Raw genomic sequence first — 114,706 nt, 5'->3', positions numbered from 1 at the left:
GCAAAGGCCGTGCCTTACATTCGCGACGCATTGCGCAAGCGCGGTGTCACGGTGCCGTTGGTCGGAGACTTCCACTACATCGGCCACAAGCTGCTCGCCGATCATCCCGATTGCGCCGAAGCGCTCGACAAGTATCGCATCAATCCCGGCAACGTCGGTTTCAAGGAAAAGCGCGACCGTCAGTTCGGCGCCATCATCGAAACCGCGATGCGCCACGACAAGCCCGTTCGCATCGGCGTCAACTGGGGTTCGCTCGATTCCGAACTGCTGACACATCTGATGGATGAAAACGCCAAGGCGGCCGCTCCGAAACCCGCACGCGCCGTCATGCACGAAGCGATGGTGCAATCCGCTTTGCTCTCGGCCGAGCGCGCGGAAGAAATGGGTCTGGACGCCAGCCGCATCATCGTTTCCGGCAAAGTCTCGGCCGTTCAGGATTTGATCGCGGTTTATCACATGCTGTCGCAGCGCAGCCGTTATGCGCTCCACCTGGGATTGACCGAAGCGGGTATGGGATCGAAGGGCATCGTCGCGTCGTCCGCTGCGATCGGCATTCTGCTTCAGCACGGCATCGGCGACACGATTCGCTTCTCGTTGACACCAGAGCCGGGCGGCGATCGTGCGCAGGAAGTTCGCGCCGCGCAGGAATTGTTGCAAACGATGGGCATGCGCTCGTTCGTTCCGGTCGTCGCAGCTTGCCCGGGCTGCGGACGCACAACGTCGACAGTCTTTCAGGAACTCGCACGCGACATCCAGAATATGATCCGGGACCGTATGCCGGACTGGAAGACGCAGTATCCGGGCGTCGAAACGCTGAACTTCGCGGTCATGGGCTGCATCGTAAACGGGCCGGGCGAAAGCAAACATGCTGACGTCGGCATCTCGCTTCCCGGGACCGGCGAGTCACCGGCCGCTCCGGTGTTCATCGACGGCAAGAAGGCCATGACGCTCCGCGGGCCGAACATCGCCGCCGACTTCAAGGCCATCGTCGAAGACTATATCGCCCGCCGCTTCGCCCCTTCGGAAATGGCCAGCACAACGGCGGCCGAATAACAGGCGGAAGCAGGACGCTCTGCTTTCCAATAGGTTAATTCATCTGCACGCCAGCAGTCCGTCAACTTTGCGGCCATCCTTTTCTCGCGCGACTGAAAGCCTTGCGTTAATCGGTTCGCCGGTAATTGCGCGATAATGGACCCGAATGGGTCCACCCGCGTTTGCCATGCCTGCACGGCCAGCGCCGGGAAGTCCGTCCGAGGTTCAAAGTCTGGGGATGATGTCTGCGATGAGCGACACCACTACGAACACGATCGACCGTCACCTCGTCATCGGCGCCGGGCCGGTCGGCCTCGCGATGGCGGCGGCGCTGAAAAAGCGCGATATCCCTTTCGACATCGTTGATGCAGGAAGTGGCGTTGGCGGCAACTGGCTGCACGGCGTCTATCGTTTCGCGCACATCGTCTCTTCCAAGAAGGCGACGGAATATACTGACTATCCGATGCCGGATGATTATCCGGATTTCCCTTCAGCCGACCAGATGCTGGCTTATCTGCAATCCTTCGCCAAGGATCGCGGACTGATGGAGCACGCGGAATTCAACAAGACGGTGTCGTCCGTCGTACCGGATACGAACGAACGCTGGCGCGTGACATTCGCGGACGGTGAATCGCGCGTCTACAAGGGCGTCCTCGTCTGCAACGGACATCACTGGGACAAGCGCTATCCCGACTTCCCCGGCACGTTCACCGGAGAGATGCTGCATTCGAAGGACTACCGCGATCCATCGCAGTTGAAAGGCAAGCGCGTGCTTGTCGTCGGCGGTGGAAACTCCGGCGTCGATATGGCGACCGACGCGGGCCGCTTTGGCGAAAGCTGCGATATCAGCTTAAAATCCGGCTATTGGTATTTGCCGAAAACATTTCTTGGCCGCCCCCTGACGGATATTCCGATTTGGGGTCTCCCGATATTCCTACAGCGCGCAATTCTGAAGACGATGGTGCGCTTCAGCATCGGAGATTATCGCCGTTACGGATTGCAGCGCCCGAACCACAAGATGTTCGAACGCCACCCGGCATTCGGAACCGATCTCTTGAATGCCATTCGCCTTGGCCGGGTTACGCCGCGCCCAGGAATTGAAAAGGCAGACGGCAATACGATCACCTTTGTCGACGGCACGACAGGAACGTACGATCTCGTGATAGCTGCAACGGGATTTTATGCGTCGTTCCCATTCCTGCCGGAAGGTCTCGTCAAAGTTGAGAACAACGTCGTGCAGGTTTACGGCGGCGCGTTTCCAGCTGGTTTGCGCGGGCTTTATATCGTTGGCTGGGCGCAGGCGCGTAACGGCTTCGGTCGCGTCGTCACGCCGTTGGCGGAACTCTACGCGCACATCATCAAGATGCAGGACGACTTTAATTTCCCGATCGGCAGCGTGATGGAGCAGTCATTCACGCAACGCTTGCCGACCACCCATCTCGTCGATCCGGAGAAGACGCGCCGCGAAATTCGCATGTCGTACTGGGTGCTTCCGCTGCTGAAATTGCGCGACAAACGAATGGCTCGAAACGAGCATTTAGCTGCGAAAAAGGGTCGCGAAATCGCAGGCGCCTAATTCAGTTTTCTGCATAAGCCGAGAATGCGGGCGATTCAAAATGCACCGCTATTGAGCACAAAATTAACTGCATATCTGCTTCCCGGCAGACGCGGCAGGATTGCCTTAATGGAACCGCAGATAGGGTTAAGCGTTAGGATGGGCAACAGGCTTTTTGCCAAGCTGAACGGGGAACTACGAATATGATTGCTAATGTGAAAGTGGCGCTGTTGGGCGGCGCGATGATGGCTATCGCAAGTGGCGCGGCTTCCGCTGCCGATCTCGGGCCGTATCAGCCTTACAACCCGCCGGCGCCGGAACCTGTAGTCAACTATCAGCCTTCGATCTGGGAAGGCGCCTACATTGGTGTGAACGGCGGCTACGGTTGGTCGAATTCAGGTTACGGCGAACCGTCGGGCGGATTTGGCGGCGCCCAGATCGGCTACAATTGGCAGCGTGATCGCTTCGTCTTCGGCGTTGAAGCCGACTTCCAAGGCGCTGACATCAGCGGCCATGAATTCGGTGCCTTCCACGAAGCGCGCAGCGACGTTGACTGGTTCTCGACCGTTCGTGGTCGCGCCGGTATCGCAAGCGGACCGTGGTTGCTCTACGCAACGGGCGGTGTCGCGTTCGCTGACATCGACAACCGCATCGCGTTCGACGACGGCACCAGCTTCCGCAAGGATGGTACGCGTACCGGTTACGTCGTCGGTGGTGGTCTCGAATACGCCCTCTCGCGCAACTGGACCATGAAGGCCGAATATCTCTACCTCGGCATGGGCAACGATAACCTCGTCAACGACGAAGGTTTTGAAACCCGCGTGAACAACGACATTCAGACGGTTCGCGTCGGTCTGAACTACAAGTTCTAACTTCCGATCCAAGACCAGTTGAAAAGCCGGTCCTCTTGTTAGCTGTCGCGATAGCCCATGTGGCGCGCGGCATCGGCAAGGGGACCGGCTTTTTCGCCAAACTGGGCAAGCGCGTCGACCGCCGAAGCAATCGAACGATCGAGATATGCGCGGGCGTCTTTCACGCCGAGCAATCCGACGAGCGTCGCTTTTCCAGCAGCCGCATCTTTGCCGGTCGCTTTGCCCACATCCGCGCTAGAACCTTCCGCATCCAGAAGATCGTCGCTTATCTGGAAGGCCACGCCGAGGTGCTCTCCATACGATTTGAGCGCAGCACGCGCTTCCGGTGAGGCCCCGCCGACGATCGCGCCCATCTCACAGCCCGCGGTGATGAGCCGTCCCGTTTTCATCGCCTGCAATCTCGTGATGTCCTCGACCGTTGACTTCGAAGCCGAGCCGAGATTGCCCGCCTCAAGGTCCAGCATCTGCCCGCCGACCATGCCGAGCGAGCCTGACGCAATCGCGAGCACAGACGTCAATTCGCATCGGACCGAGGGGTCCTGATGAAATTCAGAACTGCTTGTCAGTTCAAACGCCAACGCCTGCAACGCGTCGCCAACCAGGATGGCGGTCCATTCGTCGTAAGCCTTCCACACCGTTGGGCGTCCGCGGCGAAGTTCGTCGTTGTCCATCGCCGGGAGATCGTCGTGCACCAGCGAATAGCAGTGGATGCATTCAAGCGCCGCCCCTGCCGCCAGAGCGTGGTTGAGGGGAACATCAAACAACCGCGCACTTTCCGCGACGAGGAATGGACGAAACCGCTTTCCGCCTCCGAGAACAGCATGCCGAAGCGCTGCGGCCAGCCTGGGCGGCGCGCCAGCCGCCTCTTGCGCCGAAAGCGCATCCGCGAGAAAGGTTTCAATAGCCGTGGCAACATTGCCAAGCTGGGCAACAAATTGTGACACAAACCCCTCCTAAACGACCCGACGTCGGCTCGGCACTCACCATAGCCATTCTTCGATGATACCCGCCCGACGCGGTATCGCACCGCGATGGGCATAAGCAAAGCATGGAACGGCCGGACGAAATGCCAGGGCCCGTTGACACACCAAGTCCTCGAACGTCGCCGGAGCTGACCGAGCGGCCGAACACGGACGAAAATCCCCGATCCGCGTCGAAGTCGGCGCTTCTAGACGCCATAGCCGATCTCGCGGTCGCACCGGCCCTGCCCGAAATTACCGCGGCCGACGTTGATGCCCTTCGCATCGTTCTGAATGGCGTCGTCCCGCCCCGTCCTTTGCGCCCTGAAGCGTTCCGCATCGCGCCCGTGGCTGCGCCGACACCGCCGCCGGAGGCCGCCACGGAGCTGCAAAGCGCCACCGCGTCACCACCAAGGATCGGCACTCCGCCGCGACCCTTACTGCCGCGGATGTTTCTGCAACCCAAAACTCAAGCGGAAACCGTTTTACCTCCGCCCCCGCCGCCTCCGGTATTCGCGATCTTCCCGCCTTTGCCCGACCGGACGTTCGAGCGCCCATCTGTCGCCGCCACGCGCCAGCCCGTTCCTCCGTCTCTGGAACCGGCCCCTAAGCAGGCGCCGCCTCTAGCGCCCGCACCGCCAGTCTCGCTCGACCCGCTCTTCTCGGAAATCGATCGTGAAGCATCGGCGCGGGCGCAAACGGCCAGTGAAATGGCGGCGTCGTTCGAGGCGACCGAGCCCCAGTCAGAGCCAAAGCCCGACCCCGACCCCGCGCCGTCGCTAGCTTTCACTCCGCCGCCAGCGCCGCGCCCGCAGGTGACCCTCATTCCCGACCTCGGGCGTGAAATTCCGGGCATGCCGCGGTTCGAGCAGCCCTCATCGACGCCCGCGCCGCGGCTGGAAGCTCTGGTCGTGGACCCTGCCGCGCGTCCGGCGCGCATCGATCCGCCCATCACCGACCGGACGCAGGAAAACGAGAACGCCCCGCGCAGAAGCGTTTTCCGCCGCGTCCTGCGCGTGCTCGCACTGCTCATCTTTGGATGGCTAGCGTTGGTCCTTACGTTGATTGTTGTCTTCCGTTTCGTCGATCCGCCGGGCTCCTCGTTGATGCTCCAGCAATGGCTCGGCGGGCAGAAAATCACGCAGCGCTGGGTGCCAATCGAGGTCATGTCGCCCAACATTGTCCGCGCCGTGGTCGCGAGCGAGGACAACCACTTCTGCCAGCACTTCGGCATAGATTTCGGCGCACTGCGGGAGGCGTTCGAGGATGTGGGAACAGGACGCTCGCGCGGCGCCAGCACGATCTCGATGCAGGTGACGAAAAACCTGTTTCTCTGGCCGTCAAAAAGCTATGTGCGCAAATTCATCGAGTTTCCGCTGACCGTCGCCTTGGAAGCGGTCTGGCCCAAGCGTCGCATCCTGGAAGTCTATCTCAACATCGCCGAGTGGGGGCCTGGCATTTTCGGCATTCAGGCCGCTGCCCAGCACCACTTCGGGAAGTCGGCCGGAACATTGACGGCAGGCGAAGCTTCGCGCCTTGCTGCGGCTCTGCCCAACCCGCTCGCACGCAATCCGGCCCAGCCGGGTCGCGGAATGCAGCGCCTCGTCCGCGCGCTCCAGGTTCGGGCGAGAATGGCGCCAGCGAGCCAAATTGCCTGTGTCCAGCCCCTCCGGCGCATGTAATAGTAGGGCGACCGGCGGCCAATTGACGGGGCCGAACGAAGGGGACTGGCGTTTCCTCTCCGATATGCGTATAAGCCGCGCCCAAGGGCTCTGAGCGCGCTTTTCAGGTGGCGCCGGTCCGTTCAGCAATTCAACGTTCGGCGTTCCGCCGCATGTTTGCGGCCTCCCAAGCAATTGGTGCGGGGCCATATTTTGGAGCAAGACGATGGCAGTTCCGCGCAAGAAAACGTCCCCGATGAAGCGGGGCCAGCGCCGGTCTCATGACGCCCTGACGGCACCGGCCTATGTTGAGGACAAGGAAAGCGGTGAGCGCCGCCGTCCGCATCATATCGACCTGAAGTCGGGCAAGTATCGCGGCCGCCAGATTCTGCCGCCGGCCAGCGACGAGTAAGCAGGTTCTCCGAGAGATTTTGACACTGCCGAGGCTGGCGCCCTGTGCCGGCCTTGTTGCTGTGTGACAGCCTCCTCGCTTGGCAAATCACACCACCCATGGCAAAGAATCCTCACGGCCGTATCGGCCACCCTCTGGAGAGCTAAATGTCGATTAGAGCTATCCCGCTCCTGGTCTTCGCCTTCGTCCTCTACAACATCATCGTTCTCACCATGGGTGAGGACGCGCTTACCCGGCAGATTTTTGAAATCCGGTTGTTGAGCGGTGGAACGTGGCACTTCAACTGGGGTGATTTTATACTTCTGGTGACGCTCGTTCTTCTCTTCATTGAGATCGTGAAGTCGACATTCACCAGCACGTCGACATTGATCGACCATGCTCTTTCGATGATCGTATTCATTGCCGTCGGCGTCGAATTCCTGACAGTCGAACAGGCATCCACTTCGGTTTTCTTTTTGATCCTGGTCGCCACGATGATTGACGTCATCGGCGGTTATACAATCGGCATCCGCGTTGCACGTCGCGATTTAAGCATCGGCGCAGACCAGTAAAATCAGATATCCTTAGGCGGCGTCTATTGCCGCCTAAGGTAAATACTTGAATATATTGTAAGGTGTTCAATTTCTATTAAGTTGTTCTGCTTTAAGGTCCACGCTGCGGAAAAGATATTTCCGCCTGGTTTTACGCCACTTCGACGCTTCCGATCTGCACGCGGCTTCTTGTTGGTAGCCTCGTGAGCACGAACAAGCACGGCAACGAGGACAGTCATCTGCCTCCGATATCTGACGGTCATGATCCGGCAACGGAAACTGAAGGTCTCGATCTGGTCGGCGTCTCGTCCGACCGGGAGGAGACGGCCTACGCTTGGGATCTCGCGACTGGGACCATCATCTGGGAAGAGAACGCCGCGTCGATTATCGGCGTGAATGACATTCGCCAGATCGAAACCGGCGCCGCTTTCCATGCGCTGATCGCGCCGGAACATTTGTCCTCAAGGCTGGAAGTCTTTTCGCGAAGTGCGTCTGAGGGCGACCGCACGCGGGGCGTTCCCTATCGCATTCAGTACCGCCTTAATCCCGGCGGCCTTCGCAGCCGCAAGACGGTACGCGTCGAAGACCACGGATATTGGTGGCCAGGGCCCGATGGGCATCCGGTCCGCGCACGCGGCGTTATTCGCCTCATCCATGAGCGAGAGCTCGAACAGCAACGCCTCCTCATTCACAGCGATCTCGATGAGCTGACGGGCCAGTTGAATCGCATCCGCCTGACGGAAGCGCTGGGAACGGTGCTCAGCCGCGCAGAACGCGATCGCACGTCACACGGATTTCTCGTCGTCGCGGTCAACAACATGGCCGTCATCAACGACACGTTCGGTATCGAAACGGGCGATCAGGTGATTGCCGAGGTCGGCAAGCGGATCCGCGCCAAGATGCGTGGCGGCGATATTGTCGGGCGCTATTCGTCCAACAAGTTCGGCATCATCATGATGAATTGCGGAACCGCCGCTCTGCGCAGAGCGACCGACCGCTTCGTCAAGGTCATCCGGGAAACGACGATCAAGACGACAGCCGGCCAGCTTGCGGTGACGATATCCATCGGCGGCGTCGTTATTCCGGACCAGGCGAACGGCATCCAGGACGCACTCAATTTTGCGCTGCGCGCCCTCGATGCAGCCCGCGCAAAGCGCATCGATTGCGCCGTGCTCTATGAGCCGGAGTCGAGCGGCGATATTGCGCGCGTTCGCAGCAAGACGGTTGCGGACAGCGTCATCAGTGCGCTCGACAACAATCGCATGCGTCTCGCGCTGCAGCCGATCGTATCGGCCGCAACCGGAAAGCCGTCGATGTACGAATGCCTTCTGCGTATGCAGCGGCCGGATGGCCAGCTCATCGCTGCGGGAGATTTTGTGCCGATCGCGGAACAGCTCGGGCTTGCCCGCCTGATCGATCGCCGAACGCTGGAGCTTACGGTCGAGCTTTTGAAAAAGCACGAAGACCTCGTGCTGTCGCTCAACGTCTCCGGTCTGACGTGCGCGGATCAGGAGTGGTTGACGGCGCTTCGCCGTGTGACGGAAGGGCGAAAAAACCTTCTCAGCCGGATGATTGTCGAAATCACCGAGACGTCAGCAATCCAAGACCTGGATCAGTCTATCGCCTTCGTCGATACGCTGAAGGAATTAGGGTGCCGCGTCGCAATCGACGACTTCGGCGCGGGCTATACGTCCTTCAAGAATCTGAAGCTGCTGAACGTCGACATCGTCAAGATCGACGGCATCTTCGTGAAGAATCTCGCCGACGATACGAGCGATCAGATCTTCATCAAGACGATGGTCGACCTCGCGCGAACATTCGGAATGGAGACGGTCGCCGAGTGGGTCAGCGACGAGCACTCGGTCAAGTACCTGATGGACGTCGGCATCACATACCTGCAGGGCTTCTACTACGGGATGCCCATCGATGCCGACGACTACAAGAAACCCCAGCCCCCATCGGGCAGCGGTTCATTCGTAGGTTTAGGTTCGTGACTGAGAGAGCTTCTCGATTTTCTGCTGCATGGCAGAGAGCTGCGATTTCAGCTCGTTGAGTTCGTTGTGCTCGCCGCCGCTGGCGGGCGCGCTCTGAGCGGTTCCTGCCGCTTCGCCTTCGCCGGGCTTGGCACCTGAACGCGGCGGGCTGGCAGCCGCACCAAACGACGCCCACATCGACATCGCCTGCTCGAACATCGCCATGTTCTGGCGTGCTTGCTGCTGGTAAAATTCGAACGCTGCTGCTGGATTTGAAAACGCCGAAGCGAACTGTTCGCGGAAACGCGTTTGCTCTTTCGCCAGATGTTCGAGGCTGAACTGAAGGTAGCTCGGCACCATGCGAGCAATGCTGTCGTCGTAAAAACGAATGAGCTGGCGCAGGAACGGAATTGGCAACAACGCCTGACCGCCTTCGCGGCTTTCCTGCTCCACGATGATCTGGGTTAACACGGCATGTGTTAGATCATCGCCGTTCTTGGCGTCGTAAACCACAAAGTCACGATCGCCACGCACCATCTTTGCAAGATCTTCGAGCGTGACGTATGTGCTCGTCTCCGTGTTATAAAGCCGTCGGTTCGCATACTTCTTTACGACGACGGCTTCGCGCTTCGGAGCCTGGGCTTGCGGGTCGGGATTGGTCAACATTGCGGTCGCGTTCTCTTTCGATGGCGCTGAAGGTTATCTTGCTGCACTGCGGCAGCGTACCACACCGACGCCCCCGCTTGCCAGTCGATTCTGACACTCTTTTGGGCGGGGTTTGTCCTGCGCCTTTGGGCAGTCTAGGCAAGAGGTCGCAATTGCTGATTTTGCCCGCGCGCGAGTAGAGTGAATTGGTCTTCCGGCGGCTTCTGCACAGTCCGCATTTTGGAACGGCATCAGACAAATCAATAACGTGCAGTTGCCCAGGGAGGGGCCGAAATGAGCCAGGATGCTTCGACAATCGTAATCGCAAGTGCCGCGCGCACACCCGTTGGCTCATTCAACGGCGCTCTGTCAACGCTGCCTGCTTCGAAGCTGGGTGAAATCGCCATTAAGGCCGCCTTGCAGCGTGCGAATGTACAGCCCGGTGACGTCTCGGAAGTTATTCTCGGCCAGGTTCTGACCGCGGCACAGGGCCAGGGCCCTGCGCGTCAGGCGTCCGTTGGCGCTGGCGTTCCCGTCGATGCTCCGGCCTGGGGCATCAATCAGATTTGCGGATCGGGTCTGCGCGCTGTCGCTCTCGGCATGCAGCAGATTTTGACCGGTGACGCGAAGATCGTCGTCGCTGGTGGCCAGGAAAGCATGAGCCAGTCGAACCATGCGTCGCACATGCGCAATGGTACCAAGATGGGCGACGTGAAGTTCACCGACACAATGGTCAAAGACGGCCTGTGGGACGCTTTCAACAACTACCACATGGGCACGACCGCAGAGAACGTTGCGCGCCAGTGGCAGATCACGCGCGAAGATCAGGACAAGTTCGCCGTCGCTTCGCAGAACAAGGCCGAAGCCGCACGCAAGGCTGGCAAGTTCAAGGATGAGATCGCGCCCGTCACCATCAAGGGCAAGAAGGGCGACACCGTCGTCGACCAGGACGAGTACATCAAGGAAGGCGTCACGATCGACTCGATCGCGAAGCTTCGTCCCGCATTCGATCCGAAGGAAGGCACCGTCACGGCCGCGAACGCTTCGGGCATCAATGACGGCGCCGCCGTGGTTGTTCTGATGACGGCCGAAGAAGCCAAGAAGCGCAACATCAAGCCGCTCGCACGCATCGTGTCCTGGGCATCGACCGGCGTCGATCCGTCGATCATGGGAACCGGCCCGATCTCCGCTTCGAAAAAGGCGCTCGAGAAGGCTGGCTGGACGATCAACGATCTCGATCTCATCGAAGCCAACGAGGCATTCGCTGCACAGGCACTCGCCGTGAACAAAGGCCTCGGCTGGGATACTGAGAAGGTCAACGTCAACGGCGGTGCGATTGCTATCGGCCACCCGATCGGCGCTTCGGGCGCGCGCATCCTGAACACGCTGTTGTTCGAAATGCAGCGCCGCGATGCCAAGAAGGGCCTCGCAACGCTGTGCATCGGCGGCGGCATGGGCGTCGCTATGTGCGTCGCTCGCGACTAACGAAATTCGCATTCCTCACGCAGCCGGATTGAAGCGAGCGGCTGCGTGAGTCCTCGCACTCGCAAATCTCATAAAAAATTTTAGGGAGAGAAGTTATGGCACGAGTTGCCCTCGTAACCGGAGGCACGCGCGGCATCGGCCACGCAGTCTCGATCGCACTCAAGAGCGCCGGTTTTCGCGTCGCGGCGAGCTACGCCGGAAACGATGCCGCCGCACAGGCCTTCCAGGCTGAAACGGGAATCCCCGTCTACAAGTTCGACGTCTCCAATTTCGAGGCAACAGAGAAGGCTGTGCAGCAGATCGTCAAGGACCTCGGCCCGATCGAAGTGCTCGTGAACAATGCCGGTATCACGCGCGATACCATGTTCCACAAGATGACGAAGCAGCATTGGGATGAGGTGATCGGCACCAACCTCAATGGTCTCTTCAACGTGACCCGTCAGGTCTGGGAAAGTATGCGCGCCAAGAAGTTCGGCCGCGTCATCAACATCTCGTCGATCAACGGCCAGAAGGGTCAGATGGGCCAGGTGAACTATTCCGCGTCTAAGGCCGGAGACCTCGGCTTCACGAAGGCGCTGGCACAGGAAGGCGCGCGCGCTGGCATCACCGTCAACGCGATCTGCCCCGGCTACATCGCAACTGAGATGGTCAAGGCGATCCCGCAAGACGTTCTCGACAAGGCTATCCTTCCGCAGATCCCCGTCGGCCGCCTCGGCGAGCCGCACGAGATCGCACGCTGCGTGGTGTTCCTTGCGTCCGACGATGCAGGCTTCATCACCGGTTCGACGATCACGGCCAACGGCGGTCAGTACTTCGCCTGATCTCGTCGCTGCGGTTCGCAGCGTCACCGTGAAAAGATTAGGGGCAGGTTCCTGGTGGAACCTGCCCCTTTTGTTTTCTGAAGTCGCAAGAGCGAACGAACACCGCCGTTCGCCTTTCAATCAACTGGCGCGGAAGCGAGATCGGACGATGCGCGGAAACTCTTCTTCAGCCTGATTTTGCGGATAAGCGTTCGCACGTTCAGCTTCGCGCTGCTCGGCAACATGCTGGCGGCTTTCTTCGAGGTTCCACCACTTGTCACCGCTCTGCGGCGCTGCTGCTGAGGTCGGTGCAGCGCGCTGCTGCGGAGCCTGAGGAGCAGCGTTGCCCCGACCGTACGACGGCGCAGCTCGCGCGGCGCTCTGATGCGGCGCAGAGAACCATGCTTCCACCAGATCGAGTTCGTCGACCGACAGATTCAAGCCCTGACTCCGGCAACGCGCCACGACGAAATTGCGGAAGCGGCTCGCGAACAGGCCAGCCGACGAACCTTGCTCGAACCACGGATCGCTTTCGCTCACGACGTCATAGATGAAGCGCAGGTCGTCACGCTTGATGTCGAGACCGAATTCGCGCGCGCGCTGGGTGATGTTGACCAGCGTCTGTGCGCCCTGCAGGCCGTTCGCAGTCAACTCTTGGGCCATCACATCAAACAGCACGCGATATTCTGCGGGAGCCAAAGCAGGCGCCTGGCAAGCCTCGTGAATACGAGCGATCGACTGCTGGATCTGTGTTGCCTGATCCGGGCTGCGCGTCGGCGCCGACGGTTGCAATGATGTTTGCTGAGGGGCCGCGCGCGACGGATCACGCACCGGTTCCGAACCGTAGGGCGAAGGCGACGCCTGTTGCGGCTGCTGCCGCGGCGCAACGTTCTGGTTCGGCGCCGACGGAACGCGATCCGGAGCGTGGCCCTGTGGGCGTGTCGAGCTCATCGGCGGCGCTGGAGGCGCACTCTGCGCCGGTTGAGAATAGCGCTGCTGCGGTTGCGGTTGCGGTTGCTGCTGCGGCGTCGAATGGAAAGCGCTCTGTGGCGCTGGCTGCGGACGCGCCTGCTGAGGCGGCGACTGCGGCGGTGCCATCGTCTTCTGCACGCTCGGCAGCGTTTCGCGAGCAACGGGCCTCTCGATTGGACGCGCAGGCTCGCGCGGCACCTCGCGCTGGTTCTGCTCTGAAGCAGGCAGCGCCAATTGCGGCGCGATCAGACCCGAAGCCGAAATGTGCCGGTTGCCGTCGAACACAGTGTACGGTGCCGTATCGCTCAAGTGAATATCGTCTGGAAGATCGGCCAGCAGAAGATCGCGGAACGATCCATGCCCACCCCAGTTGGTGCCGATCGTCTTGTCACGGCCAACAACACGCACGGAACGATCCGCGAGTGTCTCGAGCGGCACGGCCTGCGGAGCGTTGCGGACAAAGTCGATCACTTCGCCGAGGATGGCTTTGCGCGCCGCCTCAACGTCGATGGCAGGCTGCGGTGCTTGCGCGATCTCGCGCGGGCTCTCGCCGGAGATGGCAGCACGGCTGGTCAACAGCGCCAGCAGATCCGACTCGCGGACTTCGCCATCGCTGATCGCCGTATAAGGCTGCGCTGTGTGGTCGTTTGCAAACACGACGGTGCGACGGGCGTGAGCGCGCAACCTGTGCAGCAGCGGCGTGAAATCCGCATCGCCCGAAAGAATGATGAACTCGTCGAAGAACGTCTCGTGATTGAGAATGTCGCGAACGTCCATCACGATGCGGATATCAGCCGAGTTCTTCAACTGCGCCGTCAGCGGCGGGCAGTCGATGACTTCGAACCCTGAACGCAGGAAGTGATGCCGGATGAACGGAAACGAATTCATGTCCGTGGAATTGTCATGCGTATTCCGCCGCGGAACCGGATTTCCGTAGCAACGGTTCATGGCGATGCGCCGCTGCGTGGGAGCGGTGAACGGCGAGGTGGAGGTAATCAGCTCGCCCGAAGCAATACCTTGCAGCCAGACTCCGCAGTCCTTGGCGAACCGCTTCGCAGCGTCTTCGTTTTTGCGCTTCAGCGAAAGATAGATGTTGTCATAGTCGACGAACACCGTGGTGAGGACGGGTCCTGAGGACTCGCGTTTCATGGACTTATTACCCCCGAGAAGCGGAACTTGATTCGCTATCACTGTCGACGAGTCGTCAGCCTCCAGCAAGAACTGGCCGCCTTACCTGTGGTCAAAGAGACAATTAACCCGTGGATTGAAGGCCATTGAGCCACGGCGGTTTTCATCGCTGTTGGGGATGAAATGTGGACGACGTTCGAAAGGTTTTGCGCTGTTGCATCGTGCCCTCAGTCAGCGGGCGAAAAATCCGGTGGCGCGAGATGAAAACCATCGAACGAGAACGCTGGCGCAACCGTACATCCGACCAAAGTCCACGCTCCAAGACTGAGCGCGCTTTGCCAATGTCCCTTCGGCACGACGGCTTGCGGCTTTTCTCCGGCGATGAGATCGGGGCCGAGACGAACGGCCTGCATCGGCCCGCCCTGCGCTGAGCATTGAAGCAACAGCGGCGCGCCCGCGTAGTAGTGCCAGACCTCTACGGCGTCGACGGAATGCCAATGTGAGCGTTCGCCTGCGCGAAGCAGAAAATAGATCGCGGTCGACGCGCCGCGTTCGCCGTTTTCCGAAACATCGCGGAACGTCTCGCGAAAGTGACCGCCTTCGGGATGCGGCTCAAGTTGCAGGATGTCGATGATCTCTTCCGCAGAAAGGTCGCGGGCCATGGCCGCCTCCCTAGTGGATGCGCGGGCGCGTGCGTCACGCTTTGTCTTTGAGCTGTCGTAGTCGCGCGAAGACTTCCCAGTCTTCTGCGTGCAAAAGTCCGAGACGGGAACGGATCGCCGGTGATCCAACCCGAAGAAACGGATTGGTCGCTTTCTCCTGGCCGACCGTCGTCGGCAGGGTCGCCGATTTCGCGGCTCTCAGGCGCTGCACCTCGTCCGCCCGCGCAACGAGCGCTTCGTTCTCGGGCTCCGCCGAAAGCGCGAAGCGCGCATTGTTCGCTGTGTATTCGTGCCCGCAGTAAAGGCGTGTGTCGTCAGGCAGCGCGGTGATTTTCGAAAGCGAGTTCCACATCATCTGTGCGTCGCCCTCGAACATACGGCCGCAACCGAGCGAGAACAGCGTATCCCCCGTGAACGCGATGCGATCATCCGGAAAGACATACGTGACATGACCGAGCGTATGACCGGGCGTCTCGATTACCTCGACTGGGTGGCCCGCAAATGTGAGACGTGACGCTTCCGAGACACCCTCGGTAGACTCGGAAATGCGATCGATTTCAGCATGCGGTACGATGACCGCAGCACCATATTCCGCCTTGAGTTCGGCGATTCCGGCCGTGTGATCGGTGTGGTGATGCGTGATGAAAATATGGCTGAGATGCCAGCCCCGCTCCGCCAACGCAGCTTTGATCGGTGCCGCATCCGGCGCGTCGATGACGGCTGTCTCATTGGACGCAGGATCATGCAACAACACGGCATAGTTGTCGGATAAACAGGGGAGGAGAAGGATTTCAAAGGCTTCCATGCCTCCAAGTCTGGTAGAGGTCACGCCGACTGTCAAACGCCTAAAGCGGCTCTGCGACGCAAGTTGAAGACGATCGATTGAGTAAGACCACGGACTGGACCGATGGGACCGCTGCGGGCAAGATCGGATCGCCGTAACTTTTGAAGTGTTCTTCATGCCGATGGATGTCGGAAATCTTCGAGATTTTTATCGCACGCCGCTCGGCCGGCTGGTCCGCCGTGAGCTGACGCCTGCCATTCGCGCGCGATGGAAAAACCTCGACGGCCTGTCCGTTGCGGGCGCGGGTTTTTCCGCACCCTATCTCGGCACGTTCCGTCTCGAAGCTGCGCGGCTCGCTTGTCTTATGCCCGCGCGCCAAGGCGCCATCGTATGGCCGCGCATGGGCGGTTGCCATTCCGTCCTTGTCGGTGAAGCGCAATGGCCGTTGCCTGACAATTCAATCGACCGCCTACTCGCCGTACACTGTCTGGAGCAGGCGGAACGCCCGGAGCCGCTATTGCGTGAGATGTGGCGCGTGTTGAAGCCTGACGGCCGCATATTGGTCGTCGTTCCAAATCGGCGCGGGTTGTGGTCGCGGCTCGATCGCACGCCATTCGGTTACGGACTGCCTTACAGCCGCGCACAGCTTGAAACGCAGTTGACTGACGCGATGTTCACGCCGAGCGATTGGGGCGAGGGGCTGTTCTTTCCGCCGTTCCGCAATCGCTTTCTGCTGCGCACCGTTCCGGCGCTTGAGCGGTTCGGGGCGGCGATGTCGATCGGCGTAGCGGGAGTCATCGTCGTCGAGGCGACGAAAGAAGTCATGGCGCCGATTGGTGGAAACTTGAAACTCAGCAAGGCCACGGCAACGCGGCAAACTGCGGACACGGCTGGCGCTACGGGTGTGCGCCGCCGTTAGCTCGATGAGCTTCGCAGCAGAAACACGGCCTTTTCCCCAAACAGGTTCTGCATCGAAAGCGACCATTTGATCGGCAGCGGCCGGCCATAGTCGCTGAACGCCACCGCGCGCTCCACCTTTGCATCGATGCGCTCGCAAAGATCCGCAAAGTCGCGAATTGTGCAGAGATGCGCGTTCGGCGTCAGATACCAAAGATCGGGCAAGTTATCGTTGACCGGCATGCGTCCGCCGAACGCCAGAGAAGAGCGCACGCGCCAATGCCCGAAGTTCGGAAACGAAACGATGGCGCGCTTGCCGATGCGAAGAAGATTTTCCAGCACGGTCTGCGGTTTTCGCGTCGCCTGAATCGTCAGCGACAGGATCGCATAATCGAAGGCTTGATCGGGATAGTTGTCCAGATCGCGGTCCGCGTCGCCCTGAATGACCGATAGTCCGCGCGCCACGCAGGCATTGACCTTGTCGCGTTGAAGTTCGACCCCGCGTCCGTCGACGCCGCGTTTTTCCGACAGCAGCCGCAACAACTCTCCGTCGCCGCAGCCAACATCGAGCACACGCGATCCCGCTTCCACCATCTCGGCAATCAGCATGTGATCGACGCGGGCTTTCGCACCGTCGGTTGTGAAGAGATCTGCTTGGCTCATGCCGTGGTCTCCGTCGCCGGGGGCAATCCGCGCTTCAGCGCGGCGGCATTCAGGAAGCCCTTAACGGTGGCGTGGAAGGTCGGCTCTTCGAGCAGGAACGCGTCATGCCCCTTGTCGCTCTCGATCTCGACGAACGACACGTTGGCGGCAACCGCATTGAGAGCTTGCACGATGCGGCGGCTCTCGCGCGTCGGATACAGCCAGTCGGATGTGAACGACACAATGCAGAACCGGGTCTGCGTTCCACGAAACGCATTCGCCAGCACGCCGTCGCGGCCTTCGCGTAAATCGAAATAGTCCAGCGCACGCGTGATGTAGAGATAGCTATTTGCATCGAAGCGATCGACGAACGTCGAACCTTGATGGCGCAGATAGCTCTCCACCTGAAAGTCAGCGTTGAACGAGAATGTCAGCGACGAACGATCCTGAAGCGCGCGGCCGAACTTTCGATGCAACGCATCCTCGGAAAGATATGTGATGTGCGCCGCCATGCGCGCCACGGCGAGACCGTTGCGCGGAACCTTACCTTCGGCGTGATAGTTTCCGCCGGCCCAATCCGGGTCAGCCATAACGGCCTGCCTGCCAACTTCATGAAACGCAATGTTCTGCGACGAATGCCACGCCGCCGTTGCAATGGGCACGGCAGCGAACACGCGATCCTTGAAGCGCGATGCCCATTCCAGAACCTGCATGCCGCCCATGGAACCGCCGACCACCGCGAAAAGCTGATCGATGCCGAGGTGATCCATCAGGCGCGCCTGCCCTTCCACCATGTCGCCGATGGTGATGATGGGAAACTGCAGCCCGTAGGGTTCTCCCGTTTTCGGATTAATGGACGCAGGACCGGTAGACCCCATGCATCCGCCGAGCACATTCGTGCAGATGATGAAGAAGCGGTCCGTATCGATGGGTTTTCCCGGCCCGATAATGTTCGCCCACCAGCCGGGTTTGCCCGTGATCGGGTGACGACTGGCAACGTACTGATCGGCCGTCAAAGCATGGCAGATGAGAATGGCGTTGGATTTGTCCGCATTCAGTTCGCCGTAAGTCTCATAAGCGATCGAAAACGGCGCCAGATCCTGCTGGCACGCCAGACGCAGCGGCGCGCTCGCGTCGAAATGCACCACCTGGCTCGACGGCGTGTGCACTTCCGAGTGTTGCCGGGCAACCGAGGCAATAACGTCAGGCGGTGCGGCGCTCATGTATTGGCCGGTTTCTCATGGGTTAAGGGCCGGGCGGTGCGCCGGACCGAGCGTCGATTAAGTCACATTAGACTTTGATTTCAAGTACCGATGCCCCTATCAATGCGCGGCCAATCGCAACTCTTCATAATGGTTCAAAATATGGTGACGACGGCTCCGATCGCCCGTCCGGGAATCCTTGATATTGAGGCCTATGTGCCCGGCGAAAGTAAAACGTTGGGTTCAGTCGAGCCAGCGAAGCTGTCGTCGAACGAAACGCCGCTTGGCCCGAGCCCAGCCGCAATCGCCGCATTCCAGTCGTCGGCAGCGTCTCTCGAGCGTTATCCTGACGGTCAGGCAACCGCTTTGCGTCGTGCAATCGCCGCCCGCTACGGCCTTGATGCCGGGCGCATTGTCTGCGGCTCCGGGTCCGACGAACTCCTGGGGCTTTTGGCCCGCGCTTACCTTGGACCGGGCGATGAGGCGATCTACACCGAGCACGGATTTCTGGTGTACCGCATTGCCATTCTCACCAACGGCGCAACGCCGGTCATCGCGCCCGAACGCGGCCTGAAGACTGACGTGGATGAGATCCTCGCGCGCGTAACCGATCGCACGCGCGTTGTGTTCATGGCCAATCCGAACAATCCAACGGGAACATACATCCCGATCGACGAAGTGCGCCGCCTGCGCGCCGGTCTGCGGCCCGACATTCTCCTGGTGCTCGACGCAGCGTACGCAGAATACGTCAGCCGCAATGACTACGAAGCGGGCGTCGAACTCGTCGCCACGACGACGAACACGGTCATGACGCGCACGTTTTCCAAAATCCATGGGCTCGCGGCTCTGCGTGTCGGCTGGGCCTACTGCCCGGAGAACGTGGCAGACGTGCTCAATCGCATTCGCGGGCCGTTCAATATGTCGGCCCCGGCGATCGCCGCTGGAGCCGCCGCGATCGCCGACATCGCGCACATGGAACATGCGAAGAGCCACAACGACGAATGGCTGCCGCGCGTCGTGAACGATCTTGAGCGCCTCGGTTTGAAGGTCACGCCGAGCGTGACCAATTTCGTGCTCTTCCACTTCCCGGAAGGCAGCAAGAAAACCGCCGCCGGTGCCGACGAACATCTGAAATCGAAAGGCGTCATTCTACGCCGTGTCGGCGCATACGGATTTCCGAACGCGCTTCGCATGACCATTGGTTCGGAAGCCGACAACACCCGCGCAATCGCGGCGCTGGCTGAATACCTCAAAGGCGCCGCCTGATGAGTGAAGCAAAAAACAAACCGGCCACGCCGATGTTCAAGCGCCTGGCGCTCATCGGGATAGGCCTCATCGGCTCTTCGATCAGCCACGCCGCGCGGCGGGCGGGCGTTGTGGGAGATATCGTCGGCTGTTCGCCAAGCGCCGCAACGCGCGAAGCCGCAGTTCGGCTGGGCCTCGTCTCGCAGGCATTTGCGGACCCGGTTGACGCCGTGAAAGATGCAGACCTCGTTATCCTGTGTTCGCCGGTCGGAACGTACGAGAAGATCGCCGCAGCAATCGGTCCGCATCTCGAACCGGGCGCAATCGTGTCCGACGTCGGCTCAGTCAAGGCCGCGCCCGTGCGCGAAATCGGGCAGCACATTCCCGAAGGCGTTCATTTCATCGCCGGGCATCCCGTTGCGGGCACCGAGCAATCGGGACCTGAAGCAGGCTTCGCCGAGCTCTTCGATGGACGCTGGTGCATTCTGACACCTGACGACACAGCCGATAAAACGGCACTCGCGAAGCTCGTCACGTTCTGGGAAGCGCTCGGTTCACGCGTCGAGATGATGTCGCCACAGCACCACGACCTCGTGCTCGCGATAACGAGCCACGTTCCGCATCTCATCGCCTACAACATCGTCAATACGGCCGCGCACCTCGAACGCGTGACCGACAGCGAGGTGATCAAATTCTCGGCTGGCGGCTTCCGCGATTTCACGCGCATTGCTGCATCCGATCCGGTGATGTGGCGCGACGTGTTTCTGAATAACAAGGAAGCGGTGCTCGAAATGCTCGGCCGCTTCTCGGAAGACTTGGTCGCCCTTCAGCGCGCCATTCGCTTCGGCGATGGAGACATGCTGGAAAAGACATTTACGGATGCACGCTCGGTTCGGCGCGGCATCATTCAGGCGAGCCAGGACACGCCGCAGCCTGACTTCGGCCGCCACGGCACGAAAGAGCGATCGAGCTGATCGCATCTTTCGAAGCACGAGTGAAAGCGCTGGCGGAGTCGCCAGCGCCAAGCAAAGAGATCAGGCCGAGCGCGGCCCAATCGAAAATTGCGCCGTGATGAGATCAGTTTCGACGGCACGCGCTTCTTGCGGCGTCGAAGCCAGCAGGTGAATGTGCACCTCGTCAGCGTTCAGTGAAGACGCATGCTGACGGATTTCAGCGAGGTTCGTCGTCGCGCAGTGATTGGAAAGACGACCAATCGCGAGCACGCTGCGTGTCGCTTTATTCGAGCGGCGAACGAGAATGTAGTTCGCGTCTTCCAGCGTCGGACAATCGAACACGCTGTACACCGTATGCACATACCGCTTGCCCGAAGCGCCGGTCCAGAAATGGAATCGCGGCGAAGATTCAGAAACCGGCACTGACGCGGGCTCGCTGGCCTGCTCGGACACGAGACCCTCACGCCGCATACGAACATCGGCCAGCCAAATGATATCGGCACTCATAACGCACACCCCTGATCGGCGAATTCCGCCGTAGACTGCTTTTGAGTCTTTGATACCGTCCCCAGTGTGAGGAATCGTGAACTTTGGATCGAAAATTTGACGGGCCGGGGGGACGGCGCTCGGCGTGGTCAATGAGGTGTTGAGAACGACTCAAATTGTGCACAGCTTTGTCTCGTCCGGCTGCGTTCCGCGGCCGAAATTCTCAACGCGCGCTAACACATGAGGCGTTCAACGGGAAAATGTTCGGCGTTGATGCGGCGAGAGCGGACAAAGGACACGAAAGAGTGCCCGGTCTGAGGTTAATGCCAGCGCGTCAACCGCATCGCGAGTAAGAGCAGCTCGCGCACGTCCAGCAACCCTCAATCATTCGTAAAGACCGCTCTCCGCACTGGGGGCAAGCACGCGCGCCCGTGAGCGATGGACCGTGTACACCGGCGGCACCCACCGTAGCGTTCTGCGGATGTCCACCGGCTTCGGAGATGAGTGGCGAAGCCGAAGCTGAACGCCGCTGTGCATCGGGCAGATTTTCGCTGTCCGCTTCGCCCCCTGCGAGAAACCCGATATGGTGCAAGTGCTGTTCGATAACGTCGCCGATGGCCGCGAGCAGGCTCGGAACATATCGCCCGTCCATGAAGCGCCCGCCCTCGGGATCGAACACCGCCTTTAACTCCTCGGCAACGAATGCCACGTCGCCGCCCCGCCGGAAGACAGCGCTGATCATCCGCGTCAGCGCCACCGTCCACGCGTAGTGCTCGAGGTTTTTGGTATTGATGAAAATTTCAAACGGACGCCGGCGCCCGTCGCGGACGATGTCGTTGATGGTGACGTAAAGCGCGTGCGCGCTCGCGGGCCATTTGATTTTGTAGGTGACGCCTTCGAGTGCCGCGTCCCGCTCAAGCGGCTTCGTCATGTAGACAACATCGCCTGATCGCGCAGACGCATCAGCGGGCGAAGAGTGGGCGAGGGGAGTGACGCCAGACTGTGCCGGTGCAGAACTCTCGGTGGCTGAAGGCGCGGGCGCGCGCGAGAGCACGGCGCCCGTTACAGGGTTGGGTCGGTAGGTCGTGCAACCCTTAAGGCCTAAATCATAGGCTTCGACGTAGATGTCGCGAAAGCGCTCGAAGCTGATGTCTTCCGGACAGTTGACCGTCTTTGAAATAGCGCTGTCGACATAGGGCTGCAGCGCCGCCTGCATGGCGACATGCTCGGCGGGTTGCAATGTCTCCGCCGTCACGAACGCTGGCGTCAGCGGCGTTTCCTCTCCAAGACGTTCGCGGAACAAGCGGTGCGCGAAGTCTTCAACCGTTTCCTCTTGCGCCGTGCGGTCGGTGCCAAGAACGCGGCGCTGGAAAACGAAATCGAAGACCGGCTCGATACCGCTCGACACGTTTCCGGCCAGAAGCGAAATCGTACCCGTCGGTGCAATCGACGTCAGACAGCCGTTGCGTATGCCGTGCGCGGCAATAGCTGCGCGCACATCAGGATCGAGTTTCGCGATATTCGGCCGGTCAAGAAAAGCTTGCGCGTCGTAGAGCGGGAATGGTCCCTTCTCCGCGGCGAGGGCCGCACTCGTGCGATAAGCGCCGTTTTGAATGATGGCCATCCATTCCGCCGCGCGCTCACGCGCCTCAGGACTTCCGTAGGGGAGGCCAAGAAAGATCAAGGCATCGGCCAGCCCCGTAACACCGAGCCCGATGCGCCGCTTCGCGCGCGCTTCTTCCGCCTGCGCCGTCAGCGGGTAGCGGGAAATATCGATGACGTTGTCGAGAAACCGAACAGCGGTCGCGACGCGCGCTTCAAGCTTTGCAACGTCAATACGCGCGTTCGGCGTAAAGGGATCGATCACCAGCCGCGCAAGATTGATCGAGCCGAGGAGGCATGCGCCGTAGGGCGGCAACGGCTGCTCCCCGCACGGATTGGTCGCCGCGATCGTCTCGCAATAGGAGAGATTGTTGAGCGCGTTGATCCGGTCGATGAAGATCACGCCGGGCTCGGCATAATCATACGTCGCGCGCATGATCTTGTCCCATAGCGCCCGCGCGTCGACGGTCTTGTAGACCTTCCCTTCGAAAACCAGATCCCAGGATGAACCCGTCCGCACCGCATCCATGAACAGGTCGGTGACGAGAACGGAGAGGTTGAAATTCCGCAAGCGATCCGACTGCGCCTTGGCCGCGATAAAATCCTCAATGTCGGGATGATCGCACCTGAGCGTCGCCATCATCGCGCCGCGCCGCTGACCCGCCGACATAATCGTCCGACACATCGCGTCCCAAACGTCCATGAAGCTGACAGGACCAGACGCATCCGCGCCGATGCTCTTCACAGCCGCGCCGCGCGGCCGAAGCGTCGAGAAATCGTGCCCGATGCCGCCACCGGCCTGCATCGTCAACGCCGCTTCCTTGACGCTATCGAAGATGCCGGAGAGATCGTCGGGGATCGTCCCCAGAACGAAGCAGTTAAAGAGCGTGACGTTGCGATCCGTCCCAGCTCCCGCGAGGATGCGCCCCGCAGGCTGAAAGCCGAAATCCGCCATCGCCTCGTAGAAAGCCTCAGCCCATTTCTGTTGCTCGCGTTCGCCGCCCTTTTCAGCGAATGCCGCAGCTTCCGCTACGCGCCGGAACGTGTCTTCCACGGTTTCGTCCGCAGGCCGCTCCGCCGATCCGGCAAAGCGATACTTGCGCCGCCAAATGGCGTCGGAAATGGCAGGCAGCTGGAGCGAAGAAACGGGCATGACACGTCCAAATATGGGGATCGCGAAGGCCATTCACAAATGATTGTTCACTATATGTTCTATGTCAGAAATGCGCAAGCCCCTTCGCGACCTACAACCCAAAAAATTCTGCCGATATTCGAGAATTCGCAGCTAATTCGCCTGCGTGGCGGAGATCGCCAGCGGCGGCGGATTGGGCTCGCGGCTCGCTTCCTCGATAAGTCGCCGGCTCGCCGCCTCGATATCGCGCTCAACGCGTCCGCGGAATTCTGCGCGCGGCAGGCCAGGGGGGACCGCTGGCAAAAACTCGACAACGATCGTCCCCGGGTAGCGCCACAGGCTGCGGCGCGGCCAGAAGAGGCCCGAGTTGAGCGCCATCGGCACCGCGGGGACACCAAGCGCCTCATACAGCGCGACGTAGCCCGGCTTGTAGTCCGGCGCAGCGCCCGGAATGGTGCGCGTTCCTTCAGGGAAAATAACAACCTCGCGCCCCGCACTCAGACGCTGCCTGGCATCCTGGATGAGCCGCTTCAGTGCCGCCGACGCCTTCTCTCGTTTAACGAGAATGTGCTCGAACTTGATGCAGAACCAGCCATAGAACGGGATCCACTTCAGTTCGTCCTTGAGCACGATTGCGGGATCGCGAAACAGCGGCACAAGCCCGAACGTATCCCACGCAGATTGATGCTTCGCGATGACCAGGCATCCGCCACTCGGCAGATTGTCTTGACCCCGCACCTCGAACTTCGTTCCGCAGATCAACCGGAGTAGCCAGACCGCAGTCCGCCCATGAAGCTCGAGTCCCTTCATTGCCCAGGCACGCGGCCCGAGAAGCAACCAGGAGCCGAGCACGAGATACAAAGCGGTGACGATGTAGAAGACGCCGCCGTAAACCAGCGAACGAATGATGACGGCCGCGCCGGGACCTTGAGACGTCTGATCAGCCATCGGCATGCTTCGGTCCGGCCGCTGCCACTGATTCCCCGTCGCGCCAATCGAGCACCCGTTGTGCGGTCAGACGCGCCATGGCTGGCAGATATTTGAGATATTCTGAAAGCAGCACGCGCGTCGTCGAAGCGTGTAGCCACCACGTTGTCTCCGGCACGCGCCGCGGCGTCACCGCGTAGGGAATGAGCGTCACACCCGGCATCGCCAGCGCCAGCTCCGCAAGGCTACGCGGCATATGATAGCGCGAAGTCACGATGATGAGCTTCGTATAGCCATTGGATTTTGCCCACGTCCGCGTCTCATCCGCGTTGCCAACGGTATCGAGCGCCTCATAGCCGAGGTCGACGCAGCAGTTGAAAGTATCGGTCTGAAGGTTGAGCAGCCGCCGCATTTCTTCGCGCGTAACCTTTCGGTTTACGCCGGAAATCAGCATGCGCTTGGCGCGGCCTTCGCCGAGCAGCTTGGCGCCTGCTTCCATTCTGAGTTCGCCACCAGTCAGCACCACGATGCCGTCAGCTTTATCCAAGCCGCTAGCATCGTCGCGCGTAACAGTCACCGCGAAGATCACGAACCCGAACGCCAGCGCCGCCGTCGAAACCGCGAGCAACAGAACGAGCCATTTCCAAATCGTTCTCATCGCGAAATGGGTGCGGGATGGCGTCGGGAAAAGCAAGTGCGCCAGCTATCCGCACGGGTGATTCTATCACCGATCCGTGCGATCTGGGCCATTCGGGCCGCCTCGAAAATCCCCCGCATCAGTCCCGCGCCTCCGTTAGTGGCGGCCGTTCAGGATGCGGTAAACCCCGACGCGTGAGGTAATCATGCACAGCCCCGCGATCGTCACCACGACGAGGCCCAGAATAATATAGCCGAGAGCATCGAGCGACCCGGCACCGATCAGCCGCTGCACCTCGACGGCACTGACGGCCCCGCCCCCGAGCAATTCGGTGATGGTAGGCATGCCCATGAAAACGAGCATGGCAAGCGTCGCCCCGACAATGCCAGCCTTGATCCCGAGACGCAGAAAATGCTTTTCGAACTCGCGCGCGATGAACTTGTCCGTCGCGCCAACGAAATGCAGAACCTCTACGATCTCGCGGTTGGACGCCATGGCGCTGCGGGTGGCAGAAACGATGATGGCGGTCGTTGCCGCACCGACGAGCGCCAGAATGGCAAGGCCACCAAGCGCCAGCGATCGGGTGACGGCGCGAATTTGGTGTTGCCAGCGCCGATGGTCGTCAAGCGATGCACCTTTGAAATCGCGTTTAAGAGCGGAGCCGACTTCGGTGAGGTCCGGCGGTGAATTGCGATCGACTTCAACAGCGATCAGCCGAGGAACGGGCAGCGATTTGAGAGCGTCTCCACTGCCGAGCCAGGGCTGCAGCAAATCGGCGGATTCTTCGAGCCCCAGCGGCCGCGCGTGAACGATGCCATGTTGCTTTTCGAGATAGTTGACGACGTCCGCCACAGCTTTTTCGATATCGGCATTTTCCTGCGGCGTGACCTGAACGGTCACTTCGCTGGAAATGTCCTTAAGCCAGGCGTCGGACGATTCCTTGATCATCCAGACGGCGCCCGCTGTCAGGCAGGCGAGGAAGCACATGATGGCGATAACGAGAGTCAGCGAACGCCCCGTCACGGAGCCCGGCGGCACCACCGGCGCCGTCACCTTCATCTTGCGCCCGTTGTCGCTCTTGCGCGCGGGCACATAAAGATCGCTCGTCGTTTCGTTGCCGGAGGGATATCCGCCACCGTCGTGGCGCGCGTATGCCATCGAGGACGGAACGTCCACGGGGTCATCATAGGACTCATAGCCCTGCGCCGAGATCGCAGGCTCGTCATGCCCGGGAAAGCGGCTAGATGATGCGGACATGACCCTTATGCACCTCGATACGCGGCGCTTTGAACTGCCGCATAAGTTGATGGTCGTGCGTCGCGATGACGACCGAAGTTCCGAGACGGTTCAACTCGACGAACAGGCGCAGCAGACGCCGCGCCATTTGCGGATCGACGTTACCGGTCGGCTCGTCGGCCAGCAGAACTTCTGGCTTGCCGATGACCGCCCGCGCGATCGCAGCCCTCTGTTTTTCTCCGCCCGATAGCACAGACGGATTAGCATACATTCGATCGCCAAGACCAACCCATTGCAAAAGGTCCGTCACGTCTTCGCGGTAGTCTGCGGGCTTCTTTCCAACGACCTGAAGCGGCAACGCCACGTTTTCCCAGACGGTGAGATGATCGAGCAGCCGGAAATCCTGGAATACGATGCCGATGCGACGGCGCATCTGCGCGCGCTTCTGCGGCCGGACCCTCGTAACGTCCTCACTGAACATTTGAATTTTGCCATGGCTCGGGTGCAGCGACATGAACATCATGCGCAGGAGCGATGTCTTACCGGCACCAGATTCGCCATGCAGAAAGTGAAATGAACCGGGACGGAGGTGGAACGTCACGTCGGTGAGGACATCCGGCCCGCTGTCGTATTTCAGGCCGACATTGGTCAATCGGATCACGGGGAATCAGCCTTGGCAGGTTATCTTCGGGTCTCTTCGAGGGCTCCGAGCGTGTATAGACACGGGCTAGCCGGCTTGATCAATCGATTACGATTGTGGCGCCGTCGTGTACACAGGAACCTTACACCCAGCCCCGGCCGGGGCTTTAGTCAGGACCAGCAGGATTTTGCATGCCGGATAGGAACGCTGAATTGCGCATCGAGACGATTTACTCCGCCGACCAGATTCGTGCCCGCCTTGAGACACTTGCCGGTGAGATCGCCGCGGCCAAACCCCAGAATCTCCTCGTCGTGCCGGTTTTGAAGGGCAGCTTTGTTTTTGCTGCAGATTTACTGCGCGCACTCCATGCTGCAAACCTGACCCCTGAGGTCGATTTTCTGACGCTGTCGAGCTATCGCAAAAGCCGGACTTCGCTCGGCCAGGTCTCGATCCTGCGCGACCTCGACCTCGATGTTCAAAATCGTCACGTCATCCTGATCGACGATGTGCTCGATTCAGGGCGTACACTGGCTTTTGCCAAGGATTTGCTCTCCGCCCGCGGCGCCGCCCGGATCGAAACGTGCGTGCTGCTCGACAAGAATGCGCCCCGCGCCGTCTCGATCGAGGCCGATTATTGCGCGTTTACCTGTCCAAATGTTTTCGTGGTCGGCTACGGTATGGACGTGGCCCACAGATACAGGGAACTTCCATTTGTAGGGCGGCTTGTCGATTAAGCCGGAAAGGCGTCGAGAGAGGTGGCTGAGACATGGCGACTATTCTGCTCGCGGATGACGACGCCGCCGTGCGAGATCTCGTGCGGCGGGCCCTCAGTTCGGAAGGGCACACCGTTCACGTCACCCAGGACGGTCAAGAAGCTCTCGAACACATGGAAAGTAACGCCACCAGCATCGACCTGCTCGTGACGGACGTGGATATGCCTCAGCTCGACGGCATATCGCTCGCGGAAAAAGCTCTGAAGCTAAGCCCGCAGCTTGCCGTGATTCTGATGTCGGGTTTTACGGATCAGCTAGAGCGCGCGGCGCGCCTACGTGCGCGTCGGCTTCTGTCGATACCGAAGCCGTTCACGCTCGATCAAATCAAGCAGGTCGTGAGAGCCGTTCTGGTCTGATGCGAAGCATCAGAAGAGACGAAGCAGACGACAAGGTAATCAACCGCCCGTCAGGCTCATGTGCCGAGATACCGATGGCACCTTTGTCCGCCTGTCGATGATGAAGTCATGCCCCTGCGGCTTGCGCCCGATGGCTTCAACAATCGCTGCATCGAGCAGATCGTCGTTTTCAGACGCACGCAATGGCGTTCTGAGGTCAGCCGCATCATTCTGGCCAAGGCACATGTAAAGCGTGCCGGTGCAAGTCACGCGCACGCGGTTGCAGCTTTCGCAGAAATTGTGCGTCAACGGCGTAATGAATCCGAGCCGGCCGCCCGTCTCTTTCACGGTGACGTAACGCGCTGGGCCGCCGCTGCGATAGGGCGAGTCTTCCAGCGTATAGCGGTCCATCAGCCGTGCGCGAACGATTGAGAGCGGCAGATATTGCGAAGTCCGATCTTCGCCGATGTCGCCGAGCGGCATCGTCTCGATCAGGGTGAGGTCTGCACCGCGCCCGTGCGCGAACTGCACAAGATCTGCGATCTCGTCTTCGTTGACGCCTTTGAGCGCTACGGCGTTGATCTTGATTTTGATGCCGGCCTTCTCGGCTGCATCGAGGCCCCTCATGACCGTAGAGAGGTCGCCCCAGCGAGTAACCGCTTTGAACTTCTGCGGATCGATCGTGTCGATCGAAACATTGATGCGCTTAACGCCCGCCGAACTGAGATCGCCCGCAAGCTTTTCCAGCTGGCTGCCGTTCGTCGTAATCGCCACTTCCTGCAGGGCACCACTATCGAGATGCCGCGAAAGCGAGCGGAACAGCCACATGATATTCTTGCGCACGAGCGGCTCACCGCCGGTGATGCGAAGCTTCCTCACGCCGCGGCGTATAAAGGCCGTGCACAGCCGGTCCAGCTCCTCAAGCGACAGAAGATCGCGCTTTGGCAGGAACGTCATGTGTTCGGACATGCAGTATACGCAGCGGAAGTCGCAGCGGTCCGTAACGGACACGCGCAAGTACTCGATCCCCCGGCCAAAGGGATCGACAAGTGGTGCCGCTATCGGGGCACTTTCGCCTGACATTTCTGCAGTCTCCGCAACGTCGCGTCTCATCGTTTCATATAGAAAGCGGAAACGTCAAGGGTAGTACTTCGGGGGTTGTTAGGCGCGTACTTTCACACTTTTAAAGGGTCCCAGCGTCCCTTCGATCACTTTTGCAATGGCGCCGACATCGTTCAGGTTAAGAACGGGTTTTCCGTTCCCATCGATCTCGTAGTCGGCGGCAATAGCCAGAACGTTGGGGTCCCCGGCCGCCAGCAGCTTTTCGGACGCAACTGCAGCCCGCCGAACCTCGATCTTCGGGATCGCAGCGGATTTATAGCCTTCGACCAGAATAATATCGGCCGGGCCAAGTCGAGACGCGACCGTCGCGAGCGCTGGCTCTCCGGCCGAATCGATTTCCTCGATCAGCGCAACACGTGAACCCGACACGATAGCCGTTTCGGCCGCCCCCGCAGCGCGGTGACGTGCCGTGTCGCTTCCCGGCGCGTCGATATCGAACTTGTGATGCGTGTGCTTGATCGTGGCGACGCGCAAACCCTGTTCGGCGAAATGTCGCGTGAGCTTTTCAATCAGCGTTGTCTTCCCGGAATTCGACCAGCCAGCAATTCCGAACATCGGCATGGACGAAGAAGGAGCGTTGGACGATTGGGACATTGAGGCTCGCTTTTCAGGGTTTTGTCAGCACCGCTTGTGCGGCCGCAAGGTCGTCAGGCGTGTTGACGTTGAAGAACGGATCGATGGCCACGCCATTAATCTCGCGCATTGGAAAGGTCACTGCAACTGCGTTCAGCGTTTCCGTTAGAGCGTTGACGCCGAGAGCATGCCGCTGCAGCGCATCAGCGATTTGCTCCCGGATCGAAACCGGCCAAAGCGCGATCGTCGGATGCCGCCGTCCGCGCGACGTGGCGATCGCGATGCGGTCCCCGCGGTGCGCGTTGAGCCTTTGAATGAGATCGTCGGGCAGGAAGGGAGAGTCGGTCGATGCTGTCGCGACAACCGAAAAACCGGCCTTTTCAGCCCTGTCGATGGCGGCGAGGACGCCACTGAGCGGTCCGAGGCCGGGATATTCGCCATCGCTAAACGTTTCGAGCCCGAACGCAGCGAATCGCTCTTCGTCTCCGTTGGCGTTTAACGCCAACTCCCTCACCTGCGGACGAAGCTGCGCGATGACATGCGCCAGAACCGGCAGCCCAGCCAAATCCGCCAACCCCTTGTCGCCGCCCCCAAATCGGCGCGACTGGCCCCCTGCCAGGATGACACCAGGAATTCGCTGCTTCTCCACCATGGCGACACGCTAAGCGGGGGCAGAGGCCGCCGCAAGTACGTGTTAAGCGTAAAGTCGCACGCGAATTCCTTCGAAACCATGCTCTGGTCGCCGAAGCGTTTCGCGGCTACCATGCCGCCAAGTTCCGCTTTCGGGCGGCATGAACTGCGGCGGCACCGCTAGGGCCGCCGTTTTGTTTATGGGGCAACGCATCTTGCGTGACCGGCGACGAACGCGATTGAAACGATCTGAGAGAGGAGTCCATGCCTACCGGCGATGGCAGTAGTTTGACCGACATATTTGGTATTATGTCGGTCCTCATCCTTGTGGCTGCGAATGGCTTTTTCGTTGCTGCAGAATTTTCCCTCGTAGCGATACGGCGTAGCCGTGTTGCCGAACTTGTAGCAACGGGACGGGCAAACGCCGCCGTTCTGCAAAGAGCCGTCGATAGTCTCGACGCTCATCTCGCCGCTACTCAGCTCGGCATTACGATTTCCTCTCTCGCTCTCGGCTGGATTGGCGAACCGGCACTGGCGCATCTCATACAACCTTGGCTGTCAGCGCTTCCAGGTTCCTGGGCGACGGCTGGATCGCACGCGATTGCCGTCGCGATTGCGTTCGTCATCATCACGGCGTTGCACATCGTGTTGGGTGAACTCGCGCCGAAGAGCCTCGCGCTACAACGGAGCGAAGCGACCGCGCTCGCGATTGTCCGCCCTTTGCGGTGGTTCCTGTTCTTGCTGCGCCCGGTCATTCTGGCTCTCAACAATCTCGGTAACCTCGTCTTGCATCTTTGCGGCTTACAGCCTGGAGCGGGCGAGGGCGCGCTGCACTCGTCCGAAGAACTGAAGATGCTGGTCGAAGCAAGCCAGAAGGCGGGCTTGCTGGAGCATCAGCAGCAGGAAGTCGTTGCGCGTGTTCTCAACATTGGCGATCGGCGCATCGCCGACATCATGACGCCACGCCGCGACGTCGAGTGGATCGACGTCGACGATCCTCACGACGTCATTCTCAAAACGATCCGCGAGTGCCGCCACGATCAGTTGCTTGTCGGCAAAGGTACGATCGACGAACCGCTCGGCATGATCCTGAAACACGATCTGCTCGACATGGTTCTAGAAGGACGCCCGATCGACCCGTTGTCCGTCGTGCGTGAGCCGATGAACGTGCACGAGGCGACGACGATCTTCCGCGCGCTCGACCGCTTTAAGGATGCGCCGTCGCGTCTCGTTTGCGTCATCGACGAGTATGGCACGTTGAACGGCATCGTCACTCAGACCGATCTGCTGGAAGCCCTTGCAGGCGAACTGCCGGACGAAGAAGAGGAAGCGCCCTACGTCGTAGAGCGGCAGGACGGGTCGCTTCTCATCGATGGAACCATGTCCGCACACGACGCATTCGATCGCCTCGGCATCCGAACGCGTCCGGAAAGCGGCATTTTCCATACCTTCGCCGGCTTCGCCCTGTTCCGTCTCGGCCATCTCCCGGAAACCGGAGAGCGGTTTGTCTATGAAGATTGGCAGTTCGAGATCATCGACATGGACGGACGCCGGATCGACAAGATCCTGGCAACGCGCGAGCAACCCGCCGACTCTTCAGGAGTGTCCTGACGTATCATAACCCGGAAATGGCGTGGAGCGGGGCAATGGCTTCCCTCCCGCCGAGTCACGACCTATATCGATTACATGGAAGCGCCTGGCGCAGCGCGATCCAATCCAGGAGAAGTCGTACATGCCCGTCGAAAAAGACGAAGTGCTCTCTGCGCTTCGTAGAGTTAAAGGCCCCGATCTTTCAGGCAATATCGTTGAACTCGGTCTCGTCTCTGAAATCTTCATTAAGGACGACCGGGTCTATTTCTCGATCACAATTCCCGCCGATCGCGCCAATGAGCTTGAGCAGCTTCGGCTTGCTGCAGAGAAGGTCGTTTCCGGCATTCCGGGGGTCGTGGGCGTTACCGCTGTTCTGACTGCAGAAGCAACGGAATCCACGCCGCGCAAAACGGTTCTGCCAATCAATCGTCCCGAACATGCGCGCGTTCGCGCAGCGCGTGAAAAAGGCGCCACGGGCGACGGCGCCGGTCCTCGACAAGCAGCGGCCGCTGCAAATGCAGGCCAAGCGTCTAAGGCACAGCCCGTCCCCGGTGTGAAGCACATCATCGCCGTCGCGTCCGGCAAGGGCGGCGTGGGCAAATCGACGGTTGCCGTAAACCTCGCGCTCGGCTTGCAGGCGATTGGCCTGAAAGTCGGCATTGTCGACGCGGATATTTATGGCCCATCGCAACCGCGTCTATTGGGCGTAACTGGCAGGCCGCAAGTCGCGCACGGAAAGGTCATCCAGCCGCTGACGGGTTGGGGCCTCAAAGTTATGTCGATGGGTTTCCTCGTTGATGAAGGCACGCCGATCGTCTGGCGCGGCCCGATGGTGACATCCGCTCTCAGCCAGATGTTGCGCGAAACGGATTGGGCGGGCGACGCAGGCGATCTGGACGTCCTCATCATCGATATGCCGCCCGGCACCGGTGATATTCAGCTCACCATTTCGCAAAGCGTCCCGCTTGCTGGCGCCGTCATCGTTTCAACGCCGCAGGATCTCGCGTTGATCGATGCGCGCAAGGGCATCGCGATGTTCAAACGCGTCGAGGTTCCGATCCTCGGCATCGTCGAAAACATGAGCTATTTCCTCTGCCCGAAGTGCGGCGAACGCTCAGACGTGTTCGGCCACGGCGGCGCACGTGAAGAAGCGCGCTCGCTTGGCGTACCGTTCCTGGGCGAGGTGCCGCTGCATATGGACATCCGCGAGACGTCCGATAGCGGCAAGCCGGTTACTGTCGCCGAGCCGGAAAGTGTTTACGCGAAAATTTTCCGCGACATCGCCGCCAATGCCTGGAGCGAGGTGGAACGCGCCAAGGGAACGTTGACGCCGCCGCCCCATCTCGAAATCGCGAACGAGGGAACGGTTCTGAAGGCTGCGTTCCCTGACGGCCGCAGCTTCGAGCTTCCGGCAGAGTTTCTGCGCGTCGTCAGTCCGTCGGCTGAAGTTCAGGGCCATTCGCCCTCGCAACGCGTCACCGTTCCGCGCAAGAAGCACGTGAAGATCGTGAACATGACGCCGGTCGGCAATTACGCGACGCGCCTCATCTTCGATGACGGCCACAACTCCGGGCTCTATACGTGGGGTTATCTGCACCTCATCGGCCGCGAGAAAGAAGAGCGCTGGGGCAAATACCTCGAGGAGCTTTCCGCGAAGGGCCTGACGCGCGAATAGCGCGTCGGTCATCTTCTCGTATCGAACATTGTAAAAAGCAAAAGGGCGCGAGATCTGAATCTCGCGCCCTTTGAGTTTATGCGTTGCAATAAGGCTTACTCAGCCGGTTCGCGCTCAAGCGAGGCCATGGCGTCTTCGGCACGATCGTAAACGCGCGTCTGCAGCCCGCGCCGCCGCAGCGCATCCTGCAGCTTGTCACGCGTGATCACGCTCGTCGCGTAACGGGCGACGTTCGCGTAGTGGGTCTTCTTCAGATACGCGACCATGTTCGCATAGTCGTCATACAGGTCTTCGGCGATCCGGCTGCGGTCCTGATTGACGACAGCGTTGACGCGGCGGCCCGCTGCCGTGCAGGCATCCGAGATTGCCTTCTGCAGATCGACGACATCTGACTTCTTGCGCACGCTCCAGGATTTCAGATTGACCGAAAGCAGATTGCTTGCCGGATCGTAGCTGATCCGCTCGCTGAGCTTCAGGTTCATCAGATCGGAAAGTAGGTCCATCGGCGCGTCGCTAAAGAGACGCGGGTCCATCGTGTCTGGATTGTGAATATGCGGCTTGAACGCCATGTGCGCGAGAATATCGCGATCAATGTCGATGCCCGGTGCAACTTCAATCAGTTCGAGACCGTGCTCGGTGAGCTGGAACACGCAACGCTCCGTCACGTAGATCACCGGCTGCGAACGCTGAGCAGCATACTGCCCCGCGAACGTAACCTGCTCGACCTGCTTCACGAACTTCCGCGCCTTGCCTTCCTTGATGATCTTGAGCTTGCCATCCTCGATAGCGACCTCAAGCCCACCGGCGGTGAACGTGCCAGCGAACACGACCGCACGCGCGTTCTGCGAAATGTCGATGAAGCCGCCGCAACCGTTCAGGCGGCCGCCGAACTTGCTCGTGTTGACGTTGCCAAGGCTGTCGCATTCCGCCATGCCAAGGCACGTCAGATCGAGACCACCGCCATGATAGAAGTCGAACATCTGGTTTTGATCGAGAACCGAATGCGCGTTGAGCGATGAGCCGAAGCTCGATCCGCCCGCAAGCACGCCGCCGACCGCGCCGGCTTCCGTCGTCATAACGAGATAGGGCGTCACGCCTTCTTCGTTCGCAACGTTTGCCACGCCATCCGGCGCGCCAACGCCGAGGTTGATTACCCCGTTCGGCGGCAGTTCGAACGCCGCGCGCCGCGCGATGATCTTGCGCTCGTCGAGCTTCATTTTCGGCAGGCTATCGACCGTCACGCGAACTTCGCCCGCAAGACCCGGATCGTACATGACGCCGTAGTTCATGCGATGCAGTTCAGCCGTTTCAGCAACGACGACGCAATCCACGAGAATGCCCGGAACTTTTACGTCCTTCGGCTTGATCGAACCGTCAGCAACGATGCGCTCGACCTGCGCGATAACGATACCGCCGTTTGCGTGCGCAGCCATTGCTTGCGCAAGCACATCAAGCGTCAGCGCTTCCTTCTCCATGCTGAGGTTGCCCAGCGGATCGGCGCTCGTCGCGCGAATAAGTGCGACGTTGATCGGTGTCGCCTTGTAGAAAAGCCACTCCTTGCCTTCAACTTCGACCAGTCGGACTAGGTCGTCCTTCGTGACCGAGTTGACCTTTCCGCCGCCGAGACGCGGATCGACGTAAGTGTGCAATCCGACTTTTGTGAAAAGGCCGGGACTGCCAGAAGCACAGCTCCGGTAGAGTTTGGAAATGACGCCCTGAGGCAGGTTATAGCCTTGGATTTTGTTGTCCTGCGCGGCCGAGGCAACTTTCGGCATGCGCCCGAAGTTGGCGGCGATAACGCGCTTCAGCAATCCGTCGTGATGAAGCCGGCCGGTGCCGAGCCCTTTGCTGTCGCCCGCACCCGCGCACATGATGAGCGTCAGATCGCGCGGCGCGCCAGTTTCTACAAACCGCTTCTCAAGCGCAGCATGCAGGCTTTCCGGGATACAGCTTTGAACGAATCCCGTCGTCGTAACGACATCGCCATCGCGAATCCGCGCAATCGCCTCATCCGATGAGACGACCTTATTCTTATTGATGCTCATCCTTAGGTCCTTCCCCGTGTCGCCCTTCTTTTTAGTTACGGCTGGGCTATGTCGGCCCGCGTTACCGAAGGGTGTTCGTTATTGTCGTGAACTTCCGGTTGCTGACTTTAGCGAATTACATGAGCTCAGGTATGCTTGCCCCACTCAACAGGGTAACCACGCGCTATCCGAGTGCTCCTGGTGATTTTTGCCGCACCCAGCGATGCTTTTCCGGGTGGGCTGATATCCGCAACTGCCACGTTGGATACGTGATAGAGAGCGCTCGATGAACGAACTATTTCGCCGCAATCTCATCCCGCTGATCGTCGCGACGGCCCTGTTCATGGAGAACCTCGACGCGACGGTTCTATCCACGTCGCTTCCCGCGATCGCCACGGACCTCGGCGTCAATCCCATTAACCTGAAACTTGCGCTAACCACGTACCTGCTGGCGCTGGCCGTGTTCATTCCGGCCTCCGGCTGGATGGCGGACCGCTACGGCGCCAAGAATGTATTTCGAGCGGCCATGGTCGTATTTGCGCTCGGCTCGATTGCCTGCGCTCTCTCGACCGGTCTGGCCTCGCTCGTGGCGGCGCGCATCCTTCAGGGAATCGGCGGGGCGATGATGACGCCGGTCGGCCGCCTGATCGTTCTCCGAACCGTGCCGCGGATGGAGATTATCGGCGCCATGGCGTGGCTCTCTATCCCGGCTTTGGTCGGCCCGGTGCTCGGGCCCCCGCTCGGTGGTTTCATCACCACGTATTTCAACTGGCGCTGGATCTTCTGGATCAACATTCCAGTCGCGGTCGCGGGGCTCATTCTCATCACGCGCTACATTCCGGATGTGCGGGAGGATGCGCCGTCGAGTTTCGATTTGACCGGCTTTCTTCTCGTTGGTCCCGGCCTGTCGCTATTCCTGACCGGCGTCACGCTAATGGGCGTGGAACTCGTTTCGGCCGAGACGAGCTTCGCTGTCACGATAGCTGGAGCCGCGCTCCTCGTAGCATACGTCTGGTACGCGCTCCGCACGCCAAATCCGTTGCTCGATCTGCGGCTCCTCACAATCCCGACGTTCCGGGCCGGTGTCGTTGGCGGCTTCCTGTTCCGCACAGGGCTTGGTGCAAGTCCGTTTCTTCTGCCGCTGCTGTTCCAGGCGGGATTCGGCCTCACCGCGTTTCAAAGTGGTATGTTGACGTTCACGACGGGCCTCGGCTCGCTGGTCATGAAAACGCAGGTCGCGAAAATTCTGCGGCAGTTCGGGTTCCGCCGCGTTCTGCTGTTGAACGGCGCGGTTGCCACGCTGTTCGTCGCGGTGCCGTCGCTCTTTACCGTCGAGACATCCGTGTTCGTAATCATCGCGCTGTTCGCCGCCGGAGGGCTGTCGCGTTCGCTGCAATTCACGAGCCTCAATACGTTGGCTTATGCAGACGTCCCGCCCGAAAATCTCAGCCGCGCGACGAGCTTCGCAGCGGTTGGTCAAAACCTGGCAGGTTCGGTCGGCGTGACGATCGCGGCGTTGGGATTGGAATTCGCCCAGCTCACACTTGGTGGCGGCCCGTTGGCATTGGCGCATTTCCCGCCGGTATTCGTCTTGATGGCGGTGGTCTCGTCGCTGTCGCTCTTGCTGTTCATGCGGTTGCCGAGTTCAGCAGGCGCATCGCTTTTGCCGACCGACGCGCTGAAAGCCGCCGAGCCCGCGAAGGGCGTCGCGCGCCTCACCGAAGGCCCGCTTCCCTAGAAGCTCAATCTAGCGCTGGCGGCCGGCTCGACGAAGGAGCGTTGCCAGCGCCAAAGAGAAAACCTCCGGCCGGCTCGACAAAGGAGAGTCGCTAGCGCCAAGGAGAAACCTCCCTCAGGAAGGCCATCGATGCCTGCCCCGCGACTGCGCTGGCGGCCGGCTCGACGAAGGAGAGTCGCCAGCGCCAAAGGAGACTCTCTCCACGCAGAAATGCCGCGACCGGAAATCCGATCGCGGCACTTGCTGATAAGGTGGATCGAGGCGGTTTAGGCCGCCTTCGCCTGTGCCTTCTGGCGCTGTGCGCGGCGCGGTGCTTTCGGCACAACGCGCAGTGCAGGCAATTCAACGTCGGACAGTGCCCGTTTACGCTGAATGACCGCTTCACGTGCTCCGAACGCATCCGCAAGAACGAGCAGCGCCACTTCGGGCTTCAGCCCGGAGCAACCACGCGCGTCCACCGCGGCGAATCCAGATCGCGAGCATGCCTGAAGCGAAATCTGACCCGAATCCAGAACAGCCACGCCCGAAACGCCGCCACCGGCGACGCGATCGAGATGAAGGCTCTTAAGTTTCCTGCCCAGGCTTTCGACAGCACGCTTTGTCGCACGCTCGGCCGACTTAACGTCGTCGAGGCGCTTTGCGCCGTGAAGGTCGATATAAATCGTAGTCCCTGCAGTACAAATACTTCGCTCGGTGCTCGGACTCGGATTCCGGTCCTGAACTTCTACGTTGAACGCAGCGCGCGAATAATCTTCCTTTTGGGCGGTGCTTGAACGAGTCAAGTCCATCCCCAATTGGAAGAGGGTGTCATTAAAGGCCATATGACCCTCCCCAACCAGCAGATAGGTTTGACTCGCCCGCTCCTTACCTCATTGGCTCTGGAAAACCTCGACCATGTTGGCAGGTGGACAGACGAGAACGGTGCATATGAGGCCAAGTGCCCCTGGGTGCAAGATATATTTTGCCCCACAGGCACATTTTTTTGCGCGCAGATTCACGCAGGTTTAACGGAACGATTTTTATCTCGGAAATTGCGCTTTTGCGACCGCCTCTCGGCAGCTCTTTCGAGCGCTCAAGCCGTTATTCGTCGCCCTTGCCGAGGAACTTGTTGAGCAGCTGCTTGGCGCTCTTCTTGTTCTGCTCCGCTTCCGGCGAGCCGTTCTTTTTCCCGAAGATCTTGTCTACGATCTCGTCGCTGTTCTTGCCTTTGAGCGACTTGCCGATCTGCTTAATGGTGTCGACCGTTTTTCCGGGGTCGGAAAGCACGCCTTTGAGATCGGGCTGATAGCTGGGTCGATCCCAAGAGCCGGTAATCCGGACCGGAATTTCAATTCCCGAACCCTGGTCTCCGCTTTCCTGCCCCTCGAGCGAGGCAACGAGCTTCGGCCTGACCGTGTAGTCGAGAGTGCGCGCTGGCATATTGGCGACGCCAGAGCCCGTCACACGCAGCAGGGGGCTCACGAGCTGTAAGTCTTCGTTGTGGGTAACCCCGTTGGTGATCGCGAACGAGGCGCTGAGAGCGCTGAAGTCCGTCTTCTCGGACGGCGTGCGCCGCAGTCCTGAGAAGTCGCCTCTGGAAACCCCGCGGAGCGCGCCGGGTAAATTGAAACCGACAATTGCGCCGTCCGCGAATTTGAACTGCGCCTTGCCGTTAAGGCTTTCGATAAGCTGAAGCTGACTTTGCCCATTGGCCGCGAGTTGCAGGCCGACATTTGCGTTCCCTGCAACCCATTCAAAGCTCGCGGCATCTCTCAGAAACGGCAACGCCGAGACTTTCGCGAGGCTAAGATTTGCGCCGATATTTGCGGTGCCGCTCGAGCCGTCGACGGTGACGACGCCTTTGCCGCGCCCCTGATAGAGCTGAACGTCTTCAAATGTCGCGCGCATCGCGTGGTCTCTCACAGCCACATTCACGAGCGACTGCCCGACCGACACTTTTTTGAAATAGAGCTTGCCGATATTCAGTTGTGCCGTTCCATCAGCAACTCCGAGCAGCGTCAGGTTGAGTTTTTCGCTCGACCAGCCCGCGCGCTGAGCGGCTCCGTAGACCTTGGTGCCGGGCTGCTTCAGCAAGTTCTCAATCGCGTCCGGCTTCTCGGCGTCACCACGCGGCTGCGGCTGAGCGGCAGGTGCGGGCCGAGGTGGAACCGCGCTTCCACCACGCTCCGTGGCAATCTCGCCCGAAACAGCACTCGTCAGGTATTTGTTGAGATCGAGTTCCGTGACCGAGAGATTGGCGTCGACCACCGGCCGCGCTCCACCCGTCGTCACCTTCACGGTGCCCTTCGCGGCGGTGCCGTCCAGGCTGAAAATCGCATCTTGAAAGTCGGTGACATTGCCGCCGGTCGTAAGCGTACCTTCCAGCGAAAGCGGGCCAAAGCCGCTCACGGGAGGCAGCGGCGTTCCGAACCACGCCGCGAGTGACCGTGCCGAGTCCGTGCGCGCCGTCACGCGGCCGTTGAGCACGATTCCGTCGTCGAGCTGAACGCCGCCGTCGTAGGCCGCCGAAATCACGTCATTGCGCGCGTTGAACTGCAGACGCACCTTCTTGGTCGCCGCGATGCTACCGACGTCACGAACATTCCCGTCAAAGTCGACGCGCTTGCCGTGCCACGCAAGATTACCGCGCGCTGACAGCGGACTGTCCATCGACGGCATGGCGAGGCGCGCATTGACTTCGTTGAATTGCTCGATGCGGCCCTTGCGTTCGTCGGTGAACCGGAAAGTTGCGCCCTCGAGCCGAACGTCATTGAGCTGGAAATCGTTGAAGCCGAGCGGCCCAGAAGCGGCGCGCGGCAATTGCTCTGCTGCGGCCAACACAATCGCGCCAGCGTCCCACTGCACACCAGGTGTCGTGGCTTCGGCCAGCCGTATGGGCGCGCCCGCCGCAGCGAACGTCCAATTCTTGCGTCCGTCTTTGTCGATACGCAGATCGAATACAGGTTTGCGCAGAACGACGGATTGAACGTTGATGTTTTGTTTCAGAAGGCTGAGCGCATCGACGCTGACGTCGAGCGACTGCATCTTAACAAGGCCGCCATCCATTCCAGCAGGCGCCGACAGCGAAACGTCCTTCAGGGAAACGCCGAGCAGCGGATAGATCGTGAATCCAGCCGGTCCCGCAATAACGAGTTCGCGCCCCGTTTTCGCGCGAACTTGATCGGCAATCTTCTGCCGAATGAGATCGCTCGGAGGATTGAGGAACAGGTAGCCGACGCCAAGGCCGCCGATCAGCAGCACCGCGAGAAAGAAATAAGTAACGCCGAGCAAAAGCCCGCCACCGCGCTTCGGTGCTGGCCCTCGGCGGCGCCCGCCATTGTTCCCGCCATTGTTGGAGGGGTCGCGACGTGGGCCTGAACCCAGCGGAGCACGTTCGAAACTCGGGCGGTAGCCCGGCAGTGGAGGCAATGGCGGCGGCGGTGGTGTGTTCGGGTTCATTCGAATCCTCGAATCGCGAATGCTCGCTGGTATGCGCGATACTCGGCTATTATATGATGCGTTGCATTATGTCGCTTCCGCGTCACCAATTCCATACGCCGAAGCACTGGATAATACGGCTCACGCGCGCCGCAAGGCGCTCAAGCGCTTAGGATTAGAAGATTTGCCGCGCGCGATAGGAATGCTGGCCATAGCTATGGGCTGCTTAGCGGCCGCCAATGTCTCGGCCGCCGAAATGACGGCGCGAGACGTAACACGCCTCCTGTTCGCAGCGACGAGCGACAAGCAGCCGGATCTGACGAATCGCAATCTTGCCGGTCTCGATCTCGCAGGCCTCGATTTCAAACGCGCGAAGCTCGACGGGGCAAACCTGTATGGCGCCGATCTATCGGGATCGAATTTGTCCGGCGCCAGCCTGCGCTCGGCGCGGCTTGATCGCGCGACGCTGATCGGCACGGACTTCTCAGCGGCTGATCTTTCTGGCGCCAGTTTGCTCCGTCCCAACGTATTCGAAAGCATGGACGGTCCTGCAGGACATCGAACCCTCACGTTTGCAGGAGCCCGGTTGGTTGGCGCTAATCTCAATGGCCGGTTCGACGGCGTGAATTTCAGCGGCGCGGATCTGACGTCAGCGGTCTTTGGTCCGCGTGATCCGCGCGAAGAAGTTTTGATCTCGCCAATGATGAGTCTCGCTGCCGCGAATTTCAGTGGCGCAGTTTTGGCCGACGCGAACTTGAGCGGAAACAGCCTGGAAAACGCGAAGTTCAACGGCGCCAACCTGACTCACGCGGACTTGACGCGCACCCGCTTGGGCGGAGCCGATTTCACAGGCGCCAATATTGACGACGCAGATTTGACGGGTGCTGAAATCCACCCGCGCACGCTCCACGGCGCACACGGCGTTGCCTCAGCAAAGGGCATCTCAGCCGCTCGATAGAGTGCGAACCGCGTATGACGTGAGGCCGAATAGACTCACTTTCACTTCTTTTATTGCTGACTCGATCTCGCCCCTTTTGCGACACCCGATTCAGTCAGCGTTTCCTTCATGCGTTTTGCCGCAATCGTCCCGGCCGTTCGCCTTGGTCGCATTGGTCCAACAGCCGGTGCGATCCTTCTTGCGTTTTTAGGCCGCTCGGCCGTTTCATCGCCGCTGCCCGCAGAAAACCCGACACTTATGATCGCCGGGCAGGCGCGCGCGATCGACGGCGACACAATCGAAATCGGGCAGGAGCGCATTCGTCTCGAAGGGATCGATGCTCCCGAAACGTCCCAGACGTGTCACACATCGACAGGCAACGAGTGGGCGTGTGGAGAGCACGCGACCGCGTACCTGCGCGAGCTGATCGATGAGCAAGACGTCGTTTGCGATAAAACCGGAGTCGACAAATACCGGCGCGTCCTGGCGACATGCTACGTCGCGGGCGTCAATATCAATGAAGCGATGGTGCGTGCCGGATTCGCGTGGGCGTTCGTCAAGTATTCTGCGGAATACGTGGCAGTCGAAGCCGAAGCCCGCGTCATGAAGGTTGGCGTTTGGGAAGGCACGGCGATTGCGCCCTGGGATTTTCGCCATGGCACGTGGAGCATCGCCGGCAACGCGGCCGAGCGAGACTGCACGATCAAAGGCAACATCTCTTCACACGGGCACATCTATCATATGCCGTGGAGCCCTTGGTACGATCGCGTGAACATCAATAGCGCGCGCGGCGAACGCTGGTTCTGTAGCGAGTCTGAAGCGTTGGCGGCCGGCTGGCGACGCGTATCGTCGAACTGATTTCAAGATCGATCGCGCTTTGAGCTTCGGGCTTCGCGGCATCTGCCGGGCGCTCCGAACCTCCGAATAGAAAAAGGGCACGCCATTAAAGCGTGCCCTTGATTTTTGTCTGCCGAATTCTCAGTACCGGCGGCCGCGATCGTAACGACCGTCGCCGTATTGAGCCGGACCGTCCTGATCATCCGGCCCACCGACATCGGGGCCTGACTCGTAATGTTCATAACGCTCGTCATCACCCGGCGGCGGTGGTGGCGGCGGTTGCACCGCTTCGGCACGCCGACGCGGAGGAACATCAACGCTCGACATCAGCGGTGTGATACGGCGCACGGCGACGCGACGGTTGAGTCGTTCCGCACTCTGCGTTGGTACCTTGAGATACTGCTCGCCATATCCTTGCGTCGTCAGATTCTCGAACGGAATGCGATATTCTTCCGTCAGAACTTCAGCGACGGATTCAGCGCGCCGATCCGAAAGCGAGAGGTTGTCCTCTTCCGAACCGACAGCATCCGTGTAGCCCTCGATGAGGAACACCTCGTTCGGATTGCGATCGATGACGCGCTTCATGGCTCTGGCGACACGATCCAGCTTACGATACTGGCTCGGATCGACTTCCCATGAACCGAACTCGAACGTGATGTCGTCGAGGTCGACGCGGCGCATACGGTCGCGAAGCGCGGACGTAGCGCGGATCTCGTTCAGTGTGTACCGGTCTCTGAAGTCCTCGACCGGCGGTGCACTCAGTGCGTCGTAGACGTCTTCTTCGCTCGCGCTTTCATAGTCGACGATGTAGCGATCGCGAGGAATTCTGACGCGCGGTTCCGGCACATCAACCATTGAGTTCAGAATTGCAGCACCGGCAACAACGCCAAGCCCGATACCTGCGCCGATGGCGAGATTCCGGCCAAATTTGTCGCGCTTGCGAGGACGATTGTCGATGATGATGACATCGCGCCCATCCGGTCCACGGCGATAACGGCGGATAAGCTGGCCGCGCTCGTCGGTTTCCGAATAGATTCTTACATTGCCGGGACGATCGATCATAGACACCGTGCCGCCGTTCTTGCCGCGTTGGAAGCGGGCATTGGGGGCGACGCGACGCAGACGTTCCGTCTCGTCATGCTGGATGACCATGCGGTTGTTCTGCCGAACGATAACGCGCTTATCCGGTTCCTGGATGATGGTCCGTCCGTTTTCGACCTTCTCCTTGCGCGCCCTGCGTAGATCGTCAAAGCGCTGGCGTGATTGGTCTGCGTTAAGAGGCTTCGCGCCAGGACGCTGCCAAAGTGTGGGCTGGCCGCCGGGACCCGGTCGAGCGTATCCGCCACCCGGACGATTATCGATCGCACGATTGTCGATCGACCTGTTGAAACGTGACGCTGGCGTGTCGCCACGCGCAGGTGCGTTTGCAGCCGGACGGTTGAAGTCCCGTGGTGGCTGAGCGTTGCGCTCCGGCCTGCCGGGCTGATTACCTGCGGGCGGATTTCCCTGAGCATTGACCGGCGGCGGCATTGGAGGACGCGGCGTCGGCTGCTGTTGAGTCTGCGTCGGAGGAACTTGCGTGGGCTTGGGCTGCATCGAAGGTGCATTACCAGCCGGGCGCTTCTCGAACGTCCTTCGCGGAGGTGCGTTATCTTGGCCGCCCGGATTGCCAGGATTGTTACCCGGTCCGGGGCCGCCGAATCTCTTTTCCTGCTGCGGAGCGTTGCGAGGTTCACGAGGTTCAGCCGAACGATCGGGAGACCTTTGGAATGGCGATCGGCCGCCCTGCGGTTTCATTGCGGGTCTGCCTTCTGGCCGGCCTTCACCACCGCCACCACCGTGACGTTCGCCACCGCCGCGCTGCTCTCCGCCTCCGCGCTGCTCGCCGCCACCGCGTTGTTCACCACCGCCGCCACGGCGAGGCTTTTTGTCCTGATCCTGATCGGCGTCGCCAGCTGCGTTGCCTCTGGGCGCTTGCGCTTGTGCCTCCGAGGCCGGCAACGTCAATGCGACCGCCGACAAGAGCGAGGCAGCGGAAACTGCTGCCCATCGGAGTGAAGTCATGGAGATCCTTTCGGTGTTAACACCATCGTCTGCCGTAACGGCAAATCGAAACACGTCGCTATACTCTCGCCAGCAAAATGGTTCGCTTGGGGCATTAGTGCGGCGAAAAGGGGAACACTTCTCCCAATACCGAATGAATAGTCGCACGCCGATGAAGCTCGGATGAATGTGCGCAAAATGAAAAGCCGGCAGCACGCGAGCGGCTACCGGCTTTCACATATCTTTTAAGATCGGTTGGAGCTTATTCGACTTTAGGCGCGTCCGCGTTTCGCATCCACGCTCCAGGCGCCACCGCCCGCAAACACCAGATAGAGGAAGATGAAGCAAAACAGGATTGCTGCGTCACCGCCATTGAGGACTGGGAACTCGCTCTTGGGTGCGTGTGCCATCCAATAAGCAAACGCCATCTGGCCGGAGAGAATGAAAGCCACCGGACGCGTAAAGAGCCCGATCAGCAATAGGAACCCGCCAACCACTTCCAGAAACGCCGCAAACCAGATGAGCGAGAAAAGCTCTGGCGCTCCGGTTGCGCCTCCGGCCTTCGGTGGAAGATCGAACAGCTTCTGCGACCCGTGCTCGAAGAAGAGTACGGCGGCGACGATGCGGAGGATGCTGAGCACGCGCGGCGCCCAGAGTTCCAACGTGCTGGTATTCATGGATGGTCTCCCAATAGTGGAAATGAAGCTTTCCCCATCGCGCAACCATAGTCGATTCGGGATTCATCGAATCGCGCGAAAAGGGTGTTTGAATTAGAGGCCGTCCGATGCGTCCTTCCTTATACGTCCGAGGCCGTATCTGCTGAGTTCGAGCGCCACTTCACGCGCAGCCGCGATTGCCGCTTCTTGAACCAGATGACGATGCCGGTGAACGAAAGCAACGCCACGACGACTCCCATGACAGACAGGAGAATGCGTCCCGGAATTCCCGCAATTCTTCCCGAATGGAGCGGGAATTGAAGCTGCATGAACACGTCGGCCGCTGTGCCTTCCCAAGGTACGCGACTGCCGAGCAGGTCCCCGTTCTTCGCGTCAACCATCAGCGTTTTCACGCCCATTCCGCCGCTGCCGTGATCGTCGCCCGGATGAAAGAATTGGATCGCGTAGACTCCGAAGTAGCGGCCATAGAAGGCACTGCCCACTGGCTCGTCCCAATTCTGCTTCGTCGCTTCCTTCTGCGCGATTTCGATGGCGTCCTTGAACGGCACCACAGCCGGGATCGGCTTGTTCATAGCGGTCGGCGTCCGGTCGTCGAACGCATCCGTGGTCAGTGAGGAGAAGGTGTTGAGGATCGGACGCACCACCTCGTTACCGAGGTTCATCGACACCGATGTGAATGCGAGGATAAGCAACATAAGCCAGAGCCACAGCCCGAAAGCCCGGTGCAGGTCGAGATTGAGACGATAGGTGCTTGCGTTGCGCTTGATCTGCCAAGCAGGCTTCCAGCGCTGCCACCACTCTTGCCAATAGCCGCCTCTGTCACCGCGCCCTGCTGTAGCATCCATCGCGCTGAGTGCGCGTACTTTTGCCGGACCACGCACGAACGACGGCAGCGTCAGATAGAACCCGACAAAGCAATCGAACAGCCACACGATCCCGACGATGCCCATGAACCAAAGGCCCCAGCGATCGAAATTGAAAAAGTCCGGGATGTGCATCGAATAATGCAGCTTGTAGAGAAACGGCAGCAGGTTTTCTTTGTCGAGCGCGATGCGTCCCCAATAGCGCTTGCCGACAATCTCCCCCGTCGCGGGATCGACGAACGCCTGATTGTAATCGAGCGTATAAAGCTCGCCCGTTTCCAGATTGATCCGCGGCTCGACGAAGTACGCTGCGGTTTCGCCCTTCTCGAAGCTCAACGGTACGCTTGTCACCTGTCCGCGGGGATCGGTGGCCTCAACCTTCTGCAGAAGATCGAGCGGCGCCAGCGGCGGACCTTGGTGCGTGGCCTCATGCAAATTCGGATTGAGCCACTCGTCGAGCTCGTGGTCCCAGGAAATAACGGCGCCGGTCAGGCCCGCGATGAATAGAAAGACTGCAATGAACAGTCCTGCCCATCGATGGACGATAACAAAAGCACTCCGCACGACGTCTCCATCAGAATATGTAGGTGAGGGCCGATTATCACGGTTCGCTGTCGCATTGATAGACCGATGTCTACCGGATAAGTCAACTAATACGAGGCGAACCTAGCCTCCGCGCCTGTGACCACAGCTCCGAAAGTCTATAATTATTCTGAAGAGCGTAGGCAGATCGAGCATAAGTGCGGGCCCGGCAAGTCTCCCAGAGTCCTTCTAATATGCCTGAGAGCCAATTCGAGAAATTGCGGCATATCGAATGTCGAACCTGAATGACTTATTTTATCGATCAGCCTGCAAACGTATTTGTGATGTTTCTTGCGAGCACATCACGAAATCAACTCCGTCATTACCGACGAAAGACCTATTGCCGTCATTTCGGGTGATGCGCTGATCCCAACGTCATCTAATGACAATCTACGACTTAGAGGTTCTGACCGGCCGCCCAGCCGCTGGCCCAGGCCCATTGAAAATTGTAGCCGCCAAGCCAACCCGTCACATCCACCGCTTCACCGATTGCGTAAAGTCCCCGCACTGCGTTGGCCTGCATGGTCTGCGAGGAGAGTTCATCGGTGCTAATGCCGCCAGCCGTAACCTCGGCTTTGGCAAATCCTTCTGTGCCGGAGGGACGAAAGCGCCAGTTGGAAAGCTGCTGCTGAGTCGTTTCGAGTACTCGGTCTGGAACATTTGCAAGCTCGCCGCTGATGCCTATGCGCTCAGCCAGAGCCTCGGCAAGACGAGCAGGCAATGCTTGCCCCAGTACAGATCGAAGCCCGGAACGGGGATGGCTGCGCTTTGCGTCGATGAGCCAAGTCGATCCGAGTTGCGTCAAAAAATTGATCCCGATCTCTTCGCCCGGCGTCCAGTACGACGATATTTGCAGCACGGCTGGGCCGGATAGTCCCTTGTGAGTGAACAGCGCAGCTTCGCGAAACGCGACGTCGCCACATCGCGCGATGACATCGGTAGAGACACCGGACAGCGACTGGAAGAGATTTTCGGCATGTCCAAGCGTCAGTGGCACAAGCGCGGGTCTGGGCGCTATGACCGCCAGGCCGAACTTCCGAGCAATATCGTAGGCAAAGCCGGTCGCCCCCATTTTCGGAATCGAGAGCCCGCCAGTTGCGATCACCAGCGAGGGGGCGGCGGCAGCTTCATCACCGTAGCTGACGTGGTACATTCCATCGGTGATCTCCAGCTCGCGGATACCGCGCCCGAGCTTCAGCTCGACGTCTCCTTTTGCGCATTCATTGAGCAGCATGCTGACGATCTGCCGGGCCGAGCCATCACAGAAAAGCTGCCCCAGACATTTCTCGTGCCAGGAAATGTGATGGCGATCGACCAGGGCGATGAAGTCTTCAGGGCGGAAGCGGCGCAGCGCCGACTTCGCGAAGTGGCGATTGGCCGACAGATAACGCTCGGGCGGCGTATGGAGATTGGTGAAATTGCAGCGCCCGCCACCTGAGATGAGGATCTTTTTTCCCGGCTCGTCGGCATGGTCGAGCAGAAGAACTTTGCGTCCACGCTGGCCCGCTGTGAGTGCACACATCATCCCAGCTCCACCGGCGCCGAGAATGATCGCGTCATAACGGTTAGATGCTTTCGTGCTCACGCGTCCCCCATATCAGCGCGCCTTCCAACGCGCCGCATTCATCAACGATCTTATCAGATTCAGGTTATCACTCCGGCCTGCGATCTTTCGATCGCAGAAGAGGAAAAATGATTCAACCGAAACCGATTGGAGAACGTGTGGAGCCCGATTGCTAAACCGCGGACGGGCTTTGCCCGTCATCGCAAACCTGGTGTTCTGAGAAGAGAGCGGTGTTGGACTATAGGTGACGACGCATGTCCTCCATCGAGTCCGATCCGCGCGGATCGATGGAGGACTTTTAAATTTAGGTGGGAGTTCTCATAAATCGCGCCCGATCAACGAAGCGGGTGTTCGAATGGATGCTCTGTAGCTTCCTCGACCTGCTCATCTTGGGCGTCAAGGATCTTCTGCTCCAGGTCGAAGTGCTCCTGTGCGAGCTTGTTGAAAGCTACTGACCCAGTGACGGCACGACCGTCTTCTGTCTTTTCCTTTTCCCACTGCTCCAGAAGTTGATCGACGTGGGCTTTGAGACGCTCCATAGCAGCGGGGTTTATCGCTTCAAGCGGACCCAGGTTCTGCTCCATCGCTATCAGCGCTTCGATCTCGGTTTTCTTGGCGACGACCTCCTGGTGGACGCCCCTCAGCTTACGCACATCAACGGCGTAATCTTCGAGTCTCTCGCCGTCATCAGATTGGGCATTCATGGTAAAATCCTCTTCCTACTGCCCGCTGCCAGAAGCAAACCCGTGAGGCGAACTTTCGTTCCTAAATCTCGAAGTCGAACATCGCAGGCGCAGGGGGATATTACGCCTGCCGATCACGCGCTAATTGACAGGCCCCATAAGCCAAACGCTGAAAGTTTGACGGCGTCTCATTTCGACAGTCGCTTCGCTTTCATAAGTAGATTTACGGGATCGCGCGTAACGGGAAGGCTTGTGAAGCCGCCGCATACTCCAACCTTGCAGAACGCTGTATATCGCCCGAATAGGGGAAGCTCTCCGAAGAGAGCAGCGACGTTCCAAAAAGTCAGAACAAAGACGAGATACAACTACTCATGTCCGATGGTTCCTCCACAGCGCATCTCTACCGTCCCAAGCTCTTCTCGATCTACCAGGAGGGTTACGGCGCGGCGAAGTTCCGAAAGGACATCATCGCGGGGCTCACTGTCGCCATTGTCGCCTTGCCGCTTTCCATGGCGATCGGCGTTGCCTCGGCTGTGCCGCCTGAGCATGCACTCTATGCGGCGATCATCGGCGGCTTTCTGGTCTCGGCTCTTGGCGGAAGTCGCTTCCAGGTCGGGGGACCGGCCGGGGCTTTCATCGTTCTCGTCGCTGCCACCGTCCGTCAATTCGGGATCGACGGACTGCTTCTCGCGGTGCTGATGTCGGGCGTGTTTCTCATGCTGCTCGGCATCTCTCGGCTAGGCAATCTCATTCGTTATATCCCGCACGCTGTCACGGTCGGATTTACCTGCGGGATCGCACTGATCATTCTCGCCAGTCAATTGCGCGATCTGGCGGGCCTGTCGCTCGCGGGCGTCGAACCCGACCATTTCTTTCCTAAGCTGGTTGCTTTAGGCGCCGCGATACCATCGGCCAATCCGTCTGCGCTGTTACTCGGCATCGGATCGGCGACTGCTATTCTTGCTTTGAAGCGCTGGTTCCCCCAATGGCCGGGCATGTTGATCGCCGTCGTCGCAGCGTCACTCATCTCGACTCTCTTTCATTTGCCGGTCGAGACCATCGGTACCCGCTTCGGAGGTCTGCCCAGCGGATTGCCCTGGCCGCATCTTCCGGCAGTGTCGTGGGAACGCATCATCGAACTCCTGCCGACAGCGCTGTCGTTCACGCTGCTCGGCGGCGTGGAGAGCCTGCTCTCCGCCAAGATCGCCGACGGCATGACCCGACGTAAGCACCGCTCAAACATGGAACTCGTTGCGCAGGGTATTGCGAACTTCGCATCTGCGCTCTTCGGCGGAATTAGCGTTACGGGCACGATCGCCCGGACGGCAACGAACATCCGCGCTGGTGCAGTCAGCCCGATCTCTGGAATGTTGCACGCCTTTTTCCTGCTGGTGTTCCTCGTCGTAGCTGCTCCGTTGGCGAGCGCCATTCCGCTTTCAGCGCTCGCGGGGCTCCTCGTCGTTGTATGCTGGAACATGGCGGAGAAAGAGGAGTTCGCCAGACTGTTGCACGACTGGCCAGCCGCAACGGTGCTGTTTGTAACTTTCGGCCTGACACTCGTTTTCGACCTGACGGTCGGCATCATCGCGGGATGTGTGGCCGCGGCCTTGCTCGCAGCCTTTGGAGTGGCTCCCGCTAAGCACGATTAAATCACAACCACGCGGACGAGCTTCGGTAAGGCCGCGTTTAGCTCCGCCCTGCTGCTATATCTGGTGACATCATCACCACGATTGCGGGCAGGGCGCTTGCTGTCCGGAAGCTGCCCCTAGAACGGCACGCTACCTTTGAGGCTGACGCTGTTTCGGCTCAGACTGCTTCCGAAGCTCCCGTCATACTGCGCGCGCAGAACGGCGCCTTCGCTCGCGATCACGTCAACGCCTGCACTGACGTCGAACAACACGTCGTCCACGTCCGTCACGATCTCGAAGCCCGGCACGCCACCTGCCGCCCCGGCGAACGCCGCCTGCGTCACGAACCGGTCGTTGTCGTTCCACGTAACGCCGGCGCGCACGAACGGTCGCCACACGGAGATAGAGTCGAAGCGAAACTCCCGGCCGATCTCCAGCGCAGGCGACACGCTCAATACCGTGTCGCGCGCTCCGGAAAGATCGAGCCCCGCCACGCCGGTTTCGCGCGTGCCGTCGAAATCGATCTCCGTGATCCGCGCGTCGACGAGCGGCTTGAGATACCATCCGCCTGCATCGAACAGATACGCCGCGCGTAACCAGCCGGTCACATAATCCGTATCGCTCTTGGACGTTGCGGTTTCTGCGAAGCCTCCGAACTGCAATCGACGGTCAGTCTCGAACGAGCCCCAACCGGCCGACACACCTGCCGCCAAGAGAAGCGGGCCAGGATTGTATTTCACCACCGCACCAACGTTCGCTCGACGCCCGTCTGCTGAGGCTGCGTCCGATGTCGACAGAGAAACGAGATCGTAACCGACAGCAACGCCGAACCTCCAATCCGTCGCCATCGCAACCTGAAGCCCCGCCGCGAACGAACCGATCCGGCTCGTGAAGCCGAGGTTCTCCTGCGTTCGGTCGACGTCGAGTTCTGTTGCGCGCGACCGCGCCCAAAGGCATTCACCCTCTCGGATAGCGGCGTTCGGGCCGCCTGCTTCGCGGCAGCTCATCAGCGTATTAGAGAACTCCGTCGCGGCTGTGAGCGTTTCCAAACGCTGATACGCGAACACCTCGGGCGAAATCTGATCGTAGGCCCGCGCAAGATCCGCGCCCGTCGGCAAATTCAACAATGCGGCCATCATTGGCGACATCGACGCATCGTGGCCGCCCGCCTGCAGGGCGTTGAGACCGCTCGCAATCGACATCTGGTTGCGGTTGAGGCTCGCAGTCGAAAAGTCGATCAACGCACCGAGATAAACGTCCTGACCATTGGCATCGAAGATCACACTGTAGTCGACGGCGGCGGTATCCACCGCGTCCACGCCGTTGTCGGTCACGCCACCGGCAGCAGAGAGAATGAGGAACTGTTGAGACAGGCCCGCGGTGCCGCTCCCAATGGCGTTGCCGATCACCGTACCGGCAAGCGTCGCGCCTTCGCTGATACTGATCCGGTCTGAACGCGCACTGCTAAAATCAACGTCCACCTCATACACGCCGCTCGCGCGCTGAACCAAGCTACCAGTCAGCGCCGTCGCGGCAGTCGTCCCGGTCTCGCCCAGAGCAAACCGCCCCTCGTTCGTCAGCGTATTCCCCGCCCCGAGATCCACCGCTGCACCGGCAGCAAAACGGCCGTTCGCATAGTTGTTGAAGGCATTGACTCCAGCACCGAGAAGAACGTCGCCGATGATCGTTCCTCGGTTCTCAACGACCTCATTGCCGCCGCCGCTACGGATCGCCAAGCGCGATAGTGCTGAGATCGCCCCGGAATTCGAAATCGTATTGTTCAGGCCATTCTCGAGCGAAATACCAGCTCCGGTGCCCGATCCACCCGTCACGGACCCACCGAGGATGTTGATCGAAATATCGCCGTTCGTCGCGTTGACCGTGGTCGCAAGGGTGTCGACGACTATGCCAATGGAATTGGCGCCCGTCGCTGAAAGCGTGCCGGTGCTATTCACGATTACGTCTGCGGAACGAACTGGTGATGTCGTTTCTGCCGTCAAGGAATGCGTGACGCGAATACCCGCCGCATTGTCGCCGGCTACAAACACATCGTTCGCATTGACGGTCCTCGCTCCAACACTAGCGTCGAAGGTGCGATAGCTGGCGGTGCTTTTGGCCAGCACGTCGTTTATCCAAATGCCATCCGACGACTGGCCCTCGGTACGGATCTCTTCGCTGTTGACCGTTACCGTGCCGAACGTCGCGGTTCCGTCCCTCGAGCTCACTTCCATTTCCGTATTCAGAAATATCGCCGCCGCACCATCGCCGCGCGTTACGATTGAACCGCGATTTTCGACCAGCGTATCCCCAAGCGTTGCGGTGGCTCTGTACCCGTCCAGGTCTCTCACACTCAAGGAAGTAAAAACGCGAAGCCCGGTAGCGCTCGTTCCGTAAGTTGAAATAACGCCGTTATTGACAACCGTTACGCCTTCGGTAGCAGAGTGATTTTCGCCGCCTAAATTTCTCGAATATAAATAGTAATCCGCGAAAACGCCAAATGCGCCATCACCAAATGTTTCAATGTTTTCGCTTGTGACAGTGAGCTTCCCAACCTTGCTGGACGCTCCCGCGTCCGAAGTCGTGTTGTCAAACACACTCGCAACTAGACCATGCGATTGACTGCCCCACGTAAAGATGTTGCCATCGTTGCGGATAGACAAGTCGCCGGAAATGGCCGTGATATCTCGCTCGTCATCCGAGATGCCGCCCGTTCTGCTAAATACGTTGACGCCTCGCGCGTCATCTCCGTACGTCCGTATCGTCCCCGTCGTGGTAACGGAAACATCCCCTCCTTCTGTGTGGGTTGCTTGTGCCGTCGCAGGTTCATGTAAGAACACCCCCGCCAAGACATCAATGCCGTGAGCGCGGCTCCCGGATGTTGAAATTGAGGAAGCGCTTGAAAGCGTAATATTTCCGGCTTTAAGGCTTGAGGGCTGGCTCGGCATCGAGAGCGTGGACTGCTGATCCACTCGGATGCCAAAGGCGGAATTTCCGGTTGTCGTAATGCTTCCCGAGCTTGAGACATTTACGTCACCAGCCGCGAAAACGCTCGGAGTGCTTGACTTAAGGAATATCGACGAAACATAGAGGCCGTAGGCAGAGTTGCCATTGGTTGCAATGGAATAAGGACCGGTGTCCGCGGACAACGTCAGCGGTCCCCCCGTGTTCGTCGAAAAGCGAATGCCAGGAACGCCTGAAACCGCGATGTCCGCCATCAACGCGCGCACCTGAAGCGTTTCGTACGCGGTGTTCGTCAAGTCGATGCCGCCGGATTGATCGCCCGTACAAGTCACAGTTGTCCCGGAAGAGGTGCAGCCTGCTTGCGCGCTCGCGCGATCAGCATCAGAGCTCGCCGCAAACAGACCCGCGACCATTGCCAAGATTGAGCCACGAACTGGCTTCATTCGGGATCCCCCTGAATTCTCCCGTGGCACACCCTCTCCAGTCGAATTATCCGACGACTGATGATTGCCTGTGCTGGTGCCGACACAAAGGTCTGCAGCAAGGCGGAGACGCTTGGGTTGTGCCGTTCCCCGTCAGGATTTGCTTATCTTCAAAGCAAATCATCCACTCCGCCGAAGTTTCGGCGATTCCGTCAACGCGCAACCTTTCAGGATCTGAAATAGACCTGAAGTCGTCAGCGTTCCCCCCACTTAGATTCGGGTAGCACATCACGCAGCGCGTGGCACACGATTGTTTTAAGATAATTGGCACACTGATGGCATGAACTTCCTGAACTGCCGGACGAAGCTGATCAAAAACGCCAATGTTTGCTAGCTTTCTGCTGCGCAAAATCAGTATCTACACTGACGTAATTAGTCGCCAGAAAAATACAATTTAGAAACGTATGCTGACGATTTGCCAACGTCTTAAAAGCCGATTGGCCACCCGCGCGCTTCCCGACTCGCCAACAGCCTCGCTCGCAATCGCGTTAGCCGCGTCTGCGTGGTCAGCTCGCAATGGCTGGCGCAGAAAACTTCCCGGAAGCGTCGGCCACAACTCAGGCTCGGACCCAACCCATCTCCGGGTCGATGTCTGCTCGTGGGGCAAACCCGGGAATTTTGCGCCTCAGTATCGCGGCAAATATCAGCAGCGGGGAAACTGAGGGCACGCCTCAAAAATAACGATTGGCCGGATGTCGGCCTCGCGCTAACCGAGGAACGGGGGAACGCGAAGCTTCTGGCGAAGCGGCCCTCTATTTGTGTTTGCGAGGGCAGAATGGCGACGATCGTTACAGTCCACGGCACGTTTGCCAGCGGACCGCTAGAGGGGCAAAAGTGGTGGCAGCGGGGAAGTGGATTTGCTTCGGACCTGCCCAAGCTGATCGAAGGCGCCGATGGTGAACTCGTCATCGAGCCGTTCGTCTGGACGGGCTTGAATAGCGAGGCAGGGCGCAGGCGTGCCGGGGAGCAACTGGCGGCGAAGCTGGTGGAAGTGGAGGCAGCCGGAAAGCCGTACGCCGTGATCGCGCACAGCCATGGAGGATCGGTTCTCGGAGCCGCGCTGTTGAACGCCGCACGGGATCGGCAGTCGCTACCGCTCATGCAGCGCTGGATTACCGTCGGCACGCCATTCATCAAAACGGAGCGTCAGCGGTTTCTGTTTTCTCGGCTTGGCATTCTCGGTAAGGCCATCTACCTCACCTTGCTGACGTTCTTGTTTCTCGGCATCCTGATTGCGATGGGAGGTTCGGTGTCGGATGAGCCTGCAGCGTGGATCATGCTGCTGGCGACATTCATCGCTCCAATTGCACTGTTCTATGCGGTGCTACGTTACAAGGAATCTCGTCGCTCATTGGCCTTCAATTCGCGCTATCGCAGTTTCGCGGGCACGCACTTCGCCGACCGATGGCTGTCGCTATGGCATGCGAAGGATGAAGCCGTGCAGTGCCTCAGGGCGGTGAAGCGGGTAGATGTGTCGATCTTTCCGCGCCATTTCGCAGCGTCGGCGCTCAGCCTTTTTTCGATTGGCATAATTCCACTTGCGTGCTTGTGGGCGCTCAATTCGCAATCGATCATGAATGTGATTGCCGGCCAGGTGTTTTCGGTCATCGATCGGGACAACTTTATCGACCTGTACCCGTCCGCGGGCGCCAACATTTTCGAGAATGCCGCAGTCCTGTTCCTTGGTTTGCTCGTCATCCCGGCCAACCTGCTGTATCCCGGCGGCGAATTAGTGACAGCGCCTCTTCCCGTACAGTTCGCCCTGGTGGGGCTCGGTATCGCGCTGCTCGTCGGGGCGGCCTACGTGCTGACGCTAACTTTTGACGGCATCGCCAAGCTTGTCAGTCACGGCCTAAGCACGATCCTCAATCCGTTGACTCTTGCGCAGATCAAAGCGGCTACCTACGGCAGCGATACGTTGGAGGATTCAGCGATCGACACAAGCGAGTGGCCGTTATGGCTGACGCACGGGTTTCCTCCGCTGCCGGCAGGGATCGCAGACGGCATAGAGACCGCAAGCGACCGCGCGATAGGTACGGCCATCCCGAAGTTCCGCAACGTCGTTGATAGTTTGATAGCAGCAGACACGTCGGAGGCGACACGCGATGTGATCGCCGACTATCTGACGTGGCGCGAGCTAATTCATACGTCCTATTTCGAGGACGAAAACTTCGTGAAGTTGATTGCTTTCGCCCTATGCCAGACAGATGCGTTCCGGCCGACCGAAAACTTCGCATCCGACCCGGCCTTGACCGATGTCGGACATGCCTATGCAGCGATTACTCACAGTGCAGCGAAGGTAGCTGTCTAGGGACTATCAAATGCCGATGAGCGGAGCTGACTGGATGGCAGCTCTCGCGATCGTCAAAACAAATAGACGATCAGCTATTGCAGTACCGCAATCGAGGTCCGCTTTTAGACGTATCCAAATCGACCGCGATACCGGTAACTCACAATTGCCCGTCTAGTGGCTCAGAAACATAGCCACGCGCCCAAGCATGCAGCGGCTGTCCCGCCCTTGCAGGCCGTCTGCGAGGAACGACATTCAATCATCGCCGAGCTTGGTTTGCAGGTGGTTTTCACTGGTCCCTTCCCTATGAGCCCCCGCCCGGCGAGCGTATTCTTTAGAGCGTTTGTGGAGAACAGCACGGCGGCATCGTGGGTGAAGTTCGTACCGATGGCCGCGACCTTGGTGCAATCGGCCGCCTGAGCTTGCGCCGAAAGTGCGCACGCCATAACCGCTGCCACGACGCCTAATTTGAGAATCTGCATTACACCCCCCGTAAAAACAAATTTACGCGGACGCTAGTCGAGTGCTTGGTGGCTGCCAAGTGAAGACCGTTGCCGGTCCAGATTTTTCCCGCAATGCGACTATGACTTGCCACACGTACGGAAGAGCGATCTATGCAAGTCTGCTGAGGATCAGATGCGCGCAACGCCAGCGAAGAGCCGATGATTACGCTCGACAAGATCTCAGCATTTGCAGGCCTCTAGCGCGATAAAATCCGAAAATGACGCCGTTCACGGGCAGCTACGTCCGCTCATCCCCTTGAAGCGTCGAACGGACGTTGCCGACCAGCGGGGGTAATACTCACCAGGCAACCTTGATGCCGAGCTTCCCGTCATAGGCGTTGCCGTCAGCGTGTTCGCCCATGCCGACGAGGTAAGATGCGTTGGCATAGATGGAAGCGCCACCACCAATGTCTGCGGTGAAGCCGCCGTTGATCTCGAACGTCGGGCCGCCCATGTTGGCCGCCAACGGAACAAAGCCGGTGTCCGTCGAGAACTTCGTCTTCGGATCGCCCTGGAACTCGTACCAGAAGTTCGGGCGTATCCAGGCGGTGAGGGCCGACGGTGCACCCGGCAGCCAAGTCTGCGCGCCGAAATCCTGCGCGAAGCGCACACCCACCCGGCCCGCAAGAGAACTCACGTTGTCGAAATCCACTTGCGCCCAAGCGTCCGCACCGTTGTTGAGATCGATGACCTGATAGGCGAGCTGCGCCTGTGGCTCGATACTGAAGCCACTCCGGTCGGTGTACACCGGATAGCCGGCTTCAATCGATGCGCCGAACGCAGCGCCATCTGTACTCATCTTCGGTCCGCGGTTCGACTTGGCATCGATATCGTACCAAGTGCCCATCAGCAGCGTGTCGATGTATGCATTGCTGGGAGTGTGGTGCGTCCAGTACGCACCCCACGAGTAGGCCATGAAGCTGTTTTCGCCGGCCCTGCCGACGCCGAAGTGATCGACATCGCCCGAACCGTGACCAATGGCGAGAAATGCGCCAGCGCGGTTGCGCGAGGTGCCGACCTCGCCATCACGATAAAGGTCCATGCCGCCTTGGAAGGCCCAGAAGTCATAATCGTATTTCGGTCCTGAGCCGTAGACGCCGCTCCTGTCGCCGTCGCGATCGCCATGCTGGCCGATAACGCGCGCCCAAGCAGCGTTGGATGCATCACCCGTATTGGAGTTGATGGTCTCACCACGTCGCTCATGCAGAGTGTCAAGCATCAGGCGACCGTAGAGCAGTGTCATCGCTGGCACGGCCGCATACAGCGAGGCTTCCTGGCGATATTCTGGCCCCGGAGTGGGAGATGAGCAGACCGGTGCGGTTGGATCTAGCGAGCAGTCAAGCACGGAACGCAGATACCAGGCATCGGGATTCGAAGCATCCACACTGCCGCGATAGAGCGAATATTCATACGGGCCGGCAACAACGGGCGCGGCGAGCGTGAACAAGCCGGGCACTGTACTGCCACCATTGATCGTATCGACCACGAGGATGCCATTGACCTGCGTGAGGGCGCCAGCACCGCCAACATTGGTGACGGCAAGCCGTGACGAGCCCAACCCGTTGCCGCCATCGATGACCAAACGATCGGACTGCGAGTCATCGCCACCCAGATGCGTGTTGATGCCAAGCGTGCCGCCTAGCGTCGTAGTCTGCCGCATCGACGTCAGACAGTTTGCGACTGCGGTTGAGCCGACGAAATGCCTTGCTCTCGAAGAACGCCTTCTGCGCTGGGTCTTTCTCATCGTATGCGTCGTAAGGCGTCCACCCGCCGGTGGGGGATGAGAACTCGATTGCGATGCCCGCGTCGTCGAGCGCGTCGAACGGATGGGCGACCTCGGCAAAGAAGAAGCCGGTCTTGCGGCTGTGTGGGCCGATCACAGGTGCATTGGTGACGATGAACAGTACATGTTGAGTCATGGCTCTCTCCTTGCCGATAATCCAACTGTTGGTGCGCGTCGGTCTTCAGCTTTCTAGTCGCGACAGTAGGGGGCCAAGCCCTTCGGTCATTGTGGGGTGCGCAAAGATCGCTTCGCGCAGGACCTGGTAGGGGATGTTCGCCAGCATCGCTGTTTGCACGGTGGCCATGACGTCTCCAGCGTCCGCGCCGATCATGGCGAAGCCGACTATTCTGTCGTCCGCGCCGACGAGAACCTTCATGAAGCCCTTCGTCTCGGACGTTGTCCTCGTTCTCGGAACCGCAGCGATCGGAAGCTTTGCCACGCGAACTGCGATGCCGAGGGACTTAGCTTCCGTCTCGCTAAGGCCCACCCGGCCGAGCTGCGGATCGGTGAACATGCAGTAGGGGATCAGGCGGCCCTTTTTGCTGCGGGAGCCACCAGCAAGGTTGTCGCGGATGATACGAAAATCATCGAATGAGACATGGGTGAACTGCTCGCTACCGGCGCACTCGCCGATGGCCCAGGTGTCAGGCGCGGTCGTCTCCAACCGATCGTTGACTGTAATGTAGCCGCGTCCGTCGAGTTCGACGCCAGCCAGATTCAACCCGATGCCATTGGTGTTCGGTGTTCGCCCCGCCGCGACCAGGATGTCACTGCCTTTGATGACGCCAAGGTCGGACTGAACGGCCACGTTGTCGCCTGACCGCCCATCGACTCCGGTCACCTTGCAATTGGAATGGATCGTAATGGCTTCGTCGCGAAGACTGCGTGTGATCTCGTCAGCGACATCAGCATCTTCTCTGCCGGCGATGTGCGGCCCGGATTCGAGGATGGTCACTTCGGAGCCGAAGCGGCGGTAGGCCTGAGCCATCTCGAGCCCGACATAGCCGCCGCCGAGAACGAAGAGATGCTGCGGTAACCGGTCGAGCTCCAGAAGCTCGATGTTTGTCATCGGCGCAGCGGCAGCCAGTCCCGGAATGGCGGGAATGATCGCGTGTGTCCCGACGTTGATGAACACACGGTCGCCAGTGAACGTTGCGACGCCTCCGTCGTTGAGCGCGACCTCGACCGTCTTCGGCGACACGAAGCGCGCGTCCCCCATGATGAGTCTGGCGCCGCTTTGCCTGAACAGATCGAGGTGCATCGCGACGAGTCCGCTGACCATCTCCCGCTTCCGCGCGAGGACTCTTGCCATATCGACGCTCACGGTGCCCGTCGTCGTACCGTATTGGCCCGCGTGCCGGGCGAGATGTGCTACTTCAGCACTCCAGATTTCACTTTTGCTGGGAAGGCAATTGGTATTCGGGCAGGAGCCACCGATGAGCTTGCGTTCGATCACCGCCGTCCGGCTGCCTCCGCGCGCCAGATGCCACGCGAGATACTTTCCACCTTCGCCACTTCCTATGATCAGATCGTCGAAATGCTCTGTCTGCACGCACCCTCCTGCGGTCATCAGGTCTCTTTGCGCTTCACCTGTTTGATCTTCGCGTCCAGCGCATCGATGCGCGTGTCTCGTTCGGCGAGCACTACGGCGACTTCATCAGCATCGAAGCACAGGAGAAGGTGTTGCGGGTCATGGGATTTACTTCGCCTCCCGGACTTAGCTAGTTCCTCCCGCTCATTTCGCTGCGAGACTTCGATCGAGGAAGTCGCGCATCAGCGGGATCATCTCGTCCGCTTTGTCTTCGAGCGCGAAGTGACCGGTATCGAAGAGATGAAACTCGACGTTGGGGAGGTCGCGTTTGTAAGGGTACGCTCCATCAGCTGGAAAGATGGTGTCGTTCTTCCCCCAGATGATTAGCGCGGGCGGCTGACGTTCACGGAAGAACGCCTGGAATTTCGGGTAGAGCGGTACGTTGGTGCCGTAGTCGAGGAACAAGTCGAGCTGGATGTCCTTGTTACCAGGGCGATCGAGTAACGCCTGATCATGCACCCAGTTGTCAGGATCGATCCGGCTCACATCGCTGACGCCGTCGACGTACTGGAACTTGGTCGTCTCGGGCTTCACTAGGAACGAGAGGGCCTGCCGCTTGGCGTCGGAGTTATCGGCCCAATAAGCTTTGATGGGATCCCAGAACGTCTTGAGCCCCTCTTCGTACGCATTGCCGTTCTGGATTATGAGCGCGCTGACGCGCTCGGGATGCTTCAGCGCCAGCCGATACCCGACAGGTGCACCGTAATCCATCAAATACAGGGCATAGCGAGTAACGCCGAGCTGGCTCATGAGGGCGTCCATCAGGTCGGCATAGTGTGCGAAGGTGTAGGAAAATTCCTCGTGGTCGGGTGCTGCACTCTGCCCGAACCCTGGATAATCCGGCGCGATCACGTGATAGCGATCTGCAAGCGCCGGAATGAGATTGCGAAACATGTGTGATGACGTTGGAAAGCCGTGCAGCAGAAGGACGACCGGCGCATCCGCAGGCCCGGCTTCCCGATAGAAGATATTGACCCCGTCGACATCGACGTTTCGGTAATGCGTCGCGGCCGCAACGCCACTCGTGAGCATCGCGCAAGCAAGCCCGATGCTAGCGATTATCCTGAGCGCGAATGCAGTCATCCCAATCTCCCGAGCTTCATCGACGAGCCATCACACGCCTTCGAACACCAAGCGCGTGAAGAACGCCGGGTCGATGACAAAATTGCCGTACTTGCCGTCAAAAAGTGCCGTGGGCTTCGCAGCTACGATCTCTGCACGCGTGCGGCCTTGTTTCTTCAAAGCGGCGACGTTCTCGCGTACAGCAACGAGCATGTTGGTAAAGTCTTGCAGCTCTGCCCGATTGCTTACCGGATGGCCGTGACCAGGAATGATGATGGTTGCATCGGTGGCCCGCGCCAGATTGGTCTTACAGGCGGCGATCATTCCATCGATGCTGCCGCCCGTGGAATAGTCGATGAACGGGTAGATGCCGTTCCAGAACGTGTCACCGGCATGGAGGATGTCTGCCTCGGCGAAATGGACGGAGATATCGCTATCCGTATGAGCGGGGCCGTAATAGCGAAGCTCAAGCGTCGAACCATTTAGCTTGAGGGTATGCTCGCTGGCGAAAGTGTCGTTGGGAATTCCGCCAGCGCCCAGCGGGAGGAAGTTGTAATCCCAGTCTTCGACGCGCTGTACCTGCTGCAGATATTTGCGAGTGTTGTCTTGAGCGATGATCTTTGCGCCTGCCTCGTGCAGCCATTCGTTGCCGTCGGCGTGGTCGAAGTGCCAGTGCGTATTGATGAGATGCGAGATTGGGTCCGGGCCAAGGTCGGCCAATGCTTTCGTGATCTGCGGGCGCGACACCCTGATACCGGCGTCGACCAGAACCTTCCCATCCGGCCCAGCAAGAACAGCCATGTTCCCACCGGATCCTTCAAGCGCGCTGATGCCGTTGCGCAACCGATGAGTGACGATCGGTGCGACGGCTGCGCTGTCCTTGATCAGGCTTACCAGTCCGCGTGCTTCGGCATACGCCTCTCGCGGCGTCAACCAACCCGCTAACCCGGCTTGCGCTGCGCCGAAGCAGCACATGCAAAACCCGCGTCGAGAGATGGTCGCGCCCTGCATGCAACGCTCCGTAATCTGATGGAGTGGACAGCGTTAAAGTCGAGACGATCTCCCGCTAGAGAGCGTCGAAGCTCCCAGCAGCCACGATAATCGCTGCGGGGAGCCAAACTTCATCTTGCCAACCCGACTGACTTCATAAATCACTTTGAGCAGAACTTGTCTGGCGGGTTGCCCGGCGGCAACTCGCGAAAAACGGAAAGCAGTTTTCGACTTTTGGAAAGCGCCCATGGACCGGTTGGACGCCATGTCCGTATTCATGACGGTTGTTGAAGCGGGCAGCTTCTCAGAGGCATCCCGACAACTGGGTATGCCAATCGCAACGGTGAGCCGCCGCGTTACTGAACTCGAGACACATCTCAAAACGCAACTTCTGAAACGCCCGGCTCGCAAGATGACGTTGACGGAGTCCGGCCGTTCCTACCTCGCCGCCTGCAAGCGCATAGTTGAACAGGTCGTTGAGGCTGAGAGAGATGCCTCGGGCGAATACCGTGCTCCCGTGGGTGAATTGGCCGTAACATCACCCAGCCCGTTGGGGCACACCCATTTGATGCCAATCGCGCTGGAATTCATGGCTGCTTATCCCGCGATCCATTTGCGCCTGCTGTTTACCGACCGTGTCGTCAACCTCCACGAGGAGAATATCGATGTTGCCATACGCATTGGTGAACTGCGTGACAGCAGCATGATTGCCACGCGTGTTGGCCTGATCCGCCATGTCGTGTGTGCCAGTCCCACTTACCTCGACGCGCGGGGACGGCCACGTGTCCCGGCAGATCTGACCTCGCACGACTGCATCTCCATCGATCATCCGGCGTCGCCGCGCGGATGGGTTTTCAGAGACAATGCCGGACAGATCCTCGTCCCAATAAATTCCAGGTTGGATGTCAGCTCCTCGGAAGCTGCGATTATGGCGGCGATTGTGGGTATGGGGGTGGCGCGTGTGATGTCGTACAAAATGGAAGAAGCGCGGCGCGCTGGACAGCTCGATATCGTGCTCGAGGAATTCGAAACCGATCCCTGGCCCGTAAATATTCTCTATCCCTCAAACCGTCTGGTGCCCCTCAAACTCCGAACCTTCATCGACTGGACTGTGCCGCGTCTCAGGGCCCGTCTAGATCAATGAGACCGGTGCAGCGGCGTTCTGAATGAACACTACATCACTTCGATGAAGGATCAGCTGATGCGTCAATGCTCGCCTTCACCTCAGCACGCCGCGATTATCAAACAACGTCCTCGATCGGCGGATGGGCCGTCGGACGAGCCGACGGCCTGAGTTTCTCGCGTATGGCTTGGAAAGTGACGTAGAGAGAGGGAATTGCGAATATTCCGACAAACGACGCGAGGATCATTCCACCGAATACCGGTGTTCCGACATTCCGTCGTGCAAGTTCGGATGCGCCGACCGCAACGACGAGCGGCAGAAGTCCGAGGATGAAAGCGAAAGACGTCATCATCACCGGGCGGAAGCGCAAGCGGCTTCCCTCGGTTGCGGCTTCGTGAAGTGCAACGCCCCGCTCGCGTTGTTCTTTTGCGAATTCGACGATGAGGATGCCGTTCTTAGCAGCAAGACCTATCAGAACGATCATTCCGATCTGGCCATAGAGGTCTAGCGTCAAGCCGCCGAGCGCGATGGCGATGAAAGCGCCGAACACGCCGACGCTGACTGACAGGAGCACGGGAACAGGGATGGTCCAGCTCTCGTAAAGAGCGACAAGAAACAAGTAGGCGAAGAGCAAAGCAAACCCGAGGATGAGAGCTGTTTTTCCCTCGGCCCGCTTTTCTTGAAATGCGGTGTCCGTCCATTCGCCCGCGTAGCCGTCCGGCAATATACGAGCAGCAACCGCCTCCATCGCGTTCAATGCCTGTCCCGAAGATACACCTGCAGCGGGCGATCCCTGAATCGTCACCGCGCGGAGATTATTATAGCGAATGATGGAAGGCGGACCGACGACGGTGCGGACCTCCACCAGGCTTCGCATTGGAATCATCTGCCCTTTGTCGTTGCGCACGTTGATCCGGTAGAGATCATCGATCGTCGTACGATCCGTTGCGTCCGCTTGAACCTGGACCTGCCAGGTGCGGCCATACAAGTTCATGTTGTTGACGAAGTATCCGCCGAGCGAAGCTTGCAACGCCTGGAACACGTCGTTGAGCCGAACGCCAAGAATTTGTGCTTTGTCGCGATCGATATCGAGATAGAGGGAAGGGTTCGTCGCCGTGAAGGTGCTGAACACTCGGTCCAGTTTCGGATCGTCGTTTGCGGCAACGAGCAACCCGCGCAAGACCTGAGCCAAAGCTTTGGGATCTCCGCCACGGAGGTCTTGAAGGACATATGCGAACCCGCCGCCGGAACCGAGCCCGATGATCGGAGGCGGCGCCAACGGCACCACCGTGCCGCCCTGGATTGCACGGAACTTGGGACCAAGACGCTCGATCAATGCGCGCACGCCAAGCGAGCGGTCCTTACGTTCGGCGAACGGCTTCAACGTCACAACCATGAATGCGGCGTTCGATTGCGAATAGTTATCGATGAAATTGAGGCCGATGACTGAAGTGACGTCTTGAACGGCGGCTTCGTCCTTGAGGATGGCTTCCGTCTTGCCGACAACGTCGATCGTGCGGCCGACCGATGCGCCGCCTGGAAGCTGCGCAAGCACGAACAATGCGCCTTGATCGTCCTCAGGCAGGAATCCGGTGGGCGTTACCTTGGCCAGTCCGTAGACGCCGGCGAGGGAGATGGCGACAAGACCTAGGCCGATCAGCGAAATACGCAACAGGCGCGCGACGGCAGCACCATAAGCGTCCCGAACATGATCGATGGCGCGCATAACCGCGCCGATTGGCCCCCGACGGGGTCCATGATGTGGCTTCAGGAGGATGCCGCACAAAGCTGGTGAAAGGGTGAGGGCGTTGATCGCCGAGAGAAACATGGACACGGCAATCGTCACGGCGAACTGACGAAAAAGTTCGCCCGAAATGCCGGGAATGAAAGCAACTGGCACGAAGACAGAGAGCAGAACCAACGTTATCGCGATGATCGGCGCCGTAATCTCCTCCATGGCGCGTTTCGTGGCATCGCCCGGCGATAGCTCCGGATGTTCCTCCATGACGCGCTCGACGTTCTCGACCACGACAATGGCGTCGTCCACGACGATACCGATCGCTAGCACGATTGCCAGGAGCGAAACGGTGTTCGCCGAATATCCAATGGCGAGCAGCACGATAAATGTCCCGATCAAGCTGACCGGCACCGCAAGCGTTGGAATCAGCGTCGCGCGAACGCTGCCGAGAAAGAGGTAGACGACGAGCACCACCAGAATGAAAGCCTCGATGAGCGTCTTTTGGACCTCATGGATGGTATCCTTCACGAACTGTGTCGGGTCGTAAGTAACTTTCCACGCCATGTCCTCGGGAAATCGCTTCTCGGCGACTTCGATTTTATCGCGCACCGCTTTCAGCGTCGTGATGGCGTTGGCTCCGGGCGACTGATAAATCGCGACAACCGCGGCAGGGCCGCCGTTGAAGAGGGTATCGCGATCGAGATTTGCCGGACCGAGTTCGAGGCGTGCCACGTCGCCCAACCGCAAAACCGAGCCATCGGAATTGGTCCGTAGAACGATCTTCTCAAAATCGGCTACGGTATTGAGGCGGCCCTTCGTCTGAATGTTGAGCTGTAATTGCTGGTCGTTCGATATAGGCCGCGCGCCGATGCGGCCCACCGCAGCCTGGACGTTCTGAGCCTGGATCGCATTGATGACGTCGCCCGTCGTCAAGCCCAAGCCTGTCAAGCGATCGGTTTTGACCCAAGCCCGCATGGCGTAGTCTTGCGGTCCCCAGAGCACCGCATCACCAACGCCCGGCGTACTCTTGATTTGATCAAGAAGATTGATCGTCACGTAGTTGGAAAGAAAGAGCGGGTCGTATGTATGCTTCGGCGAGTAAAGCGCGACCACGCCGAGAAGGGCGGAGGACTTCTTTTTGACGGACACGCCCTGTCGCTGAACCTCTGGCGGCAGGCTCGAGAGCGCCACTTGCACTCGATTGTTGACGTTGACGGTATTGATGTCGGGGTTGGTGCCGAGTTCGAATGAGCAAATGAGCGTATAGCTGCCATCGTCCCCGCTGACGCTCTTCATGTAGATCATTTTGTCGATGCCGACGACTTGCGCCTCGATCGGTTGTGCAATCGAGGTGTCGACGACTGACGAACTCGCGCCTGGATACGTTGTCGTCACTTGCACTTGCGGCGGCACGATATCGGGATACTGCGCGAACGGGATCGCATAAAGCGCCAGCATGCCGGCTATCGTCGTGACGATTGCGATGACGATGGCTAGTCTCGGGCGATCGACGAATATAGCCGACAGCATCCCTCAACTCCGATTTTGAAGCTGAGGAACTGGGTTCGCGATGACGGCGCTTCCCGGACGGACGCTCTGCAGGCCGTCGACGATGACCTGTTCGCCCCCACTCAAGCCGCTGTCGACTACGACGTCGGTGCCGCCGCTCTCACCACCGGTTTTTATCCGTCGGATTGCAGCTTTTCCGTCATCGACGACGAAGACGTAAGTTCCTTGCTGGTCGGCGATGAGCGCCGACTGGGGGATGATGACATTCTCTACCGGTTTGCCGGCCTCAATCGATACATGCACGAATTGCCCGTCGACGAGCGCGCCATCGGGATTTGGAAAGGAGGCGCGAGCAAGCACGGTATCGGTCCCGCGATTGACGGTCACGTCCACGAAATTGACGGTGCCAGGCAGGTCATACTTGCTGAGATCGGCGAAACTCAAACTCGCTTTCAGCTGCGTGACGTCGAGGTGCTGCTTTGCCTGCTGCAGCCGCAGAAATTCGCGTTGGCTCACGGGAAAAGTAACGTACATGGGATCTTGGCTGACGATGACCGTCAACGGCCCGGTCTCCGGCCCAACGACGTTGCCTTTGGTGACGTTGGTCCGGCCGATCTTGCCGGTCACTGGAGCAACGATATCGGTGTATCCCAGATTGATCTTCGCCGTGTCGAGGTTGGCCTGATCGATAAGGATCGTTCCCTTGGCTTGGTCATCGGCGGCACGAGCTTGATCGCGCGCTGCGGCCGATCCGACATTCTTCGTATATAAATCTTCGGCGCGTTGAAGCTGGACTTCACTTAGGACTTTAGCGGCCTTGCTGCGATCCAACGCGCCTCCTGCTTCTCCCACGGCTGCCTGAAATAATCCGCGTTCGATTTTGTAAAGCGATGCGCCGGCCTGGACCACGTCTCCTTCTTTGAAATCGACAGACTCCAAATACCCTGTAACGCGAGCCCGGATCTCCACCCGGTTGACGGCTTCGACGCGTCCTACGAAATCCATCGATTTCGCGATCGGCTTGCGGGCGGCGGTTACGACGCCGACTGAAACTCGGTCCGTGGTGCCATTCTGTTGGGCGTAGGACGACGATGTAGCCATCAGCAAAAACGCGAGGGCTATGCCTATCTGAGGGCGCATCTCGTATTCCTCACTCGCATACCGGATGCATCTGAGCGATCGACGAAACGAAAAGTGTCTGCAAGGAAGTCTTAGAAGATCAGCGCTGCGATTTTCACTGCAGAGTGCGTTTTGCTTGTGCGCTGCTAACGACCAAGAACGTCCAACCGCCGTGGAAATGCATTTGTAGTGTAGCCTGCGCTCCAACACCACGAGCGCCTGACTATAGCCGTAGCCGAGCCGCACGCGACGTCGAGAACCAAAGGCAAGGCGCCAAAAGGAAGGCCCGCCGCCCGCGTGATATATCTCACCTTATAATCCCGTGCGAGAAAATATCGTAAGGGACACGTTTCTAGAACCAAGCAGCATATGGGAGCCGTGCCGGGCGGCATGAGAATTTACTAAATGGATGACGGCGATGCGTGGTAACGCATTCATTTGACTGGTGCAGGCCGACGGGCCGGACGACGGCTCGGATCTCTATTGTCGTTACGCCATGCGCATCGCAATGCAGCGCAGAAACTGCAGCCGCCCGCAGCAATGACAGGTTGATTTGAGCTTGTCGTGCCTAGTGCGGTTCCGGAATAAATTTTGATGCGCATGTTTCATGCTTCGGCGCTGTCGAGACATTCCTCTTCGGAAGTTTGATCTTCTCGCGCTTGATTTCGGTGTAAGGAATCCGACTAAGAAAGTGTTCGATGATGTTTAGGCGCGCTTTTCGTTTGTCATCGGATCGCGCCACATACCACGGGGCCCAAGGCGTATCCGTCGCCGAGAACATTTTATCTCGAGCGTCGGTATACTCATCCCAGCGAGTGTAAGACTTCAAATCCATTTTTGAGAGCTTCCAAATCTTTCGTCCGTCGTCGATCCGCGCCTCAAGACGTCGCGTTTGTTCGTCGGGGCTTACTTCCAACCAGTACTTGAGCAGAATGATTCCTGAATCGATGATCGCCTTCTCTACGTCCGGGACGATTCGCAAAAAGCGTTCCGCCTGCTTTTCGCTGCAAAATTCCATCACGCGCTCGACGCCCGCCCGATTATACCAACTGCGATCGAAGATGACGATTTCACCGCCCGCCGGCAGGTGCGGAAGATACCTCTGAATATACATTTGGGATTTTTCGCGTTCAGTCGGAACAGGAAGTGCGACGACGCGAAAATTTCGAGGGCTTACTCTCGCGGTGATAGCTTTGATAGCTCCACCTTTGCCCGCTCCGTCGCGCCCTTCAAACAAAATGCAGATTTTCTTCCCTTCGCTCTGAACCCATTCCTGCAGCTTCACGAGTTCGACGTGAAGGCGCTTGAGTTCGCGCTCGTATTCTTTGCGTTTCAGTTTGCCTTTGGGTCGAGAGACATCTTCGGGATGCGTTTCATCGCTCGCATTCTTTTCCATCATCTGCCTCCGCCAAACCGTATTGTTCGAACGCGCTGTTTCTCACAATGCTCCTGCGTTTCATCGGCGGCAACAGGATCCAGACCTCGTAAATCAACTCGGATAGCAGCAAAATAATTGAGCATTCGCCAATAGAGTCTCGAATAAAATTAACTCAGTCGGCAGCCGTGAACCTATTCAACCGAAATGAAATTTGCGCTCTCGACGTTCAATCAATCTACGACGTAGACGAACTGATTTAAGCACCAATGCGCATACCTAAACACGCAAAAAGCGATGTCACGATAGAGTTCTTGATTTCGGACGCGACGGGCATATGCTAACTCGTGTTGATATGAAGGCGTGTATTCTTTCGGGTAGCCGCCATGTCAGACTCCCCAGATCCGGCAATACACAATACAGGTTTTTCGTGGCCTTTTGGGCTGATGCAGGATGCGTGGAGTTATTCAATTGACGCTTGGCAGCGGGGCATTCTTTTTCTCGACGTCCTGGAACAAAGGAGTTCCGGGTATTACGAACACGCAGCAAAACGCGCACCGCATGTTCTCAAGTTTGGCTGCGAACTCGTGCTCGACGGACGCGAGTTCAAGAGGCCGGTAAATTACGCTCTAGTTCGCATTGTTCCGCCTGAGGGGCAAAGTCCCGACAAGTTCAAACGACCTTTTGTAATTGTCGACCCGAGGGCAGGTCATGGGCCTGGTATCGGCGGTTTTAAGCGACAAAGTGAGATCGGCGTGGCGATGAAGGCGGGCCATCCGTGTTACTTCATCGGGTTCCTCCCCGATCCCGTCCCAAGCCAGACCGTCGAGGACATATGCGAAGCAGAAGCCCTATTTCTTGAGCACGTGATCAGTTTGCATAGGGAGGCCGACGGCAAACCTGCGGTGATCGGAAACTGTCAAGCGGGCTGGGCTGTTATGATGCTTGCAGCGGCGCGGCCGGAACTCTTCGGTCCGATTATCGTCGCGGGATCGCCGCTGTCCTATTGGGCCGGAACGCCGAAACAAAACCCGATGCGATACACTGCGGGCATCCTTGGCGGCACTTGGATGACCGCACTTCTCGGCGATGTTGGAAACGGCAAGTTCGACGGAGCCTGGCTGGTTTCGAACTTCGAAAATCTCAATCCTGCGAATACCTTTTGGTCTAAACACTACAATCTCTATTCCAAAATCGACACGGAAGCTCCGAGGTATTTGGAGTTTGAGCAATGGTGGGGCGGCCACGTGCTGCTCAATGCCTGCGAAATGCAGTTCATCGCCGACGAATTATTCGTTGGAAATAAGCTTTCGTCCGCGTACGTCCGGTCGTCGAGCGGTAGCCGCATAGATCTTCGCAATATCCGTTCGCCTATCGTGGTCTTCTGTTCGAAAGCGGACAACATTACGCCGCCGCCACAGGCGTTGGACTGGATTCTCGATCTCTATGGCAGCGTTGATGATATTCGTGCCCATGGGCAAACGATCGTTTACGCGCTGCATGAGTCGATCGGCCATCTCGGGATTTTCGTTTCGGGGTCGGTTGCGAAAAAGGAGCACGATCAGTTCGCGAGCAACATAGATTTGATCGATGCTTTGCCGCCCGGTCTATACGAAGCGGTCATGACGCCCAAGGACCCCGATGATCCAACGGCCAATCTCATATTGGGCGACTATCTTGTCCGTTTCGAAACGCGCAGCCTAGACGACATTCGCGCTCTCGGCTGCAACAGCGCTGAAGATGACCGCAAGTTTGCGACCGTCGCGCGTCTTTCCGAAATCAATCTTGGTCTCTATCGCACATTCGTGCAGCCTTGGGTCCGAAGCTGGGCGAATGAAAGTTCCGCGGAACTGATGCGCCGGCTTCATCCTTTGCGCATGCAGTTTGAATTCTTCTCAGACGCCAACCCTTTTCTCCGGCCGTTTGCGTCGGACGTTAGCCGCCTTTGTGAAAACCGCCGGCCCGTTTCAAAAGATAATGTTTTTTGGCAGATGCAGGAATGGTTCAGCGACTGGATGGTCATGACGCTCGACGCCGGTCGGACGGCTCGCGACGATGCAGCAGAAGCGTGGTTTCACGCAATCTATGGGTCACCATTTCTTCAGGCGCTCGTAGGTCTCAGGGCGTCCGACGAAATTCCTCGTCGCAGAGTGGGAGATGATCCGGCGCATCAAGCACTCGTTGAGCACAAAATTGCCGAATTGAAGCAACGGATCGGCGCAGGCGGTCCGCGAGAAGCCGTCATTCGGGCATTGCTCTATATCAGAATGCCGGATGGCGAGGTGGATGCGCGAGGCTTCAACCTTCTTCGCAGAATGCGAGATGAAACAGGCAAAGGCTTGAATCTCTCTGAGTTCAAGCAAGTTTTGCGCGAGCAGTTTCTAATGCTGATTCTCGATGAGCGTCGGGCGATTGCCGCCATTCCAGAAATGCTTGCGACCAATCCAGACCTTGCGGCGCGAATGAAAGGCAAGCTCGACCGAATGATCGAGCTGGTCGGAGTTCACAGCAAACTTGCGCGTGCACGTTTGGCGGAAATCGAAGCCCTGTTTGAAAACGAAGACATGGCGTCGTTGCCCGCCAAGCAAGCAGCCATATCGCAAGCACGCAATGGAAGAATTGCAAAGCCGCATTGAGGTACGGAACGCTTCGTCGCCTTCAGACAAACGGAGATAGCGATGCCCAACCTTCTTCGCCCCCAAGATCTTAGGATGATTAGCTCCGACGCAGAAATGGCCGAGGTCGATCGCGAGCGTAAACTCGCCGCTACGAAGAAGCAGCAGGACCGGGCCCTTCACGAGGCTTTCATGTCCCGCAAGGTGGCGCCCGAAGCAGTCGAACGGATAAATAACGCGGTCCGCATCGCCGCGCAAAACGGTCATCACCATCTCGAAGTGATCACTTTTCCTTCGAGTTACTGCAGCGACGGAGGACGGCGGATCAACATCGCCGACACCGAATGGCCGACGACGCTGACGGGTTTCGCGAAAGATGCGTACGATTTCTACGACAAGGAATTGCGTCCGCTCGGCTACAAGCTCCGCGCCGAAATCGTCAATTTCCCAGGCGGCATGCCCGGAGAGGTTTCCCTATCGTTGGCATGGTGACTGTAAAAAGGTTCTGACGGAGAGGCGCAATGGCTGATGCAACCGTCTCGAAAATTCACCGGCACGAGAAATACGAAAAACTAATCGCTATAGCGCAGCAATTAGAGCCGCTTGAAACAGCGGTCGCCCAGCCGTGTGATGAGGCTTCGCTGCGTGGGGCCATTGAAGCGAGCGACGCGGGTTTGATCATCCCAATACTCGTTGGGCCAGCAACAAAGATCGTTGAAATTTCCAAGGCCATCAATATCGCCATCGATGGTCTCGAAATCGTTGACGTGCCGCACAGCCATGCCGCGGCAGCAAAAGCGGTCGAAATAATCCGCTCGGGCAAAGCCGAAATGCTGATGAAAGGCAGTCTCCATTCCGATGAGCTGCTCGGCGCCGTAACGAGTCGGGAGACTGGCCTTCGCACCGGCCGGCGCATCAGCCACGTGTTCGTGATGGACGTTCCCACGCATTCGCAAACGTTATTCGTGACGGATGCGGCGGTTAACATCGCGCCGGATCTGATGGCGAAGCGCGATATCGTCCAGAACGCAATCGACCTCTACACGGCCCTCGGTCTTGGCAAACCCAAGGTCGCTATTCTGTCGGCTGTCGAAACCGTCACTCCCTCTATCCCTTCAACACTTGATGCTGCCGCACTTTGTAAGATGGCGGATCGCGGTCAGATCACAGGCGGAGAACTTGATGGTCCGCTCGCATTCGATAACGCCATCAGCCTGCCGGCTGCCCGCATCAAGGGGATCAAGTCTTCGGTCGCGGGGCACGCGCAAATCCTCGTCGTACCGGATCTGGAGGCGGGTAACATGCTCGCAAAAAATCTTACATTTATTTCCAATGCCGACGCCGCGGGCATCGTACTCGGCGCTCGAGTGCCGATCATTCTGACTTCGCGAGCTGATAACGTCAGGACGCGTCTTGCTTCGTGCGCCGTCGCCAAATTGCTTGCCTACAGCAGGCGGGCGAACGCTCCGATCAGAGCTTGATCAATGTCCGATACCATCCTGGTGATCAACGCAGGCAGCTCGAGCATCAAGTTCCAGCTTTTCGCAATCAAGCCTGGAGACCAACTTGAGCGGCGGCTGAGAGGACAAATCGACGGAATCGGAACCCGGCCGCGCTTGCGGGCAACCGACACAAAGGGCGAATGCGTCGTCAATCAATCCTGGCCGATTAATGAAGTCGGCGAATTGCATCAGGCACTCGATAAGCTGGTGGTGTTTCTCCGTGAGTATGTCGGACGGCTGCCGGTCGCGATCGGACACAGGGTGGTCCACGGAGGACCTGAATTCGTAGATCCCACACCGATCAACTCATGGGTAATCGACCAGCTTCAACGTTTCATACCGCTTGCACCCCTCCATCAGCCGAACAATCTCGCGCCGATAAGGATCGTGCTTGAACGGCAACCGCACCTCTTGCAGGTCGCCTGCTTCGACACCGCTTTTCATCGACATCATTCGGAGATCGTCGACCGCTACGCGATTCCAGATCATTTCTACCGAGAGGGCGTGCGCCGCTACGGGTTCCACGGACTGTCGTATGAATATATTGCATCGCGGCTTCGCGACGTGGCGCCAGCAATCGCAAACAGTCGAATAGTGGTTGCGCATCTCGGAAGCGGGGCGTCGATGTGCGCCTTACATGCGGGAAAAAGCATTGAAAGCAGCATGGGCTTTACGGCTTTGGACGGTCTGCCGATGGGCACGCGTCCTGGTCAGATCGACGCCGGCGTCGTGCTCTACCTGCTGAAAGAACAAGCGATGAGCGTGACGGATATCGAACATTTCCTGTATCACGATTGCGGCCTCAAGGGCCTGTCCGGCGTTAGCAACGACGTTCGGGACTTACTTTCGAGCAGCGATCCGCGAGCGAAAATGGCGCTCGATTACTTCGCGTATCGCATTGCACTTTTTGGAGGGATGCTTGCAACCGCGCTCGGCGGCCTCGATGCCTTTGTCTTCACGGCCGGCATTGGAGAAAACGCGCCGCCGGTGCGCCAAGCCGTGGCCGACCGCATGTCGTGCTTTGGCATCGAATTGTCGAAAACCGCTAACGCAAAAAATGATCTTTGCATTTCCAGCGAGGGCTCGCCCGTCAAGTGTTACGTCGTGCCGACCGACGAAGAATTGATGATAGCGCGGCACACGCTGCAGGTCTTGCAGAAACATGAAATGCCCGAGGAGCGACGGGCATGATCGATGTTTCTTCGCTGAACCTACTCAAAGGCAAAAAGGCTCTCGTCACCGGAATTGCGAACGATCAATCCATCGCGTGGGGTTGCGCAAAGGCATTTCACGCGTTCGGTGCAGACCTCGCGATTACCTATCTCAACGACAAAGCCAAACGGCACATCGAACCTTTGGCGCAGAACGTCAGCGCGCCAATCTTCCTGCCCCTCGATCTTCAGCACGAAGGGCAGCTTGAAAACGTATTCGAAAAAATCGAGAAGACTTGGGGAAAGCTTGATATCTGCCTGCACTCCATTGCGTTCGCGCCGAAAGACGACCTGCAGGGACGCGTCGTCGATTGCTCGAAAGACGGGTTTCTTCGCGCAATGGAGATTTCTTGCTGGTCGTTTATTCGCATGGCCAAGCTCGCCGAACCGCTCATGACATCCGGCGGGGCATTATTCACGATGACGTACTATGGCTCCCAGATGGTCGTGGAACATTACAACATGATGGGTCCGGTGAAGGCCGCCCTCGAGTCGGCAACGAGGTACCTCGCCGCGGAACTCGGGCCGAAAGGCATCCGCGTTCACGCCATATCTCCCGGACCGCTAAAAACCCGCGCGGCCTCGGGAATTACGGAGTTCGATAAACTCCTTCAAAAGGCGCAATCAAAAGCGCCAAGCAGAAGTCTGGTCTCGATCGATGACGTCGGCATTGCCGTTGCGTTCCTGGGCATGGACGGAGCAAAGCTGATCACCGGGGAGACCCTTTATATCGACGGCGGCTACCACATCATCGATTAGTATTTTCATATCATCTGCCGCTTGTTACGGCGTATACGCACTATCGTTGACGAACGCGGGCCGTGCACGCCATTCGAGCCGTCTCGCGGGGTAGCAGTCACGCTTTGCGCCGAGTTTTACTCGATTGTCTCCGCCAACGAAGGCTCAATTAATTGCCGACGGAATTACGGTTCGGGCAAATTAACTTATCGGTGGCGCGCCAATAGCATTCATTATGGACGGGGAATTACGCCGGGATTATACTCGGTCCTAATAAACCTACGGGGCATACGACGCGAAAATTCAGATTTCAGTCTGAGGTTGCGTGCCATGAGAAAATTATTTGTTTGTTCCGTCATTGCAATATTTTCGGCTTTTATTGGATTGACCACACTCGCTTCTGATGCGGACGCGAGACGCGGTGGAGGGTTTGGCGGCGGCGGTTTCCGTGGCGGCGGCTTTCACGGTGTCAACCGCGGATCGTTCCACCGGATGAACAGCCCGCGTAACTTCAATCGCGCGGGCAGAGGTTATCGCCATCCCGTCGCCCGACGTAACGTCAATAGAAACATTGCGCGCAGAAATGTGCGTAGAAACGTCGTGCGCAGGAATGTCCGGAATAACTGGGTCGTTGGGCGCCGTTACTATGGCGGCATCTATTACGGCCACGTTCGGCGGTTCTGGCGCGGCCGATGGTGGGCTTACGGCGTCGGCTCCTGCTGGCGACTTACGCCCGACGGTACTTACGTTTGGGTCTGCTACTAGCTGCGACGGATTTTGTAAGCACGGGGTTCGCGCAGGCAGAATAGGATTGTCAACAATTTCAATGAAGGAATGGCGCACCCGGCGGAGAATACTTCGAACAATCTGCTAGCCGCTCTGGAAGAGCTTGAAGCCGATTTAGCCCAGCATTCTCAACTGTTTGAGCCAGTACCGATTCTCTGAGTATAGCACAGTGCGGGAAATTTTTGGGCGGAAGATTTAAGCTGATTATCCGGCGAATGTTCGCCCGTAAATATCCTCGATGGAATCTGCTTCCTCATTCGTGAGTTGCTCGAATTCACGCTGCCGCGCTCTTTGTGAAAGCCTTCCGTTGTTTTGCTTCAGCATGCGGAACAACAGATCAATCGTCTGTTCCGGCATATCAATGATCCTCTCAACTCCGGCGCGGAATTCATCGTATTTGCGCAGATACTCAGCCTCAGCGGGCAGGTCTTCCTCAATCGTCTTTCTTACGCACTCAAACAAAAACTCAGCCTGCGGGGTTGCATCAAAGAAGCGGTAAAAATCGCCCGTATCATTCAAAACGCTGACATTGCCGCCCGGCGTCGGCTGCCACTGGATGACCGGCAATACGCGCGTGGAATAAGCCTCCAGCACCCGGCGATACTCATCAATGCTATTGAGAATTGCTGAGGAAACAGGAAAGACCAGTCCCGCAGGATTAAACCCCCTGCGCCCCAGAACGTGGTGGATGAGATAGCGGTGTATTCTGCCGTTGCCATCTTCAAACGGGTGAACAAACACGAACCCAAACGCAAGCGCCGCCGCCCCGATCACCGGGTCAAGATGCTCTGAAGCGCTGCGGTCAAACTCCGCCATCCCGCGCACAAGACTTTGCAGGTCTTCAGGCCGCGCGCTGATATGATCGGGCAGCGGCATGCGCGTGTCGCGATCATGCTCGCCAACAAACCCACCTTCATGACGAAGGCCCAGCCGCACAAACCGCGCATCGCCAATAACGATGGCCTGAAGCCTCAAAAGTTCGTCAAGATCGAGCGGCCTGCGGCCTGCCTCCCCAATCGCCCGCCCCCACCGCTGTATCCGGTCTTGAGGCGGATGCTCGCCTTCAATGACGTAACTTGATTTTGAATCCTTGAGCAACAAAAAGGCCGCCGTACGCGCCAGCAAATCGCGCGGAACATCGGCCACCACCGCCCGCGCCCGCTCGGCAAGGTTTAATGCAACGAACGCTTCCAGCTTTTCCGTTCTGAACACCAGAGGGCAAAACTCAGCCGTGCCGGGCAGGTTGTTTTTAACCCTGTGCCGCCGTGAATTCACAGCGGGAACATCCCACTGCAACTTGGGATCAAGCGCGGCCACATATGTGCCTGCGGCAGCATCCGGCAGGTCAAGCCGCGCCCCCGTCAGCCACTCATACAAAAACCAGATGCGGCGCGCATAACGCCCCGTCGGCTCGGCTCGCACCAGCCTTTCTATTTCCGCCGAACCCACGGCAAGGAACAGGCGCTTGAGCACCCCAAGATCAAGTCCCTCATGCTTGAGAGCGAATGTGAGGTGGCCTTCGAGGCTGGCATCCGGCGCATATCGCGGCCCGAATATCCGCCAGCCCTGCTGCTCCGTGCGGCGATGACGTGTGCCGATTGCAGAGAGGGTGGCCGGAACCGGAACGGCCAAGCCATACGCATCAATCAGCGCCGCATAGCCAACGGGTGTCGCAACCTCCGGCAGCCGCCGTTCATGAAAAACGGTTACGGGGCCTGAAAATCGGTTCTGCGGCGCTCTGGCCATGAAAAACGGTGCCCTCCTGTGAAAAACGATACAGGATGCATCCTATCATGAAAAATGATACAAAGTCATGAAAATTGGTACAAAAAATCGCTATGGCGTGATAATTGATACAACATGAGCCTTGCCCCACTTCCGGGCCGCACACCCAAGCATGCCGTCCCCCACAAATACTTGCCAGGTTCCCGGCTATTCTTCACCCTGAAGCTTATGGACGACAAACAACTGGAGCAATTTCTGCCTTATCTGGAGCACGCTACCGTATCTGAAGAGATGAAGATGCAAATACTGCGCGATCTCTGGAAAATTATGGAGAGCTTCGCAGATGAAGCCTGGGATATATGCCCACCCCCGGACAGGAAAAAGCCCGACAGGAGTTCGAACTAAAAATCAAGGCAACTCAGAGACTTGGTTTGGGCCTCAAACCAGGCCCTGATAATTATTATGAAAATAATGCAATAAAATCAATGATTTAACGTAAAAACTGAAAATGGCGCGCCATTATGGAAATAGTTCGAACGAATTGCTTGAACTATTCGAGTCTCTGAAAGACGACTTAGCTGAGTGTTCTCAACTGTTTGAGCCTTATCCGGAGCCTTGACGCACCGCGCGCCGGGAAAAAGAGCGGGAAGAAGATTCCCTCTCATCTTCGCGGCACGAGAGAAAAAGTATCAGATTAATTTGCATACTGTCAATTTCAGCTTTGCTCGCCTCATGATGTGTGTTGCCGGTCCATCAGCACGTGTTGCACAGACCGGCGGTAGCACTTAGTTCCGTATCTCCGGCAGCGGTTCAGGCCCGCATATGTGCCACTCTCACGGCACCACAAATCTTGCTTGCAGAGCATGCCCGTCGGCGAGAGTGCCCGATACGACCACTTTGGCGCCTGATGACGCAGATGCTTCAGCAGTCAGCTTGTTAGGCTCGCTTGGCGTCAAATCCACCTGTTGGGTTTTGCCGCCGTCTAGGATGATGGCTTTTAGCTTCGACCCTGCGGAGTCGATCGGAGCATCTTTCTCTCCAGTGAGATAAAATGTGAACTGCCCCTCGCCCGGAACAAACTCGATGTGATGCCCTTCGACATCGACGAGGGCACCCCCGTTTGGCCCTTTGGTCGCCTCGTGCGCCATAGCGTAGGGCGAAAGCGCAAGCATTAGCGCCGCCATCAAAGCTATCAGCGTGGATTTATGGAAGTCTTTGAACATAACTTTTCTCCTCTTGTCGTTAGTAGGCTTCAATCGTCTGGGTGTCCCCCGCCAGCGGACGGCTATCTCTGAGCCGCTGCAAAGGTCCCGCGCCGAATTTTCGGAACAGAATTGGTGTCAAAAGCGTGTCGAGCAGCGTCGCGCTGATAAGACCGCCGAAAATCGTCACCGCAACCGGATGCAGGATTTCCTTACCCGGCGCGTCAGCCCCGTAGAGCAGTGGGATCAGCGCCATTCCGGCCGAGAGTGCCGTCATGAGCACCGGGGTTAGGCGCTCCAGACTCCCGCGCACAATAAGCCGATCGCCGAAGCTCTCCCCTTCATAGAGAGCCAGATTGATATAGTGACTGATCTTCAAAATGCCGTTGCGCGCGCTGATCCCTGTCAAGGTGATAAAGCCGATCATCGAGGCGACGGAGAGCGGTTGATCAGCGATCCAAAGCGCGATCACGCTACCGATAAAGGCAAGCGGGATATTGCCCATGATGATCAGCGCGAGAGCCGCGGAGCGGTAACGGCTGTATAGAACAACGAAGATCGATGCGAGCGAGATCAGCGAAAGGCCGAGGATGAGCCGTGAGGCCTCCTCCTGCGCCAAGAAAGTTCCCTCCAAGCTCGTCGAATAGCCGCTGGGGAGCGGTGTCTGAGATACGACTTCGCGGATGCGGTTGATGATCTCCGCCATATCGGAGCCGTCCGTGTTGGCGAGCACGACTATTCGGCGGCGGCCGTTCTCTCTTGCGATCTGATTGGGACCTTCCGTCTCTTCAACGCTTGCAATGCGGTTGAGCGGAACGCGGCCTTTCGGCGTTTCGATCAGAAGCTCGCTCAGGCCCGTCGTGGTCCGGTCAGCCTCGGATAGGCGCATGACGACATCGAAACGCTTCGCGCCGTCGATGACAGTTGACACGGTCCGGCCGTTGGACAGGCTTTCCAGTGCCTCCGTGACGGAGGCCGGTGTCACACCAAACAACGCGGCCCGGTCGGGGTCGACGCGAATCTCAAGCTGCGGGATCAGCACCTGCTTTTCGGTTTGCAGATCGACCAAGCCGTCAATGCCGGAGAGCTTCGCGCGCAGCGTTTCGGCGAGGCTTCGCAGGGTGTCGAGATCGTCCCCGTAGATTTTGAGAGCGATCTCCGCTCGCACCCCGGAGAGCAAATGGTCCAGACGGTGCGAAATCGGCTGACCGACATTGATCGTCGCGGGAAGCACGGCGAGCTTGGCGCGGACATCGGCAAGGATGTTCTCACGCGTGCGATCAGACTTCTCCAGATCCACATCAATTTCGCTCGAATGTACCCCTTCCGCATGCTCATCAAGCTCGGCGCGCCCGGTCCGCCGTCCGGCGGTTTTGACTTCCGGCACCTCGGTCAAGAGTTTCTCGGCAATCAGGCCGATGCGGTGGCTCTCTTCGAGCGAGATGCCGGGATTGAAGGTCATGCTGATGGTGAGCGTGCCTTCGTTGAACGAGGGCAGAAACGCGCGGGGCAAAGCCGCCGCCATAACGCCGGCAACAAGCACGGCTGCGAGTGTTAGTGCGATGATGGCATTCGAACGCCGGAAGGCCCAATCGAGCAAGCGTTCATTGCCGCGCTTGAGCACCCGCACGAAGGCACCATCGTGATGATCGAGCTGCTTGGCGCGGCCCAGTAAATACGAGGCTAATACCGGCGTCACTGTTATCGAGACGAGAAGACTTGCGAGGATGGAAACGATGTAGGCGATGCCGAGCGGAGCAAAGAGGCGACCTTCTATGCCTGAGAGGGCAAAGAGCGGAATAAAGACAAGCACGATGATGAAGGTCGCGTAGACGATCCCGGATCGCACCTCGATGCTGGCATCCGCGACCACTTGAAGAAGCGGTCTAGGGTTTGCCTTTGCCCGGTTTTCTCTGAGCCGCCGAAAGATGTTCTCGACATCGACCACGGCGTCATCGACCAATTCACCGATGGCAATGGCCAAGCCGCCAAGCGTCATCGTGTTGATCGAAAGGCCGAAGGCCTTGAACACCAGAACCGTCACGAACAACGAGAGCGGGATCGCCGTCAAGGATATGAGCGTCGTCCGTACATTCAACAGAAACAGGAACAGAATGACCGCGACGACGATCGCTGCTTCGAAGAGCACGGTCTTGACGTTGGCGATCGAGGTCGAAATGAAATCCGCCTGCCGGAACAGAATTTGTTCAGCTTTGACACCATTGGTGAGGTTTCTACTAAGCTCGGCCAGAGCCTTTTCCACCTCGTTCGTCACCGTGATCGTGTCGGAGCCCGGCTGCTTCTGGATCGATATGATGACGGCCGGCGCGCCGTTGAATCCGGCATCGCCGCGCTTGACCTGTGCCGCATAGCCGACATCAGCCACCTGATGCAGAAAGACAGGCTGATCCTCTCGTGTCGTGATTACGACACTGCGTAGATCTTCGAGGTCTGTCGTACGACCTATGTTGCGGATCAGATATTCGCGTTCATGTTGATCGACGAACCCGCCGCCGGTATTGCCGCCAAAGGCGCGGATAGCGCGCTCGATGTCCTCTACACCAATGTTGAGCGATGCCAGCGCCGCAATGTTCGGCGTGACCCGGAATTGCCGGACCTCTCCCCCGATGGGAATCACTTGGCTGATCCCTGCAATCGAGAGCAGGCGCGGCCGGATGATGAAGTCTGCTGTTTCGCGTACGGTCATGGCATCGGCCTTGCCGTCACCCGTGACGGCGATCAGCATGATTTCGCCCATGATCGACGACACAGGTCCCATTTGCGGCGTAATGCCGGGCGGCAGCTGGGCGGCGATGCTTGCCAGTCTTTCCGCAACCTGCTGACGGTTGCGATAGATATCCGTGCCCCAGTCAAACTCAGCGTAGACGATCGACAGGCCGATGCCAGCCACGGAGCGGACGCGCGTCACGCCAGCAATTCCGTTGAGCGCCGTCTCGATAGGGTAACCGACGAGTTGCTCGACCTCGGGCGGAGCCAAGCCCTCCGCTTCCGTCATGATGGTCACAGTCGGTTTGTTGAGGTCGGGAAAAACATCGACCGGAAGCGTCCGAAGCGCGAAGCTGCCCCACACCACAAGCAATGCCCCTGCGGCCAGAACAATCAAACGGTTGTTTAGACTGGTCTTGATGAGGAAATTGAACATGGATGCCTCCTCACCGTACCTGATTGATGAGTTCGGCACCGCGAGTCACCACCCGCGTTCCAGCTTCGAGACCGCCCGTCACGCCAAGCCGCTCGGCATCGACCGGCGCGGTTTTAATCACGCGCTGCTCGAACCTCTCGGCTTCAACATGCGCCCACACAACCGACTGGCCATTGCCTGATCGCACCACGCTTGCACGCGGAAGCGTGATCGCTGAAACCGACTCGTTGATTGGCGCATGAACTGTGACCGGCTCCCCGACATTCAGCGCAGGGCCCTCTCCTTCAATCCGGAATCGCAGCGGAACCGCCTGCTGACGAAGCGCCGGCGAACGCCCGGCGAAACTCACGGCAACCTTTCGTCCATCGGCTGTCTGTGCGAGCGCCTGCGCACCGGATTGCTCAATACCTGCCGCCGTCGCAGCATCGAAGGCGAGGGCTTCGACCCACAGATTTTTCGGATCGACGATCTGGAACAGCAGTGTCTGCGCTTCGACCACTTGGCCTGCTGCCACGTTCGATTGCGCTAGAATGCCGTCAGCAGGCGAGCGCAGTTCCTCGCGCTCTTTCAGAACGGGTTTGATCGCCGCGCGCCGCTTGAGAAGAATATCGAGTTCGATCTTCGTATCGGCGATTTGGCTGGCGGGTACGGCCGCACCACTCAAGGGTTCAATACGTTTGAGCTTGGCTTCGAGAAGGGCGATTTGCTTATCGAGATCGCCTTGCGTCTGCGTGATGTCGCTCTGGTCAACGAGTTCGACACGCGGCACCAGATAACCGAGCAGATCGCCTTTCTTGATCGTGCTGCCGATTAGCGGAAACCCGTTCTCGGGCGGCTCGATGCGTCCAGCCAGCAAAGATTGAACAACACCGCTGCGGTTGGGATCGGGTATCACCTGACCGATGAGCCGCACCGTCTTCTGCACAGTTTCTGCCTTTGCGGCTTTCACTGTGGCAACACCAAGCAGCCGCTGCGTCGGCTTGGGCACGAACACCGCCCCATCTTCAAGCCGTCGCGATGTATCGGGCAAATCCAGCAACGCGACCGACGATTCTGGAAAGACGCGTGCACCGTTGGCCAGCACAACCGCCGCAAGCGCCACACTGCTAATTCCGCTCATGAAAGCTGCCGTCAGGAAGACGGCACGAAACGCAGACGGCCCTTTAAGGGCTAGCGACGCAAGCAGCAAAGCAAGTGCGACTGTTACCGCTGGTACCCAGATGGGGAGGTTCGCGAGCCCGGAATCGTGCGGCACGATATGATCCCAGATGGACTCGTGAGCTGCCGCCGCCGGAGGCGCGGCAGGAATATCGAGGCGACCGATCAGCAGGTCAGCCTTCTCACCAGCCGCAATCGAAAAAGTCAGATCATAGTGGCCCGGCGTTGTGACCCACGGGGCCTTGAACCGATAAATGCCGTTGGCTTCTACGGCGGAGATCGTCTCCCCGCCGCGAATCAACTCGATGGTCGCGCCTGCGATACTCTTGTTGGTCGCGTAGTCGTTGAGATAGACGTTGAGCACACCGCCGTCGCGACCGCTCGGGATGCCGACCAGCTCAAAATCCGTCGAGTGTGCATCGACACGCGGCCCGGAGGCCGAAGTCACGGCGGCTTCCTCGCCGCCGTGATCTTCACCGCCGTGGGCATATGCGCCTGAGGCAGAAAAGGCTATGACCGCAACGAACAGCACAGCCGCCAACGCCGTGATGGCACGCAGCCGGTGTTTAAGTAAGTCAATGCGCTTCATCATGGCCATAGCCTCGCTTTCGTCGTGACAGTTATTTCTGACGCTTGGCGAGCCAAGCCTTCATCATGGCAATCTCGCTTTCCTGCGCCTTTATGATTTCTTCGGCGAGCTTGCGGGTCTCTGCGTCCTTGCCGTACTTCAGAAGCACGTTTGCCATATCGATCGCGCCCTGATGGTGCGGGATCATGCCTGTCATGAAGTCGACATCGGCATCGCCCGAGAACTCGATGGCCATGGCCTTGTGCATTTTGGCGTTGATCGCCGCGAAGGCTGCCGCAGCCTCGCCTTTCGTGAGATCAGGCCCTTTCATGTCGTGCATGTCATGACCGGCGCCGGATTCTGCCATTTTCATGCAGCCCATACCGCCGGATTGCTCCATCCCCTTGCAGCAGCCGCCTTCGGCATTGGCGATGGTGGGCGCAAAGAGCAACGCAGCAGCGAGAAGAAAAATAGTCGGTTTCATCGTAAGTCCTTTCGTTAATAGGTGTTCATATCGAGAGTGCCGCATCCACGACGCTCCGCAGTTTTGCCTTGCGGGAGCGTGGTCGAACGACTGTTCTCAGCGACGGAGGTCGCCAAGCGTTCTCAAATGTGAGGGAGAGACCACGCGGGAACCGCTGAGTGCGGCCAGCGCGTCACCAAGGCTCTGTCGAGAGCGGTTATCAGGCCTTCGGAGGGCGATCGAGACCGAAGACAACGTCAGGATAGACCCACCCCAGACGTGCCAAGTGATAGCGCATATGATCGCGATAATCCGGGGCCCAGTGCATGGACTCCGGCATCATCGATGCACAGCAGTGTCCACCGGTGCCGCACATGGATGCGCCTTGGCAGCCGCAGGTGCCGGGCGTGCAAGGCGCGTTCTCAGGACGTTGTGTCCCTATCGCTAATGGATCTCCCGGATGAGCCATATCGGCGCGAGCGCCGCCCAAGGTCGCGAAGAGCGGTATAACATCGCTTGATTTCTGAACAACCGTCGTGGGCGTGGTTGTCGAAATCACGGAAGCAGGCATTGCTACGGAGGCGGGCTGCGCGTGTGAGTGTCCGGCGTGCGCAAAGGCGCTCGCAGTGGTCCCGACAAACAGGGCAACCACAACGATCAATCCTTCAAGTACACGCCTTACATTCACATTGCGACCTTTCTATTGGTAACAATTATAACTCTGACTTCCACCGCGTAAAAGCGCCCCGGCCCTTTATCGATCCGACCGCGCCAATACTTCCATCAACTCAGCAACTTTCTTGCGTTGTTCAGCGGCGTTTCCGCTGGCTATCGCATGCTCCACGCAGTGACCGACATGGTCCTTCAGGACGGCTTCCTCCACCTTTCGCAAGGCGGCGCGAACGGCGGAAATCTGCGTGATAATGTCGATGCAATAGCGCTTTTCATCAACCATGCGCGCAATGCCGCGCACCTGACCCTCGATCTTGGTCAAACGTTTCAGACAGAAATCGCTCGTCGTTTTCTCCATACTTGACTTATACCCCTACCGGGTGTAGGTGTCAAGTAGACATACCCCCGGGGGGTGTAGATTTGTGAGGCCGTGATGACATCAAAAACACAAGAACCCGCAGGGCATAAAGCATCCTGCTGCGCCCATAAGCATAGTGGCCACCACGACCACGATCACGGCCAGTCCCCAGCCTCGGCAAACGAAGTCCGCGACCCGGTCTGCGGCATGACTGTTGACCCCCATACGGCAAAGCACCGCTCACTCCATGAGGGGCACCCGTTTTACTTTTGCTCCGTTGGCTGCAAGACAAAGTTCGACGACAACCCGGCGAAGTATCTCAAAGACCGCGCACCGCCGCCGGTCATCGAAGGCGCGATCTATACCTGCCCGATGCATCCTGAAATTCGCCAGCCGGGTCCGGGCTTCTGCCCGATCTGCGGCATGGCGCTCGAACCGGAAACGGTGAGTGCGGATACGGGACCAAATCCCGAACTGGCCGACATGATGCGGCGGTTCTGGATCGGACTGGCGCTGACGCTCCCGGTCTTCGCCCTCGAAATGGGCGGACATCTGACCGGGCTCAATCATTGGATCGGCCAGACGGTCTCCAATTGGGTGCAATTCGCGCTCGCAACGCCCGTCGTCTTATGGGCCGGCTGGCCGTTCTTCGAGCGCGGCTGGGCATCCGTGAAATCACGCAACCTCAACATGTTCACGCTCATCGCCATGGGCACAGGCGTGGCATGGCTCTACAGCGTTGTTGCAACGGCTCTCCCGCATGTGTTTCCGGCATCGATGCGCGTGAGCGACGGTGCGGTGCCCGTCTATTTCGAGGCCGCTGCCGTCATCACCGTTCTCGTGCTTTTGGGGCAGGTTCTTGAATTGAGAGCGCGCGAAAACACGAGTGGTGCCATCCGCGCACTGCTCGATCTCTCGCCCAAGTCCGCACGTCGACTGAGTGCCGACGGCACCGAAGCGGATGTTGGGCTCGATGATGTGCAAGCAGGCGATCGCCTGCGTGTGCGACCCGGTGAGCGCGTGCCCGTCGATGGCGAGATCATAGAAGGGCGAAGCTCAATCGACGAATCGATGGTCACCGGAGAATCGATGCCGTTGACCAAATCGACCGGCGATCAGGTGATCGGCGGTACGATCAATCAATCGGGCGCGTTCATCATGCGTGCCGACAAGGTCGGCCGCGACACCATGCTTGCCCAGATCGTACAAATGGTGGCGCAGGCGCAGCGAAGCCGCGCGCCGATCCAAAAGCTAGCCGATCAGGTCTCAGGATGGTTCGTACCTGCTGTGATCGCGGTCGCGTTACTGGCATTCGCAATCTGGGGATTGCTCGGCCCGGAACCGCGCTTCACTTACGGCCTCATCGCCGCCGTCTCCGTTCTCATCATTGCGTGTCCCTGTGCGCTTGGCTTGGCCACACCGATGTCGATCATGGTCGGCGTGGGGCGCGGCGCTCAGTCCGGCGTGCTGATCAAGAACGCCGAAGCGCTGGAACGCATGGAAAAGGTCGATACTCTCGTCATTGATAAGACCGGGACGCTGACCGAAGGACGGCCGAGCGTCGTTGCGATCCATACCGCATCGGGCATCGAAGAAGCCGAGCTTCTGCGCTTAGCCGCGAGTCTCGAAGTGGCGAGCGAGCATCCTCTGGCCGCAGCAATCGTCCGCTCGGCTAATGAACGCGGCCTAAAGCTCTCCGCCGTCTCGGAATTCGACTCGCCGATCGGCAAGGGCGTGACGGGGATTGTCGATGGACAGCGTCTCGTGATCGGCAACGCCCGGATCATGGAGCAAGCGCAGATCGATACGCAGGCTTTTGACGAGCCTGCCGATCAGCTCCGCAAGGACGGCTCAACAGCGATCTTTGTCGGGTCTGATGACAAGGTTATCGGTATTCTCGCGATCGCCGATCCGGTAAAGCCCACGACCCCGGAAGCGGTTGCAGCGCTGAAAGGGGCTGGTATCAAGGTCATCATGCTGACGGGTGATAACGCGACTACGGCCAAGGCCGTTGCCGCGAAGCTCGGCATTGAGGAGGTCGAAGCCGAAGTTCTGCCCGAGGATAAGGGCAAAATCGTCGAGCGTCTGCGGCACGCGGGACGCATCGTTGCCATGGCCGGCGATGGCATCAATGATGCCCCTGCGCTCGCTGCGGCCGATGTCGGCATCGCGATGGGAACAGGCACCGATGTCGCGATGGAAAGTGCGGGCGTGACGTTGCTCAAAGGCGATCTCAACGGCATCGTCAAAGCCCGGCATCTTTCGGCGGCGGCCATGACCAATATCCGGCAGAACTTGTTTTTCGCGTTTATCTATAACGCGGCGGGTGTGCCGGTCGCCGCAGGCATTTTGTATCCCGCTTTCGGATTGCTGCTCTCGCCAGTGATCGCCGCAGCCGCCATGGCATTGTCTTCGGTGAGCGTCATTGCCAATGCCCTGCGGCTTCGCAGCGCGCAAATCTAGGCAATCTAAATGCATGAGCCTATCGGCGCGCCGATAGGCTCTTTTTGGAACCTTTTCGATCGACAGCTCGTTTATTTTTCTAGCTTGTCTTTGGGTCCGTGCGATCCGGCGGCACCAAACCCAGTTGGAAAATCGTGATGTCCTACGCCCGCTTCGCCGCGATGATCGCGGCTTCCACCGTGATCATGTTCGGTCTCATGTATCTCAACACTTATGCGCTCGATCACGCCACGTTCAGCCAGACCAGATCATGGATGGCACTGCTGATGGGGGCCACCATGGCGGTCGTAATGATGGGGTTCATGTGGTCGATGTATAAGAACAAGACCGTGAACGCCGCGATTATCGGTGCGAGCGTCGTGGTGTTCGCGGCCTCGCTCTGGCTGGTCCGCAGCCAAGAGACCGTTGATGATGTCAGTTACATGAGCGCGATGATCCCGCACCACTCGATCGCGATCATGACCAGTGAGCGCGCGCATATTCGCGATCCGCGCGTCCGGAAACTCGCCGATGAGATTATCAAAGCCCAGGTGCGCGAAATAAACGAGATGAAGGCTTTGATTGCCGATCTCGAAGCAAAGCCGGTGCGCGAGGGCGCGAAGGATTTGCCACCCGTATCGCAAACGCGCTTGGAGCCCGGTCGGTAGTCCGAAAATATAAACGGTGTGGCCGTTCGAACTAATTTCATTATTAAAATCAATGTATTGGCTGAGGCATCCAGACGGGTCTAATTAGATTTCCCATAAAACCACAATAAAATCAATATGTTAAATGACTTGGAAATCGTGGCGCGCCCGGACGGGTCCAGTTCGCACCAATTGCTTGAGTTGCTCGAAGCTCTGAACGACGACTTAGCTGAGTATTCTCAACTGTTTGAGCCTCATCCCGAACCTTGATGCTTCCTGAGCCGGGAAAAAAGAGTGGGAGGAAGATTCCTTCTCGATCCACGGCACGAGAAAACGGTATCAGATCGGTTTGTACACTGTCAATTTCGGCAACGTCCGAATTTTGGTCACGCTTTGTCAGCACCTTCGATTCCAACGAGGGGGAGTAGCTCGCAATGCGCAAACCTTTAATCGGCCTTTTGTTGATGTCGGCTCACTTGCTCGCAGCCTGTGCGGACGAGCGGCATAATGAATTCAAGACGTGTATGCAGTCCGATGGGTCAACCACAGGCGACCAGCATAAGGGCTATAAGGCGGGTTGCGGGCCCTAGCCACCTTCCGCCCAGCTCGCTTGAGCGGTCATGGCACAGTTTGGGCATGATGCCCGAGGACCGCCCGAAACAAACAAGCCGCGTGATTCTGTCGATACCCCTGACAACGGAGCTCAAGGCTGACCTTGAGCGGCGTGCGGGGCGGCAGCCAGTCAGTGCCTACGCTCGCAAGGTCTTGTTCCCCGCTAACGACAACGCGCCGCCCAAAAAGCGCATCGCACGTCATGACCGAAAGGACCGGCAAGCGTTTGCCACGGTTCTGGCCAGGCTCGGGGCAATGGAGGTATCGGGCAGCGTGCAGGAGTTAGCCCGCCTTGCCCGACTCGGCGCTTTGCCAATGACGCCAGAGGTGGAAGCAGCTCTGCAGCAGGCTTGCGCGGATATCGCCGCGATCAAGGCCCTGCTGATGAAGGCCCTTGGCCTGCGCAAGCGGTGATCAGCCAATGATCCTCAAGGCTTCACAGCGCGGCGGCGGAAAGCAGCTCGCCCAGCACCTCCTTCGTACCGACGAAAATGAGCACGTCGAGACTCACGAGATTCGGAGCTTCATCTCGCACGACCTGACCGGAGCGCTGACGGAGGCGCATGCCGTCAGCCTGGGCACGCGCTGTAAGCAGTTTCTGTTCTCGGTCTCGCTCAGCCCGCCGCCGCAGGAGCGGGTTTCTGTCGAGACGTTTGAGAGCGCCATCGAGCGAATTGAGCAGCGTACCGGCCTTGCGGGGCAGCCGCGCGTGGTGGTTTTTCACGAAAAGGAGGGCCGCCGCCACGCCCATGCGGTTTGGAGCCGAATTGATGCCGAGACGATGACGGCCATCAACCTTCCCTTCTTCAAAACCCGGCTGCGCGATCTCTCGCGCGAGCTTTATCTGGAAAACGGCTGGAAGATGCCGCGCGGCCTGATGAACAGCCGCGAGGCCGATCCACGCAACTTTTCTCTCCAGGAATGGCAGCAGGCCAAGCGCATCGGACGCGATGCCCGCGATCTCAAAGAGCTGATGCAGGAATGTTGGGCCGTTTCGGATTCCAAGGCCGCTTTCGTGCAGGCGCTGAAGGCTCGCGGCATTACGCTCGCCAAAGGCGACCGGCGCGGCCATGTGGCGATCACGCCCGAGGGCGAAGTGCTCTCTGTGGCCCGCTACACCGGCAAGAAGACCAAAGAGATCGAGAAGCGACTCGGCCCGTCGGACGCACTCCCAAGCGTGCAGGCGGCCAGGGCGGAACTTGCCAAAGAGCTTTCAGCCAATTTCCTGCGACTGCGGCGAGAGGCTGATCAAGAAAAGCGGCGTGCGCTTGTCCCGCTCGATCAACAGCGCGCGGCAATGGTTCATGCGCAAAGGACTGAGCGCACGCGACTCAAGACCGGGCAAGAACGGCGATGGGCCGAGGAAACCCGCACGCGGGCGGATCGCTTCGACAAAGGGCTAAAAGGGCTGTGGGGCCGACTATCGGGCAAACATGCTGAGGTGCAGCGTCAGAACGAACGCGACGCATACGCGGCTCTTGCCCGTGATCGCGCGCAGCGACAAGCGGTTATTGATGCCCAAATGCAGGAGCGGCGGGCGCTGCAGACGCAGATCAAGGCCGCGCGCGAACGTCATGCCTCGTTGCTGAAGGATTTGCGCGCCGATCAGCAGGCTGCAAAAAAGATCGAAAGGCCTGAACAAGCAGCGAAGGTCACCAAAACCTTCACTCAAGAAGCCCGGCCCACGCCTTCGATGGACGATCGCATCGAGCGCCTGCGTAAGGGTGACCGCGCACCGCGCCGAGGTCGCGATAGGGATATGGATCGGGAGCGGTAATGCTAGAGTGTCAGCATGACCACGATTCGGTACTTCGCGTATGGATCGAACATGCTGGCAGAGCGCCTTCAAAGGCGCTGCAAATCTGCGCATGCGGTTGGCTCCGCATGGGTCGATGGCTATGAACTTGTGTTTCACAAGATAAGCAAGGATGGCTCCGGAAAAGCCACCCTGATCAAAGCCAACGACGCATCCGCGCGTGTTTACGGCGTCATTTTTTCGATTGATGCCAGTGAAAAGACCGATCTCGATCGGCACGAGGGTCCGGGCTACGCCTGCCAGGACTTCCAAGTTTTTACTGCTCCGGCCTCACCCGTTGATGCCGTCACGTATCTGGCTCTGGCACAGTCTAGCAACACCGCACTCGTACCCTATGACTGGTACCGTGATCTCGTGATAGCGGGTGCAGAGCGGAACTCCTTACCCAACGCATATGTCGAAGGTCTAAGAGCTGTGGCGGCTAATCCTGACCCCGTTGCTGACAGACCTGAACGCCTCAACGCCATCGACTTGCTGAGCAAGATCGCGGCTTCATGATAAAGCCCCCGATCCCGACAGCGCGAGCCCCCGATATGCCTTGCCGTCATAGGGCAAGGGAATTGCCAAGGCGATAGCTGCAAAGACTTCGCTGACGGTGTCCACATCGGACGCTGTCAGGCCTTTGCTGGCACACCAGGCTTCGTAGGCTCGAAGAATCTCCTCCATAGACAGCGCGGAATGCGGGGCAGCGGTCAGCGCCTCCAGGCAAAACTCCTCAATGCAGCCTGCTGGCTTGGCCTGCTGCAAGATTGGCGAAGATGGACCCAATGGCGAATTGTGGCCGCTAGCGAGAAATAGCCCGAGTGAGGCCCCGATCTCGACCAGCAGTGCAACGGCGATGGTGAGCGCAAGCCGCACAGGCTCCGGCTTCTGACCAGTGATCCGACTGAGCAGCGAGGATTGTGGATCGCTATCTTGCCCCGCACCGCTCTCCCGCAGCCTTACGCTCTCTAGCTGCAGGCTGCCAATCTGCACGGATAGGCGATCCGCTTCCTGCGCAGCCGCCAGTTCGGCGCGCAGACGAAAATACTCTGCGCAGAATGACCTGCTTTCGCCCTCAGTTGCGTTCGTGCAATCTCTCGACACATGCCAACGCCTGTTCTGGCGCTTAGCCTCAATTTCTTCTTCCAGCACAGCTGCAGGACGGTGAGTAGGTAAGCCGCCGCGCCGCGCTTCGAGCGCTCTTAGTGAGCCAAGCACGCGCTCATGCGATTGCGTGAGGCCTTCACGACTCTCGACCAGCGTGCCTCGCGTAGCTGCGGCAAAGCCGATGGCGCTCAAAAGCGAGAAGCCTGCGAAGAAAGCGAAGGCGAGCGCACCGCTAAACGCGGCCACCATGCGCTTCGCCGCCCAGCTCCAAGCGATGAAAAACGGAAGCAGCGCTTTGAGTACGTCCGCCGCGGCGGAGGCCGCGCCTAGCACCTGGCCCTCCAGCGGCGTCTTCCCGAGCGAGGCCATGAACAGATAGTTCATCACGCCGGATACGGCGCACATAACGAGCGCGGCAGTGAAACCAGCTATCGATATTAGCTTCTGCATCGGCTGTGCCCTTGCTGGAGCTGCCGATGTAACAGCAGTCATCACCCAAGGGTGGGGGCTTCCTTTTCCACCTAGTGGCCGGAAGTCCGCATCGATAACATTCTTAGCATTGTCGTGGCCCAGATACTCGGAGAGCTTAAGTGTCTAGCTTTGCATCACTGGCATCAGCCAACGTAATGTATTGGGCGTTCCACATTTATTGGACGCTGATGTCCATCGGCGCGCTTTATGCCACCTACGTTCGTTTGAAATATCAAGGCCACGGGCATGCCCAAGCGTTCATCGTTCTGCTCGTCGCAGCAGCCTATCTGCTGATTGAGTATGGCCCTGTGTGGCCTTATTTTATGTATGTCGCGGCGATAGCGGCATACCTAGCGTCCTATTTATTCGTGCTGCTAGGCAAATACACTGAATATTCTGTATGGCTCATAGGCTTCTTCTGGCCGCACTTAATTATCTTAGCGCTAGTATCTGCCGACCTGGGACATTTCACACCTTATCTCTGCTTTCTCATGGGCGCGCTGGTATTGTGGCTTACCCTATCGGATATCTTTAACATCCTGACCGAAAAAATTCCCCACAATAGAACTACGATTATTCTCCATTACACATATTTCTTGATAAATTTGCTATTTTTAATTATTGTTTTCGCTAAGCTGCACAGCTACTTCGGAGTGCTAATAGGCGGCAGCTTTACATCGCATAATTTTTTCGATGCGTTGTATTTCTCGGTCGTTGTGTGGACTACGCTTGGCTTCGGCGACATTGTCCCAGCATCGAGTGCAGGCCGGATTACGGTCATGATAGAAGCGTCGCTCGGTCTGATGTCTATGGCGCTCGCCGTTGCCGTGACTCTCTCGGTTATCGGCAAGCTTTCAATTAACGAGCCGCCTAATGATCAGGGCGACAGTTGATAGGCGCCAAAGACGTAAAACAGGCGGAACGCTGAAGGTAACAAGCTGTAGGATAGCAACGGATTGGCTGATAATTATGATGAATATGCTAGCAAAAATATTTTCGAAAATAAAAATGCCGCCGGATTTGATGCGGGAATTGGCGCTAAGGCATCAAGAACGCCATGGCGACGCCGAAACGACCAAACAAAATCCGCTGAGGGGTAAGCCTGATCGGCCGTGGCTCGGTCATCTCGATCCGATTCCATTTGATCGCTTCCTCTAACGCTCCCTATCAATAGCGCTGGTGCCGATTCCAGTTTCGCTAATTTGATTTTTAGCCGTTATTTATTCATAATACATAATGGCTTTTGTTTCGGGGGTTCTATCAAACGGCATTTCAGTTGGTATCGATCCCAATCCCCACTCCCACGGCGTCTCGGTGCGCCTCGTTATTCGCAACGGCTCGCGCCACGACGGCGTATCGGGGTCTACCCATTTCCTTGAACACTGCATGTCCCAAGCGCGGACTGCATCCGGCAATGTCGCCGATGACCTGGAACGGCTCTGCGTCAGCAGCGGATTCTACACCTCGAAAGAACGAGTACTAATCGAGGCCGACTGCGTTGCCGAAGACTTCCAAGATGTGCTGCAGCTCATTTCAACTGCGGTTCTCGATCCCGCCTTCGACGATGAGAGCTTTGAGCGCGAGCAATCCCGCATCTTGCACGAAGAATTAGAATCGCGGACGAATTTTCCGCTGCTGGCACCACTCCAGAAGCGCCTGTATGGGAGCCACCTATTTGCCAATACGATCCTTGGCCTCAGAAGCGATATCGAGGCCATGACACCCGGGGCCTTGCGAGACCATCACCGCGCGAATGTGGTGGGCGAGCGTATCGGGATCGTTGTCTCCGGGCCGGTTGATCCGGCTCAGGTCATGGTTCAGCTTGAGGCACTCTTACGAAATTTACCGCGCGGCACGGCCGCGCCAGCGACTACTCAACCAATTTGCAACTCGGTTCACCTGTCTCATCACAAAGTGCAGGATACGCAAGAACTGTCATTTTACGTACAAGACACTGAAGCCGCGCCGGACGACCGCATGGCGTGCATTGCGTTCACAGAACTGTTAAAGAAGGAATTGGACCGTCAGCTTTGCGCTCGCGCCCTGAACTACTCGGGCTCATACGCCGCTTACGTCCCGTATTCGGATTTCGGATTTTATGAAATTTGCATCACGGCACCACCTGCGAATGCCCCAGACATCTCAAGGCTGATTTCATCCACGCTCGATGATCCGGAGCGCTGGCTAACAAGCGCCAATCTTGATGGGCTTAAGCGCCGCTGGAAGCTACAGGACGCCTTCCAAGTCTCCGATCCCCGTCAGCGGGTTCGCCTTATGGCCACTGAATACGAGCTTACCGGCAAGATCATCGACTGGCACACCATTGACGCCGGTTATGCTGACCTATCTTTGGAGCAAGTTCGCGAAGCTGCTCACCGCTTCGACATTGACAATGCTGCGCGCTTATCGATTGGGCCAGTTGCTCAAGCCAATTCGGCTGCTCCTGAAACGCAGCTCTCGCAGCAGTTTGATCTCGTCTGATTGACCAAGAGCGCTCACAGCGCTCATCCCGTGGCAAACCCTTCAGTAATCAAAATATCCACGACTGCCGTCATATTCCGTGCGCTGCCTTTTATCCGCCACGAGAAAGCGCAGACTCTCCTCCGTTTCAACTAGTGATGTTCTCTGGAGTTACAGCCGATGAGCAACAACAACCTCACTGATCAGCAGATCAAGGATGCGGGTACGAAGGGCAATCCTGTTTCAACGAACGGGATGAGCACCGAAGAGCGCAACCGCGTGAACAAAATCTGGAACGATGCCAAGAACGACGCTGGTAAGAAGTAAGTTCTGACTTTTCGCACTGCTGAGATCAGCCGAGAGCAATCCGGCTGGTCTTTTTTGTAGCCTGCCCCTCATACGCATCCAACGCTTCCGACAGCAGCCGGGCTTGGCTGAGACCATCGCGCTTAGCGAGGTCTGCGAGACGATCAGCATCGCTTTCCAGGATCGAAAGATTTTTCTGCACGCGTTTGCCGCCCTCTAACGTGGCGACGCGCGCAGTTGGCGTAAGCTCAGGGCGGAGATGCGTGCGGATTTGGTCGAGCTTGCTGAAGGTTTTCATGGCTTGAACCCGGAGGAGCTGGGAGCGCTCTCACCGCTCCCTATCGAAGTCCTGCTTGGCGCGTCCGCGCAGCAGCGCTTTGGGGCGATCTTCGCGCAGTGTGTCCTGCGCTTTATTAAGCCGCGCACGCAGGTGATGAATGCGATCGCGGTAGGCTTTGAATTGCTCGGTGTTTACCGTCTGCACTTCGTAGCCGTTGGGCGTGAGGTGCAGCTCAGCCCTCGGCTTGGGCTGAGCTGCGATGCGTTGGTCGAGTTCCGCTTTGGTTACGACACCAGAAGCGGCCCGGCCAAACTCAGGTTTGCTCACCGTTCATAACGGGGACCGTTATCGCGCGGGCGACGGTCCTCCCTTTCGGCGGTGCGCTTGTCGTCACGGCGATCTCCATCGCGCGCGTTGTCCTTCGTCTCCTGGATGCGTTCCTGGACGGAACGGACGACCACCTTGCCGTCCTTCGGGAAGGAATCCAGCTCGAGGTTGAACCCCTCGCCGTCTTTGTGTTTCCACACAGCACCTATGCGGTTGAAGTAGGACTTGTTCTCATCGCCCTCCCGCACTTGGTAGGCTATGTGAGAGGGGCGCTTAGTGTCATTGTCGTTGCTCATGTCTGATCTCCTTACGTGTCAGGGTTGGTAGCCTTCCACGTATGCCCAATTTCCATTCCGATATTGGGCGAAAGACGAATATTTCTTCGGCACAGGTCCTGTGATGACGCGGGCCTCCCGCGTTCCCCAACGTCCAGCGATGCGCACACGATCGTATGGAGGGTGATACGGATTGGGCAGATAGAGCCCTGCCAGCTCCGCGCACTCGAAATAGGGTTTGCGATCCGCCAGCACGGCCAGAGGTTCCTTGCCGGAGAGGAATAGGACCTGCTTATCCAAACCCAATGAGAGGACTTCGTCCTCAGTCAGCAGCTTCCTTGCTTGCTTGGTCCGCATCTGCGCCGCCTTTGAGAAGTGCGCGGCTTCCATCATGGCGGTGAGCATGTCTTCTCCAGCCATTACGCGCTGCACGGCAAGTCGCTTCTGGCGCGATGCCTCCTCCTGCAAGCGGGTGTCGTTGTATTCCAACGTCTCGGTGCCCAGCATGTTAGAAATCAGCCGCGCCGTGCTGAAATCCCGTGTGCCCAAAAACTGGCGCATCTGTGCCGAGGCCATGAACGTATCCGTTCCGCTCGGGCCGAAGTTGTGGGTGATCTGCCCGATATCCTGCCAGAACGTCCACGGCTGGATGCCGATGCCCCGCCCATAGGTGTAAAGCTGTTGCAACGCCTGAAACGCTCCGAGCTGAGCAGCTTCATCGATCAGCATCAGCAGCCGGCGAGAGCCCGGCGCGCGTGATTTGTAGAGCATGCAGGCCGTGAAGAACTGGCGGAGGCAACCGGCGCTCTGGTGAAGGTATTCCGCCGGGATCATGAGGAAGACAATTTTCGGGCTGGATGAATTGCACACATCCTCCAACGAGAAATCCGGGTTCTCCAACGATGCGCGGAGGATTGGGTCGTCAAGGAACGACAGGCTCGCGTAAATCTCACCCATAACCGACCCGAACTCGCGCGGGCTGTCCTGCTGCTTCGTGATCATCTCGCCCGCTGTGCGGCGCACGTCTTCGAATTTAGAGGTGCGCATGGCTTCCAGAAACGTCGCCCAATTCCCAAGGTCGCCCTCGACGACATTGATGACGCGCATCAAGTTGGCGAGGTTCGTCTGGCCGAATATTTCCGCATCAAACTTGATGATCGCTTCGACCCAGCCGCTGCCGCGCTGCTCGAAATACTTGCCCTCCGACCGGCTGGTGACGGTGACGAGCGCCCGTGCGGCCAGTTTGCAATCTGCATGAAAGGTCGATTTACGCGGATCAATGGGATCAAGCGGGTTGCAGTGATGTGATGGCAGCCCGTGCAGGCGATAGGGGTTCCAGAGGAACGCTTCGATTCCGTGCCGCGCCAGCGCAGGCATGAACGTGGCTGCGATCTCACCTCTCGGATCGAGCACGATCATCGAGCGGTCTTGGACCGTACATAGGATATGACCGATCACAGTCGTGAGCTTGCCCGTGCCTGCGCCGCCAAAGGTGATGAGTGGCGCATCGCCCTCCAGATGCAGCGATTTGCGTCCCATAAAACCGACAGGAAGGCCCCTCCCTGCGAGAAGCCCTGCACTGCGGATCAGACGCTCATCTGCCCAGCCTGCGCTGCCGAAGCGATATTGCTCGTTGAATTCGGTGGGGTGCATCGCAGCCTCCTGTCCTTAAACAGCAAGGGGCCGCATCGCGGCGGCCCCCTTTTGGCTATCATTCGAAAACAGCGGTTCCGCCGCGCAGCACCCACTTGAACTTGATTTTCGAGGCAATGTTGCCAACCAACGCAGTCACGATGCCGTACACGATTGCTGTGCCGATGTTGCCTGCGAGCAGGTTGAGCGCTGCGACGATAAAGGCGATCACCGCGAGGATAGTGAATGCGTCGTGCGCGAACTTGCGGGGCTTGCTGATGATGACGTCAGGGATATGAGCCATTGTAGAGTTCCTTTCGACGGTGCTTGGTTTTTCAGATGAACCTGGTCGCGGCAGCGAGACCGGCTGCGACGATGGCGGTAGCGAGCGTGGCGCGCGATACGAAGAAGGTCAGCAGCGCCATGGTGACGAACCAGACGAAGCTGACGAGGTCGAGCGCGTCACCGGTCACGCCGTAACGGCTCGCGGTGTAGCTCACGACCCAATGAACCGTGCGAGCATAGATTTCAGGGGTCAGCAGGAAGGCGGCGACGAAGGCCAGAATGTTTGCCGTCCACTCGATGGACTGCATGAAAACATCCTGGCGCTTCTGGCGATGATCATTGGCGTTGCGCATTTGGGATTGCTCCTTTCACCGCTTCGGTCCGCCACCAAGATGGCGGCAGACCTGCAGCAGATGGTCGATGCTAGGAGCGACCAGCGGGCGTGTGGGGAAGATGCTGGGAGGAAGTTTGCGCTACTTGGCAATGAACCCGGCGCGCACAGGGTTAGAGATGCGGAAGGCGAGATCGATCAGGCGTAAACGGGCGATGATGCGGCGCTGAGGGGCCTGGCGCGGGTCGTATTCCGCGAAATACATGAAGGTTGAGAGCCAGCGGAAACTGCCATCATCGTTGAAAGCGGCGTCGATATCTTCATCGTCGATTTCAAACGGCTTGCCATCCGGCCATGTGATGCGGCCCCGAAATCCGTAAATCGTGTCCGCAATCCAGTTCGGTATCTCGCGGCGGGAGATGCCAAGCGCGCGGGTCGCGGTTGCCAGACGTTGGAAATGTGAGCGGCGGGATAGCTCCTCATCGCTCGCCACAACAACAACACGCTTGTTGTCGTTCACCGGCTTGAAGGCACAGGGTTGGCAGACATCGCGTCCGCAGCGTTGGCAGTAGGTCATAACTCAAGTCTCCTTTTGTTGTTGTTTTTGGCGATGCTCGTTTTCAAGCACCGCGCCTTAGCTCTCGAACACACACGTATGAGTTGAAGTGTTTGTTTAAGTTCTGCTGGCAAACTACTGCAAACGCGGCGTTTTCTGCAAAATCGAAGGGAAGAATAGCCGCACATAAACAACCATGAAGTGAAGCGTAGGTGCGGGTGTTGGGTATCGTCGAAAAACAAAAAAGAGGGCGCAGATACGCGCCTCGAAATCGCTATGTGGCGGGTGCCAAATTATCGGAGCACAAGTTCCTGCGGGTGCTGCACGGCTTCGCGGAAAGCACGCCGATCAAGGTACTGGAGCCAACTACCCATGTGAGCGGTAAGACGATCCGCACGACTTACGGGACATTGCGCGCGCACCTTCCCGTTGCAACGCAGCGCGAGCGCACCCGGTTTTCTCATGCCGGTGTCTATCTGTTTGAAGACGAGAGCGTCGCGCCAGAAGGCCGCCGCATCATCGCGAGCATCGAGCGGACGCGCCGCTTCAGCCGCTACATCAAACGGCAAGCACCACGCGTGTCCGCAGACGATGAGCACCTTTTCCTACTGGAGAAGGCCGTGCGGATATTCTGCGCGCTCGACTTGCGAGGCATGGAGGTCGATGATCGCCTATTGGCGCAAATCGCCGAGGCCTTCACGGCCCTCCGTCCGAGCGAACCGCTGCAAAAGCTGGCCGAGTTCATTCCTGGCGCAAAGCCGCATGCACATCCCGAACTGCGGCTGTATGAGGATTACCGGAGATACTTGCTCAAGAACCCGCTCGGCAAAGGAATTTAAGTTTGTGCCGGTGCGCAGCAGGTTGGCGCGCATCCGCACTCTTTGCTTTTCACATCCACTGCTTCGATCAGGTTCACGCGCTTGGAAAGCTCTTCAGCGGTCTCGACGCGCTCGCTGTAACGATCCGTGAGGTATGGGCTTACACCCCGCGTGAGCAGCGTGAACTTCACCAACTCTTCCATCACATCCACCACTCGGTCGTAATAGGAAGAAGGCTTCATCCGGCCTGCGTCGTCAAACTCCTGAAAGGCTTTGGCCACGGATGATTGATTGGGGATGGTGAGCATCCGCATCCAGCGGCCCAGCACGCGAAGCTGGTTTACGGCGTTGAACGATTGCGAACCGCCGCTCACCTGCATGACTGCCAGCGTTTTACCTTGGGTCGGGCGCACAGCGCCCGAGTTGAGGGGAATCCAATCAATCTGAGCCTTCAGAATTCCACTCATGGCACCGTGGCGTTCGGGCGAGCACCAAACCTGCCCTTCGGACCAGGCTACAAGATCGCGCAGCTCCTTCACCTTGGGGTGATCTTCGGTGGCGTCATCGGGCAGCGGGAGGCCGCTTGGGTCGAAAATCTTCGGCTCCGCCCCCATGGCCACTAAAAGACGCGCGGCTTCGAATGTTAGGAAACGGCTGTAGGAGCGCGGACGCACGGAGCCATAGAGCAGGAGGATGCGTGGCTTATGGGCTGCTTGGGGCTCGCGGAGCGCAGCCGGGTCGGGCGTGGCAAAAGTGTCAGTCTTGATATTGGGAAGGGATAGATCGAGTTCAGACAACGCGTTCACCTTTTTCGTTTATCACCACTTCGCCGTCTTCCTTGATGAAGGGACCGATGGCGGGGTTTGGGAGAATATCCAGCACAGCCTCCGAAGGACGGCAAAGCCTCGTGCCGAGCTTCGTGACCACGATCGGCCGGTTGATCAGGATAGGATGGGCCATCATAGCGTCTATCAATTCATCGTTAGTCTTGGCTGGATCGCTGAGATTGAGCTCATCATAGGGCGTCCCCTTCTGACGCAGCAGCTCGCGCGGCGTGATGCCCATGGCGCTTATCAGGCTCACAAGCTCGTCACGAGTAGGCGGCGTTTTCAGGTATTCGATCACGCGCGGCTCTTCTCCGCTCTGGCGGATCATTTCCAAAGTGTTGCGTGACGTGCCGCAGGCGGGGTTGTGATAGATCGTGATCATGGTGTCTTCTATTCTGCCGCCTTGAGGTGTGCGGTCTGTTGGGCAGCGGCGGGCGCGAGGATGCGGGTTACGCCCAAGGCGATCACTGCACCGATGAGCTGGGCTGCGATAAACATCGGCACATGCGCAGGTGCGATGCCCGCAAAGCTATCTGTGAAGCCCCGCGCAATCGTCACGGCGGGATTGGCAAACGACGTCGAGGCGGTGAACCAATAGGCCGCCGTGATGTAAAGCCCGACCGAGAGCGGCACGGCGTCCGGTCTGGCGCGGAGTGTCAGCAGGATCGTCAGGATAAGGCCGAAGGTAGCAACCGCTTCGGAGATGCCCTGCCCCCATCCGGCGCGCAGCTTCTCAGAAACCTGCATTAGGGGCAGATCAAACATGGCGTGAGCAAGCAGGACGCCGGCTAGCGCGCCGAATAACTGCGCGATGACATAGAGGCCTGCGGTATGCGCGGAGATTTCCCGGCGCATGAGAAAGATGGCGCTCACTGCCGGGTTGAAATGTGCCCCTGAGATCGGGCCCAGCATTGTGATGAGCACCACCAGGATTGCACCCGTTGGCAGCGTATTGCCTAATAAAGCGATCGCGACATTCCCGCCAGCAAGGCGCTCGGCCATGATGCCCGAGCCCACGACGGTGGCGAGCAGCAGCGCCGTGCCGAGCGCTTCCGCGACTAGTTTTTGTTTGAGAGTAACGGCGGCGCTCATGCGCGCTCCGGCGTTGGGGTGCTTTGCCCGATTTCATCAAGGCGGCGCTGGAGCGAGAGACTGTCGAGCGAGGCCAGAGGCAGGTTCACGAAGATGCCGATGCGCTGATAGAGCATGCGGTGCGTGTCGGCGAAAGCGAGGTGCTTTTCGGTATCCGAGCCTTGTGCGCTAGAGGGATCGGGTAAACCCCAATGCGCGCTGATCGGTTGGCCGGGCCATACGGGGCACGTCTCGTTGGCGGCGTTGTCGCAAACCGTGAACACGAAATCGAGCTGAGGCGCATCAGGCGCGGTAAACTCTTCCCATGATTTCGAGCGCATGTTGGAAATGTCGTAGCCGATCTTGCCCAGCATATCGAGCGCGTAGGGGTGCACGCGCCCGCTTGGCTGGCTCCCGGCGCTGTAGGCCTTGAACCGTCCAGCCCCCAGCTTGTTCATCACTGCTTCGGCAATGATCGAGCGCGCAGAGTTATGCGTGCAGAGGAACAGCACATTGAGCGGGGCCTTGGTCATCACTTTCCTCCCTTACTGGTACAAACCATTTTTGCTTTCTTGAACACCGTGCCGCACAGCTCCGGCTGCCCCTGACAGCAATCCTCCGTCAGATATTCGAGCAGCTGCCGCATCCCATCGATATGCACGGCATAGCGCACATAGCGGCCATGCCTGCTGGCGTGGAGCAGGCCTGCCCGGTCCAGTTCTTTGAGATGAAATGACGTGGCCGTGGGACTGGCCTTGATGGCGTCGGCGATCTCATACGCGGCAAGCCCGTTGGGGCCTTGCCGCACTAAGAGACGAAAAATGCCAAGGCGCTGCTCATGGGCGAGCGCTGCCAAAGATGTAACGGCTTGCTTCTTATTCATACACTAACAATACAACAATCCTTGAATGATTCAATATAAATTTGCAGTGAGATTGGTTTCGATCGAAACGGGGGGTTAGCTGGACGCTGGGCTAGAGAGCGCATCAAGGATGTGGCATTGGGCAATCCGCCCCTTTGCGCAGGCCTTGATCATGTGTTCGAGCTCAGTCCTAAGAGCGCTTAGACGCTCTATGCGATGGGAGATCGCCTTGAGGTGATCGCGCGCCAAGGCATCAACTTTTGCGCAGGATTGCTGTGGTTGTTCGGCTAGCGCTAGCAATTCGCGGATGGAATCGACCTCAAATCCGAGCTCGCGCGCGTGCCGGATGAAGCGAAGCCGGATGAGCGCCTTTTCACCGTAAAGCCGCCTGTTGCCCTCGCTGCGGACGGGTTCCGGCAAGAGACCAATGCTCTCGTAGTAGCGGATGGTAGGGATTTTGACACCGCTCTCGCGCGCCAACACACCAATGGGAATGCGACCTTTCATAATTTACTTGCTCCTCTAGTCACTAGAGATCTTATGATGTGAATCATGAGCGTGAAAGAGAAGATTACAGATGCGTCTTGCCAGCCCGATTCCTGCGGCTGTCACGGCAATCCAAAATTCGACGGCATGGATCGTCGCTACGTCCGCATCCTATGGGCGGTCATTTCCATAAACGCGACTATGTTCGTCATCGAGATGGTCGCGGGGCAACTCGCCGGATCGCAAGCGCTGCAGGCTGACGCCCTAGACTTCCTGGGTGACACACTGACCTACGGGATCAGCCTGGCCGTGATCGGCCAATCTATCGCTTTGCGCTCAATGGCAGCATTGGCTAAGGGCACAAGCCTGCTTGTGATGGGCCTCTTCGTATTTGGAAGCACTCTCTACAATGTGCTGTTCCTTGATCTCCCGCGCGCAGAGATCATGGGCACCATCGGCTTTCTGGCGCTTGCTGCGAACGTGACCAGCGTTCTTCTCCTGCTCCGGTACAAGGACGGTGATGCCAATGTGCGCTCGGTTTGGCTGTGCTCGCGGAATGATGCCATTGGAAACGTGGCCGTGGTGATCGCGGCGCTCGGCGTATGGGGAACTACCACCGCTTGGCCCGATCTTATTGTCGCTGGTGTGATGGCCGCTCTTTTCCTGACCTCTGCCACCCAAATACTGCTGCAAGCATGGCAGGAATGGCGGACCAGAACGGTTAGCGGGCCCCGCACGGGTCAGGTTTCAAAAGAATGAGCTCGACCAATAGATGGCCGGGGCCGTTCCTCTATCTCCTCTTAGTCGCACTGACGATCACTTTGGACCTCGCAAGCAAGAGTGCCATGGTCTGGCTTCTTGAAGGTGGCGCGAGGACCATCACGCTGCTTCCGTGGTTGGACCTGCGGCTAGCATACAATCGCGGTATCAGCTTCAGTCTGTTTGAAGCCGAGCATGCCGGCCATGTCACAACATTGGTTGTGATCGCCAGCCTTGCTGCGATTGGTTTTGCGATTGTCGGACTCTTGGCGGCGGCCTCATCTGAGAGAGTTTCATATCTCCTGATATCAGGCGGAGCGGCCGGGAATGTTATCGACCGCGCCGCCAATCATGCAGTGACTGACTTCATAAGCTTTCATGTGGGCCAATGGCACTGGCCAAGCTTCAACATCGCTGATGTCGCCATCACGCTGGGCGTTGCAACGCTCTTAGGATCGTCATTTGGCTTGTTTCAACGAAAGAGCCCCCTGAACTAGGGGGCTCGCCCGTCACGCGGCGCTTCATTCACTCCGCGATGAGCCGCGCACGTTCAGGGTGCTTGATGCGGAAGTAGAGGTCGATCAGCCTCAACCGAGCAATCACGCGACGCTGCGGGCGCTGTCGCGGCTCAGTTTCAGCGAAGGAGAGGAAGTCCGATATCCAACGGAAGTCTGGATCGGCGAACGTGTCGTCGATCTCCGTATCTGTCGGCTCGAACTTGCGACCGTCAGCGAAATAGATCGTGCCTTCGAAGCCGTAGATCGCGTCGGCCAGAATGTTCGGAATCTCTCGACGAGATACGCCAAGCGCAACGGTGGCGATGGCAAGACGCTGGAAGTGCGAGGTCCGCTGGAGCTGATAGTCAGCAGCCATCACCACGGTCTTTTCGCTTGCCTCATGCGAGAATGAGCAATGGGTCGAGGCGGAGTTCTTGGGGTCCATGATCGTCTCCTCACGGCAAAGCGGGCACAAATCCGCGACGCGTGATGAGCTACATGGAAATGTCGGGTACCCGTTTCAAGAGTCGGGTACCCAATTTATTTTGAGTTGGGTTCGAGGAGCGCTTCGATCGTCTGCAAGAGGTCGGGACGCTCCCGTTTGATGCGCTCAATCGCTGCATCCACCAGCCAGTCGCTGCGTGTTTCGCCGCTTCCTGCCACGACTTCGTCGATGGCTGCCGCAATACGAGGATCGATCCGCAGCTTCACTTGTACCGTGGGTCTGTTCACTTCGGCATCGGCGGACTTCGTCGGATCAGGCAGCTCCGCGCGCTTTCTGTATGTTCGTTTTAGGGTGTCGCGTTCGTTCGAAATTTCTCTAAGCTCATAGTGTAGATACCTAAGTATAACTCCAACCGCCTTAGGATTGCCAATAAATTGCTTAAGTACATCCTCAACGTCTTGTCCAACTGGTTGCGAGTTTTCAGCGAAACCGCCTCTAAGCATTGACGCCATTGCTTGAGCACACTTCGTTGCTATGGCGTCTAGTCTTGTGTTTTTGAACCTAAGATTTTCAACAATTAGTCCGTCTGGTAATTTCAACACCCCAAAATTTTCTGTTTCTTGCGCCAGCCGCGCCAGAAAGGCCGATAACGACCCGGCATCTCTGGGCCGAGTCAGCCCCTTCTTCATCAGTGCCGTTTGAACCTGCGTTAAGACGGCTGGCTCTAGCAACTTGCCAAGGGCTGGTGGAAGATCGCTGTCTCCAGGCCGGACTGAAATCGGCCCCTCAATACTCGGTGCACCGGCACTTTCGGCATGAGAGGTCTTTGCCGCTTCCGCGCGCCTTCTGCTCATGCACGTCCCTTCGGGTGACCTAATCAAATCTCGCTAAGCGCAGCGCCCAATCAATTTGGGTACCCGTAATATAGGCCAGCGCTGGAGCCAGTCAATCCGCACGCTACGGGAGCTGTCGCCGTTCCGTTTTGTGTGAAATCACTTTTTTGGAGACGGCTCCGGCTCGGCGGGCTGTGACGGCTGATTGAGCAAATCTGGATGGTCACGTAGCAGCTTCTCTTCCAAAGCGGCAGTGACCCAATCATTGCGCGTGAGATCACCCCCATCACGTCGAAGGGCAGTGTCGATGGCGTCAGTTAGCTCAGGAAGGAAGCGGAGGGCCACTTGCTTGCGTCGCAGATTGGCAGGCGCATTGGCAGGCTTCGTCGGATCAGGCAGCTCCGCGCGCTTGCGATAGACTCGTTTAAGTGACTTCTCGTGATCGTCCAAAATATCCGCAATAACAATATTTACGCATTACATAAACAATGGTTCGAGTTTAGCAGTTGCAACAAAATTATGCAAAATAATTACGTATCGCAAGAGTGCCATAAATTAAATCGCGGTGCTCGCAGACCAGCCTGTTTGACATATTTATACCGTGTACTGTATAATTTTACCATGCAGTATGGGGTAATGGGGATTTGGGATACGACACGGGCGAACTAAAGGCCATATGGGAGATCGAAGCCGCGCGCACGCGCGAGGAAGATCGCCGCGACTATGAGCGCGAGCTGGCCGGGATCGATATTGGCCGCGAGGCACGCTTCCACGGTACAGAATTTGTCGAAGAACGCCGTCAGGGCCGAGGCGGCGCATCCAGTGCCCAACGATCGGCGCAACAGCAATACGCCTCCCGACTACAGATGCTGCTGGCAACCAATCCGGGCTATGCCAAGGCATACAACAACACCATGGATGCCTTGGGCGATTCCGAGAAAGCAGCCGATGATGCGATTGAGAAGCTAGAGGTCGCTCTCACCAAGGCCCGCCGGGAAACTCAGGACATGCTTGAGCGCGCGGCAAAGCTGCCGGATGGCCGCCGAGTGTTCAAAGACAAAAACGGGCAAGTCTGGGACGAACACGGCGCGCATATCAGCGACGACCAAGCCGCTTCAATCCAATGGCGCGGCGATGAGCCGACACAGGAGGCTTTCAGCGATCAAAACCGCTATGCCGAAGACCTTTCCCGCAGCGTTGACGAGATGCGCGGCGTCCAAGTCGACCTCGGCGGCATCCGGGAGGAAATGACCGATAAGGACAACCCGCCGACGCAAGAGCGCGTGGAAGACCTTCGCGGTCAGATTCAAGAACTGGATCTGGAGACGCAGAAACATTTGAACGTGGTCAGAGTAGATCAAGTCAAACCGGCGGAAGTCCAGTTCTCAGGCACGGAAATGATGATGCTCCCGCCGAGTTAGTGCTATCTCGCGTATTTGAACGCTCCGCATTCCTTCTGAAGAACACTCATGATCACGGCTGTCGGATGGTAGTCGCCGTGCGCCTTCATCGCTTCAGCGATCCTGGGATACCCCCTAGTCGCCTCATCAGCTACCCATCGATCAATACACTTGGCCTGATCAGGCACGTTCTGAGTGGCAATCAGTCCGGCCATCATCGCCGAGGCGGAGATATATCCTTTCTGGTTCTCCTGCGGAAACTTCAGAAATTCTGATGCCTTAAACCCATCTGCAGCGTGACCAGCGCCACTGCATACGATGGTACTCAGACTTGCTATCGCTAGTGCTTTCCTGCTCAACATAAACGATCGTTATTGAGCAGGAGGGAAAACTAGCACGAGAATGAGACGACACTACTTAAGAACAGGCGGTTTTCCGCCAATGTGCGGCGCTAGCACTAGGACTCGTAGCGCCTCGTCAGAAAGGATCGATTTTGACGAGGTTGAGTCATGACCAACTTCTTTTTCCCAAGCGTCGAGGTGACAGGGCGGCGAATAGGATATGCGCGAGTTTCTACCGCTGACCAGAAGCTCCGCATGCAGCTTGACGGTCTCAAGGCCGCGCAGTGCGATGAGATTTTTAAAGACCACGGCATCAGCGGTGGCAAGGCCAGCAGGCCTGGCCTAGATCAAGCCCTCAAGACTTTGCGGCGCGGCGATGCACTCGTGGTGTTCAAGCTCGACCGGCTCAGCCGCTCGGTCCAGCACCTCTCCGATCTTCTGGTTAGATTAGGGAATGAGGGTATTCATTTCTGCTCGCTGGCGGAGGGCATTAACACCACTACGCCCGGCGGCAAACTCGTCTACCACCTGTTCGCTGCCTTCGCTGAGTTCCAACGTGATGTAATCAGCGAGAACACCGCACTAGGCCTAGCAGCTGCGCGGCAGCGAGGCACTGCGCTAGGACGCCCACCGCTGCTCTCGATCGATGTCATTCTCGAAGGTCATCGCGCTGTCATGCAGAAGGGCGACTCCATAAGAGAGGTCGCCCGGCGTTACAAAGTTTCTCCCACCACTTTGACGCGCGGGTTTAAACGTGCAGGCGTGGAGTGCGTTCACTAAAGTGATTGCCAGGGATGGATGGCTCAGATGAAGTTTGCAAGGAGTGCGTTCTGCGGAACGCTGTACTTTTTTTCGGTAAGCGCCGGTGCGGAACCACTCGTCACCCTAAGCGCGGACGAGCAAGGAAAGTCAGTGTCGCGCACGATTGATTGTGGGCTTCTTCGCAAAAATCCTAACGCTCCCCGCGATCTCCTCGTGAACTGCGCCTTCGTCGAACAGGTCCACGGGGACACCATCTGCTTCGACACTACACTTCGGCGCGATCCAAGAGATGCGGATGACGCAAAACGACTTTCAAGCTCCATTCTTGCCACAGCACTCCGCCATCTGGCGCATCAGCACAAACAATGCATGGCGCAGTACGCAGAGGTAGAGCTTAGAGCTGGCTCTTCGTCTCAGCGATTGGACGCCTTGCTAGGTACCGAGTGGCGACGCGATGATCGCGCGAACTGCATTCTCCGCCGCGCGAGAGACCTATGTAAGCAGGCGCTTGGCGCGCCCTAGAACTACAGATCGTCAAGCGTTACGTGAGGTTGCTCCGTCGGCGCATGCCCAAGGCCGTGACCAACATCTTGCAAGCACGCGTCTCCGGTACTTTTAGTAGCCGCGAACACAGCAACCGCTATGAACGCCGCAGAAACAATTCCGAATACATTTCCATTTGTCATTATATCTCCGAATAGCAATTGGTTTATTATTATCTGTATAATGATAATAATTCTCAATATCAATTTCTTAGCGTCAGGAATATATGCCTAGTTACGTAACCAGCTCGATTTCCGGGGAGTAAACAACTGACCATCCTCTCGTCAGCCGAACTTCGGCGACGCCGTGCGCGACGCTGCTGCTGCGTAACGTGAGTGGGTATGGCGCTTCCAGTATCTCTCGCGCCGATACATTCGACATCCACTGGCTGCCCCCCGCATCACACTCGGAGACAGGAGGTCTGATCCAACAGCGATCGCGATTGATCGCGATCTCCACGACCGACCATCGCGGAGTTTCGGTTGAAACGCCCTTAGCTGTGCTCTTTCCAAATCTCAGCAGCGCGCCGTGGTGATGCTCAAACCCCTCGTCGCCACGCCGAATTTCGTACCGAGGATCGATCCAGAGAAAGCCCGGCTGCCGGTGCCACATAGCGATCTGCAGCATCCAGTTGCAGACCAACGCCTCGATCTCCGCTTCTTGAAGTCCGGTACCATCCGTGAGGGATGACAGAAATTCACCACGCAAAGCATCGCTGCGAGGACCTGTCTCAGCCAAGAACGCTTCCAGAAACCGATCTCTTATCTCGATGAACTGCATGTAGCCCCGATTGCTGACCGCGTTTACCGGAACAGAAATTGTTAGAACTGATGATCCGCAAGATGTGTGCTGTATGACAGCACCATCTTGCTCGTCGGCTATCGCCTCCTCGGGAAGGGGGCCCGCTGCGCGCCCCCGTTCCATCCCCCCGGCCCGAGAGCTGGCCGCCAATATGAATGGCTTTTTCCCAGAGGTCCTGCGCCACCGCGCTATCCAGGTGGCACATATACAGCTGAGGTTTGCCATGCAGAGCGATTGCGCAAAGATCGATGAGGTTTCCGTCACGTCGCAGGCTGAGCAGAATGGCATCAACTACGCCAACATCATCCGAGCCTACATTGCCCACGTGCTCACCTGCGAAGGCACGCATTTTATCTGCTTCGACGAGGATATCGCCGCCCTTTCGCTGTCCGATGCGGAAGCCGCAGAGCTAGCTAGGCTCCGCGATGAGGTGGACGACGACCGCTAGCACTGTTCGCTGAGTTTGGCGACGGGGTCAGACCTGCCCACAGTTGCTTGACGAAGCAGATTGGGAAAAGCTTGCCTGCACCAAAGTGGTGCAACTACCATCAGTGCATGAGCCGAATCGCCTCCAACCCGAAAACCGCCCGCCTGTCCGTCAGCCTGGACGAGCAGACGTATCGCACGATCTGCGACATCGCCCGCGCTGATGACGTATCAGTCGCCTGGGTCATACGCCGCGCTGTGAATGATCTCGTCAAGAATCGTGATGCCGTAAGCAGCAGCCATGCCGCCGGGCCGATTTCCCGAACCCGAACTGCGAGAGGACGATAATGGCGGCCAGAGCATCTGCGGCGCGGCAACTCGCATTCACTGAATTCTCGCCCGTGCCGGACGCGGTACAGGCGCTGGCTTCGGCTGGCATTGAAGGACGCGGCGCGATCTTCACCCGCCGCGAGGTGGTGGATTTCATCCTTGATCTCGCCGGATATACAGCCGACCGCAAGCTCTACAAGCTGCGGCTGCTGGAGCCTTCGTTTGGCGATGGCGATTTCCTGCTGCCCGCCATCGAACGGTTGCTCAAATCAGCCAAGCGCGATCTCAAAGGCCAGCCGCTTGCTGATGCGCTCGCCGAAGCAGTTTGCGGCGTAGAGCTTCACGCAGCGACATTTGCAAAAACTTCTGCATCCGTGATTGGATTCCTGCGCGCGCAAGGGCTGACTTCCGCCCAAGCGACGAAGCTCGTGGCTGGCTGGCTGTGGCATGGCGACTTCCTGTTGCAGGAATTTCCTCGCACCTTCGATGTGGTGATCGGAAACCCGCCTTACGTACGGCAGGAACTGATCCCCGATGTGCTGATGGCCGAATACCGCGCGCGTTACCAAACGATCTATGACCGCGCCGATATTTATATACCCTTCATCGAGCACTCTCTCAGCCTTCTGGCCGAGGGCGGATTGCTCGGCTTTATTTGTGCTGATCGGTGGATGAAGAACCGCTATGGCGGCCCGCTGCGCAAGATGGTCGCGAGCGGCTTCCACCTTCGCGCCTATATCGACATGGTCGATACGCCTGCCTTTCATAGTGATGTCATCGCCTATCCGGCTATCACGCTCATCGCCAACGAAAAGGGCACGACCACGCGCGTTGCCCGCCGACCTGAAATCTGCGCGCCTGCGCTTAAGCGCCTTGGCAAATTCCTGAGCGCTGTGGAAACGCCGCCGGAGTCGAGCGGTGTTCGCGAGATGCACTCTATCGCGGCAGGGGCCGAGCCGTGGATTCTGGAATCCTTCGACCAGCTCGCAGTGGTCAGGCGGTTGGAAGAGTCCTTCCCCTCGCTAGAAGATGCGGGCTGCAAGGTCGGCATCGGTGTTGCCACCGGAGCCGACAAGGCCTTCATCGGTAAATTCGACGAGCTTGACGTGGAGCCTGACCGCAAGCTTCCCCTCGTGATGACGCGCGATATCCTGGACGGGCAGGTTGAATGGCGCGGCTATGGTGTCATCAACCCATTCAATGATGATGGCGGGCTTGTTGATCTCAAGGCCTATCCGAAGCTGCAAGCGTATTTAGAGGCGCGCAGAGAGCAAATCGCCAAGCGGCACGTCGCTGAAAAAGCCCCGGCGAACTGGTACCGCACCATCGACCGGATCTATCCGGCGATAACCAAAAAGCCCAAGCTGCTCATCCCCGACATCAAGGGCGAGGCGCATATTGTCTTTGAGGAAGGTAAGCTCTACCCCCATCACAATCTTTATTTCATCACCTCGGAGGAGTGGGACATCAAGGCGCTGCAAGCCGTCCTGCTTTCCGGCATCGCACGCCTGTTTGTGTCCATCTATTCGACGCGCATGCGCGGCGGGTACATGCGGTTTCAAGCACAGTATCTGCGCCGCATCCGCGTCCCGCGCTGGTCTGATGTTCCGGCTGCCGCCCGCAAGGAACTGATCGCGGCAGCAGAGCGCGGCGACAGCGCCGCCTGCAACACGGCTGTGTTTAAGCTCTACGGGCTATCTAAAGCCGAACGCGCCGCTATCGGCGGGAACGGGGACTAGATGGCGATCAACCTTGCGGATTATCAAAACCAAACGCGCGAAGCGGTTCAGGCCTTCTGGGGCAACCGCGAGATGGCGCGCCAGAAGCAGATAGAGGCCGGAAATGTCGATGCCGGTGAGCGTGCCGGTGTCACCGCTGGCAAGAACATGGATGGGTTCGTTGCTCTCGTCATTGATCTTGTCAAAGCGAACGGCCTGGACGCGGCTACGATCTACCGCGACCGCGCGCTCGTTACGCTTCCGGGTTACTTCCGGCCTACCAAGCTCTGGGATTTGCTGGTGATCAATGAAGGCAGGCTGATCGCCGCGCTTGAGTTCAAAAGCCAGGTCGGCCCATCCTTCGGCAACAACTTCAACAATCGAACCGAAGAAGCCATCGGCACGGCGCATTGTCTCTGGACAGCCTACCGCGAAGGGGCCTTCGGCAAGCATCCGCGCCCCTTCCTCGGCTGGCTGATGCTGCTCGAAGACGCGCCGGAGTCACGCAAGCCGGTAACGGATCGCTCTCCGCACTTCCCGATATTCCCCGAGTTCGCCGGGGCATCATACCAGCAGCGGTACAAAATCCTGTGTCAGCGCCTGATGCAGGAGCAGCTTTATTCAGCGGCCTCTATTCTCACGTCGCCCCGCACTGCCTCCGCCGATGGCGCATACGCAGAGCTTGACGAGATGACGGGCCTCAAAACCTTTGTCACCAGCTTCGCCGGACATATTGCGGCAGAGGCGGCGCGCTGACCTTAGGCCTGGGCGCTAGAAAACTTTGAAGACGTTCAGCAACAGTACCTCAAGATGGTGCGCGACCATGTTCGGTCCCACCTTCATCGAATTCGGATGACCGCATGCGTTTCGCAGCTTGAGGCCTTTTTGGAGTTCATCTTTCACGTTCTTGCCGATTACCGAGATCGCGGCCAGCCGTTCTAAAAAGGTGAACTCCTTCATCAGTCCTAGATCGTCTGTGCTTACTGCGGGCTTCCATTTCGCATCCAGACGCGATGCTTCCGCGTTGAAAGCCACCAGCTTGTGCTTGTGGACGTGCAGATGAAGCACGTGCATAGCCCCAACCCACGACATCACCACCGCAGATCGATAAAGGCCGTACTCGTAGCACTTAATGGCCTCTTCCACGAAGCTCCGCGTGTCAGCGTCTTTGATGTTTGGAAGTTCTGCCCTTAAGTCGTGAGCGATATTCGCGGCGGCTGGCGCTAGCTGACTTACGCCGAGCGTTCGCAGGTGGCTTTTGCCAGCTTCGCTCAGCTCCCAACCGTCGGGGGTGCTGATCGCCAACCCATCAGACTTGGAAAGGGTCGAGGATGGGTTCCAGCTGTCGGTGATTTTCAGGCCACCGGCCCGGGCCCGTTCTTTTATATCTTTCACTTGGGCGGGCGCATCGAAGGTGGCCAGAACAAGCAATAGCTTGTCCAACTGCCTTAACTCCTTGCGATGCAGCCACGCCTTGAGATCACCCTGCTTCAGCAAGCTTTTGCTCCAGTTTCTGGCGCTCCTTGTGCGACAAGGAATAGGTGCTTGCGCTGACCAGCCTCAGCCGATCTTCTTTCGCCAGAGTCTTAAGCGTTGAAGTCAGATTGTTGCTCATGGTCTGCTTGTAAAATGTGGTGGCAGACTGCATTTCCTTCAGCAAATCTGCGCGGGTGAACGTCTCCCGACCCTCGACCAAGATAAGACGCGCCGCTGCTGCAATAGCCAAATCCCCGCCGGTAGAGGCATTCAGAAGCGTTGCGATAGTGTTGGTCGAGTGCGTCGACTTGGAGCCGTTTGCCAGCGGCAACGGAGGCTCAACGGCATTGGCCTGGATCATCGTGGGCGCTGGACGCTGCAGATCGGCGCGCTCCTGAACGAGTTCCAACATGCGTCCAACGGTCGGCATCACTTCCTCTTTGAGGAATTGAGCGCCACCCTCGTATTCGATTTCCGCTGCGCCGAGCTTCACGCGCAGCCGCGTCTTTTCATCTTGCATAGCTACCCCGCTGTCTGAGCCTTTTCGATCATTGCCTTCACCGCGCGTATGCCGGCGAGCGTCACCTTGTAGGTTTTTCTTGCCTGCTGACTGGTACCGCTTTTCCGAAGCTGCTGAATTTGCGCGGGCTTCATGTCTTTGAGCTGATCCAGCGCATTCGTTATGTTGGCGATCCCGTGACCAAGGTGTTTCAACTCTGTGTTGATCGCTTGCGAACTGAAGCTGTCGTGTCCGATGTTGTCTTGCAGCCAAACGCCGACCACGAGCGCCTTTTCCGCGTTAGTAGCCGGGTTTGCCGCATCGTATAGATCGGCAAGGGAGTCGAATTTCAAACCGACAACATTTTGATTGGCTGACAGCGATCCTTCGGCTGAAATCTCCTCAGGCTCGGATACAATGGAATCCAAGCCAAAAAGGCTGACGATGTAGTTCACCACACGCTGGCGACCGTCTGCATCGAGGGGTTCCAGCGCTTTGTAAACAGTCTGGATCGCATCGAATTCTTTCGTCGGTGACGGCGCGGCTGCTGTGTTCATCGCAAGTCCTCTAAGTTTCTTGATCCTTATATATGCTTGAGTCTTGATGGTTCAAGTGGAAAGACTCTTGATCGATGTTCTTTTTTTGTTTTTATCTATGATTTCAAAGACTCGGGGGCGGGACTTGATATGCGCCTCCCCGGCGCTGCCGGGGCCGGGCTCTCGTGAACCAAGCCCGCCAGTGCAGTGCGGTCTTGTCCCTTCGGGCTTCGATCCCTGACGCGAAGTGGCTAAGGGGCGCTGCCCCTCGCGCGCGCAAGGCATCCAAGCGCATCCCCG

105 protein-coding genes and 1 pseudogene (1 of these 106 only partly in view) are annotated in these 114,706 nt (G+C 58.5%); 47 read left to right on the top strand and 59 right to left on the bottom strand.

Annotated elements, in window-relative coordinates; genetic code table 11:
* The 3 genes from ispG to DLM45_RS05845 all read left to right on the top strand — a co-directional run.
* Positions 1-1,053 carry the 3' portion of a flavodoxin-dependent (E)-4-hydroxy-3-methylbut-2-enyl-diphosphate synthase gene (gene ispG, locus DLM45_RS05855; protein WP_181336248.1) on the top strand. Its footprint begins 213 nt before the window's first position, so only the last 1,053 of its 1,266 coding nucleotides appear in the window; the start codon falls outside the window, past its left edge; it ends in the stop codon at positions 1,051-1,053.
* Between the two features lie 229 nt (positions 1,054-1,282).
* Positions 1,283-2,608: a flavin-containing monooxygenase gene (locus DLM45_RS05850; protein WP_181336247.1), complete on the top strand. Its 1,326-nt coding sequence runs from the start codon at positions 1,283-1,285 to the stop codon at positions 2,606-2,608.
* Between the two features lie 182 nt (positions 2,609-2,790).
* Positions 2,791-3,459, top strand: coding sequence for an outer membrane protein (locus tag DLM45_RS05845; protein WP_181336246.1), 669 nt, complete (start codon positions 2,791-2,793; stop codon positions 3,457-3,459).
* A gap of 38 nt (positions 3,460-3,497) precedes the next feature.
* Here DLM45_RS05845 and DLM45_RS05840 read toward each other — a convergent pair whose 3' ends face one another.
* Positions 3,498-4,403: a farnesyl diphosphate synthase gene (locus tag DLM45_RS05840; protein ID WP_181336245.1), complete on the bottom strand. Its 906-nt coding sequence runs from the start codon at positions 4,401-4,403 to the stop codon at positions 3,498-3,500.
* Between the two features lie 122 nt (positions 4,404-4,525).
* Here DLM45_RS05840 and mtgA point away from each other — a divergent pair, with 122 nt between their 5' ends.
* The 4 genes from mtgA (at position 4,526) to DLM45_RS05820 (ending at position 9,015) form a co-directional block, all read left to right on the top strand.
* Positions 4,526-6,100 (top strand): monofunctional biosynthetic peptidoglycan transglycosylase, encoded by a 1,575-nt coding sequence (mtgA, locus tag DLM45_RS16475; RefSeq protein WP_246317171.1) that lies wholly within the window; start codon positions 4,526-4,528, stop codon positions 6,098-6,100.
* A 205-nt stretch (positions 6,101-6,305) separates the two neighbouring features.
* On the top strand, positions 6,306-6,491 hold the full coding sequence (rpmF, locus tag DLM45_RS05830; protein WP_181336244.1) for a 50S ribosomal protein L32: 186 nt from the start codon (positions 6,306-6,308) through the stop codon (positions 6,489-6,491).
* 146 nt (positions 6,492-6,637) lie between these two features.
* Entirely contained in the window at positions 6,638-7,042 is a 405-nt protein-coding gene (locus tag DLM45_RS05825) for a hypothetical protein (RefSeq protein ID WP_181336243.1), read from the top strand.
* A gap of 182 nt (positions 7,043-7,224) precedes the next feature.
* A complete protein-coding gene (locus DLM45_RS05820; protein ID WP_181336242.1) occupies positions 7,225-9,015 on the top strand; it encodes an EAL domain-containing protein in 1,791 nt (596 codons plus the stop codon).
* Here DLM45_RS05820 and phaR read toward each other — a convergent pair.
* Positions 9,004-9,660, bottom strand: coding sequence for a polyhydroxyalkanoate synthesis repressor PhaR (phaR, locus tag DLM45_RS05815; RefSeq protein ID WP_181336241.1), 657 nt, complete (start codon positions 9,658-9,660; stop codon positions 9,004-9,006). The two genes, DLM45_RS05820 and phaR, sit on opposite strands and share 12 nt — an antisense overlap.
* A gap of 273 nt (positions 9,661-9,933) precedes the next feature.
* Between phaR and DLM45_RS05810 the strand changes: the two genes are divergently transcribed.
* Positions 9,934-11,124: an acetyl-CoA C-acetyltransferase gene (locus DLM45_RS05810; protein ID WP_181336240.1), complete on the top strand. Its 1,191-nt coding sequence runs from the start codon at positions 9,934-9,936 to the stop codon at positions 11,122-11,124.
* A gap of 95 nt (positions 11,125-11,219) precedes the next feature.
* Positions 11,220-11,945 (top strand): acetoacetyl-CoA reductase, encoded by a 726-nt coding sequence (gene phbB / locus DLM45_RS05805; protein ID WP_181336239.1) that lies wholly within the window; start codon positions 11,220-11,222, stop codon positions 11,943-11,945.
* 120 nt (positions 11,946-12,065) lie between these two features.
* On the opposite strand, the gene DLM45_RS05800 is transcribed toward phbB, so the two are convergent.
* The 3 genes from DLM45_RS05800 to gloB all read right to left on the bottom strand — a co-directional run bounded on the left by DLM45_RS05800 (position 12,066) and on the right by gloB (position 15,491).
* Entirely contained in the window at positions 12,066-14,045 is a 1,980-nt protein-coding gene (locus tag DLM45_RS05800; protein ID WP_181336238.1) for an NYN domain-containing protein, read from the bottom strand.
* Positions 14,046-14,251: 206 nt separating this feature from the next.
* Complete coding sequence (locus DLM45_RS05795; protein WP_181336237.1) at positions 14,252-14,686, bottom strand: cupin domain-containing protein; 435 nt, start codon at positions 14,684-14,686, stop codon at positions 14,252-14,254.
* 34 nt (positions 14,687-14,720) lie between these two features.
* The gene (gloB, locus tag DLM45_RS05790) at positions 14,721-15,491 is read right to left on the bottom strand and encodes a hydroxyacylglutathione hydrolase (RefSeq protein ID WP_181336236.1); all 771 of its coding nucleotides are present in this window, start codon (positions 15,489-15,491) and stop codon (positions 14,721-14,723) included.
* Between the two features lie 154 nt (positions 15,492-15,645).
* Here gloB and DLM45_RS05785 point away from each other — a divergent pair, with 154 nt between their 5' ends.
* A complete protein-coding gene (locus DLM45_RS05785; protein WP_181336235.1) occupies positions 15,646-16,389 on the top strand; it encodes a class I SAM-dependent methyltransferase in 744 nt (247 codons plus the stop codon).
* On the opposite strand, the gene metW is transcribed toward DLM45_RS05785, so the two are convergent.
* Both metW and metX read right to left on the bottom strand, forming a co-directional pair.
* On the bottom strand, positions 16,386-17,030 hold the full coding sequence (gene metW, locus DLM45_RS05780) for a methionine biosynthesis protein MetW (RefSeq protein WP_181336234.1): 645 nt from the start codon (positions 17,028-17,030) through the stop codon (positions 16,386-16,388). The two genes, DLM45_RS05785 and metW, sit on opposite strands and share 4 nt — an antisense overlap.
* Positions 17,027-18,232, bottom strand: coding sequence for a homoserine O-acetyltransferase MetX (metX, locus tag DLM45_RS05775; RefSeq protein ID WP_181336233.1), 1,206 nt, complete (start codon positions 18,230-18,232; stop codon positions 17,027-17,029). Before metX ends, metW begins: the two co-directional genes overlap by 4 nt.
* Before the next feature lie 141 nt (positions 18,233-18,373).
* Between metX and hisC the strand changes: the two genes are divergently transcribed.
* Together hisC and DLM45_RS05765 are read left to right on the top strand one after the other, a co-directional pair.
* The gene (gene hisC, locus DLM45_RS05770) at positions 18,374-19,477 is read left to right on the top strand and encodes a histidinol-phosphate transaminase (RefSeq protein ID WP_181338197.1); all 1,104 of its coding nucleotides are present in this window, start codon (positions 18,374-18,376) and stop codon (positions 19,475-19,477) included.
* The gene (locus tag DLM45_RS05765; RefSeq protein WP_246317170.1) at positions 19,477-20,430 is read left to right on the top strand and encodes a prephenate/arogenate dehydrogenase family protein; all 954 of its coding nucleotides are present in this window, start codon (positions 19,477-19,479) and stop codon (positions 20,428-20,430) included. Before hisC ends, DLM45_RS05765 begins: the two co-directional genes overlap by 1 nt.
* 60 nt (positions 20,431-20,490) lie before the next feature.
* On the opposite strand, the gene DLM45_RS05760 is transcribed toward DLM45_RS05765, so the two are convergent.
* The 6 genes from DLM45_RS05760 to ftsE form a co-directional block, all read right to left on the bottom strand.
* Positions 20,491-20,916 (bottom strand): hypothetical protein, encoded by a 426-nt coding sequence (locus DLM45_RS05760; RefSeq protein WP_181336232.1) that lies wholly within the window; start codon positions 20,914-20,916, stop codon positions 20,491-20,493.
* A 313-nt stretch (positions 20,917-21,229) separates the two neighbouring features.
* On the bottom strand, positions 21,230-23,650 hold the full coding sequence (locus DLM45_RS05755; RefSeq protein ID WP_181336231.1) for an adenosylcobalamin-dependent ribonucleoside-diphosphate reductase: 2,421 nt from the start codon (positions 23,648-23,650) through the stop codon (positions 21,230-21,232).
* Positions 23,651-23,782: 132 nt separating this feature from the next.
* Entirely contained in the window at positions 23,783-24,577 is a 795-nt protein-coding gene (locus DLM45_RS05750; protein ID WP_181336230.1) for a lysophospholipid acyltransferase family protein, read from the bottom strand.
* Entirely contained in the window at positions 24,570-25,214 is a 645-nt protein-coding gene (locus DLM45_RS05745) for a YdcF family protein (protein WP_181336229.1), read from the bottom strand. The genes DLM45_RS05750 and DLM45_RS05745 overlap by 8 nt, the downstream gene beginning before the upstream one ends.
* Before the next feature lie 135 nt (positions 25,215-25,349).
* Positions 25,350-26,450: a cell division protein FtsX gene (locus DLM45_RS05740; protein ID WP_181336228.1), complete on the bottom strand. Its 1,101-nt coding sequence runs from the start codon at positions 26,448-26,450 to the stop codon at positions 25,350-25,352.
* On the bottom strand, positions 26,434-27,090 hold the full coding sequence (gene ftsE / locus DLM45_RS05735) for a cell division ATP-binding protein FtsE (protein ID WP_181336227.1): 657 nt from the start codon (positions 27,088-27,090) through the stop codon (positions 26,434-26,436). The genes DLM45_RS05740 and ftsE overlap by 17 nt, the downstream gene beginning before the upstream one ends.
* Positions 27,091-27,260: 170 nt before the next feature.
* Here ftsE and hpt point away from each other — a divergent pair, with 170 nt between their 5' ends.
* Complete coding sequence (gene hpt / locus DLM45_RS05730) at positions 27,261-27,803, top strand: hypoxanthine phosphoribosyltransferase (protein ID WP_181336226.1); 543 nt, start codon at positions 27,261-27,263, stop codon at positions 27,801-27,803.
* Positions 27,804-27,835: 32 nt separating this feature from the next.
* Positions 27,836-28,198, top strand: a complete 363-nt coding sequence (locus tag DLM45_RS05725; RefSeq protein ID WP_181336225.1) for a response regulator — start codon at positions 27,836-27,838, stop codon at positions 28,196-28,198.
* A 39-nt stretch (positions 28,199-28,237) separates the two neighbouring features.
* On the opposite strand, the gene moaA is transcribed toward DLM45_RS05725, so the two are convergent.
* The 3 genes from moaA to mobA form a co-directional block, all read right to left on the bottom strand.
* A complete protein-coding gene (gene moaA / locus DLM45_RS05720) occupies positions 28,238-29,260 on the bottom strand; it encodes a GTP 3',8-cyclase MoaA (RefSeq protein WP_181336224.1) in 1,023 nt (340 codons plus the stop codon).
* A gap of 78 nt (positions 29,261-29,338) precedes the next feature.
* Entirely contained in the window at positions 29,339-29,893 is a 555-nt protein-coding gene (gene mobB, locus DLM45_RS05715) for a molybdopterin-guanine dinucleotide biosynthesis protein B (protein ID WP_246317169.1), read from the bottom strand.
* Between the two features lie 13 nt (positions 29,894-29,906).
* Positions 29,907-30,524 (bottom strand): molybdenum cofactor guanylyltransferase MobA, encoded by a 618-nt coding sequence (gene mobA, locus DLM45_RS05710; protein ID WP_181336223.1) that lies wholly within the window; start codon positions 30,522-30,524, stop codon positions 29,907-29,909.
* A gap of 242 nt (positions 30,525-30,766) precedes the next feature.
* On the opposite strand from mobA, the gene DLM45_RS05705 reads away from it, so the two are divergent.
* Complete coding sequence (locus DLM45_RS05705) at positions 30,767-32,113, top strand: hemolysin family protein (RefSeq protein ID WP_181336222.1); 1,347 nt, start codon at positions 30,767-30,769, stop codon at positions 32,111-32,113.
* Between the two features lie 121 nt (positions 32,114-32,234).
* Complete coding sequence (locus DLM45_RS05700) at positions 32,235-33,767, top strand: P-loop NTPase (RefSeq protein WP_181336221.1); 1,533 nt, start codon at positions 32,235-32,237, stop codon at positions 33,765-33,767.
* Positions 33,768-33,862: 95 nt separating this feature from the next.
* Here DLM45_RS05700 and DLM45_RS05695 read toward each other — a convergent pair whose 3' ends face one another.
* Complete coding sequence (locus DLM45_RS05695) at positions 33,863-35,806, bottom strand: malonate decarboxylase subunit alpha (RefSeq protein ID WP_181338194.1); 1,944 nt, start codon at positions 35,804-35,806, stop codon at positions 33,863-33,865.
* Between the two features lie 271 nt (positions 35,807-36,077).
* Between DLM45_RS05695 and DLM45_RS05690 the strand changes: the two genes are divergently transcribed.
* Complete coding sequence (locus tag DLM45_RS05690; RefSeq protein ID WP_181336220.1) at positions 36,078-37,529, top strand: DHA2 family efflux MFS transporter permease subunit; 1,452 nt, start codon at positions 36,078-36,080, stop codon at positions 37,527-37,529.
* Between the two features lie 266 nt (positions 37,530-37,795).
* Here the strand turns inward: DLM45_RS05690 and DLM45_RS05685 are convergent, their stop codons facing one another.
* Both DLM45_RS05685 and DLM45_RS05680 read right to left on the bottom strand, forming a co-directional pair.
* Positions 37,796-38,350 (bottom strand): S-adenosylmethionine decarboxylase family protein, encoded by a 555-nt coding sequence (locus DLM45_RS05685; RefSeq protein ID WP_181336219.1) that lies wholly within the window; start codon positions 38,348-38,350, stop codon positions 37,796-37,798.
* Positions 38,351-38,609: 259 nt separating this feature from the next.
* Positions 38,610-40,967: an AsmA family protein gene (locus DLM45_RS05680; RefSeq protein ID WP_181336218.1), complete on the bottom strand. Its 2,358-nt coding sequence runs from the start codon at positions 40,965-40,967 to the stop codon at positions 38,610-38,612.
* Between the two features lie 181 nt (positions 40,968-41,148).
* Here DLM45_RS05680 and DLM45_RS05675 point away from each other — a divergent pair, with 181 nt between their 5' ends.
* Together DLM45_RS05675 and DLM45_RS05670 are read left to right on the top strand one after the other, a co-directional pair.
* A complete protein-coding gene (locus DLM45_RS05675) occupies positions 41,149-41,904 on the top strand; it encodes a pentapeptide repeat-containing protein (RefSeq protein WP_181336217.1) in 756 nt (251 codons plus the stop codon).
* A 108-nt stretch (positions 41,905-42,012) separates the two neighbouring features.
* The gene (locus DLM45_RS05670; RefSeq protein ID WP_181336216.1) at positions 42,013-42,741 is read left to right on the top strand and encodes a thermonuclease family protein; all 729 of its coding nucleotides are present in this window, start codon (positions 42,013-42,015) and stop codon (positions 42,739-42,741) included.
* A gap of 120 nt (positions 42,742-42,861) precedes the next feature.
* Here the strand turns inward: DLM45_RS05670 and DLM45_RS05665 are convergent, their stop codons facing one another.
* From DLM45_RS05665 to DLM45_RS05645, 5 genes are all read right to left on the bottom strand, one after another.
* Positions 42,862-44,784 carry an OmpA family protein gene (locus DLM45_RS05665; RefSeq protein WP_181336215.1) on the bottom strand — a complete coding sequence of 641 codons (1,923 nt, stop codon included), beginning with the start codon at positions 44,782-44,784 and terminating at the stop codon, positions 42,862-42,864.
* 251 nt (positions 44,785-45,035) lie between these two features.
* On the bottom strand, positions 45,036-45,440 hold the full coding sequence (locus tag DLM45_RS05660) for a DoxX family protein (protein ID WP_181336214.1): 405 nt from the start codon (positions 45,438-45,440) through the stop codon (positions 45,036-45,038).
* Positions 45,441-45,559: 119 nt separating this feature from the next.
* Positions 45,560-46,867 carry a PepSY domain-containing protein gene (locus DLM45_RS05655; protein ID WP_181336213.1) on the bottom strand — a complete coding sequence of 436 codons (1,308 nt, stop codon included), beginning with the start codon at positions 46,865-46,867 and terminating at the stop codon, positions 45,560-45,562.
* Positions 46,868-47,282: 415 nt separating this feature from the next.
* Complete coding sequence (locus DLM45_RS05650; protein WP_343062244.1) at positions 47,283-48,470, bottom strand: BaiN/RdsA family NAD(P)/FAD-dependent oxidoreductase; 1,188 nt, start codon at positions 48,468-48,470, stop codon at positions 47,283-47,285.
* Positions 48,471-48,784: 314 nt separating this feature from the next.
* Positions 48,785-49,153: a hypothetical protein gene (locus DLM45_RS05645; RefSeq protein WP_181336212.1), complete on the bottom strand. Its 369-nt coding sequence runs from the start codon at positions 49,151-49,153 to the stop codon at positions 48,785-48,787.
* Positions 49,154-49,503: 350 nt separating this feature from the next.
* Here DLM45_RS05645 and DLM45_RS05640 point away from each other — a divergent pair, with 350 nt between their 5' ends.
* Entirely contained in the window at positions 49,504-50,781 is a 1,278-nt protein-coding gene (locus DLM45_RS05640) for a SulP family inorganic anion transporter (RefSeq protein WP_181336211.1), read from the top strand.
* Between the two features lie 116 nt (positions 50,782-50,897).
* Here DLM45_RS05640 and DLM45_RS05635 read toward each other — a convergent pair whose 3' ends face one another.
* Positions 50,898-54,164, bottom strand: a complete 3,267-nt coding sequence (locus tag DLM45_RS05635) for an autotransporter outer membrane beta-barrel domain-containing protein (RefSeq protein WP_181336210.1) — start codon at positions 54,162-54,164, stop codon at positions 50,898-50,900.
* A gap of 814 nt (positions 54,165-54,978) precedes the next feature.
* On the opposite strand from DLM45_RS05635, the gene DLM45_RS05630 reads away from it, so the two are divergent.
* Entirely contained in the window at positions 54,979-56,514 is a 1,536-nt protein-coding gene (locus DLM45_RS05630) for a lipase family protein (protein WP_181336209.1), read from the top strand.
* 780 nt (positions 56,515-57,294) lie between these two features.
* On the opposite strand, the gene DLM45_RS05625 is transcribed toward DLM45_RS05630, so the two are convergent.
* The 5 genes and pseudogenes from DLM45_RS05625 to DLM45_RS05605 form a co-directional block, all read right to left on the bottom strand.
* Positions 57,295-58,656 (bottom strand): autotransporter family protein, encoded by a 1,362-nt coding sequence (locus DLM45_RS05625; protein WP_181336208.1) that lies wholly within the window; start codon positions 58,654-58,656, stop codon positions 57,295-57,297.
* Positions 58,637-58,915: pseudogene (locus tag DLM45_RS05620) on the bottom strand (type 1 glutamine amidotransferase family protein); the annotation flags it as partial. The gene DLM45_RS05625 and the pseudogene DLM45_RS05620, both read right to left, overlap by 20 nt.
* A gap of 45 nt (positions 58,916-58,960) precedes the next feature.
* Positions 58,961-60,349, bottom strand: coding sequence for an FAD-dependent oxidoreductase (locus DLM45_RS05615; protein WP_181336207.1), 1,389 nt, complete (start codon positions 60,347-60,349; stop codon positions 58,961-58,963).
* Positions 60,350-60,514: 165 nt separating this feature from the next.
* Positions 60,515-61,402, bottom strand: a complete 888-nt coding sequence (locus DLM45_RS05610; RefSeq protein ID WP_246317558.1) for an alpha/beta fold hydrolase — start codon at positions 61,400-61,402, stop codon at positions 60,515-60,517.
* 81 nt (positions 61,403-61,483) lie between these two features.
* A complete protein-coding gene (locus DLM45_RS05605; protein ID WP_181336205.1) occupies positions 61,484-62,443 on the bottom strand; it encodes an MBL fold metallo-hydrolase in 960 nt (319 codons plus the stop codon).
* Positions 62,444-62,669: 226 nt separating this feature from the next.
* Between DLM45_RS05605 and DLM45_RS05600 the strand changes: the two genes are divergently transcribed.
* Positions 62,670-63,566: a LysR family transcriptional regulator gene (locus DLM45_RS05600; RefSeq protein WP_181336204.1), complete on the top strand. Its 897-nt coding sequence runs from the start codon at positions 62,670-62,672 to the stop codon at positions 63,564-63,566.
* A 97-nt stretch (positions 63,567-63,663) separates the two neighbouring features.
* On the opposite strand, the gene DLM45_RS05595 is transcribed toward DLM45_RS05600, so the two are convergent.
* From DLM45_RS05595 to ppk2, 3 genes are all read right to left on the bottom strand, one after another.
* The gene (locus tag DLM45_RS05595; RefSeq protein ID WP_181336203.1) at positions 63,664-66,813 is read right to left on the bottom strand and encodes an efflux RND transporter permease subunit; all 3,150 of its coding nucleotides are present in this window, start codon (positions 66,811-66,813) and stop codon (positions 63,664-63,666) included.
* Positions 66,814-66,816: 3 nt separating this feature from the next.
* Positions 66,817-67,932, bottom strand: a complete 1,116-nt coding sequence (locus DLM45_RS05590; protein WP_181336202.1) for an efflux RND transporter periplasmic adaptor subunit — start codon at positions 67,930-67,932, stop codon at positions 66,817-66,819.
* A 547-nt stretch (positions 67,933-68,479) separates the two neighbouring features.
* Complete coding sequence (ppk2, locus tag DLM45_RS05585; protein ID WP_210269804.1) at positions 68,480-69,307, bottom strand: polyphosphate kinase 2; 828 nt, start codon at positions 69,305-69,307, stop codon at positions 68,480-68,482.
* A 365-nt stretch (positions 69,308-69,672) separates the two neighbouring features.
* Between ppk2 and DLM45_RS05580 the strand changes: the two genes are divergently transcribed.
* From DLM45_RS05580 to DLM45_RS05555, 6 genes are all read left to right on the top strand, one after another.
* Positions 69,673-71,922 carry a DUF3141 domain-containing protein gene (locus DLM45_RS05580; protein ID WP_181336200.1) on the top strand — a complete coding sequence of 750 codons (2,250 nt, stop codon included), beginning with the start codon at positions 69,673-69,675 and terminating at the stop codon, positions 71,920-71,922.
* A gap of 75 nt (positions 71,923-71,997) precedes the next feature.
* Positions 71,998-72,393 carry a hypothetical protein gene (locus tag DLM45_RS05575; protein WP_246317167.1) on the top strand — a complete coding sequence of 132 codons (396 nt, stop codon included), beginning with the start codon at positions 71,998-72,000 and terminating at the stop codon, positions 72,391-72,393.
* A gap of 29 nt (positions 72,394-72,422) precedes the next feature.
* Positions 72,423-73,382 carry a phosphate acetyltransferase gene (locus DLM45_RS05570; protein ID WP_181336198.1) on the top strand — a complete coding sequence of 320 codons (960 nt, stop codon included), beginning with the start codon at positions 72,423-72,425 and terminating at the stop codon, positions 73,380-73,382.
* 3 nt (positions 73,383-73,385) lie between these two features.
* Positions 73,386-74,594: an acetate/propionate family kinase gene (locus DLM45_RS05565; RefSeq protein WP_181336197.1), complete on the top strand. Its 1,209-nt coding sequence runs from the start codon at positions 73,386-73,388 to the stop codon at positions 74,592-74,594.
* On the top strand, positions 74,591-75,373 hold the full coding sequence (gene fabI, locus DLM45_RS05560; RefSeq protein WP_181336196.1) for an enoyl-ACP reductase FabI: 783 nt from the start codon (positions 74,591-74,593) through the stop codon (positions 75,371-75,373). The genes DLM45_RS05565 and fabI overlap by 4 nt, the downstream gene beginning before the upstream one ends.
* Positions 75,374-75,952: 579 nt before the next feature.
* Positions 75,953-76,117, top strand: a complete 165-nt coding sequence (locus DLM45_RS05555; protein ID WP_181336195.1) for a hypothetical protein — start codon at positions 75,953-75,955, stop codon at positions 76,115-76,117.
* A gap of 225 nt (positions 76,118-76,342) precedes the next feature.
* Here the strand turns inward: DLM45_RS05555 and DLM45_RS05550 are convergent, their stop codons facing one another.
* Positions 76,343-77,884 carry a Fic family protein gene (locus DLM45_RS05550; RefSeq protein WP_181336194.1) on the bottom strand — a complete coding sequence of 514 codons (1,542 nt, stop codon included), beginning with the start codon at positions 77,882-77,884 and terminating at the stop codon, positions 76,343-76,345.
* Positions 77,885-77,998: 114 nt separating this feature from the next.
* Here DLM45_RS05550 and DLM45_RS05545 point away from each other — a divergent pair, with 114 nt between their 5' ends.
* Entirely contained in the window at positions 77,999-78,268 is a 270-nt protein-coding gene (locus DLM45_RS05545) for a hypothetical protein (protein WP_181336193.1), read from the top strand.
* A gap of 428 nt (positions 78,269-78,696) precedes the next feature.
* Here DLM45_RS05545 and DLM45_RS05540 read toward each other — a convergent pair whose 3' ends face one another.
* From DLM45_RS05540 to DLM45_RS05520, 5 genes are all read right to left on the bottom strand, one after another.
* A complete protein-coding gene (locus DLM45_RS05540; protein ID WP_181336192.1) occupies positions 78,697-79,086 on the bottom strand; it encodes a hypothetical protein in 390 nt (129 codons plus the stop codon).
* Between the two features lie 19 nt (positions 79,087-79,105).
* Positions 79,106-82,228, bottom strand: a complete 3,123-nt coding sequence (locus DLM45_RS05535; RefSeq protein ID WP_181336191.1) for an efflux RND transporter permease subunit — start codon at positions 82,226-82,228, stop codon at positions 79,106-79,108.
* 10 nt (positions 82,229-82,238) lie between these two features.
* Positions 82,239-83,978 (bottom strand): efflux RND transporter periplasmic adaptor subunit, encoded by a 1,740-nt coding sequence (locus tag DLM45_RS05530; RefSeq protein ID WP_181336190.1) that lies wholly within the window; start codon positions 83,976-83,978, stop codon positions 82,239-82,241.
* Positions 83,979-84,006: 28 nt separating this feature from the next.
* Positions 84,007-84,354 (bottom strand): CopM family metallochaperone, encoded by a 348-nt coding sequence (gene copM, locus DLM45_RS05525; RefSeq protein WP_425485229.1) that lies wholly within the window; start codon positions 84,352-84,354, stop codon positions 84,007-84,009.
* An 817-nt stretch (positions 84,355-85,171) separates the two neighbouring features.
* Complete coding sequence (locus DLM45_RS05520) at positions 85,172-85,447, bottom strand: metal-sensitive transcriptional regulator (RefSeq protein WP_181336188.1); 276 nt, start codon at positions 85,445-85,447, stop codon at positions 85,172-85,174.
* A gap of 75 nt (positions 85,448-85,522) precedes the next feature.
* Between DLM45_RS05520 and DLM45_RS05515 the strand changes: the two genes are divergently transcribed.
* From DLM45_RS05515 to DLM45_RS05495, 5 genes are all read left to right on the top strand, one after another.
* Positions 85,523-87,910 (top strand): heavy metal translocating P-type ATPase, encoded by a 2,388-nt coding sequence (locus tag DLM45_RS05515; RefSeq protein ID WP_181336187.1) that lies wholly within the window; start codon positions 85,523-85,525, stop codon positions 87,908-87,910.
* Positions 87,911-88,047: 137 nt separating this feature from the next.
* Entirely contained in the window at positions 88,048-88,557 is a 510-nt protein-coding gene (locus tag DLM45_RS05510) for a DUF305 domain-containing protein (RefSeq protein WP_181336186.1), read from the top strand.
* Between the two features lie 615 nt (positions 88,558-89,172).
* The gene (locus DLM45_RS05505) at positions 89,173-89,562 is read left to right on the top strand and encodes a hypothetical protein (RefSeq protein WP_181336185.1); all 390 of its coding nucleotides are present in this window, start codon (positions 89,173-89,175) and stop codon (positions 89,560-89,562) included.
* A gap of 7 nt (positions 89,563-89,569) precedes the next feature.
* Positions 89,570-90,925: a relaxase/mobilization nuclease domain-containing protein gene (locus DLM45_RS05500; RefSeq protein WP_181336184.1), complete on the top strand. Its 1,356-nt coding sequence runs from the start codon at positions 89,570-89,572 to the stop codon at positions 90,923-90,925.
* Between the two features lie 15 nt (positions 90,926-90,940).
* Positions 90,941-91,462, top strand: coding sequence for a gamma-glutamylcyclotransferase family protein (locus DLM45_RS05495; RefSeq protein WP_181336183.1), 522 nt, complete (start codon positions 90,941-90,943; stop codon positions 91,460-91,462).
* Here the strand turns inward: DLM45_RS05495 and DLM45_RS05490 are convergent.
* Positions 91,457-92,503, bottom strand: a complete 1,047-nt coding sequence (locus tag DLM45_RS05490) for a hypothetical protein (RefSeq protein WP_181336182.1) — start codon at positions 92,501-92,503, stop codon at positions 91,457-91,459. The genes DLM45_RS05495 and DLM45_RS05490 overlap by 6 nt on opposite strands.
* Positions 92,504-92,643: 140 nt before the next feature.
* Between DLM45_RS05490 and DLM45_RS16665 the strand changes: the two genes are divergently transcribed.
* From DLM45_RS16665 to DLM45_RS05470, 4 genes are all read left to right on the top strand, one after another.
* Positions 92,644-93,417 carry an ion channel gene (locus tag DLM45_RS16665; RefSeq protein WP_181336181.1) on the top strand — a complete coding sequence of 258 codons (774 nt, stop codon included), beginning with the start codon at positions 92,644-92,646 and terminating at the stop codon, positions 93,415-93,417.
* A complete protein-coding gene (locus DLM45_RS05480; RefSeq protein WP_181336180.1) occupies positions 93,398-93,682 on the top strand; it encodes a hypothetical protein in 285 nt (94 codons plus the stop codon). The genes DLM45_RS16665 and DLM45_RS05480 overlap by 20 nt, the downstream gene beginning before the upstream one ends.
* Before the next feature lie 78 nt (positions 93,683-93,760).
* Positions 93,761-95,005: a M16 family metallopeptidase gene (locus DLM45_RS05475; protein WP_181336179.1), complete on the top strand. Its 1,245-nt coding sequence runs from the start codon at positions 93,761-93,763 to the stop codon at positions 95,003-95,005.
* Positions 95,006-95,164: 159 nt separating this feature from the next.
* On the top strand, positions 95,165-95,311 hold the full coding sequence (locus DLM45_RS05470) for a hypothetical protein (protein ID WP_181336178.1): 147 nt from the start codon (positions 95,165-95,167) through the stop codon (positions 95,309-95,311).
* A 25-nt stretch (positions 95,312-95,336) separates the two neighbouring features.
* Here DLM45_RS05470 and DLM45_RS05465 read toward each other — a convergent pair whose 3' ends face one another.
* From DLM45_RS05465 to DLM45_RS05435, 7 genes are all read right to left on the bottom strand, one after another.
* Complete coding sequence (locus DLM45_RS05465) at positions 95,337-95,588, bottom strand: hypothetical protein (protein ID WP_181336177.1); 252 nt, start codon at positions 95,586-95,588, stop codon at positions 95,337-95,339.
* Positions 95,589-95,618: 30 nt separating this feature from the next.
* Positions 95,619-95,897 (bottom strand): hypothetical protein, encoded by a 279-nt coding sequence (locus DLM45_RS05460; RefSeq protein ID WP_181336176.1) that lies wholly within the window; start codon positions 95,895-95,897, stop codon positions 95,619-95,621.
* A complete protein-coding gene (locus DLM45_RS05455) occupies positions 95,894-96,193 on the bottom strand; it encodes a hypothetical protein (protein WP_181336175.1) in 300 nt (99 codons plus the stop codon). Before DLM45_RS05455 ends, DLM45_RS05460 begins: the two co-directional genes overlap by 4 nt.
* Before the next feature lie 18 nt (positions 96,194-96,211).
* Positions 96,212-97,825 carry a type IV secretory system conjugative DNA transfer family protein gene (locus DLM45_RS05450; protein ID WP_181336174.1) on the bottom strand — a complete coding sequence of 538 codons (1,614 nt, stop codon included), beginning with the start codon at positions 97,823-97,825 and terminating at the stop codon, positions 96,212-96,214.
* Between the two features lie 58 nt (positions 97,826-97,883).
* The gene (locus DLM45_RS05445; RefSeq protein WP_181336172.1) at positions 97,884-98,108 is read right to left on the bottom strand and encodes a hypothetical protein; all 225 of its coding nucleotides are present in this window, start codon (positions 98,106-98,108) and stop codon (positions 97,884-97,886) included.
* Positions 98,109-98,139: 31 nt separating this feature from the next.
* Positions 98,140-98,442, bottom strand: coding sequence for a hypothetical protein (locus DLM45_RS05440; protein WP_181336170.1), 303 nt, complete (start codon positions 98,440-98,442; stop codon positions 98,140-98,142).
* Positions 98,443-98,562: 120 nt separating this feature from the next.
* Positions 98,563-98,997 (bottom strand): hypothetical protein, encoded by a 435-nt coding sequence (locus tag DLM45_RS05435; protein WP_181336167.1) that lies wholly within the window; start codon positions 98,995-98,997, stop codon positions 98,563-98,565.
* A gap of 200 nt (positions 98,998-99,197) precedes the next feature.
* On the opposite strand from DLM45_RS05435, the gene DLM45_RS05430 reads away from it, so the two are divergent.
* A complete protein-coding gene (locus DLM45_RS05430) occupies positions 99,198-99,815 on the top strand; it encodes a hypothetical protein (RefSeq protein WP_181336165.1) in 618 nt (205 codons plus the stop codon).
* Here the strand turns inward: DLM45_RS05430 and arsH are convergent.
* From arsH to DLM45_RS05400, 6 genes are all read right to left on the bottom strand, one after another.
* Complete coding sequence (gene arsH, locus DLM45_RS05425; RefSeq protein WP_210269803.1) at positions 99,812-100,591, bottom strand: arsenical resistance protein ArsH; 780 nt, start codon at positions 100,589-100,591, stop codon at positions 99,812-99,814. The genes DLM45_RS05430 and arsH overlap by 4 nt on opposite strands.
* Positions 100,584-101,003, bottom strand: a complete 420-nt coding sequence (gene arsC, locus DLM45_RS05420) for an arsenate reductase (glutaredoxin) (RefSeq protein WP_181336163.1) — start codon at positions 101,001-101,003, stop codon at positions 100,584-100,586. The genes arsH and arsC overlap by 8 nt, the downstream gene beginning before the upstream one ends.
* 8 nt (positions 101,004-101,011) lie before the next feature.
* On the bottom strand, positions 101,012-101,713 hold the full coding sequence (locus tag DLM45_RS05415; RefSeq protein WP_181336161.1) for an aquaporin: 702 nt from the start codon (positions 101,711-101,713) through the stop codon (positions 101,012-101,014).
* Positions 101,710-102,225, bottom strand: coding sequence for an arsenate reductase ArsC (locus DLM45_RS05410; RefSeq protein WP_181336159.1), 516 nt, complete (start codon positions 102,223-102,225; stop codon positions 101,710-101,712). The genes DLM45_RS05415 and DLM45_RS05410 overlap by 4 nt, the downstream gene beginning before the upstream one ends.
* Positions 102,225-102,575, bottom strand: coding sequence for an ArsR/SmtB family transcription factor (locus DLM45_RS05405; protein WP_181336157.1), 351 nt, complete (start codon positions 102,573-102,575; stop codon positions 102,225-102,227). The genes DLM45_RS05410 and DLM45_RS05405 overlap by 1 nt, the downstream gene beginning before the upstream one ends.
* Positions 102,576-102,650: 75 nt before the next feature.
* Positions 102,651-103,061 carry a MerR family transcriptional regulator gene (locus DLM45_RS05400; protein WP_181336156.1) on the bottom strand — a complete coding sequence of 137 codons (411 nt, stop codon included), beginning with the start codon at positions 103,059-103,061 and terminating at the stop codon, positions 102,651-102,653.
* A gap of 45 nt (positions 103,062-103,106) precedes the next feature.
* Here DLM45_RS05400 and DLM45_RS05395 point away from each other — a divergent pair, with 45 nt between their 5' ends.
* Both DLM45_RS05395 and lspA read left to right on the top strand, forming a co-directional pair.
* The gene (locus tag DLM45_RS05395) at positions 103,107-103,799 is read left to right on the top strand and encodes a cation efflux transmembrane domain-containing protein (RefSeq protein WP_181336154.1); all 693 of its coding nucleotides are present in this window, start codon (positions 103,107-103,109) and stop codon (positions 103,797-103,799) included.
* A complete protein-coding gene (gene lspA, locus DLM45_RS05390; RefSeq protein ID WP_181336152.1) occupies positions 103,796-104,296 on the top strand; it encodes a signal peptidase II in 501 nt (166 codons plus the stop codon). The genes DLM45_RS05395 and lspA overlap by 4 nt, the downstream gene beginning before the upstream one ends.
* 28 nt (positions 104,297-104,324) lie before the next feature.
* Here the strand turns inward: lspA and DLM45_RS05385 are convergent, their stop codons facing one another.
* Together DLM45_RS05385 and DLM45_RS05380 are read right to left on the bottom strand one after the other, a co-directional pair.
* Positions 104,325-104,741 (bottom strand): hypothetical protein, encoded by a 417-nt coding sequence (locus DLM45_RS05385; protein ID WP_181336144.1) that lies wholly within the window; start codon positions 104,739-104,741, stop codon positions 104,325-104,327.
* 95 nt (positions 104,742-104,836) lie between these two features.
* Positions 104,837-105,595, bottom strand: a complete 759-nt coding sequence (locus DLM45_RS05380) for a hypothetical protein (protein ID WP_181336142.1) — start codon at positions 105,593-105,595, stop codon at positions 104,837-104,839.
* A gap of 623 nt (positions 105,596-106,218) precedes the next feature.
* On the opposite strand from DLM45_RS05380, the gene DLM45_RS05375 reads away from it, so the two are divergent.
* Complete coding sequence (locus tag DLM45_RS05375; RefSeq protein ID WP_181336140.1) at positions 106,219-106,995, top strand: hypothetical protein; 777 nt, start codon at positions 106,219-106,221, stop codon at positions 106,993-106,995.
* A gap of 488 nt (positions 106,996-107,483) precedes the next feature.
* A complete protein-coding gene (locus DLM45_RS05370; RefSeq protein ID WP_181336138.1) occupies positions 107,484-108,095 on the top strand; it encodes a recombinase family protein in 612 nt (203 codons plus the stop codon).
* Between the two features lie 759 nt (positions 108,096-108,854).
* Here DLM45_RS05370 and DLM45_RS05365 read toward each other — a convergent pair.
* Positions 108,855-109,400, bottom strand: coding sequence for a hypothetical protein (locus DLM45_RS05365; protein ID WP_210269802.1), 546 nt, complete (start codon positions 109,398-109,400; stop codon positions 108,855-108,857).
* A 244-nt stretch (positions 109,401-109,644) separates the two neighbouring features.
* On the opposite strand from DLM45_RS05365, the gene DLM45_RS05360 reads away from it, so the two are divergent.
* From DLM45_RS05360 to DLM45_RS05345, 4 genes are all read left to right on the top strand, one after another.
* Entirely contained in the window at positions 109,645-109,869 is a 225-nt protein-coding gene (locus DLM45_RS05360) for a hypothetical protein (protein WP_181336134.1), read from the top strand.
* Between the two features lie 107 nt (positions 109,870-109,976).
* Positions 109,977-110,195 carry a ribbon-helix-helix protein, CopG family gene (locus DLM45_RS16600; protein ID WP_181336132.1) on the top strand — a complete coding sequence of 73 codons (219 nt, stop codon included), beginning with the start codon at positions 109,977-109,979 and terminating at the stop codon, positions 110,193-110,195.
* Positions 110,195-111,916 (top strand): Eco57I restriction-modification methylase domain-containing protein, encoded by a 1,722-nt coding sequence (locus DLM45_RS05350; protein WP_181336130.1) that lies wholly within the window; start codon positions 110,195-110,197, stop codon positions 111,914-111,916. Before DLM45_RS16600 ends, DLM45_RS05350 begins: the two co-directional genes overlap by 1 nt.
* On the top strand, positions 111,917-112,651 hold the full coding sequence (locus tag DLM45_RS05345) for a PaeR7I family type II restriction endonuclease (RefSeq protein ID WP_181336121.1): 735 nt from the start codon (positions 111,917-111,919) through the stop codon (positions 112,649-112,651).
* Between the two features lie 15 nt (positions 112,652-112,666).
* Here DLM45_RS05345 and DLM45_RS05340 read toward each other — a convergent pair whose 3' ends face one another.
* The 3 genes from DLM45_RS05340 to DLM45_RS05330 are packed head-to-tail and all read right to left on the bottom strand — an operon-like array spanning position 112,667 to position 114,427.
* The gene (locus DLM45_RS05340) at positions 112,667-113,392 is read right to left on the bottom strand and encodes a hypothetical protein (protein WP_181336119.1); all 726 of its coding nucleotides are present in this window, start codon (positions 113,390-113,392) and stop codon (positions 112,667-112,669) included.
* Entirely contained in the window at positions 113,376-113,891 is a 516-nt protein-coding gene (locus tag DLM45_RS05335) for a hypothetical protein (protein ID WP_181336117.1), read from the bottom strand. Before DLM45_RS05335 ends, DLM45_RS05340 begins: the two co-directional genes overlap by 17 nt.
* Before the next feature lie 2 nt (positions 113,892-113,893).
* Positions 113,894-114,427, bottom strand: coding sequence for a hypothetical protein (locus tag DLM45_RS05330; protein WP_181336115.1), 534 nt, complete (start codon positions 114,425-114,427; stop codon positions 113,894-113,896).
* Between the last annotated feature and the right edge of the window lie 279 nt (positions 114,428-114,706).

The organism is Hyphomicrobium methylovorum (assembly GCF_013626205.1).
Taxonomy (GTDB): Bacteria; Pseudomonadota; Alphaproteobacteria; order Rhizobiales; family Hyphomicrobiaceae; genus Hyphomicrobium_B; species Hyphomicrobium_B methylovorum.
Note: the sequence above shows the minus strand (reverse complement) of the source record. Positions and strands in the feature narration are given on the sequence as shown.

What these genes read in the sequence shown, in the direction of transcription:
- DLM45_RS05810 (WP_181336240.1), top strand. Translation starts at nt 9,934, where the DNA reads ATGAGCCAGGATGCTTCGACAATCGTAATCGCAAGTGCCGCGCGCACA.
- DLM45_RS05345 (WP_181336121.1), top strand. Translation starts at nt 111,917, where the DNA reads ATGGCGATCAACCTTGCGGATTATCAAAACCAAACGCGCGAAGCGGTT.
- DLM45_RS05595 (WP_181336203.1), bottom strand. Translation starts at nt 66,813, where the DNA reads ATGCTGTCGGCTATATTCGTCGATCGCCCGAGACTAGCCATCGTCATC.
- DLM45_RS05520 (WP_181336188.1), bottom strand. Translation starts at nt 85,447, where the DNA reads ATGGAGAAAACGACGAGCGATTTCTGTCTGAAACGTTTGACCAAGATC.
- mtgA (WP_246317171.1), top strand. Translation starts at nt 4,526, where the DNA reads ATGCCAGGGCCCGTTGACACACCAAGTCCTCGAACGTCGCCGGAGCTG.
- DLM45_RS05850 (WP_181336247.1), top strand. Translation starts at nt 1,283, where the DNA reads ATGAGCGACACCACTACGAACACGATCGACCGTCACCTCGTCATCGGC.
- rpmF (WP_181336244.1), top strand. Translation starts at nt 6,306, where the DNA reads ATGGCAGTTCCGCGCAAGAAAACGTCCCCGATGAAGCGGGGCCAGCGC.
- DLM45_RS05480 (WP_181336180.1), top strand. Translation starts at nt 93,398, where the DNA reads ATGATCAGGGCGACAGTTGATAGGCGCCAAAGACGTAAAACAGGCGGA.
- ppk2 (WP_210269804.1), bottom strand. Translation starts at nt 69,307, where the DNA reads ATGGAAAAGAATGCGAGCGATGAAACGCATCCCGAAGATGTCTCTCGA.
- DLM45_RS05435 (WP_181336167.1), bottom strand. Translation starts at nt 98,997, where the DNA reads ATGACCTACTGCCAACGCTGCGGACGCGATGTCTGCCAACCCTGTGCC.
- DLM45_RS05415 (WP_181336161.1), bottom strand. Translation starts at nt 101,713, where the DNA reads ATGAGCGCCGCCGTTACTCTCAAACAAAAACTAGTCGCGGAAGCGCTC.
- DLM45_RS05505 (WP_181336185.1), top strand. Translation starts at nt 89,173, where the DNA reads ATGATGCCCGAGGACCGCCCGAAACAAACAAGCCGCGTGATTCTGTCG.
- DLM45_RS05680 (WP_181336218.1), bottom strand. Translation starts at nt 40,967, where the DNA reads ATGAACCCGAACACACCACCGCCGCCGCCATTGCCTCCACTGCCGGGC.
- phbB (WP_181336239.1), top strand. Translation starts at nt 11,220, where the DNA reads ATGGCACGAGTTGCCCTCGTAACCGGAGGCACGCGCGGCATCGGCCAC.
- lspA (WP_181336152.1), top strand. Translation starts at nt 103,796, where the DNA reads ATGAGCTCGACCAATAGATGGCCGGGGCCGTTCCTCTATCTCCTCTTA.
- DLM45_RS05765 (WP_246317170.1), top strand. Translation starts at nt 19,477, where the DNA reads ATGAGTGAAGCAAAAAACAAACCGGCCACGCCGATGTTCAAGCGCCTG.
- metX (WP_181336233.1), bottom strand. Translation starts at nt 18,232, where the DNA reads ATGAGCGCCGCACCGCCTGACGTTATTGCCTCGGTTGCCCGGCAACAC.
- DLM45_RS05725 (WP_181336225.1), top strand. Translation starts at nt 27,836, where the DNA reads ATGGCGACTATTCTGCTCGCGGATGACGACGCCGCCGTGCGAGATCTC.
- DLM45_RS05545 (WP_181336193.1), top strand. Translation starts at nt 77,999, where the DNA reads ATGAGCCTTGCCCCACTTCCGGGCCGCACACCCAAGCATGCCGTCCCC.
- DLM45_RS05665 (WP_181336215.1), bottom strand. Translation starts at nt 44,784, where the DNA reads ATGACTTCACTCCGATGGGCAGCAGTTTCCGCTGCCTCGCTCTTGTCG.
- DLM45_RS05350 (WP_181336130.1), top strand. Translation starts at nt 110,195, where the DNA reads ATGGCGGCCAGAGCATCTGCGGCGCGGCAACTCGCATTCACTGAATTC.
- DLM45_RS05660 (WP_181336214.1), bottom strand. Translation starts at nt 45,440, where the DNA reads ATGAATACCAGCACGTTGGAACTCTGGGCGCCGCGCGTGCTCAGCATC.
- DLM45_RS05625 (WP_181336208.1), bottom strand. Translation starts at nt 58,656, where the DNA reads ATGCGGCAGACTACGACGCTAGGCGGCACGCTTGGCATCAACACGCAT.
- DLM45_RS05450 (WP_181336174.1), bottom strand. Translation starts at nt 97,825, where the DNA reads ATGCACCCCACCGAATTCAACGAGCAATATCGCTTCGGCAGCGCAGGC.
- DLM45_RS05565 (WP_181336197.1), top strand. Translation starts at nt 73,386, where the DNA reads ATGTCCGATACCATCCTGGTGATCAACGCAGGCAGCTCGAGCATCAAG.
- copM (WP_425485229.1), bottom strand. Translation starts at nt 84,354, where the DNA reads ATGGAGCAATCCGGCGGTATGGGCTGCATGAAAATGGCAGAATCCGGC.
- DLM45_RS05795 (WP_181336237.1), bottom strand. Translation starts at nt 14,686, where the DNA reads ATGGCCCGCGACCTTTCTGCGGAAGAGATCATCGACATCCTGCAACTT.
- DLM45_RS05705 (WP_181336222.1), top strand. Translation starts at nt 30,767, where the DNA reads ATGCCTACCGGCGATGGCAGTAGTTTGACCGACATATTTGGTATTATG.
- DLM45_RS05785 (WP_181336235.1), top strand. Translation starts at nt 15,646, where the DNA reads ATGCCGATGGATGTCGGAAATCTTCGAGATTTTTATCGCACGCCGCTC.
- DLM45_RS05455 (WP_181336175.1), bottom strand. Translation starts at nt 96,193, where the DNA reads ATGAGCAACGACAATGACACTAAGCGCCCCTCTCACATAGCCTACCAA.
- DLM45_RS05535 (WP_181336191.1), bottom strand. Translation starts at nt 82,228, where the DNA reads ATGTTCAATTTCCTCATCAAGACCAGTCTAAACAACCGTTTGATTGTT.
- DLM45_RS05580 (WP_181336200.1), top strand. Translation starts at nt 69,673, where the DNA reads ATGTCAGACTCCCCAGATCCGGCAATACACAATACAGGTTTTTCGTGG.
- DLM45_RS05690 (WP_181336220.1), top strand. Translation starts at nt 36,078, where the DNA reads ATGAACGAACTATTTCGCCGCAATCTCATCCCGCTGATCGTCGCGACG.
- DLM45_RS05540 (WP_181336192.1), bottom strand. Translation starts at nt 79,086, where the DNA reads ATGTTCAAAGACTTCCATAAATCCACGCTGATAGCTTTGATGGCGGCG.
- phaR (WP_181336241.1), bottom strand. Translation starts at nt 9,660, where the DNA reads ATGTTGACCAATCCCGACCCGCAAGCCCAGGCTCCGAAGCGCGAAGCC.
- DLM45_RS05845 (WP_181336246.1), top strand. Translation starts at nt 2,791, where the DNA reads ATGATTGCTAATGTGAAAGTGGCGCTGTTGGGCGGCGCGATGATGGCT.
- DLM45_RS05605 (WP_181336205.1), bottom strand. Translation starts at nt 62,443, where the DNA reads ATGCAGGGCGCGACCATCTCTCGACGCGGGTTTTGCATGTGCTGCTTC.
- DLM45_RS05685 (WP_181336219.1), bottom strand. Translation starts at nt 38,350, where the DNA reads ATGGCCTTTAATGACACCCTCTTCCAATTGGGGATGGACTTGACTCGT.
- DLM45_RS05385 (WP_181336144.1), bottom strand. Translation starts at nt 104,741, where the DNA reads ATGGACCCCAAGAACTCCGCCTCGACCCATTGCTCATTCTCGCATGAG.
- hisC (WP_181338197.1), top strand. Translation starts at nt 18,374, where the DNA reads ATGGTGACGACGGCTCCGATCGCCCGTCCGGGAATCCTTGATATTGAG.
- DLM45_RS05760 (WP_181336232.1), bottom strand. Translation starts at nt 20,916, where the DNA reads ATGAGTGCCGATATCATTTGGCTGGCCGATGTTCGTATGCGGCGTGAG.
- DLM45_RS05550 (WP_181336194.1), bottom strand. Translation starts at nt 77,884, where the DNA reads ATGGCCAGAGCGCCGCAGAACCGATTTTCAGGCCCCGTAACCGTTTTT.
- DLM45_RS05465 (WP_181336177.1), bottom strand. Translation starts at nt 95,588, where the DNA reads ATGAAAACCTTCAGCAAGCTCGACCAAATCCGCACGCATCTCCGCCCT.
- DLM45_RS05755 (WP_181336231.1), bottom strand. Translation starts at nt 23,650, where the DNA reads ATGCCCGTTTCTTCGCTCCAGCTGCCTGCCATTTCCGACGCCATTTGG.
- DLM45_RS05500 (WP_181336184.1), top strand. Translation starts at nt 89,570, where the DNA reads ATGATCCTCAAGGCTTCACAGCGCGGCGGCGGAAAGCAGCTCGCCCAG.
- DLM45_RS05360 (WP_181336134.1), top strand. Translation starts at nt 109,645, where the DNA reads ATGCAGAGCGATTGCGCAAAGATCGATGAGGTTTCCGTCACGTCGCAG.
- DLM45_RS05405 (WP_181336157.1), bottom strand. Translation starts at nt 102,575, where the DNA reads ATGAATAAGAAGCAAGCCGTTACATCTTTGGCAGCGCTCGCCCATGAG.
- DLM45_RS05610 (WP_246317558.1), bottom strand. Translation starts at nt 61,402, where the DNA reads ATGCTCACGAGTGGCGTTGCGGCCGCGACGCATTACCGAAACGTCGAT.
- DLM45_RS05615 (WP_181336207.1), bottom strand. Translation starts at nt 60,349, where the DNA reads ATGACCGCAGGAGGGTGCGTGCAGACAGAGCATTTCGACGATCTGATC.
- DLM45_RS05510 (WP_181336186.1), top strand. Translation starts at nt 88,048, where the DNA reads ATGTCCTACGCCCGCTTCGCCGCGATGATCGCGGCTTCCACCGTGATC.
- arsC (WP_181336163.1), bottom strand. Translation starts at nt 101,003, where the DNA reads ATGATCACGATCTATCACAACCCCGCCTGCGGCACGTCACGCAACACT.
- DLM45_RS05395 (WP_181336154.1), top strand. Translation starts at nt 103,107, where the DNA reads ATGAGCGTGAAAGAGAAGATTACAGATGCGTCTTGCCAGCCCGATTCC.
- DLM45_RS05750 (WP_181336230.1), bottom strand. Translation starts at nt 24,577, where the DNA reads ATGGCTGATCAGACGTCTCAAGGTCCCGGCGCGGCCGTCATCATTCGT.
- DLM45_RS05745 (WP_181336229.1), bottom strand. Translation starts at nt 25,214, where the DNA reads ATGAGAACGATTTGGAAATGGCTCGTTCTGTTGCTCGCGGTTTCGACG.
- DLM45_RS05570 (WP_181336198.1), top strand. Translation starts at nt 72,423, where the DNA reads ATGGCTGATGCAACCGTCTCGAAAATTCACCGGCACGAGAAATACGAA.
- DLM45_RS05400 (WP_181336156.1), bottom strand. Translation starts at nt 103,061, where the DNA reads ATGAAAGGTCGCATTCCCATTGGTGTGTTGGCGCGCGAGAGCGGTGTC.
- DLM45_RS05370 (WP_181336138.1), top strand. Translation starts at nt 107,484, where the DNA reads ATGACCAACTTCTTTTTCCCAAGCGTCGAGGTGACAGGGCGGCGAATA.
- DLM45_RS05590 (WP_181336202.1), bottom strand. Translation starts at nt 67,932, where the DNA reads ATGCGCCCTCAGATAGGCATAGCCCTCGCGTTTTTGCTGATGGCTACA.
- DLM45_RS05630 (WP_181336209.1), top strand. Translation starts at nt 54,979, where the DNA reads ATGGCGACGATCGTTACAGTCCACGGCACGTTTGCCAGCGGACCGCTA.
- DLM45_RS05575 (WP_246317167.1), top strand. Translation starts at nt 71,998, where the DNA reads ATGATTAGCTCCGACGCAGAAATGGCCGAGGTCGATCGCGAGCGTAAA.
- DLM45_RS05515 (WP_181336187.1), top strand. Translation starts at nt 85,523, where the DNA reads ATGACATCAAAAACACAAGAACCCGCAGGGCATAAAGCATCCTGCTGC.
- metW (WP_181336234.1), bottom strand. Translation starts at nt 17,030, where the DNA reads ATGAGCCAAGCAGATCTCTTCACAACCGACGGTGCGAAAGCCCGCGTC.
- DLM45_RS05440 (WP_181336170.1), bottom strand. Translation starts at nt 98,442, where the DNA reads ATGCGCAACGCCAATGATCATCGCCAGAAGCGCCAGGATGTTTTCATG.
- hpt (WP_181336226.1), top strand. Translation starts at nt 27,261, where the DNA reads ATGCCGGATAGGAACGCTGAATTGCGCATCGAGACGATTTACTCCGCC.
- DLM45_RS05635 (WP_181336210.1), bottom strand. Translation starts at nt 54,164, where the DNA reads ATGAAGCCAGTTCGTGGCTCAATCTTGGCAATGGTCGCGGGTCTGTTT.
- DLM45_RS05335 (WP_181336117.1), bottom strand. Translation starts at nt 113,891, where the DNA reads ATGCAAGATGAAAAGACGCGGCTGCGCGTGAAGCTCGGCGCAGCGGAA.
- DLM45_RS05475 (WP_181336179.1), top strand. Translation starts at nt 93,761, where the DNA reads ATGGCTTTTGTTTCGGGGGTTCTATCAAACGGCATTTCAGTTGGTATC.
- gloB (WP_181336236.1), bottom strand. Translation starts at nt 15,491, where the DNA reads ATGGAAGCCTTTGAAATCCTTCTCCTCCCCTGTTTATCCGACAACTAT.
- DLM45_RS05330 (WP_181336115.1), bottom strand. Translation starts at nt 114,427, where the DNA reads ATGAACACAGCAGCCGCGCCGTCACCGACGAAAGAATTCGATGCGATC.
- DLM45_RS05470 (WP_181336178.1), top strand. Translation starts at nt 95,165, where the DNA reads ATGAGCAACAACAACCTCACTGATCAGCAGATCAAGGATGCGGGTACG.
- DLM45_RS05825 (WP_181336243.1), top strand. Translation starts at nt 6,638, where the DNA reads ATGTCGATTAGAGCTATCCCGCTCCTGGTCTTCGCCTTCGTCCTCTAC.
- DLM45_RS05675 (WP_181336217.1), top strand. Translation starts at nt 41,149, where the DNA reads ATGCTGGCCATAGCTATGGGCTGCTTAGCGGCCGCCAATGTCTCGGCC.
- moaA (WP_181336224.1), bottom strand. Translation starts at nt 29,260, where the DNA reads ATGTCAGGCGAAAGTGCCCCGATAGCGGCACCACTTGTCGATCCCTTT.
- DLM45_RS05410 (WP_181336159.1), bottom strand. Translation starts at nt 102,225, where the DNA reads ATGACCAAGGCCCCGCTCAATGTGCTGTTCCTCTGCACGCATAACTCT.
- DLM45_RS05645 (WP_181336212.1), bottom strand. Translation starts at nt 49,153, where the DNA reads ATGAATGCCCAATCTGATGACGGCGAGAGACTCGAAGATTACGCCGTT.
- DLM45_RS05670 (WP_181336216.1), top strand. Translation starts at nt 42,013, where the DNA reads ATGCGTTTTGCCGCAATCGTCCCGGCCGTTCGCCTTGGTCGCATTGGT.
- DLM45_RS05600 (WP_181336204.1), top strand. Translation starts at nt 62,670, where the DNA reads ATGGACCGGTTGGACGCCATGTCCGTATTCATGACGGTTGTTGAAGCG.
- DLM45_RS16600 (WP_181336132.1), top strand. Translation starts at nt 109,977, where the DNA reads ATGAGCCGAATCGCCTCCAACCCGAAAACCGCCCGCCTGTCCGTCAGC.
- DLM45_RS05445 (WP_181336172.1), bottom strand. Translation starts at nt 98,108, where the DNA reads ATGGCTCATATCCCTGACGTCATCATCAGCAAGCCCCGCAAGTTCGCG.
- mobB (WP_246317169.1), bottom strand. Translation starts at nt 29,893, where the DNA reads ATGTCCCAATCGTCCAACGCTCCTTCTTCGTCCATGCCGATGTTCGGA.
- DLM45_RS05380 (WP_181336142.1), bottom strand. Translation starts at nt 105,595, where the DNA reads ATGAGCAGAAGGCGCGCGGAAGCGGCAAAGACCTCTCATGCCGAAAGT.
- mobA (WP_181336223.1), bottom strand. Translation starts at nt 30,524, where the DNA reads ATGGTGGAGAAGCAGCGAATTCCTGGTGTCATCCTGGCAGGGGGCCAG.
- DLM45_RS05490 (WP_181336182.1), bottom strand. Translation starts at nt 92,503, where the DNA reads ATGCAGAAGCTAATATCGATAGCTGGTTTCACTGCCGCGCTCGTTATG.
- DLM45_RS05530 (WP_181336190.1), bottom strand. Translation starts at nt 83,978, where the DNA reads ATGATGAAGCGCATTGACTTACTTAAACACCGGCTGCGTGCCATCACG.
- DLM45_RS05800 (WP_181336238.1), bottom strand. Translation starts at nt 14,045, where the DNA reads ATGAAACGCGAGTCCTCAGGACCCGTCCTCACCACGGTGTTCGTCGAC.
- DLM45_RS05365 (WP_210269802.1), bottom strand. Translation starts at nt 109,400, where the DNA reads ATGCAGTTCATCGAGATAAGAGATCGGTTTCTGGAAGCGTTCTTGGCT.
- DLM45_RS05700 (WP_181336221.1), top strand. Translation starts at nt 32,235, where the DNA reads ATGCCCGTCGAAAAAGACGAAGTGCTCTCTGCGCTTCGTAGAGTTAAA.
- DLM45_RS05640 (WP_181336211.1), top strand. Translation starts at nt 49,504, where the DNA reads ATGTCCGATGGTTCCTCCACAGCGCATCTCTACCGTCCCAAGCTCTTC.
- DLM45_RS05495 (WP_181336183.1), top strand. Translation starts at nt 90,941, where the DNA reads ATGACCACGATTCGGTACTTCGCGTATGGATCGAACATGCTGGCAGAG.
- fabI (WP_181336196.1), top strand. Translation starts at nt 74,591, where the DNA reads ATGATCGATGTTTCTTCGCTGAACCTACTCAAAGGCAAAAAGGCTCTC.
- DLM45_RS05740 (WP_181336228.1), bottom strand. Translation starts at nt 26,450, where the DNA reads ATGTCCGCATCATCTAGCCGCTTTCCCGGGCATGACGAGCCTGCGATC.